Source organism: Pedobacter sp. A2324 (genome assembly GCF_059693705.1).
Map to the genome: position 1 here is coordinate 57,672 of NZ_JCASSK010000005.1, position 115,343 is coordinate 173,014.

General features: G+C 42.5%; 78 protein-coding genes and 2 tRNA genes (2 of these 80 cut by a window edge). 68 read left to right on the forward strand and 12 right to left on the reverse strand.

The features are described from left to right. The 3 genes from AC570I_RS15530 to AC570I_RS15540 all read left to right on the forward strand — a co-directional run. A protein-coding gene (locus tag AC570I_RS15530; RefSeq protein WP_497406176.1) for a malectin domain-containing carbohydrate-binding protein crosses the window boundary here: on the forward strand, positions 1-34 show its 3' end. It extends 3,461 nt beyond the left edge of the window; 34 of the gene's 3,495 nt are visible here — the last part of the coding sequence; the start codon falls outside the window, past its left edge; its stop codon occupies positions 32-34. A 98-nt stretch (positions 35-132) separates the two neighbouring features. Beyond that, the gene (locus AC570I_RS15535; RefSeq protein WP_497406177.1) at positions 133-1,689 is read left to right on the forward strand and encodes a sodium:solute symporter family protein; all 1,557 of its coding nucleotides are present in this window, start codon (positions 133-135) and stop codon (positions 1,687-1,689) included. A gap of 58 nt (positions 1,690-1,747) precedes the next feature. Beyond that, positions 1,748-2,680 (forward strand): dihydrodipicolinate synthase family protein, encoded by a 933-nt coding sequence (locus AC570I_RS15540; protein WP_497406178.1) that lies wholly within the window; start codon positions 1,748-1,750, stop codon positions 2,678-2,680. A 65-nt stretch (positions 2,681-2,745) separates the two neighbouring features. Here AC570I_RS15540 and AC570I_RS15545 read toward each other — a convergent pair whose 3' ends face one another. Further along, the gene (locus AC570I_RS15545; protein WP_497406179.1) at positions 2,746-3,615 is read right to left on the reverse strand and encodes an AraC family transcriptional regulator; all 870 of its coding nucleotides are present in this window, start codon (positions 3,613-3,615) and stop codon (positions 2,746-2,748) included. Between the two features lie 332 nt (positions 3,616-3,947). On the opposite strand from AC570I_RS15545, the gene AC570I_RS15550 reads away from it, so the two are divergent. The 21 genes from AC570I_RS15550 (at position 3,948) to AC570I_RS15650 (ending at position 40,884) form a co-directional block, all read left to right on the forward strand. Continuing rightward, entirely contained in the window at positions 3,948-4,619 is a 672-nt protein-coding gene (locus tag AC570I_RS15550; RefSeq protein WP_497406180.1) for a DUF3826 domain-containing protein, read from the forward strand. A 47-nt stretch (positions 4,620-4,666) separates the two neighbouring features. Then, complete coding sequence (locus AC570I_RS15555; protein WP_497406181.1) at positions 4,667-4,918, forward strand: hypothetical protein; 252 nt, start codon at positions 4,667-4,669, stop codon at positions 4,916-4,918. Positions 4,919-5,448: 530 nt separating this feature from the next. After that, positions 5,449-8,646 (forward strand): SusC/RagA family TonB-linked outer membrane protein, encoded by a 3,198-nt coding sequence (locus AC570I_RS15560; RefSeq protein WP_497406182.1) that lies wholly within the window; start codon positions 5,449-5,451, stop codon positions 8,644-8,646. A gap of 38 nt (positions 8,647-8,684) precedes the next feature. Then, positions 8,685-10,700 carry a RagB/SusD family nutrient uptake outer membrane protein gene (locus AC570I_RS15565; RefSeq protein WP_497406183.1) on the forward strand — a complete coding sequence of 672 codons (2,016 nt, stop codon included), beginning with the start codon at positions 8,685-8,687 and terminating at the stop codon, positions 10,698-10,700. A gap of 385 nt (positions 10,701-11,085) precedes the next feature. Further along, on the forward strand, positions 11,086-12,741 hold the full coding sequence (locus tag AC570I_RS15570; protein ID WP_047800698.1) for a pectate lyase family protein: 1,656 nt from the start codon (positions 11,086-11,088) through the stop codon (positions 12,739-12,741). A gap of 1 nt (position 12,742) precedes the next feature. Then, the gene (locus AC570I_RS15575; protein ID WP_497406184.1) at positions 12,743-14,374 is read left to right on the forward strand and encodes a pectate lyase family protein; all 1,632 of its coding nucleotides are present in this window, start codon (positions 12,743-12,745) and stop codon (positions 14,372-14,374) included. 40 nt (positions 14,375-14,414) lie between these two features. Continuing rightward, positions 14,415-17,576, forward strand: a complete 3,162-nt coding sequence (locus tag AC570I_RS15580; RefSeq protein ID WP_497406185.1) for a DUF6298 domain-containing protein — start codon at positions 14,415-14,417, stop codon at positions 17,574-17,576. 1 nt (position 17,577) lies between these two features. Beyond that, the gene (locus AC570I_RS15585) at positions 17,578-18,978 is read left to right on the forward strand and encodes a glycoside hydrolase family 140 protein (RefSeq protein ID WP_497406186.1); all 1,401 of its coding nucleotides are present in this window, start codon (positions 17,578-17,580) and stop codon (positions 18,976-18,978) included. Positions 18,979-19,004: 26 nt separating this feature from the next. Next, positions 19,005-19,910 (forward strand): glycoside hydrolase family 43 protein, encoded by a 906-nt coding sequence (locus tag AC570I_RS15590; RefSeq protein WP_497406187.1) that lies wholly within the window; start codon positions 19,005-19,007, stop codon positions 19,908-19,910. Then, positions 19,907-21,739: a six-hairpin glycosidase gene (locus AC570I_RS15595; RefSeq protein ID WP_497406188.1), complete on the forward strand. Its 1,833-nt coding sequence runs from the start codon at positions 19,907-19,909 to the stop codon at positions 21,737-21,739. The genes AC570I_RS15590 and AC570I_RS15595 overlap by 4 nt, the downstream gene beginning before the upstream one ends. Position 21,740: 1 nt before the next feature. Further along, the gene (locus AC570I_RS15600; protein WP_497406189.1) at positions 21,741-23,174 is read left to right on the forward strand and encodes a sialate O-acetylesterase; all 1,434 of its coding nucleotides are present in this window, start codon (positions 21,741-21,743) and stop codon (positions 23,172-23,174) included. After that, positions 23,174-25,942 carry a glycoside hydrolase family 2 protein gene (locus tag AC570I_RS15605; protein ID WP_497406190.1) on the forward strand — a complete coding sequence of 923 codons (2,769 nt, stop codon included), beginning with the start codon at positions 23,174-23,176 and terminating at the stop codon, positions 25,940-25,942. The genes AC570I_RS15600 and AC570I_RS15605 overlap by 1 nt, the downstream gene beginning before the upstream one ends. Before the next feature lie 93 nt (positions 25,943-26,035). Then, positions 26,036-28,774, forward strand: a complete 2,739-nt coding sequence (locus AC570I_RS15610; RefSeq protein ID WP_497406191.1) for an alpha-L-rhamnosidase — start codon at positions 26,036-26,038, stop codon at positions 28,772-28,774. Positions 28,775-28,809: 35 nt separating this feature from the next. Then, positions 28,810-29,478, forward strand: a complete 669-nt coding sequence (locus AC570I_RS15615; protein WP_497406192.1) for a DUF3826 domain-containing protein — start codon at positions 28,810-28,812, stop codon at positions 29,476-29,478. Between the two features lie 102 nt (positions 29,479-29,580). After that, positions 29,581-30,708, forward strand: a complete 1,128-nt coding sequence (locus AC570I_RS15620; RefSeq protein WP_497406193.1) for a sialidase family protein — start codon at positions 29,581-29,583, stop codon at positions 30,706-30,708. Further along, entirely contained in the window at positions 30,705-32,129 is a 1,425-nt protein-coding gene (locus AC570I_RS15625; protein ID WP_497406194.1) for an acetylxylan esterase, read from the forward strand. Before AC570I_RS15620 ends, AC570I_RS15625 begins: the two co-directional genes overlap by 4 nt. Positions 32,130-32,135: 6 nt before the next feature. Further along, the gene (locus AC570I_RS15630; protein ID WP_497406195.1) at positions 32,136-33,032 is read left to right on the forward strand and encodes a sugar phosphate isomerase/epimerase family protein; all 897 of its coding nucleotides are present in this window, start codon (positions 32,136-32,138) and stop codon (positions 33,030-33,032) included. A gap of 3 nt (positions 33,033-33,035) precedes the next feature. Next, positions 33,036-35,537, forward strand: a complete 2,502-nt coding sequence (locus AC570I_RS15635; protein WP_497406196.1) for an L-rhamnose mutarotase — start codon at positions 33,036-33,038, stop codon at positions 35,535-35,537. A 29-nt stretch (positions 35,538-35,566) separates the two neighbouring features. Continuing rightward, positions 35,567-36,652: a Gfo/Idh/MocA family protein gene (locus AC570I_RS15640; protein WP_316800575.1), complete on the forward strand. Its 1,086-nt coding sequence runs from the start codon at positions 35,567-35,569 to the stop codon at positions 36,650-36,652. Between the two features lie 440 nt (positions 36,653-37,092). Beyond that, positions 37,093-38,682: a sodium:solute symporter family transporter gene (locus AC570I_RS15645; protein ID WP_497406197.1), complete on the forward strand. Its 1,590-nt coding sequence runs from the start codon at positions 37,093-37,095 to the stop codon at positions 38,680-38,682. Positions 38,683-38,718: 36 nt separating this feature from the next. Further along, positions 38,719-40,884: an alpha-L-rhamnosidase-related protein gene (locus AC570I_RS15650; protein WP_497406198.1), complete on the forward strand. Its 2,166-nt coding sequence runs from the start codon at positions 38,719-38,721 to the stop codon at positions 40,882-40,884. A gap of 47 nt (positions 40,885-40,931) precedes the next feature. Here the strand turns inward: AC570I_RS15650 and AC570I_RS15655 are convergent, their stop codons facing one another. Beyond that, positions 40,932-41,705, reverse strand: coding sequence for an IclR family transcriptional regulator (locus tag AC570I_RS15655; protein ID WP_497406199.1), 774 nt, complete (start codon positions 41,703-41,705; stop codon positions 40,932-40,934). Between the two features lie 273 nt (positions 41,706-41,978). Here AC570I_RS15655 and AC570I_RS15660 point away from each other — a divergent pair, with 273 nt between their 5' ends. The 17 genes from AC570I_RS15660 (at position 41,979) to AC570I_RS15740 (ending at position 70,540) form a co-directional block, all read left to right on the forward strand. After that, the gene (locus tag AC570I_RS15660; protein WP_497406200.1) at positions 41,979-44,738 is read left to right on the forward strand and encodes a family 78 glycoside hydrolase catalytic domain; all 2,760 of its coding nucleotides are present in this window, start codon (positions 41,979-41,981) and stop codon (positions 44,736-44,738) included. Beyond that, positions 44,731-45,843, forward strand: coding sequence for a glycosylase (locus AC570I_RS15665; RefSeq protein ID WP_497406201.1), 1,113 nt, complete (start codon positions 44,731-44,733; stop codon positions 45,841-45,843). Before AC570I_RS15660 ends, AC570I_RS15665 begins: the two co-directional genes overlap by 8 nt. Position 45,844: 1 nt before the next feature. After that, positions 45,845-48,253: a beta-galactosidase GalB gene (gene galB / locus AC570I_RS15670; RefSeq protein WP_497406202.1), complete on the forward strand. Its 2,409-nt coding sequence runs from the start codon at positions 45,845-45,847 to the stop codon at positions 48,251-48,253. Continuing rightward, positions 48,250-51,783, forward strand: a complete 3,534-nt coding sequence (locus tag AC570I_RS15675) for a glycoside hydrolase family 2 TIM barrel-domain containing protein (RefSeq protein ID WP_497406203.1) — start codon at positions 48,250-48,252, stop codon at positions 51,781-51,783. The genes galB and AC570I_RS15675 overlap by 4 nt, the downstream gene beginning before the upstream one ends. 4 nt (positions 51,784-51,787) lie before the next feature. Further along, positions 51,788-52,948 (forward strand): ABC transporter substrate-binding protein, encoded by a 1,161-nt coding sequence (locus AC570I_RS15680; protein WP_497406204.1) that lies wholly within the window; start codon positions 51,788-51,790, stop codon positions 52,946-52,948. Next, positions 52,945-54,096 carry a CaiB/BaiF CoA transferase family protein gene (locus AC570I_RS15685; protein ID WP_497406205.1) on the forward strand — a complete coding sequence of 384 codons (1,152 nt, stop codon included), beginning with the start codon at positions 52,945-52,947 and terminating at the stop codon, positions 54,094-54,096. Before AC570I_RS15680 ends, AC570I_RS15685 begins: the two co-directional genes overlap by 4 nt. A gap of 3 nt (positions 54,097-54,099) precedes the next feature. Next, positions 54,100-55,263 (forward strand): CaiB/BaiF CoA transferase family protein, encoded by a 1,164-nt coding sequence (locus AC570I_RS15690; protein WP_497406206.1) that lies wholly within the window; start codon positions 54,100-54,102, stop codon positions 55,261-55,263. Next, positions 55,256-56,494 (forward strand): extracellular solute-binding protein, encoded by a 1,239-nt coding sequence (locus tag AC570I_RS15695; protein WP_497406207.1) that lies wholly within the window; start codon positions 55,256-55,258, stop codon positions 56,492-56,494. Before AC570I_RS15690 ends, AC570I_RS15695 begins: the two co-directional genes overlap by 8 nt. Beyond that, the gene (locus tag AC570I_RS15700) at positions 56,491-57,567 is read left to right on the forward strand and encodes a Gfo/Idh/MocA family protein (protein ID WP_497406208.1); all 1,077 of its coding nucleotides are present in this window, start codon (positions 56,491-56,493) and stop codon (positions 57,565-57,567) included. Before AC570I_RS15695 ends, AC570I_RS15700 begins: the two co-directional genes overlap by 4 nt. Positions 57,568-57,570: 3 nt before the next feature. Continuing rightward, positions 57,571-58,011 (forward strand): MaoC/PaaZ C-terminal domain-containing protein, encoded by a 441-nt coding sequence (locus AC570I_RS15705; protein WP_497406209.1) that lies wholly within the window; start codon positions 57,571-57,573, stop codon positions 58,009-58,011. 72 nt (positions 58,012-58,083) lie between these two features. Beyond that, positions 58,084-59,376, forward strand: coding sequence for an L-fucose:H+ symporter permease (gene fucP, locus AC570I_RS15710; RefSeq protein WP_047800674.1), 1,293 nt, complete (start codon positions 58,084-58,086; stop codon positions 59,374-59,376). Between the two features lie 44 nt (positions 59,377-59,420). Further along, positions 59,421-62,810, forward strand: coding sequence for a glycosyl hydrolase (locus AC570I_RS15715; protein ID WP_497406210.1), 3,390 nt, complete (start codon positions 59,421-59,423; stop codon positions 62,808-62,810). A gap of 3 nt (positions 62,811-62,813) precedes the next feature. Next, positions 62,814-64,838 (forward strand): aceric acid hydrolase, encoded by a 2,025-nt coding sequence (locus AC570I_RS15720; protein ID WP_497406211.1) that lies wholly within the window; start codon positions 62,814-62,816, stop codon positions 64,836-64,838. Positions 64,839-64,853: 15 nt separating this feature from the next. Beyond that, the gene (locus tag AC570I_RS15725; RefSeq protein WP_497406212.1) at positions 64,854-66,281 is read left to right on the forward strand and encodes a sialate O-acetylesterase; all 1,428 of its coding nucleotides are present in this window, start codon (positions 64,854-64,856) and stop codon (positions 66,279-66,281) included. Between the two features lie 127 nt (positions 66,282-66,408). Beyond that, entirely contained in the window at positions 66,409-68,628 is a 2,220-nt protein-coding gene (locus AC570I_RS15730; protein WP_497406213.1) for a DUF5703 domain-containing protein, read from the forward strand. Between the two features lie 71 nt (positions 68,629-68,699). After that, complete coding sequence (locus AC570I_RS15735; RefSeq protein WP_497406214.1) at positions 68,700-69,488, forward strand: L-fucose dehydrogenase; 789 nt, start codon at positions 68,700-68,702, stop codon at positions 69,486-69,488. A gap of 32 nt (positions 69,489-69,520) precedes the next feature. Further along, positions 69,521-70,540 carry a zinc-binding alcohol dehydrogenase family protein gene (locus AC570I_RS15740; RefSeq protein WP_497406215.1) on the forward strand — a complete coding sequence of 340 codons (1,020 nt, stop codon included), beginning with the start codon at positions 69,521-69,523 and terminating at the stop codon, positions 70,538-70,540. Positions 70,541-70,605: 65 nt separating this feature from the next. Here AC570I_RS15740 and araA read toward each other — a convergent pair whose 3' ends face one another. The 4 genes from araA to AC570I_RS15760 form a co-directional block, all read right to left on the reverse strand. Further along, entirely contained in the window at positions 70,606-72,096 is a 1,491-nt protein-coding gene (gene araA / locus AC570I_RS15745) for an L-arabinose isomerase (protein ID WP_497406216.1), read from the reverse strand. 34 nt (positions 72,097-72,130) lie between these two features. Further along, positions 72,131-72,829 carry an L-ribulose-5-phosphate 4-epimerase gene (locus AC570I_RS15750; RefSeq protein ID WP_497406217.1) on the reverse strand — a complete coding sequence of 233 codons (699 nt, stop codon included), beginning with the start codon at positions 72,827-72,829 and terminating at the stop codon, positions 72,131-72,133. Then, on the reverse strand, positions 72,826-74,526 hold the full coding sequence (locus AC570I_RS15755; RefSeq protein WP_497406218.1) for a ribulokinase: 1,701 nt from the start codon (positions 74,524-74,526) through the stop codon (positions 72,826-72,828). Before AC570I_RS15755 ends, AC570I_RS15750 begins: the two co-directional genes overlap by 4 nt. A 170-nt stretch (positions 74,527-74,696) precedes the next feature. Next, the gene (locus tag AC570I_RS15760) at positions 74,697-74,921 is read right to left on the reverse strand and encodes a CDGSH iron-sulfur domain-containing protein (RefSeq protein ID WP_047800666.1); all 225 of its coding nucleotides are present in this window, start codon (positions 74,919-74,921) and stop codon (positions 74,697-74,699) included. A 186-nt stretch (positions 74,922-75,107) separates the two neighbouring features. On the opposite strand from AC570I_RS15760, the gene AC570I_RS15765 reads away from it, so the two are divergent. Continuing rightward, on the forward strand, positions 75,108-75,878 hold the full coding sequence (locus AC570I_RS15765; protein WP_497406219.1) for an SDR family NAD(P)-dependent oxidoreductase: 771 nt from the start codon (positions 75,108-75,110) through the stop codon (positions 75,876-75,878). A gap of 284 nt (positions 75,879-76,162) precedes the next feature. Here the strand turns inward: AC570I_RS15765 and AC570I_RS15770 are convergent, their stop codons facing one another. Further along, entirely contained in the window at positions 76,163-76,609 is a 447-nt protein-coding gene (locus AC570I_RS15770; RefSeq protein WP_497406220.1) for a hypothetical protein, read from the reverse strand. Positions 76,610-76,877: 268 nt separating this feature from the next. On the opposite strand from AC570I_RS15770, the gene AC570I_RS15775 reads away from it, so the two are divergent. The 12 genes from AC570I_RS15775 to AC570I_RS15830 all read left to right on the forward strand — a co-directional run bounded on the left by AC570I_RS15775 (position 76,878) and on the right by AC570I_RS15830 (position 89,752). Further along, positions 76,878-77,489 carry an N-acetyltransferase gene (locus tag AC570I_RS15775; RefSeq protein ID WP_497406221.1) on the forward strand — a complete coding sequence of 204 codons (612 nt, stop codon included), beginning with the start codon at positions 76,878-76,880 and terminating at the stop codon, positions 77,487-77,489. Positions 77,490-77,500: 11 nt separating this feature from the next. Then, a complete protein-coding gene (locus tag AC570I_RS15780; protein WP_497406222.1) occupies positions 77,501-78,655 on the forward strand; it encodes a M20/M25/M40 family metallo-hydrolase in 1,155 nt (384 codons plus the stop codon). Between the two features lie 297 nt (positions 78,656-78,952). Next, positions 78,953-79,030: a K(+)-transporting ATPase subunit F gene (gene kdpF / locus AC570I_RS15785; RefSeq protein WP_156166780.1), complete on the forward strand. Its 78-nt coding sequence runs from the start codon at positions 78,953-78,955 to the stop codon at positions 79,028-79,030. A 35-nt stretch (positions 79,031-79,065) separates the two neighbouring features. Next, positions 79,066-80,784 (forward strand): potassium-transporting ATPase subunit KdpA, encoded by a 1,719-nt coding sequence (gene kdpA, locus AC570I_RS15790; protein WP_047800663.1) that lies wholly within the window; start codon positions 79,066-79,068, stop codon positions 80,782-80,784. 8 nt (positions 80,785-80,792) lie between these two features. Next, on the forward strand, positions 80,793-82,820 hold the full coding sequence (kdpB, locus tag AC570I_RS15795; protein ID WP_497406223.1) for a potassium-transporting ATPase subunit KdpB: 2,028 nt from the start codon (positions 80,793-80,795) through the stop codon (positions 82,818-82,820). Positions 82,821-82,840: 20 nt separating this feature from the next. Further along, positions 82,841-83,401: a potassium-transporting ATPase subunit KdpC gene (gene kdpC, locus AC570I_RS15800; RefSeq protein ID WP_497406224.1), complete on the forward strand. Its 561-nt coding sequence runs from the start codon at positions 82,841-82,843 to the stop codon at positions 83,399-83,401. Positions 83,402-83,522: 121 nt separating this feature from the next. Then, entirely contained in the window at positions 83,523-84,593 is a 1,071-nt protein-coding gene (locus tag AC570I_RS15805) for a porin (protein WP_497406225.1), read from the forward strand. 66 nt (positions 84,594-84,659) lie between these two features. Further along, positions 84,660-85,790: a sensor protein KdpD gene (locus AC570I_RS15810; protein ID WP_497406226.1), complete on the forward strand. Its 1,131-nt coding sequence runs from the start codon at positions 84,660-84,662 to the stop codon at positions 85,788-85,790. 32 nt (positions 85,791-85,822) lie between these two features. Further along, positions 85,823-87,571 carry a HAMP domain-containing sensor histidine kinase gene (locus AC570I_RS15815; RefSeq protein ID WP_497406227.1) on the forward strand — a complete coding sequence of 583 codons (1,749 nt, stop codon included), beginning with the start codon at positions 85,823-85,825 and terminating at the stop codon, positions 87,569-87,571. Positions 87,572-87,812: 241 nt separating this feature from the next. Then, positions 87,813-87,885: transfer RNA gene (locus AC570I_RS15820), tRNA-Gly, on the forward strand. Positions 87,886-87,952: 67 nt separating this feature from the next. Beyond that, positions 87,953-88,037 (forward strand) — tRNA-Leu (locus AC570I_RS15825). A gap of 296 nt (positions 88,038-88,333) precedes the next feature. Further along, positions 88,334-89,752, forward strand: a complete 1,419-nt coding sequence (locus tag AC570I_RS15830; protein ID WP_497406228.1) for a beta/gamma crystallin family protein — start codon at positions 88,334-88,336, stop codon at positions 89,750-89,752. Positions 89,753-89,809: 57 nt separating this feature from the next. Here the strand turns inward: AC570I_RS15830 and AC570I_RS15835 are convergent, their stop codons facing one another. From AC570I_RS15835 to AC570I_RS15850, 4 genes are all read right to left on the reverse strand, one after another. Then, on the reverse strand, positions 89,810-91,264 hold the full coding sequence (locus AC570I_RS15835; protein ID WP_497406229.1) for a TolC family protein: 1,455 nt from the start codon (positions 91,262-91,264) through the stop codon (positions 89,810-89,812). 15 nt (positions 91,265-91,279) lie between these two features. Continuing rightward, positions 91,280-92,641 (reverse strand): HlyD family secretion protein, encoded by a 1,362-nt coding sequence (locus AC570I_RS15840; RefSeq protein WP_497406230.1) that lies wholly within the window; start codon positions 92,639-92,641, stop codon positions 91,280-91,282. Then, on the reverse strand, positions 92,634-93,638 hold the full coding sequence (locus tag AC570I_RS15845) for an ABC transporter transmembrane domain-containing protein (protein ID WP_316800542.1): 1,005 nt from the start codon (positions 93,636-93,638) through the stop codon (positions 92,634-92,636). The genes AC570I_RS15840 and AC570I_RS15845 overlap by 8 nt, the downstream gene beginning before the upstream one ends. A 110-nt stretch (positions 93,639-93,748) precedes the next feature. Then, entirely contained in the window at positions 93,749-94,093 is a 345-nt protein-coding gene (locus AC570I_RS15850; protein WP_156166775.1) for a hypothetical protein, read from the reverse strand. 484 nt (positions 94,094-94,577) lie between these two features. Here AC570I_RS15850 and AC570I_RS15855 point away from each other — a divergent pair, with 484 nt between their 5' ends. From AC570I_RS15855 to AC570I_RS15905, 11 genes are all read left to right on the forward strand, one after another. Next, positions 94,578-95,108 carry a sigma-70 family RNA polymerase sigma factor gene (locus tag AC570I_RS15855; protein ID WP_497406231.1) on the forward strand — a complete coding sequence of 177 codons (531 nt, stop codon included), beginning with the start codon at positions 94,578-94,580 and terminating at the stop codon, positions 95,106-95,108. A gap of 58 nt (positions 95,109-95,166) precedes the next feature. Next, entirely contained in the window at positions 95,167-96,183 is a 1,017-nt protein-coding gene (locus AC570I_RS15860; RefSeq protein WP_497406232.1) for a FecR family protein, read from the forward strand. 24 nt (positions 96,184-96,207) lie between these two features. After that, positions 96,208-99,198 (forward strand): SusC/RagA family TonB-linked outer membrane protein, encoded by a 2,991-nt coding sequence (locus tag AC570I_RS15865; RefSeq protein ID WP_497406233.1) that lies wholly within the window; start codon positions 96,208-96,210, stop codon positions 99,196-99,198. Positions 99,199-99,218: 20 nt separating this feature from the next. Then, entirely contained in the window at positions 99,219-100,736 is a 1,518-nt protein-coding gene (locus AC570I_RS15870; protein ID WP_497406234.1) for a RagB/SusD family nutrient uptake outer membrane protein, read from the forward strand. Between the two features lies 1 nt (position 100,737). Then, positions 100,738-101,742 carry a metallophosphoesterase gene (locus AC570I_RS15875; RefSeq protein WP_497406235.1) on the forward strand — a complete coding sequence of 335 codons (1,005 nt, stop codon included), beginning with the start codon at positions 100,738-100,740 and terminating at the stop codon, positions 101,740-101,742. Positions 101,743-101,879: 137 nt separating this feature from the next. Further along, entirely contained in the window at positions 101,880-103,235 is a 1,356-nt protein-coding gene (locus tag AC570I_RS15880) for an alkaline phosphatase family protein (protein WP_497406236.1), read from the forward strand. 110 nt (positions 103,236-103,345) lie between these two features. Continuing rightward, positions 103,346-104,950, forward strand: a complete 1,605-nt coding sequence (locus AC570I_RS15885; RefSeq protein WP_497406237.1) for a tetratricopeptide repeat protein — start codon at positions 103,346-103,348, stop codon at positions 104,948-104,950. A 264-nt stretch (positions 104,951-105,214) separates the two neighbouring features. Beyond that, positions 105,215-107,992: a TonB-dependent receptor gene (locus AC570I_RS15890; protein WP_497406238.1), complete on the forward strand. Its 2,778-nt coding sequence runs from the start codon at positions 105,215-105,217 to the stop codon at positions 107,990-107,992. A gap of 20 nt (positions 107,993-108,012) precedes the next feature. Continuing rightward, a complete protein-coding gene (locus AC570I_RS15895; protein WP_497406239.1) occupies positions 108,013-109,275 on the forward strand; it encodes a right-handed parallel beta-helix repeat-containing protein in 1,263 nt (420 codons plus the stop codon). Between the two features lies 1 nt (position 109,276). Next, positions 109,277-110,338, forward strand: a complete 1,062-nt coding sequence (locus AC570I_RS15900) for a phytase (RefSeq protein ID WP_497406240.1) — start codon at positions 109,277-109,279, stop codon at positions 110,336-110,338. 147 nt (positions 110,339-110,485) lie between these two features. Further along, the gene (locus AC570I_RS15905; RefSeq protein WP_497406241.1) at positions 110,486-111,862 is read left to right on the forward strand and encodes a GAF and PAS domain-containing protein; all 1,377 of its coding nucleotides are present in this window, start codon (positions 110,486-110,488) and stop codon (positions 111,860-111,862) included. Positions 111,863-111,864: 2 nt separating this feature from the next. On the opposite strand, the gene AC570I_RS15910 is transcribed toward AC570I_RS15905, so the two are convergent. Beyond that, complete coding sequence (locus AC570I_RS15910; protein WP_497406242.1) at positions 111,865-112,461, reverse strand: Crp/Fnr family transcriptional regulator; 597 nt, start codon at positions 112,459-112,461, stop codon at positions 111,865-111,867. Between the two features lie 340 nt (positions 112,462-112,801). On the opposite strand from AC570I_RS15910, the gene AC570I_RS15915 reads away from it, so the two are divergent. The 3 genes from AC570I_RS15915 to AC570I_RS15925 form a co-directional block, all read left to right on the forward strand. Beyond that, complete coding sequence (locus AC570I_RS15915) at positions 112,802-113,035, forward strand: hypothetical protein (protein ID WP_047800644.1); 234 nt, start codon at positions 112,802-112,804, stop codon at positions 113,033-113,035. Between the two features lie 121 nt (positions 113,036-113,156). Then, complete coding sequence (locus AC570I_RS15920) at positions 113,157-114,362, forward strand: HlyD family secretion protein (protein WP_497406243.1); 1,206 nt, start codon at positions 113,157-113,159, stop codon at positions 114,360-114,362. After that, positions 114,359-115,343 carry the 5' end (the start) of a peptidase domain-containing ABC transporter gene (locus AC570I_RS15925; RefSeq protein WP_497406244.1) on the forward strand. Its footprint extends 1,235 nt past the window's final position, so 985 of the gene's 2,220 nt are visible here — the first part of the coding sequence; its start codon is at positions 114,359-114,361; its stop codon lies off the right edge, out of view. The genes AC570I_RS15920 and AC570I_RS15925 overlap by 4 nt, the downstream gene beginning before the upstream one ends.

Consider the following 115,343-nt stretch of genomic DNA (forward strand, 5'->3'; position numbering starts at 1 on the left):
TGCACTGACCTTTGATGCTTTAGATGTTCAATAAGATAATATGTTATAAGATGTAGCGAAAATCTTATATGAATGCTGATATTTAGCCATGCATATTTGTTTTAACCAAATTAATAAACGAGCCAACAATTAATGAGAGGTCTTCCTGTATTCGATCTGGCGATTATCTTCATTTACCTTGTTGGGATGATATTAGTTGGTGTATACTTTTCGCGAAAAAATAAAAATACCGAGCAATTTACAAAAGCCTCGGGCCTCATTCCCGGATGGGCAATAGGTTTATCCATTTATGCTACGTTTCTAAGCAGCAACACTTTTTTAGGGGTTCCCGGAAAAGCATTCGGGAGCAACTGGAATGCATTTGTATTTAGTATTTCTATGCCGCTGGCCGCATGGGTGGCATCGAAATATTTCGTGCCTTTTTACCGCCGCAGTGGAGAGATATCTGCCTACACCCATCTGGAAAAGCGCTTTGGTGCATGGGCAAGGGTATATGCCGTAATTTGTTTTCTGCTCACCCAACTGGCCAGGATGGGTTCGATATTTTTTGGAATTGCCCTGAGTCTGCAGGCCCTAACCGGTTATTCCATGCAGTTGATTATGATTGTAATGGGCATTTGCATTATCTTCTATACCGTTTTGGGGGGAATAGAAGCAGTGATCTGGACAGAAGTGGTTCAGGCAGTTGTTAAAACACTGGGTGCTTTGCTCATTCTCTACCTGATTGTTCGCAACATGGACGGGGGGGTAGCCAGGGTAATTGAAATCGGGAAATCGGCCAATAAATTTAGTCTGGGCAGCTTTAAAATGGACTTCACCAGCTCATCCTTTTGGGTCGTTCTCCTGTATGGGTTTTTCATTAACCTGAATAACTTTGGCATGGATCAGAATTATATCCAGCGTTATCACACGGCCTCTTCAGCTAAAGCTGCTTCAAGGTCTGTGTGGTTATGTGTATGGTTATATATTCCCGCTTCGCTCTTGTTTTTTATTATAGGATCTTGCCTGTTTGCTTATTATGAGGTTAACCCTGATCTGGTACAGTCTATCAAACATCAGGTAGCGGTAGAACGTTTGCCTTTACACGCTTCGGCAGCGGAGATTTTAAAGGTTCAGCAGGCCTTGCAGCCTGCAGATTACGGCGATAAAATTATGCCGCATTTTATGGTAACGAAAATTCCGGTCGGCTTAGTCGGCTTAATTGTTTCCGCCATTCTATCGGCAGCCATGAGTACCATCAGCTCGGGCATGAATGCTTCGGCGACGGTATTTTCGGTTGATATCTATAAACGCTATTTTAAAAAGGATATCACTGAGAAACAAAACCTGTCGATGTTGCACGTGGCCACAATTGGATTTGGTTTACTGGGCATGTTGGCTGGAATTGCGATGATTGGTGTGAAAAGTATATTGGACATGTGGTGGCAGCTATCGGGCATTTTTGCTGCGGGTATGCTCGGCTTATTTCTGCTTGGGATTGTAAGTAAACAAAGCAAAAACCATGAAGCAATTATTGCCACCTTAATCGGTATACTGGTAATTATCTGGATGACTTTTTCTTCACTGTTACCTGAAAAATATGAGGCATTTAGAAACCCGCTTCACCAGAATATGATTATTGTGGTTGGAACACTAACCATATTTCTGGTTGGCATTTTCCTTACGAAAGTTAAAAAGCGCAACACCTGACCCTGGCAATTGCAAAAGCCAGGTAATAAAATAAAACAATAGTTAAAACCAGATTACAATGGAAAACTCACAAAAGGGTTTCATCCCGGTTATGCTCACGCCTTTTTTAAGCAATGGCGATATTGATTATTCTGCACTTACGCAGTTAACAGAAATTTATCTGCAGGCGGGTGCTTCGGGTCTGTTTGCAAATTGTCTCTCGAGTGAGATGTTTGAATTGAATGAGAAGGAGAGGTTGCAGGCCATTAAGCATGTGGTTAAAATTGTTGATGGCGCTGTTCCTGTAGTTGCTACAGGTACTTTTGGTGCCGCAATTTCCCGGCAGGCTGAGTTTGTAAAACAGGTGAGCGATGCAGGTGTGGAAGCTGTAATCGTCATCACCAGTTTACTGGCAGCTGAAAATGAAGCTGATGAAGTACTGGATGACCGGGTCTCCGATTTGCTGAATCAGACGGGTGAGATTCCACTGGGCTTTTATGAGTGTCCGGTGCCTTACAAAAGGGTTTTAAAACCAGTACAACTGGCTGAATATGTAGCTAGCGGAAGAGTGATTTACCATAAAGACACCTGTCTCGATTTGGATCAGATCAGGCAAAAGCTCACTTTAACTAATGGACATGCTTTTGGGCTTTATGATGCCTATATGGGGCATGCAGTTGAATCTTTAAAAGCAGGCGCTTCTGGTTTATCCTGCATTCAGGGAAATTATTTCCCCGAGTTAATCGTGTGGCTATGCGACCACTATAATGATGCGGCATTGCAGCATGAAGTGCAAGTTGTGCAGCAGTTTCTGATCAAAAATATGGAGGTGATGCATGAGGTTTATCCTTTAGTTTCAAAATACTTCCTTCAGAAAAGGGGTTTAAATATCGGTACCTTTACCCGCAGGAATGTGGGGAAGCTAACATCGGCAACAATCAAAAATGTAGACCAATTGTATGCGGATTATGCCGCGCTCAGGAGCGATCTTAATATTGAGGTTTTCGTATAGTAACGGAAACAAAGCGGCCACGGAATGTATTAACTTTTGAACCACCTAAGACATGTGAGAACATCTTAATTCAGATACTTCCTTTTATAATCCAGCGGCGTCATGCCGGTTACTTTCTTAAAATGCCTGTAAAAGTTGGATACGTTATTGAAACCACAATCAAAACAGATCACTTCTGTCGGCAACTTGTTCTCCACCAATAATCTGCAGGCATGGCTCACCCTGATTTCGATCAGGAAATCGTAAAAGGTCTTTTTAGTCATGAGTTTAAAATAGCGGCAGAAGGAAGTAACACTCAGGTTGCTCAGTGAAGCCACTTCTTCAAGCGTGATGTCTTCTTTATAGTTACTCAGCGTATAATTACAAATCTTATTGATCCTTACGGTTTCCGACTCGTTGGATTGATAAAATGTATTTTTTCCGCTAACGATACTATCATATTCTTCAGTTTCTGCAAGCGTTTTAATGATGGACAGCAAAATAATGATCCTGTCGAGATTGGTCGCATCAACAGCCATACGCATCAGGTCGACCAGCTTGTCTTTTGCTTTCCCATTGATCACCATACCGCTTTTTGCTTTTTCAAACAATTTTGGAATGAGGTAAGCTTCCGGAAGCGTCAGGATATATTTGCCTAAACAGTCGGGCAAAAAGTGAATCACCATCGCTTCTGTAGTTAACTCCGGATTGTTCTGAAAGTACTCTTCCTTACATCTCCAGGTATGTGGCAGGTTTTCTCCAAGGAGAATCATTTCATCTGGTTCAAAGTTGCTGATGTTGTCGCCGATAAACCGTACTCCTTCGCCTTTAATTACATAATGTAGTTCCAGTTCGGGATGGTAATGCCAGATGTTTCCGAAGTCAGGCTTAATATCGTGGCGGATGCTGAATGAACTTTGCAGGGTAATGGGTACTTTGTGAAAATGAGGTTTCATGCGTTAGGATTAAAAATATCTGGTTAGCGGTTCTTCTATGCTCAAAAGCAACAGGTTGACGCCTTAAAGTTAAAACGTATTATGGTAATATCCTATATTAATTAGATAAAAAGTATCATTAAAAACGTTTAGGGATTGTTGAGTTTTGTAGAAAGGCCGCTAGGCCCTAACCAAAATATAAACCGGCAAATTATTTTTATATAAATTTTTTGTTTATTAATAAATAAGAGACTATAAAAACACCAAGAAATTTTACTAGTTTCGGATGGCGGTTTTGCCTTTTGCAATAACGTTAATTTAACCAAAATTCAATTCACAATAAAATTCAAATTATGAGAGTATCGTTTTTAGCATTGTTGTTAACCTTCTCCAGTGTAGCTGTAAGTTTTGCCCAGAAAAATGCGGTTGAAGATAAGGCTGCTTATCAGAAGGTAATTACCGAGCGTGCTGATAAAATAGTGGCCAATCTTGGTGTAACAGATGCCGGAAAAGCAGAGAAAGTGAGAAATGTAATCAGAGATCAGTACAGTAACCTCAATGATATTTACAGTGCGCGCGATGCCAAAGTTGCAGCCATTAAAAATCAGCAGAAAGATAATAAGGTTGAGCGCGATTCGGCGCTGGCTAAACAAGCCCGTATTACTGATGCTGAGCTGGCAAAACTCCACAAAAAATATATCAGCAAACTTTCTGCTCAATTAACTACAGAGCAAGTTGAAGGCGTGAAAAACGGTATGACCTATAACGTGATGCCCAATACTTACAAAGCCTATCAGGAAGAAATCCTGACTTTGACTGAAGATCAGAAAAAACAGATTTTTACCTGGCTTAATGAGGCACGTGAGCGCGCAATGGATGCAGAGTCGTCGGATAAAAAGCATGCCTGGTTCGGTAAGTATAAAGGACGGATCAACAACTATTTATCAGCTGCAGGCTACGACCTTAAAAAAGAGGGTGTAGAGTGGGAGAAGAGGCGTAAGGCAAAGGCAGCTGAGGCAAACTAAAAACCAGAAAGAGACCTGATTTATGGTTTCTGAGAAATTGCTGATTGATGGGGCGTTGTTCGGGAGGTGTTCGGAAGGTGTTCGGGAAAACACCCTGTTTGTTCGGGAAACCTTCGGCCGGGCTTCGGGAAACCTTCCGGGATTGTTCGGCAACGGGTGCGGATGGTATCGGGAATTCTCCCAGACAACATGCAGACAAGTTCTGGAAAAGTTTGGGTAATGTTCTCCCGGTTATCGGCTGGGTGCAAAAGAATAGCCGATGGTTTCCCGAACTTTTCCAGCACTTTTTCCAGACTTGAGTAAATGTCAGGTAGAATCATATCCGAGCTGATCTCAAACAAATTCTGTATCAACCCTACAGAGCAATTAAGCGTTTTATATATTTTATCGTTTCAGCACTAATGCCTTAAGCTTTTAAGTTCTGGATGAATAGTTAAAAATTCTCTGAAATTTTAACAACAAAAAAAAATTAAAATATTTTTTATTTAAATATTGTATTTATATATGAATTAATTTGTACCTTGTATCATTGTTTCAGAAATGTAATTTGTTAAGTTATATCATTGAAGCAGTGAATTGTTAAAAAAACAATCTAACCAGAATATAAATCTTGTAATCAAAACGGAATGAGCCAATTTTCCAAAAATGCTGATAGCTTTCTTTTAGGACATCCTGCTTGTTTTCGTGAGGTAGATAACCTGAATTTGACCGATGTTTGTGTTTAAACTATTGTCTTAAATAATTATTTCACTATAATCATATCTAACGAAGCAATTTCAATAATGTAAAGCCACCGGCTGTTACATCAATAACTAACCAAATAATAAATATGAACTTAAAATTTTTACGCAAATTTTCATTGTTCTTGCTGCTCATGCTATCTGCAAGTTCAGTTCTCTTTGCCCAGGTCCGAAAGGTTACGGGTAAGGTTGTAGACCAGTCTGATGGTCAGGGCATCCCTGGTGTAAACGTGAGCTTGAAGGGTATTCCAAGTAATGTTAGTACGAACAGCGACGGTGTGTTTACCATTCAGGTAAGAAGTGATGCTGATGTGCTGGTGTTTTCTTATATAGGGTATGTAAGACAACAGGTTACGGTGGGATCAAAAGATGCGATAACTGTTAAGCTGGTTTCAGAAAATAAGAACCTGGAAGACGTAGTAGTGGTGGGGTACGGCGTACAAAAACGCACAACCTTAACAGGATCTGTTGTCGATATTAAAGCTTCAGAAATTGAAGATCTGCCTGGTACTAATGTCGCCGCCGCTTTAAGTGGCAGGCTACTGGGTGTTGGCGTTAGTGGTGGTGTTGCACGTCCAGGTACACCCGCGAAAATTACAATAAGAAACCCAAATACAATTTTTTCTAAAGATGGAGGAAGTACAGATCCTTTATATGTAATAGATGGTGTGATTCAGATTGACGGTCAAGGTAAACCGGATGCCACAAATTTTGGAAATCTTGATGCCTCAGAGATTGAGAGCATGTCATTTTTGAAAGATGCGTCTGCGGCCATCTATGGTACAAGAGGTGGAAACGGGGTAGTATTAGTAACAACTAAACGTGGAAAAACGGGTAAACCTAGAATTTCATACAGTGGTTCTTACGCTATTAACGATGAGGCTTACCGTACCAAAATGATGAGTGCATATCAGTTTGGGCAATACTTCAACATTATGAATGGTCCGAATGGGGGCGCGAAAATTCCTGGAGTGGATAATTTTTTCACAGATGATGAACTCGAACATTTCAAGACTATCAATTATGATCGCCTCGAAGATGCCTGGAAATCCGCATACGATGTTCGTCACACCTTAAGTGTGAGCGGTGGTGCTGACCGTGCAACCTATTTTGCTAATGCATCGTACAACAAACAAACGGGTAATTTAGCAACACTAGATTTCAGCAGATGGAATTTTAGAGCCGGTACAGACGTTACTGTCGCCTCTAACTTGAAGGTTGGTTTACAGGTTTCGGGTAACAGTGGTGATTTGGTAAAAACCTTTAATAAAGTTTCAGGCGAAGGGGTTGAGGATGATTATAAAAACCTGCTCTTAGCTCCTAGATATGTTCCTGATTATATCAATGGTTTACCGGTAAAACTTCCTGGTACTACAAATGACTTATCAAGATATCATTTCAACGAAATCAATAGGTTAAATAACCTGGCTACAACCAAATCTAATCTGTTTACCGTAAATGCTTATGCGGAATATGAAGCTCCATTCATTAAAGGGCTAAAAGCCAGGTTTGCTTATGCAAGAAATACAGGTAACTCAGTGGGCGACCAGGTAGGAACTTCTTATACATTATATGAATTTAACAGATTAGGGACAAATAAACACATTTATGAGGGTGCAACAGTAGCCAGTTCATTAAGGGTTACCAATGGCGATCGCTTATATTACTCGAATACAAACCAAAAAAGCGAACAAACCAATTTTGTTCTAAATTATGCACGTGATTTTGGAAAGCATTCAGTAAGTGGATTGTTTACTGTTGAGAAATCAGAATCTGAAAACTCGCAACAGGTTGTTTATAAAGCCAGTCCGATTGCAGCTACTAATGGTCAATTCAACTCGGCAACGGGGGCAATCGATGGTTCTACAAGTGCAAACGAGGCTGGGACGCTATCTTATGTAGGTAGAGCAAATTATGCTTACGCCAATAAATATTTGGCGGAGTTTTTATTCAGAACAGATGCTTCAACGAAGTTTGCACCTGAAAATTATTGGGGCAAGTTTTATTCGGGATCTGTTGGTTGGGTAATTTCAGAAGAGAGTTTCTTTAAAGTACCCGCAGTTAATTACCTAAAGCTGAGATATGCTTTTGGAGTTCTTGGAAATGATCAGACCAAAGCCTGGTTGTGGAGACAGCGTTACACATTCCAGGATGGTAAAGGCGGTGTATTCGGAGGGAATAGTGCAGCTACCACTGGTTTTAAAATGGAAGCTGCCCCAAACAGAGACGCAACCTGGAGTACAGAATATAAGAATAATGTTGGTATAGATGCTAAATTCCTTGCCAACCGATTATCACTGAACGTGGAAGGTTACTATAATTTGGCCAGAAATATTTTGATCGAGCCTACAGCGAGCATTCCGGTAACTGTTGGGGGTACTGTAGCATCCGTAAACTTTGGAGCAGCTGATTATTTTGGTTACGAACTTGGTATCTCCTGGGATGATAAAATTGGATCTGACTTTAATTATGGTGTAAGTGCACGTTTTGGCTGGAACGATGATAAAGTTAAGGTTGGTAATTTCAATGCAAATGATGCATTAAAGCCATGGTTAGCGCAAGTTAATCAATCTTCAGACAATGGAAAATGGGGTTACGATTATATGGGAATGTTCAAAACCCCGGAAGATGTAGCCAACTATATCAACCAGTATAAAATAACACAGGTTTTTGGTGTACCTGTATCACAACTGAAACCCGGTACTTTGTACTATCGTGATGTTAGAGGTCAGTTGCAGTCAGATGGTACATTTGCCGGACCAGACGGAATTATTGATGCGAACGATCAGATTCAGTTGTCACATAAGGCAACAAATCACTATGGATTCGGTATCACATTAAAAGCAGGTTACAAAGGTATAAGTCTTGATGCCGTATTAGCGGGCTCTTTCGGAGGTTGGTCTGAAATTGATGAAAGAAAAGCACTAAACGTATCTATTGCGAGAAATTTCACCAGTTTACCAAGTATCTGGGGAAATATTTATGATCCGGTTATCAACCCTGAGGGAGTGATGCCAAATCCAAATTTCGCCGATATTAACTTAACTCCGACATCAAATTTTTATAAAGTGAGTGCATTCAGATTGCGGATACCAAGTTTTAATATTAGCTACACCTTTCCGAAATCAATGCTGGAAAAAGTTAAAATCAATAACGCAAGGGTATTTTTATCTGCGCTTAATCCTGCTAATCTGTATAACCCATATAGTTACAAAGGACCTGATGGTGCATGGGATGCTTACCCGAATTTAATGACATATTCACTTGGTGTTAACTTAACCTTTTAATCAGGTTAGTTTCGTAAAATCAATAATCTATAACAGAGATGAAAAGAAATAAAATATTGGTATTATTTACAGCTGCTGCAATGTTAGTGGCAGGTTGTAAAGACACATTTCTTGAAGAAAAAAGAGATTTAGCCGGATACAATGAGGAAGTTTTTAAAGATGCGGCACTTGCACAAGGCTATGTCGACTACGTATATGGTTTATTTTTGCCTGGAAATAATGCTCAGTCCCTTTCCTGGAACCTGGCCACGGCAAATGATAATTTTGCTAGAACAACCGACGAGTTTGCAGGGGAGACTGATTTCAATAAGGTTTGGTCAACTATTAGCTACACCAATAGTCATGCATTAAATTATTTTGGTGCCAGACTTAGTACCAGCATTGTGAATAATCCGTATACAAGATTAAAACAAATTAATATCTTTCTTGCCGAAATTGATAAGTACGGGCTTCCGGAAGATACCAGAAACAAGTTGAATGGCCAGATGTATTTCTGGAGAGCATGGCAATATTTTGATTTGGTTAGACTTTACGGAGGGGTTCCTTTAGCATTAGTTCCTCAAGATCCTATAAGCGATGATGGTACTTCCTTGCAAATTCCGAGAAGTTCTTCATCTGATTGTATCAAACAAATCGTTACCGATTTAGACCTAGCACAATCTTTATTACCTGGAAAATGGGGAAGTACAGATTGGGGACGCATTACTAGTGGAGCATGCGCAGCTCTTAAAGGAAGGGTTTTGTTGACATGGGCAAGTCCGTTGTTTAACCGGAACGATGACGCTGCACGTTGGGAAGAAGCCTATAAAGCTAATCTTGCTGCCAAAGCATTACTTGAAGCGAATGGCAGTGCCTTATTTAAAACTGGCGGTACTGCGAATGGAGTAGCATGGGGTAATATGTGGTTTACTGAAGTAAATAATCCTGAAGCTGTTATCGTGTACGGCTTTAATAATCTGGCCATCGGCGGAACTACTACTAAAAACAATGGATGGGAACAAGCAGCCAGATCAAAAGAATTAAATGGTGGAGGTTCTCTTTCTCCTACAAAACAAATTGTAGATGCTTTTCCTATGAAGGATGGTAAAATGCCAGGTTCTTCCACTTATACCTACGATGCAAAGAAATTCTATAAAAACCGTGATCCACGTTTTTACAAAACCTTTGTCTACAATGGAGCAGTTTGGCCCTATAATGGAAGTACAGGGGCAAATTTCAAGCAATGGACGTATAAATGGTATAACAACGCAACCGCTACTATTCCAAGCTTAACCACAGAAACAAAAGGGGCAAATTCAAGTGGCATATATTTGTGTAAAGCAACTGACCCTGCAGCCTCAAATGCTAATGGAAATTTTCAGCAGAATGGAATGGATTATATGGAAATGCGTTTCGCGGAGGTTGTGCTAAACCTTGCGGAATCTGCTATAGGATCTAACAGGCTTTCAGAAGGTCTGGAAGGTATCAAGTCTATCAGAGAACGAGCGGGTGTAGAAAATTTAGACGGGTCATACGGACTGGGTGGCTTAACTAGCAGAGATCAGCTTTTTGGTGCTGTAATTAAAGAGCGTGGCATCGAGTTCGCATACGAAGGAAAACGTTTCTTTGATTTAAGACGCTGGATGCTTTTTGAAGAAAACTCTCCTACAGCTGCCCGTTTAGGTATTAAGCCTTTAAACGGTACTCGTAGAACAGGATATTTCATCACAGTGAAAACCACCGCAGGCGCAAGATATAATGGTAGCACAGATCCGTTGATAAAACCTGCTACAGGAAATGCACCGGTTATTGACAGGGATCCGGCAACTTATCCTACCCCAAATGGTAGTGCCAACTATGCTGCATATCTAGATTACTTGTATGATAACTATTTTGTGATAACAGAAAAAGATGACCTTGACGTAACTAATCCAGCCAACTGGAAGTTTACCTGGTATCCACAATATTATTTCTTTGGATTGAACGAAAACATTTTAAGTGCTTCTCCATACCTGGAACAGACTACAGGCTGGAATAGCTTAAAAGGTGCAGGAACATTCGATCCGTTGAAATAACAAGACATTCGGAGGAGATATCTTCTCGCTCCGGGTTTTATATATTTGGTTTTAAAAAGGGGAGCAGCGAGTGCTCTCCTTTTTTATTTAAGAATGTTACATTTATATATGAAAAATATTCCTATCTTGGATCGTGGCTTTTAAAGGTGCTTTCTGATGTTTTTATCGTCAGTTTATTTGTTCGAATAACACAATTTTAAACAACTGCACCAGCAAAAACACCTACTTTTTTTGAATGCAAATTTGAAACATAATATATTATCTAACCAAATTTTATAACCAAGTTAATCTAAGAAATCAGCATCATTTTTTTTGTAATTCGAATCCGTTTCTTCCACAAGAAAATTGCTTAATTTCTGTAGCTTCTTTAACGAGCAAAACACAAATGAAAAAGAACTTATTAAATCTGCTTTTTTCAGCAGCATTAACGCTCTCCGCTGGTTCAGTTTCTGCACAGTATCCGAAAATTCCTGATGACGTTAAGAGGTCATCTGATTCTCTGCTTAAAGCGGCCTACCATCATTCAGATGTAGCCTGGGAAAAAGCAAAGCCAATTATAGAACAGGAAGCTAAACAAGGGAAACCTTATATTCCATGGGCAGGCCGTCCAAATGATTTACCTCAGTCTGAATTATTAGCTTTTCCCGGTGCTGAAGGCGGCGGTGCTTATAGCTTTGGCGGGCACGGCGGAAGAGTAATCGTGGTAAAAAATCTGAACGACAGCGGTCCGGGTTCGTTGCGTGATGCCTGCGAGCAGGGTGGTGCAAGAATAGTCGTTTTCAATGTGGCCGGGATCATAAAACTTAAAACACCACTCATTATCCGTGCACCTTACATTACCATTGCCGGTCAGACTGCACCTGGCGACGGTGTTTGCGTAGCGGGTGAATCGGTTTGGTTAAACACCCATGATGTAATCGTTCGTTTTATGCGTTTTAGAAGGGGAGAGACCTTCGTTGGTCGCCGGGATGATGCGATAGGTGGTAACCCGGTTGGTAACATCATGATTGATCACGTGTCAGCAAGCTGGGGACTGGATGAAAATATGTCCATGTACCGCCATATGTATAATGATAGCACCGGTAAAACCGAAGAGAAATTAGGGACAGTAAACATTACAATCCAGAATTCTATTTTCGCTGAAGCCTTAGATTACTGGAACCATGCATTTGGTTCAACACTTGGTGGAGAGAATTGTGCTTTTGTTCGTAACCTTTGGGCAGATAATGGTGCCCGTAACCCATCAATTGGATGGAACGGCATTTTCAACTTTGCCAATAACGTAGTTTTCAATTGGAATAATCGCTCCACTGATGGCGGTGATTACACAGCACAGTATAACATCATCAATAATTTTTACAAACCAGGTCCGGTTACTGATTTGAAAGATCCGATTTCCTATCGTATTCTGAAACCTGAATCTGGTCGCAGTAAATTGCCTTATGTGGTTTTTGGCAGGGCCTATGTTGCAGGAAATATCATCGATGGAAACCAAAAAGTAACTCAGGATAACTGGAACGGCGGCGTTCAGCTGGAAGATAAAAAAGGAAACCTGATGAGTTTTGAGCAGGCTTCTCCATATTTTGCGGCCATGAGAACGAAGAAGCCATTCCCAATGCCTAAAATCTCCATAATTCCAACCCTACAGGCCAAAGATTATGTACTGGCAAATGCGGGTGCGACTTTACCAAAAAGAGATCCGGTAGATACCCGAGTGATAAAGCAGGTAACCACAGGGAAAATTGAAGTTCATCCTGATGCGAAACCATCAGCATTCCAATTCGAGCACCGCAGGTTGCCAGGAGATTCTTACAAACAAGGAATCATCACTGAGGTATCTCAGGTTGGTGGCTACCCGGTGTATAAAGGAACTCCCTACAAAGATTCTGACGATGACGGTATGCCTGATGCCTATGAGCTGAAAAACGGTTTAAATCCTAAAGATGCATCTGATGCTGCGAAAATTACGAAAAGTGGTTATTCCAACATTGAAGTATATTTAAACAGCGTGGTTCCGGTATCTACAGTTAAGCCTATCTAAAATGAACAGATATTCGTCTTTGGCAGTTTTCATTGCTGCTCTTGGTTTCGGAAATCCCGCTTTTGCACAATACCCGGTCATTCCGGAAGCAATGGAAAAGAAAGCAGATTCGCTTTTAAAAAGTATTGAAGAGAAATCAGAGCTACAGTTTTTAAAGGTAAAGTCGGTTGTTGATGCTGAAGCAAAACAAGGTAAGCCTTATATTCCCTGGGCAGCTAAACCGGGCGATTTACCACAATCCAAGCTGGCAGCCTTTCCGGGTGCCGAGGGCGGTGGCGCTTATTCATTCGGAGGTCGCGGAGGAAAAGTTTATGTTGTAACAAGCCTGGAAGACTCGGGAAAAGGCACTTTGCGTGAAGCCTGTGAGCAGGGCGGAGCCAGAATCATTGTGTTTAATGTGTCCGGTATTATCAGACTTAAAACGCCTCTCATCATCCGTGCACCATATATTACCATCGCTGGACAAAGTGCGCCTGGTGACGGGGTTTGCATAGCCGGCGAATCGGTATGGCTCAATACACACGATGTAGTGATCCGTTACATGCGTTTCCGCCGCGGTGCTACCGATGTAACCCGAAGAGATGATGCCATTGGAGGTAATCCCGTAGGAAATATCATGATCGATCACGTGTCGGCAAGCTGGGGACTGGATGAAAATATGTCGATTTACCGCCATGTTTACGATCCTAAAGATGGCTCTAAACCGGAGAAATTACCTACTGTAAACGTTACGATTCAAAACTCAATATTTTCTGAAGCGCTTGATACCTATAACCATGCTTTTGGCAGTACCATAGGTGGTCTAAACTCTACTTTCATGCGAAATTTATGGGCTTCGAATATCAGTCGCAATCCCTCTGTTGGGATGTATGGCGATTTCGGCTTTGCCAATAATGTAATTTTCAATTGGTGGAACAGGAGTGCTGATGGTGGCGATAATGCCTCTTTCTACAGTTTCATCAATAATTACTATAAACCAGGTCCGATTACTCCAGCAGGTGAACCCATTTCTTACCGGATTCTGAAACCTGAATCGGGCAGGGATAAGAGGTTTACCAATGAATTCGGTCGTGCTTACGTTACCGGAAATATCATTGAGGGCAATGAAAAAGTGACTAAAAATAACTGGGACGGAGGCGTACAGCCCGAGAGTAAACGTGATAAACAAAAATTGCTGGATTCTATCCGTACAGATAAGCCTTTGCCGATTGCGAAAATATCCATCATTGATACTAAAAAAGCTTACGACTATGTTCTGGCCAACGCCGGTGCATCTTTGCCGGTTCGCGATGCGGTTGACCAAAGGATTGTTAAACAGGTAGCAACCGGCAAAATTGATCATATCGAGGATGGAAAACTTCCGTCTAAACAAAGCTATGTAAAACGTCGTTTACCAGCAGACTCGTACAAGCAAGGGATTATTTCCGATATTGCACAGGTTGGGGGTTACCCGGAATATAAGGGCATGCCATACCAGGATACCGACCATGATGGCATTCCTGACGTATACGAAACGAAGCATGGTTTAAACCCTAAGGATTCAGCTGATGCCGCTAAAATTTCGAAATCAGGTTATGCCAATATTGAGGTATATTTAAATAGCTTAGTGGATGTAAGCAAGGTGAGGCCTTAAAAAAGGCGAAACCAATCGCCGGTTATACAAAAATAACAACATGCCAAAAACTAACCATATATTAAAAGCTAAACAACTGAAAAGGCTATGCCTTACAGTGATCGCGCTTTTTGTTGCTAACTTTTCCTTTGCCCAGAAAACCAAGCCTGTTGAACCACCTAAACCTATTTTCAAAGGCAAAGACGGGAAAATGGCCTATACGGCAGATGAGCTTGGAAACCGCATTCCTGATTTCTCCTATGCAGGCTACATGGCTGGCGAAAAATCCATTCCAGATGCGTCAATTAAAGTGATCGTTCCCGTTTCAAAAGGCGATGCAACCTTAAGAATCCAATCGGCGATCAATTATGTATCAAAACTTCCTGTTGGGAAAGACGGTCTTCGGGGTGCAATTTTACTGGAAAAGGGCACTTACGAAGTTGCCGGAACTTTAAAACTGACTACTTCCGGTGTAGTGCTCCGCGGAAGTGGATTTGGCGAAAAAGGAACAAAAATATTGGCAACCGGTTTAGACCGGATAGGCGTAATCAGAGTTTTAGGCAAAAAAAATAAGGTAGAAAATGCACCGGTTGCAATTACGGATAGTTATGTTCCGGTAAACTCGAATAAGGTTACATTATCCGATGTTAATGGCTTTAAGGTTGGCGATAAGATCATCATCAGCAGGCCTTCAACAAAAGAGTGGATCGAAACCCTCAAAACAGTTGAATTTGGTGGTGGTGAAAGCGCCTTAGGTTGGAAACCCGGAACAAGGGAAGTTCGTTGGGATAGAACAATCACAGCAATAAACGGATCAACCATTACTTTCGATGCACCCGTTACAACCGCCCTGGATTTAAAATTCGGAGGCGCAACGGTATCAAAATACCAGTGGGATGGAAGAGTTGCACAAGCGGGAGTTGAAAACCTGAATATTGAATCGGATTATCATAAAGACAACATCAAGGATGAATATCATCGGTGGACAGCCATTTGTATAGAAAATGCACAGGATGCATGGGTACGTCAGGTGGTGTTCGAGCATTTTGCAGGCTCAGCCGTAAATGTACTGGAGTCGGCCAAAAGGGTAACCGTTGAAGACTGTAAATCACTGGCTCCTGTTTCGGAAATCGGAGGCGAACGCAGGAATACTTTTTATACCACGGGTCAGCAAACGCTTTTTCAAAGGTTATACTCCGAATATGGCTACCATGATTTTGCGGTTGGTTTCTGTGCACCGGGACCAAATGTTTTTGTGCAGTGCCAGTCCTATCTTCCCTTTAGCTTCAGCGGAACAATCGATAGCTGGGCATCAGGTGTTTTATTTGATATTGTGAATATTGATGGCAACGCACTGAGTTATTTAAATCGTGGTCAGGACGGACAAGGTGCAGGTTGGAGTGCTGCCAACAGCGTTTTCTGGCAATGCAGTGCTGCAAGGGTAGATAACCCGCAACCGCCAACTGCGCAGAACTGGGCATTCGGAACCTGGGCGCAGTTTACAGGCAACGGCTACTGGGATATGTCGAACGAGCAAATTCAGCCACGCAGTTTGTATTATGCACAACTGAAAGACAGATTGGGAAATGATGTGGATAGCAGAACTTTTGTGTTGCCTGTAGAAACGGAGGCTTCAAGTTCGCCGCCGGTTGATGTGGCTTTAAAACTGACCAAATTAGCCTATAAACCTGCTTTGACACTTTCTGAATACATTGATTCTGCAGGGGAAAGAAATAAGATATCTACTAATGCCCCTCAGGCGAAAAGCATTGATAAAATAGGGATAGATAAAGTCACTCAGGTAGCAGTTGCTGGTAAAATGGCCATCCAGAATGGCTGGTTGGTTCGCGGTAACGAAATCGTTGTGGGTGACCGGCAGGAAGTGCCCTGGTGGAATGGAAGCGCCCGCCCTTACGGACTCAAGAATACCAGATTCCACGTTACACGTTTTGTGCCCGGCCGTTCGGGTAATGGCTTAACTGATGATCTGGATGAGATTACAGATTCCATGAAAAATGGCAATGTAAAAGTTTTAGACCATAATTACGGGCTCTGGTACGATAGAAGAAGGGACGATCACGAGCGGATCCGCCGCATGGATGGTGAGGTTTGGGCGCCGTTTTACGAGTTGCCCTATGCACGCAGTGGCCAGGATAAGGCTTGGGATGGCTTGAGTAAATATGACATTACCAAATACAATCTCTGGTACTGGGACAGGTTAAAGACCTTCGCTAACCTGGCCGACCAGAAGGGCCTGGTGTTAATTCACGAAAACTATTTCCAGCATAACATCATCGAAGCAGGCGCTCACTATGCTGATTTCCCATGGCGTACGGCTAACAATATTAACGATACCGGTTTTCCGGAACCTGTTCCTTATGCAGGTGATAAGCGGATTTTCATGGCGGAGCAATTTTACGACATCACCAACGAACACCGCAAAGCCATTCACAAAGCCTATATCAGAAAATGCCTCGACAATTTTAACGGAAATTCTGGTGTGATTCAATTGATTGGCGCCGAATTTACGGGTCCGCTGCATTTTGTACAATTCTGGATTGATACCATTGAGGAGTGGGAAAAGGAAACCGGCAAACACCCGATTATCGGGCTAAGCGTAACTAAAGATGTGCAGGATGCAATTCTTGCAGATGCCAGAAGAGCTAAGGTAATCGATATAATCGATATCAGGTACTGGCATTACCAGGCAGATGGAAGTGCATATGCCCCAAAAGGTGGTTTAAGTTTAGCACCGCGCCAGCATGCCCGTTTGTTAAAGCCCAGGAAAACATCTTTTGAAGAAGTTTACCATGCGGTATCAGAATACAAAGCAAAATTTCCTGAAAAGGCAGTGATGTATTCCGGTGATAGCTTTGACAGTTTTGGATGGGCAATTTTAATGGCGGGCGGTTCGCTTTCCAATGCCGATTATCTTGATGCGTCTGCGCTAAATCTTGCATCCGGCATGAAGCCATTTCTTCCGGCGGGTAAAAGTGCTAAACAATACGGACTTGAAGATCCGGGCAAAGCTTATATTTTATACAATTCAACCGCCGATGCACTTCATCTCGATCTAAATAAATTCAATGGAAAATTCAGTGTGAAAATACTCAATCCAAAAACAGGAAAGGTGCTTAAAGCAGAAAAGGTGATTGGTGGAGCGTTAGTAAAACTGGATAAAATAGCATCTGGAGACGAGGTGCTCATCATCAACAAAATTTAACATGAACTTTAAATCGAAAATATTTCTGATCGCTGTTGTTTCATGCCTTGCTTTCGGATGCAAGGAGAAACCTCATTTTGGTGATAAAAGTCTGCTGATTTCTGAGAACTCCAGATACCTGACAACAGGAGATGGTAAACCTTTCTTCTGGTTGGGTGATACCGGCTGGTTATTGTTTGGAAGACTGAACAGGGAAGAGGCAAATACTTATCTGGAAGACCGTAAGCAGAAAGGTTTTAATGTGATCCAGGTGATGCTGCTACATGATGTTCCCTCGAGGAATGTTTACCTGGATTCGTCGTTAGTGCACGCAGATGTTTCCAGGCCGTTCGTTACACCAGGGAATAATCCAAAAGATTCACTGGCTTACGATTACTGGGATCACGTGGATTATGTGATTGATAAGGCTGCTGAAAAAGGGCTGTATATGGCACTGGTGCCGGTTTGGGGAACGAATGTGAAACAAAAAAAGGTAAATAAGAATCAGGCAAAAGTATACGCTGAATTTCTGGCTAAACGCTATAAAGACAAATGGAATATCATCTGGCTAAATGGGGGCGATATTAAAGGAAGCGAGGGCATGGATGTTTGGAAAACAATTGGTGAAACTCTAAGGGCGAATGATCCTAACCACCTGATTACTTTCCATCCACGAGGGAGAACGGCGTCGTCGCAATGGTTCCATAATGCCAGCTGGTGCGATTTTGATATGATACAATCGGGCCACCGCCGTTATGATCAGGATACTTCCAAAAATGAAAAACTGCATTATGGAGAAGATAACTGGAAATATATTGAGGCAGATTATAAACTGAAACCGGTAAAACCAACTATCGACGGGGAGCCGTCTTACGAGGACATACCACAAGGTCTACATGACACCACACAGCCACGCTGGACCGATGCGGATGTAAGGCGCTATGGATACTGGTCGGTTTTTGCGGGTGCATTTGGTTATACATACGGCCATAATTCGGTGATGCAGATGTACAAAAAAACGGATTTAAAACCCGCTTATGGTCCTAAAGACCAGTGGATTACCGCTATAAATGCGCCGGGAGCACGGCAGATGCAATACCTGAAAGATTTAATGTTGTCTCATTCCTTCTTTGACCGCGTGCCAGACCAGACTTTGGTTGCCGGTACAAACGGAGAGAAATATGAGCGCGTTATTGCCACCAGGGGTGAAGATTTTGCATTGGTTTATACCTATACCGGCAGAAACTTCAGCGTTCAACTGGGTAAAACGGATGGTGATGAGGTAAAAGCCTCCTGGTTCGATCCCCGTACAGGGAAAGTGAGCGCAATTGGCACATTTGAAAATAAAGGCGTAAAGGAGTTTGACCCACCCGGGGAGGCCGCAAATGGTAACGATTGGGTACTGGTTTTAGAAAAGGAATAATAATGGTTTGCCGTTCAAAGTTGATATTGTCATTTCGTTTAGCCCTTATCGGCCTGGCTTTGTGTGGACTTACCTCTTGCTCAAAACAAGGCTATATTTTCACATCGTTTAATGAACCTGCTACCGATGGATTAAGAATGCTATACAGCGATGACGCTTATCACTGGACAGACCTGAATAAAGCATTATTAAAGCCGGAAGTGGGTACACAGAAAGTTTTAAGGGATCCGTCTGTTGTGCAGGGACCTGATGGCACATTTCATCTGGTGTGGACTTGCAGCTGGAAAGGAGATAAAGGGTTTGGTTATGCCAGTTCTAAAGATTTAATACACTGGAGTAAACAAAAATTTCTTCCGGTAATGGAAAGTGAGCCGAAAACAGTAAATGTATGGGCACCTGAAGTTTTCTACGATGATGATAAAAAAGAATTTGTAATCATATGGGCTTCTACTATTCCTTTTCGTTTTGCAAAAGGGATTGAAGATGAAGATAACAACCACCGGATGTATGCTGTTACGACAAAGGATTTCGTGACTTTATCGTCACCTAAACTGTTTCTGGATCCCGGATTCAGTGTGATCGATGCCGTAATCGTGAAAAGAGCAATGAAAGATTATGTACTGGTTTTGAAAGACAATACGCGGCCCAACAGAAATTTAAAAGTGGCTTTTGGAAAAGCGGCTTTAGGCCCTTATCAAAATGTCTCGGAAACATTTAGTCCGAAGTTAACCGAGGGACCAACGGTTGTAAAAGTTGGAAAGGATTGGCTGATTTACTTTGATGCCTACGGGCAGAAAATCTATTCGGCGTACAAAACGGCTGATTTTAAAACGTTTAACGACGTAACCTCCGAAGTTTCAATCCCTGAAGGACATAAACACGGAACGATCATAAAAGTGAAGCGGAAAGTGATTGAGAAATTGAAAAAATGAAAAAGATAAAATTACTTGGTTTAACCCTGGCATTTGCACTTGCGTTTTCTAATGCGGAAGCGCAGGATACCGTACGCTATACCGGAAAGACTTTAGTTAACGCAGATTACCATCATGGCCAGCTTTCGCCAGTGATCGGTGTTCACAATATCCAGACTTTCAGGGCTAATCGTGAGCATCCGGAGCTTGCCGAAGGCTTTGGCTGGACTTATAACCATGCACCAATGCTGGCTTACTGGAACAATAGGTTTTACATTGAATACTTAAGCGATCAGGTGGGCGAAAGCATCCCACCGGGACAAACTTTGGTTCAGTCCTCAAAAGACGGCTATACCTGGAGCAAGCCTGATGTGGTTTTTCCGATATACAGGATTCCTGACGGAACAACAAAAGAGGGCAGAACCGATGTGGCAAAAGACCTGGATGCAGTCATGCATCAACGCATGGGTTTCTATGTTTCAACTAAAAATGTATTCCTGGTTCTGGGTTTCTACGCCATCAGTTTCGATGCGAAGGACGACCCCAATGATGGACATGGGATTGGTAGGGCAGTGCGTGAAATTCAGGCAGACGGTAAATACGGGCCTATTTATTTCGTTCACTACAACCCTGGTTATTCTGAAAAAAACACCAAATATCCTTACTTCACTAAGAGCAAAAACAAAGCTTTTATAGCCGCTTGTGTTGAACTGCTATCAAATAAATTAATGACCCAGCAATGGAATGAAGAAGCTGATAGAAAAGATCCGCTGATCACTTTGCAAAAGCAGTATAAGGCCTTTAGTTACTATCGTTTGCCTGATGGCCGAGTGGTTGGGCTCTGGAAAAACGCATTAACGGCGATTAGTACCGACAATGGTAAGAGCTGGCCGGAAAGTGCTTTTCGTGCACCGGGTTTTGTAAATAGCAATGCGAAAATCTGGGGGCAAAAAACTTCGGACGGAAATTATGCCACAGTTTATAATCCATCAGAATACCGCTGGCCTTTAGCCATTTCGACTAGTAAAAACGGCTTAGAATACACCAACCTTTCTTTGATTAACGGAGAGATAACGCCTATGCGTTATGGTGGAAACTACAAATCATACGGACCGCAGTATGTTAGGGGAATTGAGGAAGGAAACGGAAAACCGGCTGATGGCAATTTGTGGGTAACCTATAGTATGAATAAGGAAGACATCTGGATATCACGTGTTCCCGTACCGGTAAACGTCGTGGAAAGTAACCAGGTGAACGAGGAGTTCAGTAAAATGCCAAAAGATAAGGCGCTCGACAGGTGGAATATTTACAGTCCGCTTTGGGCATCTGTAAAACTCGAAGGTGGTGCACTGGTACTGAAAGATAAAGACCCTTTTGATTTCGCCAAAGCAGAACGGGTTTTCCCCGCCGCCAGAAAAACGATCACCTCATTTTCTGTAACGCCGAAACAGAGTGATTTTGGCTTACTGGAGATCGAACTGCAAGATGCAAAAGGTATGGCAACAGTGCGTTTAACATTTGATACCGCAGGAACAATCAGTGCAAAAGCCGGTGCCCGCTATAAAAACTTTATGAAGTATGAGGCCGGTAAAAGTTATGATATCAAATTGAAACTGGATGCTTTTACCAGGTTCTACTCCATTACAGTAAACGGAAAAGAGGTATTGACGAGTCTGGCTTTTCAGCCGGTTGCTGAAGTTTCAAGGATTGTTTTCCGTACGGGAGATGTTCGCCGCTTTCCGAATGTTGATACACCGGCCGACCAGACTTATGATTTGAAAAATGCCGGAGAATCTGAAAAGAAAGAGGCGGTGTATTCGATTAAATATTTAAAAACGGAGGGATTTTAGGATGAGGAGGTTCTTGTATAAAACAGCTTTGGTTTTATTATTTGCGTTATGCGCTTTTTCCGCCAACGCCAAAATACTGTTGCCACAAATCCTTTCGAGTTCTATGGTTTTGCAAAGAGATAAACCCATTAATATCTGGGGCTTTGCTGCACCAGCTGAGAACATAGAGGTGGCTTTTGCAGGGCAGAAAAAACAAACGATTACTGACCAGAATGGGAAGTGGCTGATCGTTTTAAGTCCACTAAAAACATCAGTGATAGGCCGTACTATGGTCATTTCCGGTTCAAATAGAATTGAGTTAAGCAATATTCTGGTTGGTGAAGTGTGGATTTGCTCAGGCCAGTCGAACATGGAATATGCCATGCGCAAACTCGCTAAAATTCCTAAGCCCAAAAATGAAAAGCTCGGTTTCCCTTCAGATGAAGTAGAAAAGGCAGATAATGATCAAATCAGGATTTTTCTGGTTAACCGCAAACAATTATCGAAACCAGATAGCGTTCACAGGAGTTGGGCGGTGGCTAAAGATTCAGCTTTGCGTTCATTTTCTGCAGCAGGTTATTTCTTTGCAAAAGAAGTGCAGCAAAAATTAGGCATTCCTGTGGGTATGATCTCATCTGCCGTACCCGGAAGCGCCATTGAACCCTGGATAGATGTGCAGGCTTTTTCAACTGAAGCTTATTTTAAGGATAAAAAAGTTGGCAATGATCCTGGTAAATTTTATAGTCCCATGATCGAGCCCTTAACGAATTTTAAAATCAGGGGTTTCCTTTGGTATCAGGGTGAAACCAACTGTTTCCTGAACGAAACCATTTCTTACAGTTACAAAATGAAGGTGCTGATCCAGAGTTGGCGCAAAGCATGGGGAGAACAACTGCCCTTTTACTACGTTCAGATTGCACCTTACGACTATAGCAAACAGAAAAGCGACAAGGTCATACTCACAACAGACACTGAACCGAACTTTTGGGAAGCTCAAGAACAACTTTTAAGGCTGCCAAATACGGGTATGGTGGGGACTTCTGATTTAAACGATAATGGGGGCGACTTGCATCCCACTTATAAATGGGAAGTTGGGCGCCGGCTGGCACTCTGGGCACTAGCCAAAACCTATCATCAACCCATCAGCTTTTCGGGACCGGTTTTTAAAGCTTTTACCATCCAGGGCGGAAAAGCAGTATTGGATTTTGATTATTTAAAATCCGCCAGTGATGCTATAACTGGCTTTACCATTGCTGGTAGTGATGGCAAATTTGTAAATGCTGAAGCTGTAATAAAAGATGGCAAAGTCTTAGTGTTTTCAAAAGAAGTCGCCAAACCTGTAAATGTTCGCTATAACTGGTCTGAAAGCCCTGCAGGAAGTTTGTTTAGCAATGGATTACCGGCACTGCCTTTCAGAACGGATAACCCTTTAAGTAATCAATTTAGAACCAATTAATGAGACTTAGATTTATACTTTTCTTTTGTTTATTAATCATGTTTGATGCCCTGAAAGCCCAACAAACGGAGAAATTATATCTTTCAGGAACGGGAAATGATCAGATGGTGAATTGGGAATTCTTCTGTACAGAAGGTGCAAATTCAGGTAAGTGGACCACTATTCCGGTACCATCAAACTGGGAATTGCAGGGCTTTGGTAAATACAATTATGGCTTCAACAAGGAGGCTAATAAAGGAAAAGAACAAGGACTATATAAGTACAGGTTTAAGGTTCCGGGTGACTGGAAATCTAAAATCATCAGGATTGTTTTCGAGGGTTCGATGACGGATACTGAAGTTAAAATAAACGGGAAACTGGCCGGTGCTGTGCACCAGGGGTCATTTTATGTTTTTAACTATGATATTTCGGGACTGATTAAATATGATACTGATAATCTTCTGGAAGTTAAAGTTTCCAAACACTCGGCAAACCAATCGGTAAATGAAGCAGAGCGTAAAGCAGACTTCTGGATTTTCGGCGGTATTTTTCGTCCGGTTTATCTGGAAGCTTTGCCACAAACGCACATGGAAAGAATTCAAGCGGATGCCAAAGCAAATGGTATTTTTTCTGCCAACGTTTTCACGGCAGGATCAGCTGATGAGATCTCAGTTGAACTAAAAGACCAAAACGGGAAGAAATTCGGTAATACCTTTTCGGTTAAAACTACATCCGCATCAACACAAATCTTACATACTTTCAAAAATCCCCAACTATGGTCGTCTGAATTCCCAAACCTATATACGGCGACTTTTACCCTGATCAAAAAAGGAAAGAAAGTTCATCAGCTTACCAAAAAAATCGGTTTCAGAACCGTTGAAGTAAAGGAGCGGGATGGGGTATATGTAAATGGCGTGAAAATGAAATTTAAAGGTGTGAACCGCCATTCTTTTTACCCATCATCTGGCAGAACCACGAGCAAGCGCATCAGTATTGATGATGTGCTGTTGATGAAAGAAATGAACATGAATGCGGTTCGGATGTCGCATTACCCGCCCGACGGACATTTTCTGGATGTATGTGATTCGCTTGGTTTATTCGTGATGGATGAGCTGGCCGGATGGCATGGCACTTATGATACGCCAACGGGTACTAAACTGATGAAAGAAATGATGAGGAATGATGAAAATCACCCATCCATTATTTTCTGGGCAAACGGAAATGAAGGTGGGCACAACCGGGAACTCGACCATCTTTTTCCTGAAGAGGACATCCAAAAACGCCCGCTAATCCATCCATGGGAGGTTTTTGGTGGATTTGAAACCACGCATTACCGGGAGTTTAACTATGGCATCGGGAATTACGATCATGGGCACAATATTTTAATGCCAACGGAATTTTTGCATGGGATGTGGGATGGTGGTCATGGTGCCGGAATTGAGGATTATTGGAATGCCATGTGGCATAATCCTTTATCAGCCGGAGGTTTTCTGTGGGACTTTGCCGATCAGGCAGTAGTGCGTACCGATAAAAATGGAGAGCTGGACACGGATGGAAATCATGGTCCCGACGGCATTGTCGGTCCTTATCACGAAAAAGAAGGGAGTTTCTTTACCATTAAAGAAGTATGGAGCCCTGTTTTTATCGAAAAAAGAGAAATGACCCCTGGCTTTGATGGTTCGTTCCTGGTGGAAAACCGTTATGCTTTCACTAACCTGAATCAATGCACTTTTGAATGGAAGTTAAAGCATTTGAAAAGCGCTGGAAATGCTGAATTCAAGTCTGGAAAAACCGATGCTCCGGATGTGAAGCCTTTTGAAAAAGGTAAATTGCAAATCAATCTGCCAGCAGACTGGAGGACCTTTGACGCTTTGTACCTCACCGCAAAGGATGTGTATGGTAAAGTACTTTTTACCTGGAGTTTTCCGATTAATTTGCCTAAGGATGATGCTGAAAGGATAGTTGCAAAAGCAGGTGGTTCAAAAGTCGCGCTGGAAGAATCGGCTCTGGCTTACCTGGTTGCTGCAAATGGCATCAAATTTAGTTTTGATAAAACCACTGGTCTATTACAGGGAGTCGAAAATGCCAAGGGCATCATTCCATTTTCTAAAGGACCGGTACTACAGGAAGGTGTAAATAACTTTAAAAAATTTAAGGTTAAAAGGGAAGGCGACACGCTGATTATCTCTTCAACTTTCGATAAAAAAGAAAGCTACAACACATTAGAATGGACAGTTTATCCTTCGGGATGGTTGAAAATGCAGGTGAAATATTTTCCGTCCGATTACTTTACCACATTTGCAGGCTTGAATTTCTCTTATCCTGAAACAGAAATTAAAGGGGTAGAATATAAAGGAAATGGTCCGTACCGGGTATGGAAAAACCGCATGAAGGGAACTGAATTTGGCATCTGGAAAAAAGATTACAATGATTCGGCAACAGGAGAGCCGGCATGGCAGTATCCAGAGTTTAAAGGGTATTACTCGAATATGTACTGGTGCGAGTTTATCGGTAGACAACAGTCTTTTAAAGTACTAACCGACCGGGAAGATGTATTTTTAAGGTTGTTTACCCCAAAGAAATCGAAAGATACAGAATATGACAACATGAGTCCGACTTTTCCGAACGGGGATATTTCGTTTATGAATGCGATTTCCGCAATCGGAACAAAAACCCAGAAGCCTGAAACAACCGGACCGATGGGAATGAAGAATATTTATTATGATTTTGACAAAGATCCCAGCAGGGCGCTGGATATGACTTTGTATTTTGATTTTTCCGGTAAATAGGTTTTCCCGCAGATGACGCAAAGAACGCAGATAAAGAGATTTCAATCTGCGCGAATCTGTGAGATCAGCGGGAGACAAAAAATAACAAGTGTAATGAACATTAAAACCTACATATTCATCATCAGCATTTTTTTGCTGTCATTAACGAAAGTGATGGCACAATTCTCCTTGCAGCACACCACCTGCGAGATGCTGGAAAATCCCCTAGGTATTGATGTAAAGAGACCCCGCCTCGCCTGGCAAATTATCTCGAAAGAGCGCAATGTAACCCAAACCGCCTATCAGATTTTAGCGGCCTCTTCACCAGAACAACTGGCACAGAATGAAGGTGATTTATGGAATTCCGGGAAGGTAAACTCCGCTGAATCCATTCATGTGGTTTACGACGGAAAAGCTTTATCCAGCCGTTTAAAAGTATACTGGAAGGTGAAAGTGTGGACTAATGCCGGTCAGAGTGAATGGTCGGGCAACAACTTCTTCTCTATGGGTTTGCTGTACTACAAAGACTGGCCTAAAGGCTGGATTGGTTTCGACAGGGCTTTTCCGTGGGACAACATTAAAACCGATTCGAGACTATCGGCAAGGTATTTCAGAAAAGAATTTCAAAGCCCGAAAACCGTAAAATCTGCTACAGCATCTGTGATCGGTTTGGGCTTATATGTGCTTTACATTAACGGAAAAAAAGTGGGTGAAGATGTTTTGTCTCCCTCGCCAACGGACTATACCAGAAACGTAAAATACAATACCTATGATGTAACCCGCTATATTCAAAACGGAAAAAATGCCGTAGGTGCAATTTTAGGGAATGGCCGCTTTTTTGCCATGCGGCAGAATGAAAAGCCTTATAAAATTAAAACATTTGGGTTTCCCAAAATGCTGATGAACATCAACATTGTTTACAGCGACGGAACAACTGCTAATATCGACACGGATGATAGCTGGAAGGGCACAGCTGACGGACCAATCAGAACCAATAATGAGTACGATGGCGAGGAATATGACGCGACTAAAGAGGCCTCTGGCTGGAACAAAGTTGGTTTTGATGATGGAAAATGGTCAAAAGCAGAGTTCGTTCAGGAACCTGCCGGAACTATAGAAGCGCAAATGAATGAGAACATGCGGATTATGAATACACTTAAACCGGTATCCATTTCCAAAATCTCAGGAGGAAGGTATGTTGTAGATATGGGGCAGAACATGGTTGGCTGGTTGCAGATGAAGGTAAAAGGAGCCAAGGGGCAGCAAATTAAAATGCGTTTTGCAGAATCGCTTCAGGAAAACGGCGAGCTTTTTACGGCCAATCTTCGCAATGCCAAATGCACCGACTTATATACGCTAAAAGGTGGCGAGCAGGAAACCTGGGAGCCGACTTTTGCTTATCGCGGATTCCGGTATGTTGAACTCACAGGCTACACTTACGCACCCTCGCTAAATGACTTCTCCGGAAAAATGATTTACGATAACATGCAGACTGTAGGAACTTTTGAAACCTCAAATGCTTTGATCAATCAGCTATTTAAAAACGCCTGGTGGGGTATTGCCGGAAACTATAAAGGAATCCCGATTGATTGTCCGCAACGCAACGAGCGTATGCCCTGGTTAGGCGATAGAGGTGCCGTGGCCTATGGTGAAAGTTTTCTGTTCGATAACGGCAGATTTTACACGAAGTGGTTGCAGGATATCAGAAATTCGCAAAAAGAAGATGGAGCGATTCCGGATGTGGCACCAGCTTTTTGGAGGTATTACAGCGATAACATGACCTGGCCCGGTGCCATGCTCCTGGTTACGGAAATGGTATACAAGCAAACCGGTGATGTTACTGCGGTTCGCGACAATTATCCTGCAATGAAAAAATGGCTTTCGTATATGCAGGATCGTTATATGCAGGATTTTATAATAACAAAAGACAGTTATGGCGACTGGTGTATGCCGCCAGTAACCATCGAAGCCGGAAGAGGCAAAAGCGCAGATAAAAAATATCCCTCAGCGTTGATCTCAACCGCTTATTATTATCATTTTACGCAGCTGATGAGGCAATTTGGACAGGCTTTGGGAAATGAGGCAGATGTAAAGTACTATCAACTTCTGGGGGATAAAATCAAAGATGCCTTTAACCTGAAATACTATAATGATCAGGGTTATTATGCTTCGAATGCTTTAACGGATAACATCATTCCACTGTATTTCGGCATGGTTCCTGCGAACAAGGTAGCACAGGTTTTCAAGAATATAACCTATACTGTCGAGGTGACGAATAAGGGCCATTTAAGCAATGGTTTGGTCGGAATTCAATGGCTAATGCGCTGTTTGAATGATTATGGTCGGCCTGATTTGGCCTACACTGTGGCGACTCAGAAAACTTATCCCGGTTGGGGCTACATGGTGGATCAGGGTGCCACCACCATATGGGAGTTATGGAATGGCAACACCGCCGATCCTAAAATGAACTCACAGAATCATGTGATGATGCTCGGCGATTTGTTAATCTGGTATTATGAAAATCTTGCCGGAATCAAATCGGAAAGCAACGCTTTCAAGAAGATCATTATGAAACCGGAAATGATCAACGGATTAAACAGTGTAAACGCAAGTTACCGATCAGTTTATGGAACAATTAAAAGCAATTATACCATAACAGCCAGCCAGTTTAACTGGAATATAACGGTGCCACCGAATACCTCGGCATGGGTTTATATTCCTGCAAATCAGAAAAATGAGGTTTCAGAAAAATTGAAATCGGTAAAGGATTTGAAATTTATAAAAATGGAGGATAATCACGCGGTTTACGAGCTAGGATCGGGCGATTATTCTTTTGTAGTGGACAAGAAGTAATTTAACCAATTTAGTGTTAACAGGAAAAAAATAAAATGATGAGAAAGTTCTTAAAGCCAGTCATGCTACTCACAATGATACTAAGTACAGTTAGTGTGTTCAGTCAAACCAAAGATGTTATAGTTTCCGACGATATTCTGACTAAAGCCAACGCATTTGTAGGTGCTTTGAACTTAACAGATGAGGAAAAGAAGGCGGCCCTAGCGCATATCATTGCAGTTCATCTGACCACCACCAGAGACTGGCACAATGAGCATCCGTCGTCAACCGTTCCGGATGGTATAAATCCGGTTACCGGTAATAAGTTAAGCGATCTGGATAAACAGATCATTGCCGATTCTGCGATGCCGGCCACCGTGCATCAGGCTTTAATGGATGGTTTAAATAAAAACCTGTCTCCTGATCAGGTGGAAACTGTATTGGATCAATATACTATTGGGAAAGTGGCTTTTACCATGAAGGGTTATAAAGCCATTGTCCCTGACCTTACTGCTGATGAGAAAGCCAGGATTCTGGGCTTTCTTAAGCAAGCCCGGGAACAGGCAGTTGATTATAAAAATATGAAAGAGATATCGGCAATTTTTGAGATCTATAAAACGAAATCAGAACAAATGTTGAACAATAATGGCCGCAGTTGGAGAGCACTTTACAGTGCCTACACGAAGAAAATCAAAGAAGAAAAAGCGGCAAAACAGAAACAATAGAGGTATCTACACCATATAAATATTATTAGGGCATGTAATGGCGAACTTGCAGCTTTTATTCGCTTCAATTCCTTACATGGTAAAAAGAAAAACAATGCTAATATGTTAAAGAAAATTTTAACCATATCAATTGTCATTTTTACACTGAGCGCTAAAGCCCAGGTTGAAAAATGGCAGAAAGGAATCGTAAAGCAGGAATTTCTGTATGATAAGGCGCCTTTCCCATCCTGCCATTCAGCAACGATTACAGAGACACCAACGGGGCTGGTAGCCTCATTTTTCGGTGGAACCAAGGAACGGAATCCTGATGTAGAGATATACGTCAGTCGCTTTGTTAATGAAAAATGGCTCCCGCCCGTTTCTGTAGCAAATGGCATTCAGCCCGACGGTAAAAGATTACCCACATGGAATCCGGTTCTATATCAGGTTCCAGGCGGGGATTTGTTGTTATTCTACAAAATCGGCCCAAAACCGTCTGAATGGTGGGGCTTAATGCGGACTTCCAAAGATGGCGGAATCACATGGTCTGAGGCAACAAAACTGCCGGCAGGGTATATCGGGCCGGTTAAAAACAAGCCTGTTTTACTAAGCAACGGGAACCTTTTTGCACCATCAAGCAGAGAAGGCGATGGGTGGAAAATTCATTTTGAGGTCACCAAAGACAATGGCAAGACCTGGAGGACGGTAGGACCGCTTCCTGAGAATGGAATCAAAGCCATTCAGCCCAGTATCTTGCAACATAGAAACGGGAAACTTCAGATTTTAGCCAGGACAGCAAACCGGGCCATTGTCGAATCCTGGTCGAATGATAACGGAGAAACCTGGTCGGCGTTAACGAAAACTTCCCTGCCCAATAATAACTCCGGAACGGATGCCGTAACCATGAAAGATGGTCGCCAGGTTTTGGTGTACAACCATGTTTTACCTCCCGGAGATTTAGCTAAAGGGCCGAGAACCCCTTTAAATGTTTCCATCTCCAAGGACGGGAAAGCATGGTATGCTGCATTGATTCTGGAGGATTCTCCAATCAGTCAATATTCTTATCCTGCCGTCATTCAAACTTCAGATGGCCTGTTACATTTCATTTATACCTGGAGAAGGGAAAAAATTAAACATGTAGTTGTTGATCCTTCGAAACTGAAGCTGAAGAAAATTAAAAATGGCATATGGCCAAAATTAAATGGCTATACCGCTCCGGTTATTACAGAAACTAAAAGCGAAGAACCATGAGATTATACCGGTTAATTACGCAAGGGATTATTCATGCCATACTGATTACCCTGATACTTTCTGGGTCTGATTTGCTCTTTGCGCAAACCCAAAATACGGATAACCTTTATAAGAAGCCTTTGGTGGAGGTGTTAAACGAAATTCAAACCCGGTTTAAGGTTCAGATTAAATATTCCGCGCCGCAGGTTAAAGATAAATGGGTAAATTATGCCGAGTGGCGTTTCAGGGCTAATGTTGATGAGACCCTGGCCAATGTATTGACGCCACTGGATATGAAAGTAAACAAGGAAAAGCCTGGTGTGTACAAATTGAAAGAGTACGAATACTACCGCTGGGAGGTTCAGGATGGCTGGAACTATCTGGATACGCTGGCAACAAAGTACCATGATAAAGCCAGCTGGGAGAAGCGCAAAGCGGAAATCAAGCCTGAGCTTTATCAGGCTTTAATGTTGTCGCCTTTACCGGCAAAGCCTGTAGCTAAACCCATCATCACATCAAAAAGAACTTTCGATGGCTATTCTGTCGAAAATATCGCGCTGGAGATTTTACCGGGGGTATGGATCAACGGTTCGCTCTATAAACCCTTGAATGCCAGAGGTAAAATCCCTGTGGTATTAAGTCCCGACGGGCACTGGGAAAAACAGCGGTACAGACCCGATTGCCAGATCCGTTGCGCCACAATTGCCAGGATGGGAGCAATGGCTTTTAGCTATGATTTGTTTGCATGGGGTGAATCCATGTTGCAGTTTAAATACGAAGACCACCGCCGTAGCCTGGCACAAACGGTACAGACACTGGGTGGAATCAGGATTCTGGATTATTTTACTTCACTGACAGAAACAGATACCACCCGGATTGGCATTAGTGGTGGGTCGGGTGCCGGAAGTCATTGTATCTTAATGACGGCAATGGACAACAGAATTAAATTAAGCGCACCTGTGGTAGCCATGTCATCCTACTTTTATGGGGGCTGCCCTTGTGAAAGCGGGATGCCTATCCATCAATGCGGCGGCGGAACAGACAACGTTGAATTGGCAGCAATGGCCGCGCCACGGCCACAACTACTGGTATCAGATGGTGGGGACTGGACTGCTCACACGCCACAGCATGATTTTCCTTACCTGCAAAAGATGTACGGGTATTATGGGGTGAAAGATCAGGTAGAGAATGTTCACCTGCCTGATGAGAAGCATGATTTTGGCATCAACAAACGCATTGCATTGTATGATTTTCTGATTAAAAATTTTAAGCTTAACGGTACTGCCGTTAAGGATAAGTCAGGTAAGTACGATGAAACCAAGGTAACCATTGAAAAGGAAAATGCCCTGTATGTATTTAGCGATAAAGGCGAAAAACTACCTAAGCATGCTTTAATGGGTTTTGAAAACCTGGAGAAGTTATTTCCAGGCGCAAGTAAATAAAAGAATATGAAGCAGCAGAACAGGAGAACCTTTATAGCAAATGTAGCTTTGTTAACCAGCGCTTTGATGCTTCCGGATCAGCTGCTACTGGCAGCTGCAAGGAAGAGCAAATATAAAATTGCGGTAATCGACCTGATGATTCTGAAACGTCAGAAAGTTAGTGCATTGCCCTTAACCAAGGAAATTGGCGCCGATGGACTGGAGATAGATATGGGGGGACTGGGCAACCGGGAAACTTTTGATAATAAACTGGCTGATCCTAAAGTGCGCCAGGAGTATTTGGATAAAGCCAGAGAACTGAATATCGAAATCTGTTCACTGGCAATGACAGGCTTTTATGCACAGTCGTTCGCTAAACGTCCCACTTACCAAAGGATGATTCAGGATTGTCTGGATACTGCTAAAGCGATGAATGTTAAAGTCGTTTTTCTGCCTTTAGGCGTGCAGGGTGATCTGGTCAAAAATCCAGAGTTACGGGATCCGATAGTGGAGCGGTTAAAAGTAGCCGGGCAAATGGCTTCCAAAGCGGGTATTGTAATTGGTATTGAAACTGCATTGGATGCTGCTGGCGAATTTCAATTGTTGAAAGCGGTAGGCTCGAAATCTGTGAAAAGCTATTTCAACTTTTCCAATGCCATTAAAAACGGGCGCGATCTACATCAGGAACTCAGGATTTTAGGTAAGAAAAACATCATACAGATTCATGCAACCAACGAAGACGGCGTGTGGTTGCAGAACGATCCGAAAATTGACCTCAGCAAAGTGAAAGCAACACTCGATGATATGGGTTGGAAAGGTTGGCTGGTGGTAGAAAGAAGCCGCGATGCAAGTCAGCCAAGCAATGTAAAATATAATTTTAGTGCAAATACCAGTTACCTTAAATCGGTCTTTCAAGCCAAGTAATTTATGAAACCAATTAGCCTGACCATTTTGTTGATATACAGTTTACTGTGCTTTAGTGCAAGCGCAGCAGATATTTACGTTGCAAAGAACGGTTCTGATTCTAATTTGGGTTCGATAGAGAAACCTTTGGCTACCCTTCATTTGGCTATTAGAAAAGCCAGGGAACTCAGGCGGTTAAACGACCCTTCTATTAAAAATGGAATCAGAATTTTTCTGGGCAAAGGCGTTTACCAGCTGCATGAACCTGTTGTTCTTCGTCCTGAAGATTCAGGGACAAAAGAGAGCCCGACGGAAATTATAGCTACCGAAAAAGTTGTTTTAAGCGGTGGGGTGAACATTAAAGGATGGAAAAAACTGTCAGGAGCAGTTGCAGGATTGCCTAAAGCTGCAATAGGGAAATTATGGGTGGCAGATGTACCGAACTTTGATGGGAATGGACTATTGTTCCGGCAACTTTGGGTGAACGGCAATAAAGCCGTTCGGGCCAGAAATTACAATGGCGATGCCATGGGTCGAATCCTGGCCTGGGATACAAAAAACCAGACCTGCAGGATCCCTCTGCAAAAAAACGGGAGTTTATCACATATCAATGGTATGGAAATGCTCATTCACCAATGGTGGGCCATTGCAAATCTTCGTGTTAAATCTGTAAAAGTTACAGGTAACACCGCCGAACTTTCCTTCATGCAGCCAGAAAGCAGAATACAATCTGAACATCCATGGCCAGCTCCCTGGATATCGGAGAAAACAGGGAATTCGGCTTTCTACCTCACCAATGCCATTCAGTTTTTAGATGAGCCTGGTGAATGGTTTGAAGACATGCAGAAGCATAAACTTTATTACTGGCCAAAAGCATCTGAAAATATGCAGCATGCCGATGTTGTTGTACCTGCCCTGGAGAACCTGATGAAGATTGAAGGAACAACCGACCATCCGGTTACATTTGTCAACTTCAAAGGAATTTCTTTTGAGCACGCTACCTGGTTGAGACCATCCCGACAGGGGCATGTTCCGCACCAGGCAGGTATGTATATGTTGGATGCTTATAAACTAAATAAAGCAGGAACGCCTGACAAACCTAGCCTTGAAAATCAGGCCTGGGTTGGAAGGCCGGCTTCAGCCGTTGAGGTGAGTTATGCAGATCATATTTCTTTCGAATCTTGCCGATTTGAGCATATGGCCTCAACGGGACTGGATCTCAGAAAAGGCACTGCTGACAATCAGGTAAAAGGTAACCTGTTTAAAGATATTGGTGGTACAGCAATTTTAGCAGGAACATTTTCTGATGAGGCAACTGAAGTTCACTTGCCCTATAACCCTTCAGATAAAAGGGAAATTTCAACCAATGACGTTATCGAAAACAACCTCATTACAGATGTAACCAATGAAGACTGGGGAGCCGTTGGTATCGGGGCCGGTTATGTTCGTGGAATCAAAATATCGCACAATGAGATTTCTGACGTTTCCTATTCGGGCATCAGTGTAGGCTGGGGATGGACAAAAACGGAAAATGCGATGAAAAACAATACCATAAGTGCGAACAAAATTCATCATTATGGTAAGCATATGTATGATGTAGCAGGCATTTATACCTTATCGGCCCAGCCGGAATCAATTATTACAGAAAACGTGATAGATAGCATTTATAAAGCACCCTTTGCCCATCTTCCTGAGCATTGGTTCTACCTTTATACAGATGAGGGTTCATCCTATTTCACTATTAAAAATAACTGGACACCTGCCGAGAAGTATCTGCAGAATGCAAATGGCCCGGACAATTTATGGGAAGGTAACGGGCCAAAAGTGTCTCAGAATATTAAACAAAGTGCCGGTTTACAACAGCCTTATCAATACCTCTTGAAAGAGAAAGCTGCTTATTCCAATCGCGGGATTAATCAGGCTGAAGATAAACCGGTCGTGTTCGAATTGATTTTTAAAGATGATTTACCGGGCAATAAAACCCTGGAAAAGTTTGCCATGGAAAATAATCTGCTGCAAAGTTCAATCTATAAGTGGAATAAGCGCCTGGTGATTTATACTTCAAGCCTGAAAGTAGAGAGTTTAACACAAACCTTAAAACGCCTGGATGCCTCAGAAATCAAGCTTTACGAAAATATGTTTTATGATTTTAACAGAGAAAAAAACTGTGGCGATAAACCTGTAATGGAGTGGGATAACATCGTTTTATCGGCCAATCTGGTCAAAGATGAAAAGATGCAGAAAGAATATCTCGACTACCACAAAACCCAGTTCGAAAAGTGGCCGGAAATATCGAAAGGATTCTGTAATGCTGAATTTCAGCGACTGGCTATCTTTAAAAAAGACAGACAGCTGATGTTAATCATCAGTATTCCGAAAGGAAAAAAATTAGATAATTTAAATCCAAAAACCACTTTGAATAATCCGAAAGTGGATGAATGGAATGCCATAATGAAAAAATACCAGGAGGGAATTCCGGGAACAAAACCTGAAGAGGTTTGGGTGTTTTTTAAACCGATTGAATAAACGACGACTTAAGAAATAAATAAAATATCATGTTAAGATTAGGGATCCTAGGTTTAGGAGAGGGCAGAAGTACAATTTCTGCATCATTGGCGAGCAAGAAGTTTAAGCTCATTCAAATTTGCGATGCCAATAAAAAGCTTTGTGAGGAACGTGCTTTAGAGTTTGATTTTGAAAACTGGACAACGAGTTATGAGGATATGTTAACCAGTGATAAAATCGATATGATCGCCATATATACCCCCGATCATCTGCATTTCGAACATATCAAACTGGCTCTGCAACATGGAAAGCATGTGGTGTGTACCAAACCTTTTATCGACGATTTATCACAGGCCAATGAACTGCTTGAGCTTGCTAAGAAATCAAGAAAGAAAATCTTTGTCGGTCAGAGCTCGCGCTTTTTTGAGCCTGCTATGCGTCAGAAAAAGGATTTCGACAAAGGTTTGATTGGGGAATTGATTACCATCGAAAGTCATTATCATGCCGATCACCGCTGGTTTTTGGAAAAAGGCTGGTCACTGAAGCAATCTTTTAAATGGTTGTATGGTGGTTTAAGTCATCCGGTTGATTTCATCCGTTGGTATATGCCCGATATTGAAGAGGTGATGGGTTATGGAATGCTAAGTAGCAATGGCTTGAAAGCAGGACTTAAAAATCAGGATACCATGCATTTCATTTTCAAAGCAAAAGATGGCCGGATTGCGAGAGTGAGCGGCGCTTATACCGGACCAACACAACCGGCAAGCCGCGATAGTGGAATGAGCTGCATTTTACGCGGAACTGAGGGCGCTAGTCAGGCCGATTACCATGAACTGCGCTACTCTGTAACTACAAAAACCGGTGAGGAAAAAATCATTACCTGGGGCGATTCAACTTTAAAACACTATTTCCGTTTCGAAGGACAAAGCCACCATGCAGGAGAATATCAGAATTACCTGGATTATTTTGCCGATAGCATCAATAATAAATTTACCGCTTACCCTGATTTGAAGGAAGGGATTGGAACGGTGGCATTGTTACAGGCTATGGATAAATCGATGGAAACCGGATTGCCTGTGAAGATTGACGATATCCTAAAAGCCAATAATATTACACGGGAATCGATAGGCTTGTAGCTTTTCGATGAAACAGCCACGGAAACACAGAGAACACGGAAGAAGGAATTTATTTATAAAGAGAAAAAATACTCCGTGGATTCAGTGCTTCCGTTGCAAAAAATACAAGAGAATCGATAGGCTTGTAGGTTTTCGATAAAACAGCCACGGAAACACAGAGAACACGGAAGAAGGAATTTATTTATAAAGAGAAAAAATACTCCGTGAATTCAGTGCTTCCGTTGCAAAAAATACAAGAGAATCGATAGGCTTGTAGCTTTTCGATAAAACAGCCACGGAAACACAGAGAACACGGAAGAAGGAATTTATTTATAAAGAGAAAAAAAATATTCTGTGAATTCCGTGCTTCCGTGGCAAAAAATACATGAGAACCGATTGGATTGTAGAAATCCCGTCATTGCGAGTTATCCTAACCTAAACCATACTAACCAAATAAACCAATGGGAAACATTGTTGAACGATTAACCGGCCTGGATTACCTCATTGTGATCGCCTATGTGATCATTTTGATCATCATCGGGTACAGGGCCAGTTTCTCAAAAAAGAAAAGCGAAGACGAAACTTTATTCCTCGCAAACAAATCATTGAACTGGTCGAGCATCGGCTTCAACATGTGGGGCACAAACGTTGGCCCCTCTATGCTGCTGGCCTTTGCCAGTATTGGTTACAGTACGGGTATTGTGGCCGTAAACTTCGATTGGTATGCCTTTATATTTTTATTCCTCCTGGCAATTGTTTTTGCCCCGAAATACCTGGCAGCTAAAGTAAGTACGATGCCGGAGTTTATGGGCAACCGTTACGGCGATTCTACGCAGAACATTCTGGCCTGGTATGCCTTGGTGAAGATTTTAATTTCATGGTTATCATTGGGTTTGTTTGCAGGAGGCTTCCTTGTTCGCCAGATTTTAGGCATCCCCATGTGGCAGTCGGTTACGGTTTTAGTCGCTTTCGCAGGCTTATTTACTTTTTTTGGCGGCTTAAAAGCCATTGCAAAGGTAAATGTCTTCCAGATGATTTTATTGATTGCCGTTTCCCTATCTCTCATGCTTCTGGGTTTAAATAAAGTGGGTGGAATCTCCGCATTGTATGCGAAAACACCTCATCGTTTCTGGAATTTAATTCAGCCAGCCAGCGACCCAAAATACCCCTGGTATGCCATCTTACTGGGATATCCCGTTGCTGCTGTAGCCTTTTTCTGTACCGATCAGTCAATGGTTCAATCGGTTTTAGGGGCAAAAAATTTAAAACAAGGCCAGCTGGGCGTGAGCTTTATCGGCTGGCTCAAAATCCTTTCTTTACCACTTTTTATTGGTACGGGAATTTTATGTTATGTGCTGTTCCCAAACCTGAAAGATCCAAACGAAGCCTACATGACTATGGTGACCAGTTTATTCCCGCCGGGCATGAACGGTCTGGTAATCGTAGTATTGATTGCTGTTCTGGTAGGAACGATCGGATCCTCGCTCAATTCGCTGAGCACCGTTTTTACTATGGATATTTATGTGAAGAAAATCAATCCGCAGGCCAGCAATAAGCAGATTATCCGTATTGGAAGATGGGCTGTAGTGGCCGGTTGTATATTCGCTGTGATTGTAGTGTTGGCCATCGATAACATCAAGGGGTTAAACTTATTCGACGTTTTTCAATCGGTGCTGGGTTTTATCGCTCCTCCGCTGTCAGTGGTTTTCCTGCTCACCGTGTTTTGGAAAAGAACAACCAGAAAAGCAGTGAATTTTACGCTGTCCATCGGCTCAATTCTTAGTCTGAGTATCGGCGTTACTTATCTCTGGATCCTGCCACCGGGTGAATATAGTTTCTGGCCACATTACTTGATGCTGTCTTTTTTCATTTTCGCCGGACTCCTGATCATTGCAGTGTTGATTTCCGTGCTGGACAGATCGCCAAGTATTTATACAATTAATGCCGAGCATCAGGCTAACGTCGAGAAGCCCCAAAGGGCAGTCTGGATCTCCTGGGTGGCCCTGGCGATAGTAATGCTATTACTCTATTTATTCTTCAACGGACATTAACCGGAACTCCGGAGCCGGGTGTCAAAATATATAAACATGAAAAATTTAAGAAAAACATTACTGCTGGCTTTAGTCACCTTTTCAACAGTACCTGTATTTGCACAGCATGCCTCCTGGATCTGGTATCCCGGAGATTTCGATATTTACATGAGCAATGTGATGCAGAACCGGAGAACAGAAAGAGGTTCTTTCTTTCCGGTATTCTGGAAAATGGATAGTCACTATGTACTGGTCGATTTTCATAAGGAATTTACCCTCTCACAGCCGGAAGAGGTGAGGCTTTATGTAGAAGGAACTTACAATGTGAAAATCGATGGGCAGGCGATTTCCGGTTTTCCGAAGAGCATACAAATCCCAGCAGGCAAGCATAAACTAAGCCTCAAGGTGTACAATCAGGCACATGTACCCGCAATATATGTGAAGGGAGAAACCGTCGTTTCTGATGAAAGCTGGTTAACTACTTTTGAGGACAAAGAGTGGATTGACGCCAGTGGAAAAACATCCGATAAATCCGGTACCACTTTCGTTTCCGCAGGTTCGTGGAACTTCAATGACCCGGCCAGATTACCTTCAGCATTTAAATTGCCAACTGTGCCACAATCAGCTTTGAAAACAGAAAACGTGGGTTCGGGATATGTTGCTGATTTCGGGAAAGAGACCTTCGGTTTTATCAAGGTGCACGGATTAAAGGGAAAAGGACGATTGAGACTTTACTATGGCGAATCAAAAGAAGAAGCGCTATCAACTGATAAATGTGAAACTTTAGATGACCTGGATATTGACCTGAGCGTAAAAAGAGACTCCATTATGCCCTTATCAAAAGCCTTCAGGTATGTCAACTTTCAGCCTGGTTCCGGTGTTTCTGCTGATTCAATTTCCATGCTTTATGAATATGCACCGGTTACAGAACGGGGGAGTTTTAAATCGTCGGATGCAGAGCTGAACAGGATTTACGATGTGGCTAAATATACTTTCCACCTGAACACCCGCGAATTTTTCATAGATGGGATCAAACGCGATCGCTGGGTTTGGAGTGGCGATGCCTATCAAAGCTACCTGATGAATTACTATTCATTTTTCGATGCACCGACGGTTAAACGGACTTTATTGGCTCAACGTGGAAAAGATCCGGTTACGGCACACATCAATACCATTATGGATTACTCTTTCTACTGGTTTCTTGGTATCTATGATTACTATAAATTTACTGGTGATCAGAAGTTTGTTAAGGATGTTTATCCCCGAATGCAGTCTCTAATGACTTATATAGATGGTAGGAAAAACAAAAATGGCCTGCTCGAATGGATGCCTGGCGATTGGATTTTTATCGACTGGGCAGATAAACTGAGCAAAGACGGGGAGGTGAGTTTTGAACAGTTGCTGTATGCACGGAGTTTGGAAACAATGGCTTTATGTGCCCGGCTGGCAAATGATGCTGATGGTGCCGCCCGCTATGATCAGCAGGCCAAAGTATTGAAGGCAAGGATTTTTGAATTATACTGGAATCAAACTAAAAGCGCTTTGGTACACAGTCGGGTAGATGATAAGCAAACCGACAATGTAACGCGTTACGCCAACATGTTTGGAATCTTTTTCGACTATTTTACGCCAGAGCAAAAACTGGCTGTAAAAAAGAATGTGCTTTTAAACAATGAGGTAGCGAAGATTACAACACCTTACATGCGCTTTTATGAATTAGAAGCGCTATGCGCCATGGGCGAGCAACCCTATGTTTTAAAAGAAATGAAAAGTTACTGGGGCGGCATGTTGAAGCTGGGCGCTACTTCATTCTGGGAGGAATATAATCCGGATAAAAAAGGAACAGAACACCTGGCGATGTATGGCAGGCCTTTTGGAAAAAGCCTCTGCCATGCCTGGGGCGCTAGTCCGGTTTACTTATTGGGCAAATATTACCTGGGTGTTCAGCCTACCACCCCGGGTTATGAAACTTATACCGTCGAACCCAATTTAGGCGGTTTAGCATGGATGGAAGGTAAAGTGCCGACTGCAAATGGCGATATTACCGTTTATTGCAGTAAAAAAGAGATCAGGGTAAGTGCTGCAACCGGCACGGGTACATTGAAAATAAACAGCAAAACAAAACCGGTAGTGAAAGGTGCAGAAGTGAAAGAAATCTCCAAAGGAAAATATGAAGTAACCATTGAGAAGGGTAAAGATTACACCGTGAAATACACCGGATAGTTTTTAGCAGACCTCGCAGATCAAAATCTGCGAGGTTTAACGATGCGTTAAACGCCAATGCGTTGTTCAATCTTCTTCACGCATTTATTTGCTTCCGCAAGAATCACATCATTTTCAATGGCCTTATCGGCATTCAAGGCATTTAACATCGATATGGTTAAACAGGCAATAATGCCATCATTGCCGCCGATGCCAATTGGTACAGAAATATCCGTTACGCCTGAAACAGAATCACTGTTTTTAAAGTAGGAACCCGTTTTCTGAATTTCCTCCAGCGAGCTGATGAAATCTTCCTGCTGCGGTTTCGAGTATTTTTTGAAAATACTATTGTTTTTAAGGGCCAGGGTGCGTTCTGAGTCGGGCATGTAAGCCAGTAAAACCTTACCTGATGCAGTTAGTGGCAAAGGGAACAGGTTACCCTCTTCAATAGAAAGTGCAATTGGCCCCGGACTTTTAGCATGAATAATTACCATTACCTGATTCATATACAAAATACTTAAGTGGCAGGATTGGCGGATGCTGTTGGCCAGCTCCTCAAGCGGAAACTGTGCGGCCTTGCGCAGTTCGTCCATCGGAGAGTGCCTGTGAGACAGGTAGAACAACTTTAACGAAAGCCTGTATTTTCCCGAAACTTCATCACGCAAAATATATCCACGGCTCTCCAGGCTCATCAGCATCCGGTAAATTTCATTAGGGGTTTTCTCAATACCGATAGCAATTTCCGTTTGTGAGAGGGGGATGGATTGTGCTGATAAATATTCCAATATATCAAGGCCTTTATCTAAGGCGGGCGCTTGATATTTAGATTCCTTTTCGTTCATACAGGTTTAAATTTGGTCGTAGCGTATTTTTTACAATTTCAAACATACAAAATGCTTTCGGATTTACCATTTAGAAAGCTTCTATATCAATCTAAAGTATTAAATGTTTTCATATTTAAAAAAAATATTTATATTTGAATTAGTAGTGAGAGCTAATCCCGGGCTGAACTTCAGCCTGACGATAAAAAGGAATATTGTATTTCTTTAATTGCTTTTGTAGCTGATAACCAATTATAAATCTAAATAAAATACCTTAAAGGTGTAAATTATTTAATGAGCAAAATATTAGTCTTTTTCTGGCTTTTCTTATTTAGTATTTCGCTTTTTGCGCAGGATATTAAAGTTGCCCGTTTAAGTTGCAGCTATCGGGATAATCCGATAGGGATAGATTTTGTCTCACCCATTTTAAGTTGGAAGCTTCAATCGTCAGGAAGTAATGTGATGCAATCTGCCTATCAGATATTGGTTGCGAGCAGCGCTGCTCAACTAAACAAAAACGTTGGTGATGTTTGGGATACTAAAAAAGTAATCTCTGCCCGGTCAATTCAGATACCATACAAAGGAGCGAAATTGTTTTCAGCTAAAACCTACTTCTGGAAAGTCCGGGTTTGGAATGGCTCAGGAGAGGTTTCTGCATGGAGCAATACTGCTTTCTGGCAAATGGGTTTACTTACGGCTCAGGACTGGAAAGGCGCAAAATGGATTGCATTTGAGAAGCTTGCCGATTCGAATGTCAATGTTCTTCCTACAGATGGAAAAAAGGATAAGTACAATGCGAATAATATTTTACCTATGTTCCGTAAAGATTTCGCGGTTACCAAAAGCATCAGGAAGGCAACTGCTTTTGTTTCTGGCTTAGGGCATTTCGAAATGAGTTTAAACGGACAGAAGAGAGGTGAGGATTTCCTGGCACCTGGCTGGACGAAATATGATCGCGAAGCACTATACGTGAGCTACGACATTACCAGTCAGATTAAAAGAGGTAATAATGCCGTTGGTGTAATGCTTGGCAATGGTTTCTATTATATTCCACCGGTAAAGGAAAGATATCGGAAACTTAAAGTGGCTTACGGTTACCCGAAAATGATTTGCCGGCTTTTGATAGAATACAGTGACGGAACTTCTGCTAATATCATTAGTGATCAAAGCTGGAAAACAGCACCATCGCCAATAACCTTTTCCAGTATTTATGGTGGAGAAGATTACAATGCAAATCTGGAACAAAAGGGCTGGAACCTGGCTGGTTTTAATGATGCTAAATGGAAAACAGCGCTTCTGGTTAACGGACCTCTTTTAAATGCACAAAAAGAAGAACCCGTTAAGGTTTTTGAAAACTTTACCGCCCAAAGCATCAAAACTACAGGTAATGGGGAATGGGTTTACGATATGGGCCAGAATGCGTCGGCGATTATTGAATTGAAGGTGCATGGCAAAAAAGGAGATACAGTCAGGATTACACCTGCAGAATTAATCAAAGCAGACGGACAGGTAACGCAGAAAAATATCGGCGGACCTTCTTATTTCACTTATATTTTAAAAGGGGATGGTGTAGAGACCTGGCGTCCGAGGTTTTTTTATACCGGATTCAGGTACCTTCAGGTGAAAGGGGCTGTTCCCGCAGGAGAGGTTAATGCAGCCAACCAGACAGTAATCAAAAATTTAACAGCATTGCACGTTAGGAATGCTGCAGAACAAATCGGGGAATTTACCAGCTCTAACGAACTGTTCAATAAAACCTTCAGGTTGATCGACTGGTCGGTTAAAAGTAATATGGTGAGCGTTTTTACCGATTGTCCGCACCGCGAGAAACTGGGCTGGTTAGAACAATTGCACCTGATGGGCAATTCTGTTGGTTACAATTACAATGCAGCACCTCTATTTAAGAAGGCCTTGCAGGATATGAAAAACTCCCAGCTGCCAAACGGGCTGATCCCTGAAATTGCACCTGAATATGTGAAGTTCGAATGGGGTGGCGATATGTTCCGCGATTCACCTGAATGGGGCAGCAGCGGTATATTACTTCCCTGGTATTTATATCAGTGGTACGGAGATAAAGAAGCGATAGCGGAATACTATCCGATGATGCAGGGTTACCTGAAGTATCTTGCTGCAAAAGCAGAAAACCACATTTTGTCGCAAGGTTTGGGCGACTGGTATGATTTAGGTCCGAAAGCACCAGGCGTATCTCAATTGACACCAATGGGCGTAACCGGAACGGCAATTTACCATTACGATTTAAAGATCATGGAAAAGATGGCTACGCTTTTAGATAAAAAAGCTGATGCCCTGGCATATGCTAGTCTGGCGGTCAGCGTGAGAAAGTCTTTCAACGACCGGTTTTTTGATAATAAAACCAGGCAATATGCAACGGGTTCTCAAACGGCTAATGCCATGGCAGTTTACATGGAACTGGTGGAGGATGAGCATAAAAACGCAGTAATTGACAATCTGGTTAAGGACATAAAAAACAGGAAGAATAGTTTAACTGCCGGCGATATTGGTTACCGCTATGTGTTAAGGGTATTAGAAGACGCCGGACGATCGGATGTGATTTTTGATATGAACAGCCGGTCTGATGTACCCGGTTACGGGATGCAGATCGAGAAAGGGGCTACGGCATTGACTGAAAGCTGGGCCGCTTTGCCAACCGTTTCTAACAATCATTTTATGCTGGGGCATCTCATGGAATGGCTGTACAGCGGGCTGGGTGGAATCCGTCAGGCAGAAGGTGCTGTTGCTTTTAATCACATTAGAATAGAACCCGAAGTAGTCGGCTACTTAACCGCTGCTCGTGTCAGTTACAATTCTCCTTATGGCCAGATCTTGTCATCATGGACGAAAACAAAAAAACAGTTTACGCTGGAAGTCAGGATTCCGGTGAACACAAAAGCGGATATTTATTTTCCGGGCGACGGAAAGCAAACCATTACAGATGAAATTAATCCACGTATTAATGCTTTAAGTTTTGAAAACGGAAAAGCAAAATTAACAGTGGGTTCAGGTCACTATAAATTTATATGTACAAATGACTAGAATCAAAATCATCCTATTCCTGATAGTGATTGCCTTTAATGTGCAGGCACAAACACCAAACCTGATTTCGAATGCGGAGATGGAAGAGATTTATGAGGAAGTAAAAACGCCTTATAAGTACGGCTTGGTGATGGTTCCTGAAGATAAAGAACACAAAATGGATTGTCCCACGATATTCAGGAAGGGTAAATTCTGGTACATGACTTATCTGATTTTCAGCGGTCGCGGTTACGAAACCTGGCTATCAAAGAGCAGTGATTTACTGCACTGGGAAAATCAGGGAAAACTAATGTCATTTGGCGATTCTGGTAAATGGGACGACAATCAAAAAGCTGGTTACAATGCTTTGCTGGATATAAAGTGGGGCGGGAGTTATGGTGTGAAATCTTTTGACGGAAAGTACTGGATGTCTTATTTCGGCGGGAAAGAAAAAGGATATGAAGTGGAACCGCTGTCCATTGGAATGGCGTATACCACAACGCATCCATCACACGTACAGGAATGGACACGTTTAGATAAACCTGTTTTAACTGCTGCAGATGTGGATGTGCGCTGGTGGGAAAACCGCAATAAGCTTTTTAAAAGCACAGTAATAGAAGACCAGAAAAGACTAACCGAACATCGCTTCGTAATGTACTACAACGCTGTTGGTGATTCTTTAGCAAATAATAAAAAAACACGCTGGTACGAGCGTATTGGTATGGCAGTTTCTGATGACATGGTTCAATGGCAACGTTTCAATCGAAATCCTGTGGTGCATCATCCCGTGGGCATTACCGGCGACGGCGTGATTCAGCAAATTGGTGATAAATACATAATGTTTTATTTCGGGGCATTCTGGCAGGATAGAAAAGGTTCATTTAATCGTTTTGCCGTGTCGAAAGACCTGGTAAACTGGACCGACTGGACCGGCGATAACCTGATTGAGTCGTCAGAAAAATATGATGAATTGTATGCGCACAAATCTTTTGTATTGAAATACAAAGGGGTGGTGTACCACTTTTATTGTGCGGTAAATAAGCAGGACCAGCGCGGAATTGCAGTAGCCACATCGAAAGATTTAGGTAAGAGTAAAGTAGATTTTGTTAGCGAATCCAGAAAATAGCATGAAGGTTTCAAAAATGGAGATAAAATATAAATTATTGTGGTTGATGCTCTTTTGGAGTGTAGGGACTTTTGCGCAAACACGTGTAAGAGAAAACTTCAATAAAAACTGGAAATTCTTTCCCGGGGATGAGCCTGGTGCAAAATCTCCTGCCTATGATGACCTCAGCTGGCGTAAACTCACATTGCCTCACGACTGGAGTATTGAGGGAAAATTCGATGAGAAAAATCCTGCCAAGCCTGAGGGCGGCGGTTTGCCAACCGGAATTGGTTGGTATAGAAAAACTTTCAATGCACCGGCGAATTTTCAAAACAGATTAGTTAGCATTGAATTCGACGGGGTGTACAAAAATAGTGAGGTATGGGTTAACGGCAAATATCTGGGCAAACGTCCTTATGGCTACGCCTCATTTTCTTATGATATTGGCAAATATTTGAAGACCGGTAAAAATACCATTGCTGTTAAGGTCGACAATTCAGCCCAACCCGATTCCCGCTGGTATTCGGGATCAGGAATTTACCGGAATGTTTGGCTGACATCGACAGCCAAGATTGCCGTTGCCAATTGGGGAACTTTCGTCACCACCGATAATTCCGGCCATATTGAGGTTCGAACCCAGGTGCTAAACAAAACAATTAAGGCTCAATCTGTATCAGTAAGCCATGTTATATATGCGACTGACGGAAAACTGGTTCTCAAAGGTAGCGCCCAAAACATTCATGTCAGTACATCTGGCAGAGCAGCCAAAACCACACTGGATATCAAAAATCCAAAACTGTGGTCTGTTGAAAACCCCAACCAATATAAATTGATTACTCAGATTCTTCAAAACGGCAAATTGATTGATACTTATGAAACTAGGTTTGGAATCCGTTCATTCAACTTTGACGCCGATAAAGGCTTTTCTTTAAATGGAAAAGCAATGAAGATTCTCGGCGTTTGTCTGCATCATGATTTGGGGGCGCTGGGGGCCGCTGTAAATACCCGTGCCATGGAACGCCAGCTCGAAATCATGAAAGCCATGGGGGTAAACGCTATCCGCACCGCACACAATCCACCGGCTCCAGAGTTTCTGGACTTGTGTGATAAAATGGGTTTCCTGGTGATGGACGAAGCATTTGATATGTGGGAGAAAAAGAAAACCAAAAACGACTACCACCTCAATTTTCCGGAATGGCATACGCGTGATCTGGAAGACATGCTGTTACGCGATAGAAATCATCCATCTATCATCCTGTGGAGTATCGGCAATGAAATTCGTGAGCAGTTTGACAGCACAGGGATTGCCATGACCAAAGAGCTGGTTGCAACGGTTAAAAAATTAGATCAAAGCCGCCCTGTAATCTCCGCTTTAACCGAAACTGATGCCAGGAAAAACTTTATCTATCAGGCGAATGCGCTTGATATTTATGGCTTGAATTACAATCATAAACTATACAAAGACTTTCCGAAAAACTATCCTGGTGTAAAGTTTCTGGCAACAGAAACTACATCAGCTTTAGAAACGCGGGGCTTTTACGACACAGCAGATAGCATCCGCCGCTGGCCTAAAGATGGTAAAACAAAGTTCACAGAAGGGAACAAGGAGTGGTCAGCATCCTCTTACGATAATGTTTCTGCTTACTGGGGCTCCACGCATGAGGAAACCTGGAAAGCAGCTAAAAAATACGATCATGTCTCAGGCCTTTTTGTATGGACAGGTTTCGATTACCTTGGTGAACCTTTGCCTTATCCCTGGCCGGCCAGAAGCTCCTATTTCGGGATTGTCGATTTAGCGGGATTTCCTAAAGATTCATATTACATGTATCAGAGCGAATGGACAAACAAGCCCGTTTTGCATATTCTGCCGCACTGGAATTGGAAAGCCGATAAATCGGTAGAGGTCTGGGCTTATTACAACAATGCCGATGAAGTGGAATTGTACCTGAATGGCAAGTCGCTTGGAAAGAAATCGAAACAAAACGATGATTTACATGTGCAGTGGAATGTCACTTTTGAACCCGGAACTTTAAAAGCTGTTTCCAGGAAAAACGGCAGGGAGGTGCTCACGCGGGAAGTGAAAACCGCTGGTGCACCGGCTAAAATCGAGTTAGTAGCCGACAGGAAAAACATCAAGGCCAATGGTGAAGATCTATCTTTTGTTACAGTTCGCATTTTGGATGCCACGGGGAACGTGGTTCCCGATGCAGATAATTTGGTGATTTTTAAAGTTGAAGGGAATGGATTTATTGCAGGCGCAGATAATGGTTTTCAGGCAAGTCTGGAGCCTTTTAAAGCGAGCTATCGCAAAGCTTTTCATGGTTTATGTTTAGCTATTCTTCAATCAACAGATAAAAGCGGGACAATGAAGTTAACAGCAAGCTCGGCAGGTTTATCTGCTTCTTCAATAACGATAAATACAGGGAAATGATGAGCCGATTGATGCAAACCAATAATCATTTGATGTTAAACGAGTCTCCCGCAGATTTCGCTGATTCCCGCAGAACAAATTTTTTAAAATCTGCGCAAATCTTTTTTATCAGCGGGAAAAAAACGGCAATTATAATAGGTTATATAAAATCTGCGCAAATCTCCTTAATCAGCGGGAAAAAAACGCCAATTATAGTAGATTATATAAAATCTGCCAAGATCTGCGAAATCAGCGGGAAACAATTATTATTTATCCTGTTTTTTGCATTCAGCTGCATTAAATCTTCTGCCCAACTGGTCGATAAAACACCAACAGCCGTTCAAAAAGCCCCTCAAATTTATAACAAAGAACCCTGGGAAGACCAATTAGTGAGCGGCATCAATCGCGATGCTTCTCGTGCCACTGCCTATTCTTTCGCAAACATTGAAGATGCCAAAAAAGGAAATCGAGATAAATCTGCCAGGATAATTTCGTTAAACGGCGATTGGGATTTCTCTTTTGCCATCAAACCAGCAGATGCGCCAAAGGACTTTTACAAATCCCGTGTAAGTGGATGGAAAAAAATAGAAGTCCCGTCAAACTGGGAGATGAAAGGATATGATAAACCCATTTACAAGAGCGCTGTTTACCCCTTTCGGCCTGTAAATCCGCCAAATCCGCCAATGGATTATAATGGTGTCGGAAGTTATCAGCGCACTTTTTCTATCCCTGAAAACTGGCAGGATATGAACATCACCCTGCATTTTGGGGGGGTAAGTTCGGGATATAAAGTTTGGGTGAATGGTAAGTTTCTGGGCTATGCGGAAGATAGTTTTCTCTCCTCAGAATTTAATATCACGCCGTATTTGCAGGCCGATGAAAATATTTTATCGGTCCAGGTGATGCGCTGGACGGATGGCAGTTTCCTTGAAGATCAGGATCACTGGCGTTTGAGTGGAATTCATCGCGAAGTGATGCTACTGGCTGAGCCAAAATTGAGAATTGCTGATTTTTTTGTGCAAACTAAACTGGATAAGGAATATAAAGACGCTACCTTAAGCATCCGTCCGAGAATAGAAAACCTCACAGGCAAAGAAGTCAAAGGCTATAAAGTTACAGCATCACTTTTCGATGGCAATGGTGCTGCGGTACTTGATAAACCCCTGGAAAGAAGTGCAGAAAGCATCATCAACGAAATCTGGCCACGACTGGATAATGTGAAGTTTGGTTTGCTGGAAAGTAAAATTAAAAACCCTGCAAAATGGAGTGATGAGGTTCCCAACCTCTACACGTTGACCATCTCATTGGAAGATAGTTTAGGTAGAGTGCTGGAAGTTAAAAGTTGTAAGGTTGGTTTCAGGAGCATCGAATTTTCCAAGATCAATGGTAAACTTTTAATTAACGGTAAAGAAACCTACCTGTATGGAATCAACCGGCCCGATCATCATCCCACTAAAGGAAAAGCTTTAAGTCGCGCGGATATTCTGGAAGATGTCCAAACCATCAAGCGTTTTAATTTCAACTGCATCCGGACCAGCCATTACCCAATGGACCCGTATTTATATGATTTATGTGATGAATATGGAATTCTGGTGATTGATGAGGCCAATCTTGAAACCCATGGTTTGGGTGGTAAACTCAGCAACGATCCCACCTGGACAGCAGCTTACCTCGAACGCAGCAGCCGAATGGTGATGCGGGATAAAAATCATCCAAGCATCATCATCTGGAGTTTGGGAAATGAATCAGGAAGTGGCCCAAATCATGCTGCCATGTCGGCATGGATTCACGACTTCGATATCACCCGCCCGGTTCACTATGAGCCTGCCATGGGGAATCCCCGCTTAGATGGTTACATGGATCCGAGCAATCCTGCGTATTTGAAACCTAACGATCACTCGCACAGGTTGCAAAATCCACAAGACCAACCTTACGTTGATATTGTGAGTAGAATGTACCCAAGCATTTACACGCCAAAAATGCTTGCTGAACAGCAGAACGGTGATAACCGCCCGATTTTCTTCGTCGAATATGCACACGCCATGGGAAATTCAGTTGGCAACATGAAAGATTTCTGGGATGTATTTCGACCTACGCCACGCATTATAGGTGGTGCCATATGGGAATTTAAGGATCAGGGAATTCTGCAAACTGATAGTGTAGGAAACAAATTTTACGCTTATGGCGGCGATTTTGGTGAAAAGTACTTTGATAACTTCACCATAAAAGGCGTGGTCAATTCTGATGGGAAACCTAAAGGAGCGATGTTTGAATGTAAACGCGTTTACCAGGGTGCGCAAACCGAATTAGCAGATCAAACCAAAGCAATCATCAGAATTAGTAACAGACATGCCGTTAAAAATTTAAACGCCTATACGGTTACACTGATCGTTCGGAAGGATGGAGCAGTTGTCAGCGAGAAAGTATTGCCGGCGATCAATTTAGCTGCCGGAAGGGATACTTTATTGAATGTTTCAAAGTATTTACCAAAAATGGAACAAGGGTCAGAATATTTAGCTGATGTTCATTTTACTTTGAGCAAAGATGAATTATGGGCCAAGAAAGGATTCGAGGTAGCATCAAATCAATTTGCTTTGACAGGTTTAGCTAGCGCTAAAACCGTTGATCATATCAATCCACCAAAACTTTCAGGCAGTGTTGATATAGAAACCTATTCCGGACAAAATTTTGAAATCGGCATCAGCAAAAAGAATGGTGCTTTGGTTTCTTACAAGTGGAAAGGCACAGAGCAAATCTTTGCCCCACTGTTGCCTCATTTCACCCGTCCGTTAACCGATAATGATAAACGCGGCTGGAAGTCGAATAAAAAATTAAAGCAATGGTATGCCAACGATTTAAAACTGATATCAGTTTCGGGAGGCAAAGCTGACGCAAAAAATGGTTCTGATTTAATCGTATCAAGTGAATATAGTCTGATTAACGACAGCGCAAGAGTAAAAGTTAACTATGAAATCTCATCAACAGGTACCATTAAAGTTGATTATGCCCTCACGGTAAAGCCTGGTTTGCCTAATATCCCAAAAGTAGGAATGCAACTGGGTGTACTTCGTAACTACAATACCATTTCATGGTATGGAAAAGGCCCGATGGAAAACTATATGGACAAAAATTATGCTGCTGATGCTGCGATTTACAGCGAACCTGTAAACAATTTTATGGAGCATTATGCCGTTCCGCAGGAAAATGGAAACCGGACCGATGTGCGCTGGATGTATTTTTCGGATCTCGCAAAAAAGCAGGGTTTGCTTTTTGCAGCAGACAGTTTGCTGAGCATGAGTGCCAGCCCTTACACAGACGACAACGTTCAGGCGGCGAAACATACAAATAAATTGAAGGATGCCGGTTATTTAACGGTAAATGTAGATCTAATACAAATGGGCGTCGGCGGAAACGACAGCTGGAGTGATGTTGCCGCACCACTGCCCCAGTATCAAATCCCTTCAAAGAATTATCATTACCGCTTTTATCTTTTGCCTTTCGAGGGTAAAAAAGAGGAAGTGAGCAATAAAGTAAAACGAATAAAATTTTAGCATTGTGGAGAAGACCATTAACTTAAAAGGAATAACCTGGAACCATAGTCGCGGACTTTTACCCATGGTGGCAACGGCGCAACGATTTTCTGAATTGTACCCGAATGTTAACATTACCTGGGAGAAGCGAAGTTTACAGCAATTTGCCGACTTTTCTATCCAGGAACTGGCCGAGAGATTTGATTTGCTGGTTATCGACCATCCATGGGCTGGCTTTGCAGCAAAAACCAAATCAATTGTAGCTCTCGACTTTTACCTGTCGGAAGATTATTTGAATGATCAGCGCCGTAATTCGGTTGGGGAGTCATATGAAAGCTATTTCTACGATGAACATTTATGGGCGCTACCCATTGATGCCGCAACACCGGTAGCCGCATCAAGACCGGATCTTTTGGCAGAAAAAGGTTTACAGTTGCCACAATCTTTCGAAGATCTTCTGGCACTTGCCGATCAGGGATTAGTTGCATTTGCAGGTATTCCTATTGATGTTTTAATGAATTTTTACACGCTTTGCTGCTCACTGGGCGAAGACCCATGTCAGAATGATACGGCGGTAATATCACCCGAAACCGGAATAAAAGCCTTAAAGATGTATCGTGAGCTAGCTGCGAAAATAGATCGGGAAAACTTCAACCGGAATCCGATCCAGGTATATGAAGCCATGACTAAAACCGATGAAATTGCTTACTGCCCTTTTGCTTATGGTTATTCAAACTATTCGAGAAACGGTTATTCGCGTAAGGCTTTGCATTTTCACGATATGATTTCTATGGATGGTATAACGAATTTAAGAAGCACACTGGGGGGAACGGGTTTGGCAATTTCTTCAAAATGTGAGGAAATAGATGTGGCAGCCAAATATGTGGAATTTGTGGGATCTCCCGCCTGTCAGTCAACCTTATTTTTCGAAAGTGGTGGTCAGCCAGGTCATTTAGCCGCATGGAAAAACGAAGAAATTAACCGACAGAGTCAGAATTATTTCAGCAACACCTTACCGGCTTTACAGCGTGCTTTTTTACGCCCGCGTTACCACGGCTCAATGTATTTCCAAGACCATGCCGGTGATGTGGTACGCGATTATCTGATGAACGGTGGAAATGAAGAGGAGGTACTATCCGCTATGAATACCTTGTATATTACATCTAAAAGTTTAGTGTTATCATGAACAGACCACTAGAAGGACTCTTGGTTTTAGAGTTTTGCCAGTTTCTGGCCGGGCCATCTGCAGGATTGAAGCTTGCGGATCTGGGCGCCCGTGTCATTAAAATTGAGCGACCTGAAACAGGCGACGCTTGCCGGCAGTTATCCATCAAAAATCTTTTTGTAGATGATGATAGCTTGCTTTTTCACACCATCAACCGTAATAAGGAAAGCTATGCTGCGAATCTGAAAAATCCTGAGGATTTGGAAAGATTAAGAAAACTTATCAGCAAAGCAGATGTGATGACACATAATTTCCGTCCCGGGGTGATGGAAAAGATCGGTCTGGATTACGAAAGTGTTCAGCACATCAACCCTAAAATCGTTTATGGTGTGGTTACCGGATATGGAAATGAAGGTCCCTGGCGGAATAAACCTGGTCAGGATTTGCTGGTTCAGGCCGTTTCGGGCTTAACCTTTTTATCTGGCGTAGATATCGATGGACCGGTTCCATTTGGCCTCTCGGTGTCGGACATCATGTGTGGAAACCATCTTGCACAGGGGATTATGGCTGCCTTAATCAAAAGGGCCAAAACAAACAAAAGCGTTCTGGTTGAGGTGAGTTTACTGGAATCTGTTCTGGATGTGCAGTTTGAAGTGATCACAACTTATCTGAATGACGGGGGTAAATTGCCTGACAGAAGCGGAGCAAAGGGTAGTGCGCACGCCTATTTGAGCGCACCTTATGGTATGTACGAAACTAAAGACGGCTACATTGCCATGGCGATGGGGAATCTTCCGAATATATGTGCCATTATCAAATGCGACATTGATGATTTATATGTGGAAGCAGGTTCGGCATTTGAGAACCGCGACCAGCTAATTGTACGCCTGGCCGAAACTTTCAAAAAGCAGGATACCACTACCTGGGTAGATCTTTTAGAAACGCATGATATATGGTGTGCAGAAGTGTTAAATTACCAGACTGCTACTGCGTTAAGTACCTATAAAAACCTGGAGATCGAACAAAGTTTAGACCTTGGAGGCGACAAGACTATTAAAACCACTGTTAGTCCGATCCGGTTAGATAATGAGAAGTTGTTTGCAGCGAAAGCTGCACCAAAACTGGGCGTTGATACCCGGAATATTAATACAGAATTTGAATTGAATTAGCATATGAGACCGCTCGAAGATTATTTAGTTATCGATTTCAGCCAGTTTCTATCGGGACCCTCGGCAAGTCTGCGTCTGGCCGACATGGGCGCCCGTGTAATTAAAATTGAGCGTTTAGGTGTGGGCGACATTTGCCGCACCCTTTACACCTCAAATTTGATCATGAATGGAGAATCATCAGTTTTTCATGCCATCAATAGAAATAAAGAAAGTTTTGAAGTGGATTTAAAAAGTGAAGAAGATTGTGAAATGGTACGCGAACTGCTCAAAAAAGCAGATGTGATGATTCATAATTTTCGTCCGGGTGTAATGGAGCGTTTAGGTTTCGATTATCCTTCGGTCATCGCCTTCAATCCCAACATTATCTATGGGGAGATCTCCGGTTATGGGAACACAGGAGAATGGAGAAATAAACCTGGTCAGGATTTATTGTTGCAATCGGTTACTGGTCTAACTTCATTAACCGGTAACGCTGATAGTGGCCCTGTAGCCATGGGTTTATCCATCGTCGATATGTTAGCTGGCGCGCATTTAGCACAGGGACTTCTGGCTTGTTTATACCGCAAAGCAATAAAAAATGAGGGTGGATTTATACAGGTGAGCATGATGGAATCGGCTTATGATTTCCAGTTTGAAACCATTACAACCTTTATGAACGATGGCGGCGCTTTACCTGAACGATCAAAAAAGAACAATGCCAACGCATATTTAGGTGCACCCTATGGTATTTATCAAACAGAAAACGGATATTTAGCATTGGCAATGGGTTCAATTCCTCAACTTGGTGAATTACTGGGTTGCGAGCAATTGGAGGATTACCTTGAAATCAGTGAGGCATTTGATAAGAGGGATGAAATAAAGACGATTTTAGCTGATCATCTGTTATCAGATACAACTGAAAAATGGCTTTCCATATTGGAACCCGCCGATATATGGTGTGCCGACGTTTTGAACTGGAACGCCTTAATGGCGCACGAGGGTTTCAAAGTTTTGAATATGATCCAGGAAGTGGAAATGGTGGATGGTTATAAATATGAGACCACCAGATGCCCGATTCGCATTGACGGCGAATTACTCACTTCAACGGTAGGTTCGCCAAAGTTGGGGCAGGATAATGAAAAAATTATCAAAGAATTTACAACACAGAATACAATTGCAAATGCATAACCAGATAGATACTTTTAAAATAGCCGTCCGCAAATTTGCTCCCTTTGAATCTGCCATGCAGAAGTTCTGGGACGAGTATTGCGCTTTTTCCGGCTGTAAACTGAAGCTGGAGATGGTGGTAATGGATTTGCATGAATTATACAACAAAACCATTACTGAAAAAGGTTTGGCAAATGGCGACTTCGATATTGCCCACATCAACACCGATTGGGTTTTGGAAGGGTATGTCAATCAGGATTTCGAGGTTTTAAACCCCTACATCAACAGAAATAAACCTGACGATTTCCCAAGGGGATGGAGTAAATCCCTTCTGGGTTTACAACGTTTCGGCTGGGAAGTAGTGGGCTTGCCCTTTCACGACGGACCTGAATGTTTTATTTACAGAAAAGATTTATTTGAAAGTGAAACGGAAAAGGCAGGTTACCTGGCACAATTTGGTAAAGCTTTGGAAATACCCCAAACCTGGGAAGATTTCCATCAGGTAGCACAGTTTTTTAATCGTCCGGAAGAGCAGTTGTATGGCAGTGTTTTCGCGTGCTACCCAGACGGGCACAACACCGTTTTTGATTTTTGCCTGCAATTGTGGACCAGGGGCGGAGCCCTCACTGATAAAAATGGCTTCATTCAAATCAATACGCCTGAGGCTATTGACGGTCTGAATTTCTACCGTACAATGGTAAATGATCAAACGGCTGTTCATCCGCAGTCTTTTGCTTTTGAATCTGTGGCCGCAGGCGCCGCTTTTTCTCAAGGTGAGGCCGCGATGATGATCAACTGGTTTGGCTTTGCTGCCGTTTGCGAAGTAGATGCAAACTCGAAAGTGAAAGGTAAAGTCGATGTTGCGCTGCTACCATCGGCTCCTGATCAGCATTCCGCTTCGCTGAATGTATACTGGCTTTATACCATTGCCAAGGGTAGCAGAAATAAAGACATAGCCTATGATTTTTTACGCTTTGCATTGGCAGAAGAACAGGATAAACAACTTACTTTAGCCGGTGGAATCGGATGCAGGCACTCTACCTGGGATGATAAGGAAATTAATGAAATTATTCCCTATTACCATAAATTAGCAGCATTACACGAGGTAGCAAATATGCTGCCACGGAAACAAAACTGGGCCGCTATAGCAGCGATAATTGATCAAATGGTACTGGACGCGGTTCATACAGGCAAGCCTTCGGAAGAACTCGCTGAGCTTGCACAAAGCCAGATTAATGAAATTGATAAATGAGTATTGATATAAGATATAAACCCGCATTACCCCAAACAAAACAGCCCATAATCATTATTGGTGCAGGTGGTATTGTGGTTGATGCGCATCTCCCGGCGTACAAAATTGCAGGTTTCGAAGTTCACGGAATTGTAAACCGTACAAAAGAAAGGGCTCAAAAACTGGCCGATACTTTTGGAATACCCAATGTATACAATTCGTTAGCAGAGGCAGTGGCCGGAGCGCCCGAAAATACGGTGTACGATTTAACCATTATGCCTGCCCAATACATCGAAGCTTTAAACCAGTTGCCCGATGGCAGTGCCGTATTGATTCAAAAGCCAATGGGTGATGATTTTGCCCAGGCAAATGAAATCCTGGAATTATGCAGGGCAAAAAACCTGAAGGCTGCAATAAACTTCCAACTGCGCTTTGCGCCATTTGTAAGTGCCGCACGATATCTTATCGGGCAGGGTTTAATAGGGGAATTGTATGACATGGAAGTTCGGGTGACAATCAAGACCCCATGGGAGATTTTTCCGCATGTGATCATCCATCCCCGCCTCGAGATCCAGTATCACAGCATTCATTACGTCGATTTAATCCGCTCATTTTTAGGAAATCCTCAAAGTGTTTTGGCAAAGACTTTGAAACATCCGGCCAAAAATCTGTCATCATCGCGCTCAACAATTCTGTTCGATTATGGCGATACTTTACATGCCGTAATCAATACCAACCACGACCATGATTTCGGTCCTGACCACCAGGAAAGTTATATCAAATGGGAGGGAACCAAAGGAGCTATTATGGCCAAAATAGGTTTACTAATGGATTACCCGCATGGTGTGCCTGATGTTTTTGAATATTGCCTGGTGGAAGATGGGAAATCTCCCGTGTGGCAAACAGTCAAACTCGAAGGATCCTGGTTCCCCGAAGCCTTCATCGGTACCATGGCAAACCTGATGCGCTTTAGTGAAGGATCAACAGACGTACTGCATACCAGCGTTGAAGATGTGATTCAAACGATGGCGGTTGTAGAAAGTGCTTACCAATCAAGTGATTTTGGTGGCGTTAAAGTAAAAGATAAAGAATAAACGATGTATTTCAAATCAACATTTTTTGAGGACTATCAGTTACAGGATAAACGTGTAACCCTGGGCCGCACTATAACAGAAACCGATTTTGTAGTTCATGCCGGGCATACCGGTGATTTTTTTCCACACCATATGGATGCAGAGTGGTGTGCCACCCAACCCTTTAAACAGCGCATTGCTCATGGCACGATGATTTTTAGTATCGGTATCGGTTTAACTGCGTCCGAAATTAATCCTGAGGCCATGTCGAAAGGTTATGATAAATTGCGTTTCGTAAAGCCGGTATTTATAGGTGATACCATCCACTCTGAAGTTACGATCTCTGAAAAAGGAGATAGTAAAAGACCAGAATATGGAACCGTAACGGAGCATGTAGAAATCATCAACCAGCACGGAGAAGTCGTTTTGGTATGCGAACATTTACTCGTAGTAAAGAAAAAATAAACTAATGACAAATGGCTATTGAAAAATAACGTAATGGTCATTGAAGCATTGAACAAATAAAAACCAAATATAATGAACCACAACACACAGCCAGAAATTGTTACTGAGGGCGATCCGTCGTCAGGGAAAAAGTATTTATTGCCGTTTATTCTAGTGGTGAGCCTGTTTTTTCTCTGGGGAATGGCACACAACCTGGATTCCATTTTAATTCCACATTTAAAAAAAGCTTGTAATCTGAATAACCGCCAATCAACTTTGATTGATACATCTGTTTTCTTCGCTTATTTTTTAATGGCCATTCCAGCCGGAATGATCTTGAAGAAATGGGGGTACAAAGCTACCATGATTTCGGGATTACTCGCTTTTGCACTTGGTGCTTTTCTCTTTGTACCGGCTGCGAACAGCTTGTCGTATATCACTTTTTTAATTGCGCTTTTTATTATTGGATGCGGCTTAACCATGCTCGAAACCTCGGCAAACCCTTATGCGGCAGTTTTGGGAGATCCTGCAAAGGCAACCAGCAGATTAAACTTGGCAGCCTCTTTCAATGGTCTGGCTGCGATGGTTGCACCGCTTATTGGCGGTTTATTTATTCTTTCTGGAAAATCTCATACGAAAGAAGAACTGGCGGCAATGACAGAAGTTGGCCGAAACAATTACTTTTTGGAAGAAGCTGCATCAGTTAAAACACCATATATCACTTTAGGCATTATTCTATTGGTTATCGCTGCAATATTTTATTTTATCCATCTGCCCGAAATTAAAACGAAAAGTATTGATGGGGAAGCTAAAGGCAGCTTTTTTGGAGCTTTACGTCACAAACATCTAAGATGGGCAGTTGTTGCACAGTTTTTTTATGTTGGCGCGCAAGTTTGTGTAACCAGCTTTTTTATCAGAATGGCACAACAGGGCGGTGGTTTTGATGAAAAAACAGCAGCTTCATATTTAGCTGTTTATGGCTTTTTGTTTACAGCAGGTCGGTTTGCCGGTACTGCACTTCTGCAGTTTATCGCCTCAAACAAGTTGCTGGCTATTTACGCAATCGTATCCGTATTATTATGTCTGGTGGCCATATTGGGACAAGGATCTTACGTAGTATATGCGCTTGGTGCTATTGGTTTCTTTATGTCAATTATGTTTCCTACCATTTTTGCGCTCGGTATTGATGGAATTGGGGAAGATACAAAACCAGGCTCTTCGTGGCTGATTATGTCGATTGTTGGCGGCGCTATCCTCCCATTCGGAATGGGTACTCTAATAGATATGTATGGAGATAATATCCAGATCGGCTATAGCATTCCATTGGTTTGTTTTGTGGTAGTTCTTTATTTCGGATTAAAAGGATATAAAATTGCTCATAAGTAATGACGGATTTTAAATATCTCAGGGTTTTCATTTTTACTTTGCTGATGAGTTCTATCTTGTCAGACAACGTTTTCGCGCAACAAAACGAAAATGCAAAACCCTGGGTATTCTGGTATTGGGTTAAGGGGGCGGCTTCTAAAACAGGCATTACTGCCGATCTGGAAGCTATGAAAGTAAACGGGATTGGAGGAGCTTATCTCATGACCATTCAAGGTCCCGATAAAACACCTTTTTACCATCCTCCTGCAGTTCAGCTCAGTTCCGAATGGTGGAAACTGGTAGAATTTGCAATGACTGAAGCTAAACGGCTGGATCTCAAACTGGGCATGCACGTAAGTGATGGTTTTGCCCTTGCCGGCGGCCCATGGATTACACCTGATTTGTCCATGCAAAAGGTAGTCTGGACAAAAACCAATATCACCAATGGAGCCTCCGTAATAAAATTAGCCCAACCCGAAACAAAGGAAAACTATTATCAGGATATTGCCGTTTATGCCTTTCCCTCACCAACCGGCCAGGGCATTTCCACCAGAACTGTAATTCCCAAAATCACGGCAAGCAATGGCGCCGATGCAAGTGGTTTGATTCAACCTGGAAATAAGAAAAACTTCGGGGCCGCAGAGCCATGCTATATTCAGTATGAATTCGAAAAACCTTTCACCTGCAGAACAATAACCATTAAGGTAAGTGGCAACAATTATCAGGCGCAACGCCTGGCGATGGAGACCAGTGACGATGGCATAACCTTTCATCCGGCAGGGCGTTTAGAAGCGCCACGTCACGGCTGGCAGGATACGGATGAGGATGTAACGCATTCCATCTCTCCATTAACCGCTCGCTTTTTCAGGTTTATCTATGATAAAAAAGGTTCAGAACCCGGTGCGGAAGATTTAGATGCGGCCAAATGGAAACCCTCCTTAAAACTCATCAATCTGGAACTATCGTCTGAAGCCAGCATCAATCAGTTTGAGGGTAAGAACGGTTCCGTATGGCGGATCAGTAAAAGAAGTACCGGGGAGCAAATTGCTAAAAATCTGTGTGTCCCTTTAAATAAAATCATTAACCTTTCAGAAAAGTTGAAACCTGATGGTACATTAAACTGGAAAGCGCCAAAAGGAAACTGGACAATACTAAGAATCGGGCACACATCCACAGGCCATACCAATGCGACTGCTGGTGGCGGAATGGGGTTAGAGTGTGACAAATTTAATCCGGAGGCAGTAAAGTTGCAGTTCGATAACTGGTATGGGGAAGCATTAAAGCACGGCGGTCCGGAAATTGCCAAAAAGGTGTTGAGTGTTTTCCATGTGGATAGCTGGGAATGTGGCAGCCAGAATTGGTCACCCTTATTTAAAACTGAATTTTTAAAACGCAGGGGTTATGATTTAACACCCTATTTACCGGTGATGACTGGCCTGCCTGTTGAAAGTGCCCAGGTTTCTGAGAACTTTCTATATGATGTGCGGAAAACAATAGCTGAACTGGTAGTAGATCAGTTTTACAAAACACTGGCCATACTGGCTAAACAAAAAGGAGTCACCTTTACAGCAGAAAGTATCGCGCCGACAATGATGAGCGATGGTTTATTACATTACAAAACCGTCGATGTGCCCATGGGCGAATTCTGGTTGAACAGCCCTACGCATGATAAACCGAATGATATGCTTGATGCGATTTCAGGCGGACATATCTACGGTAAGAATATTATCCAGGCTGAGGCATTTACAACAGTAAGAATGGACTGGAACGAAAGCCCTGCAAACATGAAAACCCTGCAGGACAGGAATTATGCGTTGGGTGTAAACAGAATGGTTTACCACGTTTTTGTTCAAAACCCGGATACCAGTTTAAAACCTGGGGTAAGCCTTGATGGCGTAGGCTTATACTTTCAACGTGATCAAACCTGGTGGAAGATGGGAAAAGCCTGGGTAGATTATGCCGAAAGGACACAGGAATTGCTGCAGCAGGGTAAACCAGTCGTTGATATAGCCGTTTTTACGGGCGATGATTTTCCCCGTCGTTCGGTTTTGCCCGATAGGCTGGTGGAAACTTTACCCGGGATTTTTGGAAATGAGGTAGTCGAAAAGGAAAAGAAACGTTTGGCTAATGTGGGAGAGCCGCTCCGTCAGATTCCGGCAGGGGTAACTCACTCCGCAAATATGGCCGATCCTCAAAACTGGGTAAATCCCTTGAGGGGCTATGCCTATGATAGCTTTAATCCCGACGTATTGGCTTCGGCAACGGTAAAAAATGGCAATGTGGTTTTCGAAAGCGGAGCCAGCTATAAAATTCTGGTAATTCCCGGGGCCATGAAAATGAATCCGGATAACCGCTACATTAGCTATGAAATCCTGAAAAAACTTTCGGAGTTGATTAAAAGTGGGGCGAAGGTGATCGTTTCAGATAAACCACTTTATGAGAATGGAATTAGACAAGAGCGTCAGACTGAATTTGATCAACTAGCCACTGAAATCTGGGATGGCAATTTTGAATCGTATAAAAGTAATGGCCATCCGCTTTATCAGAAGAAATTAGGTGCCGGAAGGGTTTTTCAGGCACCTTTTTATGGAGAAACTTTTGATGCTATAGGTTTAGAAAGGGATGTTGATGTTAAGGATAAAGGGGATATTAAGCAGGGCGATGCCTATGCAAAAAGTGTCGGCTATTCGCACAGAATGGATGGAGATAAGAATATTTATTTCATTACCAACCAGGAGGATAAGAAACGCAGCCTTCAGTTCAACTTCAGAAACACCGGAAATTCAGCTCAGATCTATGATCCGGTAAATAATACCTGGTCAGTTCCCATTGAGGTTAACCGTGGGGTTTCCGGAACCAATGTAGATTTAACCCTGTATCCAAATCAATCAGTTTTCATTATACTGGATACAACTTTTGTTCGTCCTCAAAATACGGGGCAGCAATTTAATACTGCTAAAGAAAACAATTTCAAATCCATTCAGGACATTTCAGCATCCTGGGACGTGAAATTCGACCCCGCATACGGAGGGCCTTCGAAACCTGTCCCGTTTAAACAATTAACAGATTGGACAAAACATCCGGATAGCACAATTAAATTCTACTCGGGCACGGCAACTTATACCCGAAACTTTACCTATAGCGGCAATACCAAAAATACATGGGTAGATTTAGGTGATTTTTCCAGCATGGCACATGTAAAAATCAATGGCGTATCCTGCGGAACCTTGTGGACGCCACCTTACCGGCTGGACATCAGTAAAGCAATCAAAAAAGGAAAAAATATTATTACAGTAGAGGTTGTAAATACCTGGGCCAACCGCTTAATCGGCGAAAGTAAGCTGCCCGAAAATAAAAGAATTACAAAAACAACTGCCCCCTTCCGTCTGGAAGGTAAACCTTTAAATCCTGCGGGATTGTTAGGGCCGGTTGTGATACAAGTGGAGGAGAAATAAGATATGCGCGCATTCAACATTTATTTAACAATTGCCCTGGCCACCCTCTCGCTTTTTGCAAAGGCGCAGGATAAAGCCTTGGTTAACAATTCAAAATCACCTTACGCCAAATTGCACAGCATTAATATGACTGATGTGAGCTGGACAAAAGGTTTTTGGGCCGATCGTTTTAAGGTCGCTACTGAAACCATGGTACCCAATATGTGGGCCATATACAATGATCCTAAAATCAGCCATGCCTTCAAAAATTTTGAAATCGCTGCCGGACTCGATACAGGGTCACATGCAGGACCCTCGTTCCATGATGGTGATTTCTATAAAACGCTGGAAGCTGTGGCTGTACTTTATGCGTCAACGAAAAATCCAAAACTCAGCGACATGATGGATCAGGCCATTGTGGTGATTGGAAAATCGCAACGTGAAGATGGCTATATTTACACCAAAGCGATGATTGAACAGCGAAAAACGGGTTCTATAAATCAGTTCCAGGACCGGCTAAGCTTTGAGTCTTACAATATTGGCCACCTGATGACTGCAGGCTGCATCCATTACCGCGCTACCGGCAAAACCACTTTGCTCAACATTGCTAAAAAGGCAACCGATTATCTGTACAATTTCTATAAATCTGCATCACCAACCCTTGCCAGAAATGCTATTTGCCCCTCGCATTATATGGGGGTAGTCGAAATGTACCGCACCACTAAAGATCCCCGCTATCTGGAACTGGCGAACCACCTGATTGCAATCAAAGGAAAAATTGATGATGGCACTGACGATAACCAGGACAGGATACCCTTTCTGCAGCAAACCAAAGCCATGGGGCATGCGGTACGGGCGAACTACCTCTACGCCGGGGTAGCAGATTTGTATGCCGAAACCGGTAAAGATTCGCTGCTGAACACTTTAAACCTCATGTGGGATGATGTAAATCAGCATAAAATGTACATTACTGGCGGCTGTGGTTCGCTGTATGATGGAACATCTCCTGATGGAACTTCATACAACCCTGCTGATGTTCAGAAAATTCACCAGGCTTTTGGCCGTGATTATCAGTTGCCGAATTTTACTGCACACAACGAAACATGCGCCAATATTGGTAACGTGCTGTGGAACTGGCGTATGCTTCAGATTACCGGGGATGCCAAATATGCCGATATTATGGAACTCGCGTTACACAATAGCGTTTTATCGGGAATCAGCCTGGATGGTAAAAACTTTTTGTACACCAATCCACTTGCACAATCAGATGACTTACCCTTTAAACAACGCTGGAGTAAGGACAGGGTTCCGTATATTGCTTTATCAAACTGCTGCCCGCCGAACGTGGTACGAACCATTGCGGAGGTAAGTGATTACGCGTATAGCGTCTCTGATAAGGGACTGTGGTTTAATCTATATGGCGGCAATAATCTGAGCACTAAGCTCGCAGACGGAACCGGGGTTTCGCTTGCCCAGGAAACCAACTATCCCTGGGATGGGCGGATCAAGATCAGCCTAAAGGAAACAGCAGCTAAATCCTATTCTCTGTTTCTAAGGATCCCATCATGGACCCACGACGCACAAATCAGCATTAATGGAAAATTAGCGCAAATCAAAGTCAATCCCGGAAGCTATGCAGAAATAAACCGGTCGTGGAGAAAAGGTGATGTTATTGAACTGAATCTACCTATGGATGCAACCTTGATTGAGGCGAATCCACTGGTGGAGGAAAACCGGAATCAGATTGCCGTAAAACGCGGGCCAATAGTATATTGCCTGGAATCGACTGATTTGCCCGGAAAAAGCATTTTCAATGCTTTTGTGCCCACTTCAACCATGTTCGAAGCCAAACCAATCCATATTGATGGTGCTGAAATGATGAGCCTGGTTGGACAGGCCAAAATAGTAGCGCCAAACAATTGGAAAAACGTATTGTACAGGCCTGTGGATAACAAGAATGTAACACAGGAAATAAAACTGATACCTTATTTTGCATGGGGAAACCGTGGCCATTCAGAAATGTCAGTATGGTTGCCGGTGAGTAGATAGATAAAGAAGATAAAAATGAAACTAAAACTGATAATACTTTTAAACTTTGCCTGCTGCGTTATCGCATCCGCAACCATAAAACCGGCATCAATCTTTACCGATCACATGGTTTTACAGCAGCAAAGTAATGTTGCCATTTGGGGTTGGGCAAAGCCATCCAACAAGGTAAAAATTACCACGTCATGGAACAAAGAAAGCTATACGGTAACATCCGGACAGGATGGGAAATGGAAAGTTAAAGTGTCTACTCCCGTAGCTGGCGGCCCCTATAACATTGAATTCAACGATGGAGAAAAACTCGTTTTAACGGATATATTGATTGGAGAGGTATGGTTCTGTGGCGGGCAGTCCAACATGGAAATGCCCCTTAAAGGCTTTAAAGGGCAGCCCATTATAGGCTCTAATGAAGCAATCCTGAAATCTACTAATCAGAATATCCGAGTCTATACGGTTCCGCGTTCGTCAATTACCACACGTCAGGAAAACAGTAAACCTTCACAATGGAAAGCAGCAGCGCCGGAAACCGTTTCAAATTTCAGTGCGACCGCCTGGTACTTTGCAAGGTTGCTGAGCGAAATGCTAAATGTGCCCATCGGCGTAATCAACGACAGCTATGGCGGTTCAACCATTGAAGCCTGGATGTCGCCAGAAGATTTAAAACCTTATTCGGAGATTAAAATTCCATCAAAGGGCGATAGCATCAAAGAGGTAAGCAGAACCCCTACAACGCTTTACAACGGCATGCTTTCTCCGGTTATCGGATACGGCATTAAAGGTGCCATCTGGTACCAGGGCGAATCCAACTATGAGCGTCCCGATCGTTATGAAGATTTGTTCCCGGCAATGGTTTCTTCATGGCGCAAAAATTGGGAAAATGGCGAATTCCCTTTTTATTATGCGCAGATTGCCCCTTACAATTATACACAGTTGCCACCGAACCATATTGGCGGTAAATTTAATTCCGCGTTTTTAAGGGACGCACAACGGAGATCATTAGCTAAAATTCCAAACTCCGGAATGGCCGTTCTCCTTGATATCGGTGAAGAAAAATCGATACATCCGGCTAACAAAAAGCAAGGTGGCGAACGTCTGGCATACCTCGCTCTGGCACAAACCTATGGCATAAAAGGCTTTGGTGCCTACAGTCCAACCTACGATTCATTAACTATTGATAAAAATAAAGCCGTAATTAAGTTTCAAAATGTACCGAATGGCTTAACTTCATTTGGAAAAGAATTAAACTTATTTGAAGTGGCAGGAGCGGACAAGAAATTTTATCCTGCGAAAGCGGTAATCAATGGCAGCAGCATAAGCGTTTCAGCAGAGCAGGTGAAAATACCGGTTGCTATTCGTTACGCATTTAAAGATTTTGTTACCGGCGAACTATTTGGAAATGATGGTTTACCTGTTTCCTCTTTCCGTACTGATGATTGGGATAACTAATATGTTTTTAATCGCACAGAGAAAAAGATTACAACGTATGTTCACTGCGAACTTAAGTTCTCGTGGAAGACATCTGTGGAGACTGAACCTTCACCTTTTCTTCGTGTTATTTTTGTCCTGTTGGTTGATGCAAAGGGCGACCGCCCAGGAAAACCTGACCTGGACATCTGAAAGCAAAAACGCATCGGAATCGATGCCTGTAGGCGGCGGCGATATCGGTTTAAATCTTTGGGTAGAAAAAGGTGAGCTTTACCTTTACCTCGCCAAAAGCGGTACGTTTGATGAAAACAATACGCTACTGAAGCTCGGTCGCATCAAACTCAGGTTGAGTCCCAACCCTTTTGAGGGGGAAACGTTCAAGCAGGAGCTGATCCTCAAAGATGGTTATGCACGCATCGAGGCTGCAAATCATAATCTGAATGCGCAAATTAACGTATGGGCAGATGTTTTCAATCCGGTCGTTCATCTGGATATCAAAGCGAATAAAAAGATTACCGCCTTAGCCAGTTACGAAAGCTGGCGATACGAAGACAGGGTAACCAAAGGCAAGGAAAATAACCAAAATTCGTACAAATGGGCGCCGCAGGGCGAAGTGAAAACTTTTAAAGATCAAATTGGTTTCAATGGTAATGCTGTTCAGTTCTACCATCAAAACAAGGCTCAAACTGTTTTTGATGTTGCGGTAAAACAACAGGGACTGGAAGATAGAAAGTCAGAATTGTTTAATCCATTGAAAAACCTGATTTCTGGTGGCTTGCTCAAAGGCGATAACATGATTTTGGCGGGTATTGATAGCGGTACATATTTAAATACACCATATAAAGCCTGGAAGCTAAAAAGCAAGAAGCCCTCAAAGGCTGTAAATCTAACCATCGCTCTAAATACCTTAACCACTGAATCCTTTCAGGAATGGGAGAGGAGTATAACTGAAACCAATACTGAAAACAATCAAACTGCCAGCAAAAACTGGTGGAACGAGTACTGGGAAAAGAGCTTCATTTATATCAATGCCAAAAACGATGAGGCCAACCAAACGGGCAGAAATTATCAGCTGTTCCGATATATGCTTGGCTGTAATGCCTTTGGAAAATACCCGACTAAATTTAATGGGGGCTTATTTACTTTTGATCCTCTGTTAACGGACTCAACCTTAAAATATACACCTGATTTCAGGAATTGGGGTGGAGGTACCCATACTGCGCAGAACCAGCGGCTGGTGTACTGGCCGATGCTGAAAAGCGGTGATGGCGACCTCATGAAACCGCAGTTCGATTTCTATCTCAATTTATTGAAGAATGCAGAGATCAGAACGCAAGCTGCATGGGGGCACCAGGGTGCAAGTTTTACCGAGCAGTTAGAGAATTTTGGTTTACCAAATCCCGCCGAATATGGCTGGAAACGTCCCGCCGGTTTTAATAAAGGTATGGAATACAATGCCTGGCTGGAATACGAATGGGACACGGTATTGGAATTCTGCCTGATGATTCTGGAAACTGAAAAATACAGCGGTTCCCGAATCGAAAAGTATTTGCCGCTAATTGAAAGTTCACTACGCTTTTTTAAGGAACATTATACTTTTCTGTCTAAAGAGAGAGGCGCCAAAACGCTGGATGCAAATGGTCATCTGGTTCTGTATCCGGGTTCGGGAGCGGAAACGTATAAAATGGCCTATAATTCGACCTCAACCATTGCTGCTTTGAAAACGGTTCTGCAAAGTTTGCTTGCCCATCCTGGCTTGTCTGATCAACAAAAAACATATTGGGAGGAAATGCTAAAGACCATTCCTGCGATCACTTTCCGCGAGATTAATGGTCATACAACAATTGCTCCTGCAAAACTCTGGGAACGAATCAACAATACCGAAAGCCCGCAGTTGTATCCGGTTTATCCCTGGGGAATATATGGGATTGGTAAAGCCGGTTTGGACACCGCAATCAACACCTTCAGGTATGATCCGGATGTACTGAAATTCCGCAGTTATATAGGCTGGAAGCAGGATAATATTTTCGCCGCACGACTCGGTTTGACCGATGATGCAGCAAAGTTAACCACGGCCAAACTAAAGGATTCAGGAAGAAGGTTTCCGGCTTTCTGGGGGCCGGGATTTGATTGGGCACCAGATCATAACTGGGGTGGATCTGGAATGATCGGTTTACAGGAAATGCTGATGCAGGTTGATAGGAAGCATATTTATTTGTTTCCGGCCTGGCCAAAAGATTGGGACGTTCACTTCAAACTTCAGGCGCCTTATCAAACAACAGTAGAAGGAACCTTAAAAAATGGAAAATTAATAGATTTGAAGGTATTACCAGAATCAAGAAAAGCAGATATAAAAATAATGATCTAATGAGTGAGTTTTGAATGGTTGAGTAGTAAATTACTCGTTCTATTAATCCCTCATTCACTAATTAAAAAACTATGGATTTACAGTTAAAAGAAAAAGTGATTATCATTACCGGTGCCGCAAAAGGTATTGGTCGCAGCATTGCAGAAGTATTTGCGAAAGAAAATGCAATAGCGGTAGTTGTTGGCAGAAAAGCAGAAGATAACCAGAAAGTGGTTGATGCAATTGCAGGGCAAGGTGGCCAGGCTGCTCAGTTCGTTGCCGAATTATCAAACCCCGAAGATTGTGAAAAAGTAGTTGCAGAGATTGTGGCTAAGTTCGGACGCATTGATGGCCTGGTGAACAATGCCGGTGTAAACGACGGCGTTGGTCTGGAAAATGGAAACTATGAGGATTTTATGGCCTCATTGCACAAAAATGTGGTTCACTACTACCTGATGGCTCATCACGCTTTGCCGGAATTAATTAAAAGCAAGGGAGCAATTGTAAACATTACTTCAAAAACGGCCGAAACAGGGCAGGGAAATACTTCAGCTTATGCTGCTGCAAATGGAGGTAGAAACGCCTTAACACGCGAATGGGCAGTGGAGTTGCTGAAATATGGTATTCGTGTAAATGCAGTTGTTGTTGCCGAATGCTGGACACCTGCTTATGAAACCTGGATAGATACGTTACCGGATGCGCAGGCAAAACTCGACGAAATTACTGCTAAAATCCCATTGGAAAACAGAATGACCACTGCTGAGGAGATCGCCAATATGACAGCCTTTTTGATGTCTGAAAAATCAAGCCATACCACCGGCCAGATTATTCACGTTGACGGCGGGTATGTGCATTTAGACAGAGCTTTGGCGAATGCATAATATTCACTCATTCAAAATTCACTCATTAACATATGAAAACCCTTACCTGTACAACGCCCGGAACTTTCGAATATTCAGAAACAGAAAAACCTGAACTGAAAAAAGACCATGCCATCATAAAAATTAAACGAATCGGTATTTGTGGTACTGATTTACATGCTTTTGAAGGTACCCAGCCCTTTTTCAATTATCCCCGTGTTTTAGGTCACGAGCTTTCGGGAGAACTGGTAGAGGCTGATGGAGCCCCAGGCTTCAACATCGGAGAGGCCGTAACCTTTATTCCCTATTTCAATTGTGGTGAATGTATTGCATGCCGGATGAATAAACCCAATTGCTGTGTAAAAATGCAGGTTTGTGGTGTGCATGTAGACGGGGGGATGCGTGAATATTTACAGGTTCCATCGCGTACGCTTTTACATGGGGAAGGTTTAAGTTATGATGAACTGGCCCTGGTGGAACCCCTGGCTATTGGTGCTCATGGTGTTCGCAGAGCTGATGTGCAACCTGGCGAATTTGTATTGGTTATTGGCGCAGGCCCGATTGGTTTGGGCACTATGGAATTCGCCCGCATTGCAGGCGGTAATGTGATTGCGCTCGACATTAACGACGACCGACTTGCCTTTTGTAAAGAGAAACTAGGTGTTGCGCATGTCATTAATGCGCTTTCTCCTGATGTACTTCAACAACTTAGCGACATTACCAATGGCGACATGCCAACAGTGGTTATCGACGCAACCGGAAATCAAAAGGCGATAAACAATGCAATAAATTACATGGCCCATGGTGCAAGGTTCGTTTTAATTGGACTGCAAAAAGGTGATCTGATTTTCAACCATCCCGAATTTCATAAACGTGAATCCACTTTGATGAGTAGCAGGAATGCTAATATTGAAGATTTCGAACATGTGATTAAATCAATGAAAGCTGGTTTGGTAAAGCCAACAACCTACATCACCCATCAGGTGAGGTTTGAAGACGTTAAAACCGAATTTGAAAGCTGGCTTGATCCGAAAAACGGAGTGATCAAAGCGATGATCAATATGGCCGATTAGTTTTATAAAATAAAAGCCGATAAATAAATTTATCGGCTTTAGGGTATTTGAGCGCGTATGTAATATTATTTGTAGAATACTTCGTTCCAATGCAATTCATTTCTGAACTGATTGATTTTGGTATCTGCACCGATATTGATGTATTCCAAACCTGCAATATTTGCAAAGTCTGATAAATGTTCTGTAGTTAAATTCTGACTATACGCCGTATGGTGCGCACCACCAGCGTAAATCCATGCGGCACAACCGGTTTTCATATCTGGAAGTGGCTTCCATAGCACGCGGGCAACAGGCAGGTTTGGCAAGTCATGCTCAGCTTCTACTGCCGTTACTTCATTTACCAGTAAACGGAAACGACTTCCCATATCAATTAATGAAGCATTTAATGCATCGCCACTACCCACATTAAATACCAAACGGGCAGGATCAGCTTTACCACCAATACCTAAAGGATGTACTTCAAGGCTTGCTTTGCCCTGAGCTAGTGAAGCATCAACTTCGAGCATATGCGATCCCAAAACCATTGAATTTGAAGGGTCGAAGTGGTAAGTATAATCTTCCATAAAAGCATTTCCACCAGGTAAACCAGCACCCATTACTTTACATGCACGTACTAAAGCAGCTGTTTTCCAGTCGCCTTCACCAGCAAAACCATAGCCATCGGCCATTAATCTTTGTGCCGCAATTCCAGGTAATTGAATCATGCCATGCAGATCTTCAAAAGTATCTGAGAAGCCTTTAAAGCCACCATCTTCCAGGAATTTTCTTAAACCCAATTCGATTTTTGCCGCATCGTAAACCGATTGATGTCTGGCACCACCAGCTTTCAAATCATCAGCCATATCGTAGGTTTCTTCATATTCCTGTAGTAGACCCTGAATTGATTCCTCACTAATGCCATTGATTACGGCAACCAGGTCGCCGATACCATAAGTATTTACCGAGAAACCAAACTTCATTTCTGCTTCTACTTTATCACCATCTGTAACGGCTACGAAACGCATATTATCGCCAAAACGAACAAATTTTGCTCCTTGCCAGTCGTTCCATCCAGCTGCGGCCCTCGCCCAGGTATCAATTTGTTTTGCAACCTCTTCATCCTGCCAGTGGCCCACCACTACTTTGCGGTCTTTGCGCATACGCGAAACGATGAATCCAAACTCACGGTCGCCATGGGCACTCTGGTTCAGGTTCATGAAATCCATGTCAATCGTGTTCCACGGAATATCGCGGTTGAATTGAGTGTGCAGGTGCAGTAAAGGTTTTTGTAATACATTCAATCCTCTGATCCACATTTTAGCAGGAGAGAATGTATGCATCCAGGTCATTACCCCGATGCAGTTTTTATCGGTGTTAGCTTGCTGTAAGGTTTCAAAAATCTCCTCAGTAGTTTTCACGATTGGTTTATACACTACCGATACCGAGATGCTGCCATTCTGGTTTAATGAATCAGCAACCTGCTGCGCGTGATCAGCCACTTGTTTTAAGGTTTCTTCCCCGTACAAATGTTGCGTACCAGTAATAAACCAAACTTCTAATTTTTTTAAATCAATCATTTTTTATTTGTTTAATTGCTTAACTTCTTATTTGTTATTGTCCGTAATAGGCTCCGGCACCATGTTTACGCTCATAATGCTTTTGAACCAATGATTCCTTCAGCTTTGGTGCCTGCGGATTGATCTGCTCAGTTAACAAAGCCATCTGCGCAACTGCTTCCAGAACGGCACTGTTGTAAACGGCTTTTTCAGCGGTCTTACCCCAGGTAAAAGGGGCATGGTTGCCTACTAAAATCATTTCAACCTCTTTGTAACTTAAACCCAGGCTTTCAAAATGATTCATGATCTGGAAACCGGTTTCATATTCATAATTTCCTTTAATCATAGCATCCTCCATAGGTGGTGCGCAAGGAATATCAACTGTTAAATGGTCTGCATGAGTGGTTCCGAAAATAGGAATTGCTCTTTGCGCCTGCGCCCAGGCCGTACCGTAGGTAGAGTGCGTATGCACAACACCGCCAATATCTTCCCAGTGCTTGTATAATACTGCATGGGTTTTTGTGTCGGATGATGGACGTAAATCGCCTTCAACCGTGATGCCCTCAAAATCCACTATCACCATTTTCTCCGGTGATAAATCTTCATAAGGTACACCACTGGGTTTGATGGCAAAAACACCTTTAGCGCGGTCGGCCGCACTTACGTTACCAAAAGTGAAAAGCACCAGGCCTAGTTTGGGTAATTGCATATTGGCCAGGTAGGCCTGTTCTTTTATATCCTGATAGTTGCTCATGATAAATAAGGTTTAACGTCTTTCTTGTTGTAGCGCTCCAGGTAACGGCCTAAACCAAGGTATTGCTGATAATGCATTCTGTACATTTTCTGCTTTTTAATATTTGGTTTGTATTCCTTCTCAAATCCTGTTCCCATTGCTGCCATAGCCTCTTCAATTGTTGGGTAAATACCCGCTGCAACTGCGGCAAACATAGCGGCACCTAAAGCACAGGTATGTTCAAAACGGTGTATCCTGATGGGCATTTCTAAAACATCCGACATCATTTGCATAATATAGGCTGATTTTTTAGCTACACCACCAATACCGATAATTCCTTTTACCGGAACGCCCTGTTCTTTAAAGCGGTCTACAATAGCCTTGGCTCCAAAACAGGTTGCTGCCGCCAGTGCACGGAAAAAACGAGGGGCATCGGTGCCTAATCCTAAACCGGTAATCGCACCTTTAAGTTCCTGGTTGGCGTCTGGCGTTCTCCTGCCGTTCAGCCAATCAATGGCCAGCTCGGCATAGTCTTCATCTTCCAGCGCTTCCGCCTGTTTACTAAGGTTAGCAATGATTTTGCTTTCCAGTTCATCCTTTAAAGCCATGGCTGTTGCCTCATCAATGAGATTTGATTCGGTAAGTAAATGATTTAAAGGCCAGCTGATCAGATTTTTAAACCAGGCATACACATCACCAAAAGCAGATTGCCCTGCTTCTAAACCCGCCATACCCGGAATAACCGATCCATTTACCTGTCCACAAATGCCGCTGATTAGTTTTCCATCTAAATCCTGATTAGGGGCAACAAGAATATCACAGGTACTGGTGCCCATTACTTTACTCAGGTAATATGGCTCAATCTGACCGCCAACGGCACCCATGTGAGCATCGAAAGCGCCAACACCGATTACAACATCAGTAGATAAGCCAAGTTTATCAGCCCATTCTTCACTCAAAGTGCCCGCAGAAACATCTGAAGTATAAGTATCTGCAAATAATTTATCCCTAAAACCAGCTAAAAGCGGGTCAAGGCTGCTAAAAAAATCCTCCGGAGGTAATCCGTTAAATTCCTCTGCCCAAAGTGCTTTATGTCCGGCCGCACAACGACTGCGTTTCATTGTTGCTACATCTTTGCCGCCACAAAGCAGAAAAGGTATCCAGTCGCAATGCTCCACCCACGATTGTGCTCCTGCTTTTATAGATGAATCTATTCTTAAAATCCGCAGTAGTTTAGACCAGAACCATTCTGATGAATAGATTCCACCAACATACTTCAGATAATTCGTTTTAAATTTGGTCGCATGCTCATTGATTTCTGCGGCTTCCTTTACTGCGGTATGGTCTTTCCAAAGTACAAACATGGCATTTGGATTTTCCTCAAAGCCCGGAGTTAACGCAAGAGGAGTACCGGAAGCATCAACCGCAACAGGACTTGATCCCGTGGTATCGACTGAGATTCCTTTAACCGAGGCTGCAATTTCTGATCCGCCGGCCTTTGCTAAACAATCTTTTATGGTATGGGTCAATCCTTCAATATAATCTAAGGGATGTTGTCTGAATTGATTGATGGATGGTTTACAATATAGCCCTTTCTGCCATCTTGGATAAAGGAAAACGGAAGAGGAGATCTCTTTGCCGTCGGTGGTGTCAACCAAAACAGATCGCACTGAATCCGTTCCGTAATCGACACCAATTACATAGTTTGCTTTGCTCATAACAGTAAATAATCGTCTAATTAACGTTTATTTATCCGAAATGCAAAATTTATATAAAAATTTTAATCCACAGATGTTTAAAGAACTCAAACAGCCCGGTGAAATTTTTCGTGGTCACAAAAAAGCCACGTTTTAAAACGTGGCTTCTCAAAATATCAGTTTAAACCCGGTTATACTTTCTTTGGAGGCAAATCAAATGCAATAGCTTCATGCTCGAAATGACCTTTATGTGCACCATCGCAAAATGGTTTGTTTTGTGATAAACCACAACGGCAAATCGATAATACATCTCTTCCTTGTAAACCATAAGTGTTTCCGTTTTTATCTACAATTTCGAAATCCCCCTCGATTTTAACCGACCCGTTGTTATTGATTGTAAGTTTTGTTTTTGACATTATGTTTTGTTTGTATGAAGCAAAATTAAGCCTTAAAAATTACATATTGATCCTTTGATTGTAGTTTAGAAACATTCTCAATCTCGCATCTCCTCTCTACAAGCTCAACCTCAGATATCCCCAATTTCAGTTCTTTCAAACATTTTGGCTGAAATCGCATTTATCCTATAGGAAAAATTATACAGGATGAGTCGTTTCGAAAATAAAGTAGCCCTAATTACAGGTAGCAGTCAGGGCATTGGTGCAGCATGCGCATTGAGATTAGCTAAAGATGGCTGTGACATCGTATTGAACGGCCATAAATTTGATGAAAGGGGAGAAAAGCTTATTGCTGAAATAAACGAGATGGGACGTAAGGCGGCATTTGTAGTAGCAGATTTAAGTCAGGCAAATGAGGCTATCCGTATGGTTGAAGAGGCTGTAAATCAATTTGGCAGGCTCGATATTCTGGTTAACAATGCCGGTGTGGAAAAGAATGCGGATTTCTGGGAGGTTACTGAAGAGGATTACGATCTCGTCATGAACACCAATCTTAAAGGTGTATTCTTCGGCATTCAGTCTTTTGTAAAGTATTGCAGGAAGAACAGTGTTGAAGGGGTGGTGATCAATATGAGTTCAGTACACGAGGAGATTGTTTTTCCGCATTTTGCAGCTTACTGCGCGAGTAAAGGTGGCTTAAAAATGCTTACCCGAAACCTGGCAACTGAACTTGCCCCTTTCAATATCAGGGTAAATAATGTTGCGCCGGGAGCTGTTTCTACGCCAATTAACCAGGACTTGCTAAACAATAAAGAGGAACTGGAACGAGTGATCAGCAATATCCCTTTACGCAGAATGGGCAGGGTAGAAGACGTGGCCGGTGTTGTTGCATTTCTGGCTTCAGATGATGCTGCATACGTAACCGGCTCTACCTACTTTATAGATGGTGGGTTAACATATCATTATGAAGAACAGTAGCTTTTTGAGCGATTATTTTACGGAAATCTTGGGATAGGTTTTACAAACTTAACTTCCAGGATTGCGGTACCATTAAGGGACAGCAGTCTAATACTGCTAGTGGTATCCTAGTGGTTTGCTAGTGGTCTGGTAGTGGTTTGCTAGCCATAAACCACTAGAAAACCGCTTGCAGACAGGTGTTAAGGCTCTTTTTGAGCGGTAAATGCCTGTAGCATAGCAAATACAGTACTTTTTTTGTTCTCCTACAACAAGTTTCGAAGAATTGTCTTTTTTTAAGCAGTTGATCAAACGCTATTTTCAAATCCTGATTTTCTAAGACTTCTCCTAAATAACAGAAATTCTATGGTGGTTATGACTAGGTAAGCGATAGGAAAATAGACCAGGTTGGTCAACACGCTTGTTTGGGCAGCCTGGTAATCAGTTACCAGAACAGGGGACAGGTGAATGACCAGCGCAAGTGCCGGTCCCGGGAAGCTTAATAGTGAGAAGTAGAAATTGTTCCTGATTTTCCTGTTCAGATTCAGGAAAAAGGTCAGTGATGAAATCAGCATTAATATCAGGTATATAAACGATATACCTAAATTCAATATCAATTCTATAACACCCCAGAACTTTCCGAACAGATTTTGTTCGGATGCTGGCGTTTGATGGATCATGATCCTGTAGGTGATGTATAACAGTATACTGCAAATTAAATTAATAAGCCAGTATTTAACTATAATTTTATTCATTGCCCTCTATTATTTTTAAATATTCCTTATTGATGCGTGTATAATATTAAAGAAAATATACCCTTCGATCAATTTTTTAATTTTTCCCCCATTCTGTTCTATCCTATCAAAATGGCAAAGAACCATATCATTATGATAGGGTAGGATAACTGTTCATTTTTTTCAAATAATAATTAAAGGCTTTTAAGTATCCCTACGCTGATGTTTTGGTATCTTTTTTAACCGGGGCATTTGAATTGTAATGCTGTTGCCATGAAATTTAAAGATCATGGATAACCAGATTATTTTTATCCGTATCGCCGACGAATGCGATACGAAGTACGTTGACGAAATTATTGAGGAGACCTATCTCAGTGCGATTGCCAGGAAAACCGGAATTGCGAGGCGGACCTTTGCTGCAGTAGCTGAAAAGATAGCCGCTGGCAAAGCAGTAAAAGCGGTTACCAGTGGTGGAGAATGGGTAGGTTTTTCCTATTTTGAAACCTGGGAAGACGACCGGTTTGTTTCCAATTCCGGACTTATTGTAGCGCCACGATTCAGGAATTCAGGTGTTGCAGCAGCTATTAAAAACAAGGTATTCAAACTTTCCCGACGATTGTATCCCAATGCAAAAATATTCAGTATCACTTCCGGTTCAGCAGTGATGCGCATGAATGCTAAACTTGGCTTCCTGCCAGTGGCCTTTTCCGAGATTACTCACGACGACCTATTCTGGGAGGGTTGCAAATCATGTACAAATTATGATATCCTGGAGCGCAAAGGAAAGTGCAATTGTCTCTGTACAGCTATGCTTTTCGATCCGGCATATTCCCTTCACACTCCAACACCGGTTTCCCTGCAACCCGGGAAATACAAACAAACAACATTTTCAAATAACTAATAGCCAACACAATGAATAATAACCGGATTAAAACAGCAGCGGGAGTTCCCGACCTGAATTCCCTTTACCAGCAATCTATTGATCTGCTTGCAAACCTGATTGCGACACCATCGTTTAGCGGAGCAGAAGATGCAACTGCAGAAATCATCACCTCATTTCTAAATGCCCGGGGTGTAAATACCATTAGAAAATACAATAACGTATGGTGTTACAACCGGCACCTGGATCTTTCAAAACCAACTATTCTATTAAACTCTCATCACGATACGGTACGTGATAATAACCAATACACTATGGACCCTTTCCTTCCACAGGTGATAGATGACAAAATTTTTGGCCTGGGTAGTAATGATGCCGGAGGATCTCTGGTTGGTTTAATCGTTACTTTTCTTCATTACTATCCTATGGAGGGCCTGCCATTCAACTTATGCCTGGCCGCTACCGCAGAGGAGGAAACTTCAGGTGAGAATGGCATACGCAGCATTTTAAAAGATCTTAAGCCGATCGATTTTGCAATAGTGGGTGAACCAACAGGAATGCAAATGGCCATTGCGGAAAAAGGATCAATGGTGATCGACTGCAGTGCAAAAGGAAGAGCTGGCCACGCAGCAAGAGAAGAGGGCGACAATGCGATTTACCATGCGCTTAAAGATATTGAATGGTTTAAAACATATCAATTTCCAATCATGGATGGAGCGCCTGTGCCTGTCAAAATGAGCGTAACTGAGATTGGGGGCGGTATTCAGCATAATATTGTACCTGCAGAATGCCATTTTACGGTTGACATCCGTTTTGACCATAATTATACAGAAAAGGAAATTATCAATACCATTATTAATCATACTTCCAGTTATTTCAAGATCCGCCCTAATGTATTAAAGCCATCTCATATCGATTTAACACATCCCATTGTGAGAGCCGGACTTTCATTAGGACGTACTACTTATTTCTCGCCTACCAGTTCAGATCAGGGCTGGCTGGATATGCCATCTGTAAAAATGGGACCGGGAAATTCTGCCCGGTCTCACACAGCCAATGAATATATTGGTATTGATGAGATTGAGGAGGGAATTAACATCTATATTAACATGTTAGCGTCTCTTCAGTTCCCTGAAGAGCAAACTGATCTAACGGGATTTCCAATTACGGCGGTTTATCATGGCTAAAAGGCGGATGCCCTTTATTTTGAGGAATACGATAGCCCAGATACTCACCATTTCAAAATGGAAATCACCATACGAAAATGGAAGGGTTTTTTATCTGATTACGTTACCCGGAATAAAGTATGTCAATTTATTTAACTGATTTATAATAAGTTATGTGGTTTATGTCTTTTATGGTACACCAATGGGTTAAGCCCTGTAAAAAGCAACAAATTATGACTGTACTACTCTTTATCATCCTCCTGCTGCTCTGCGGCGCAAGTTACAAATCAATTGATTGGTTCGAAAAAATCTAATATCATGATCACATTATTCATCATCGCTGTAGCCGTATTCATCTATATGATTTACGTGCTGATTAAACCAGAAAAATTTTAGTCCTGCCTTCTTTAAAGGCATTAACAAATTAAAAAATGAACACTGAATTAACCGGCATTATTGCCACCTTCCTGCTTACACTGATCATCGCTATTCCACTTGGAAAGTACCTGGCCAAAGTGTTCGCAGGAGAAAAAGTCTGGACAGACTTTTTGAAACCCCTCGAATCTGGAATCTTTAAGCTTTCAGGAATTGACATCAGGGAACAAATGAACTGGAAACAGCAAATGAAAGCGCTGATGACCATTAACCTGTTATGGCTGGTCTATGGATTTTTCGTTCTGATTTTCCAGGATAAGCTTCCTTTTAATCCAGACGGAAATCCGGGTATGACGCCAGATCTGGCTTTTAATACCATTATCAGCTTTGTGGCCAATTGCAACCTGCAACATTACTCGGGAGAGAGTGGTGTAAGTTACCTGACCCAGCAGTTTGTGCTGATGTTTCTGCAGTTCGTAAGTGCCGCCACGGGTATAGCTGCTGCAGTAGTTTTATTTAAAGCTTTCAAAGATAAAACCTCTACCCAGCTGGGTAACTTCTGGGAGTTTTTCGTCAAATCAATTACCCGTTTGCTGTTACCACTGGCAATAGTTGTAGCCTTAATATTAACGTTTAACGGTACGCCTGCAAGTTATGATTCCAAAGATCAGTTCATATCCGTTCAGGGAGACACCGTGAATGTGTCCAGGGGCCCGGCAGCACAATTTATAGCCATTAAACATTTGGGAACAAACGGCGGCGGCTATTTTGGCGCCAACTCCGCACATCCATTTGAAAATCCAAACTACATCACCAATACAGTAGAAGTAGTTTCGCAAACCATCATCCCGCTCGCCATGCTGATTGCTTTTGGATATTTCATCCGCAGAAAGAAACTGGCATGGACAATTTTTGGCGTAATGACCATCGGACTTTTCATGCTGCTCGTACCTACTCTAAATTCAGAGCTCGGGGGGAATCCTGAACTGGCCAAAATGGGTATTTCACAGGCGAGTGGCGCAATGGAAGGGAAGGAAGTGCGTTTAGGGCCTGCCGCAACTGCCTATTGGAGCACACTAACCACCGTGATTTCTACCGGCTCGGTAAATGGTATGCATGATAGCACGATGCCCCTAACCGGACTATGGCAATTGCTTGCTATGATGATCAACTCATTTTATGGTGGCTGCGGCGTAGGTTTACTGAACTATTTTATTTACCTGATCGTAGCCGTATTCATATCTGGACTCATGGTAGGCAGAACGCCTGAATTTCTTGGACACAAGGTTGAAGCAAGGGAAATTAAAATTGCTGCGATCATTACCTTGTTGAGCCCGTTTTTGATCCTTGCGGGTACTGCAATATCTAGTTTTGTATTTACGGACCATGGCGCGGCAGAATGGGCAGTTCAGCCTAAAAACTGGCTTAATAATCCCGGCTTTCACGGATTTTCTGAAATGCTTTATGAGGTAACCTCTTCCAATGCCAACAATGGTTCGGGTTTCGAGGGCCTTGGCGACAATAATGTATTCTGGAATGTGCTAACTGGTGTAATTATATTTCTGGGTCGCTTTCTTCCGATTATTGGTCCGGTAGCGATTGCAGGATTACTGGCAGCAAAGAAGTTTATTCCTGAGTCTGCTGGTACCCTTAAAACCGATACCAAAACCTTTGCCCTGATGACTTTTGCCGTTATCCTGGTACTCAATGCACTTTCATATTTCCCCGCCCTCGCCTTAGGTCCGTTGGCGGAATATTTTACCATGCTTAAATAGACATATCAATGAAACCCAATAATAAATTGTTCGAGCCTGCCTTAGTACAGACCGCACTAAAACAGTCATTCATCAAGCTAGATCCAAGGGTGATGGTTCGCAACCCGGTGATGTTCACGGTGGAAATCGGTACCCTGGTAATGGCTTATGTTACCATATATTCGGTGAGCCATACCGGACAAGGTGCTCCAATATACAACTTCTTCATCTTCCTGATCCTGCTGCTTACCGTACTGTTTGCAAACTTCGCCGAAGCAATAGCAGAAGCCCGGGGCAAGGCACAGGCCGATAGTCTGCGTAAAACCAGAGAGGAAACACCGGCTAAAGTACTGCTAACCGGAGGAAAAATCGAAATCCGTTCATCTAACCAGTTGCAGAAAGGCGATGTGTTTGTTTGTGAAGCGGGTGATACGATCCCTACCGATGGTGAGATTATCGAAGGTATTGCCACGATCGATGAATCGGCCATTACAGGAGAATCTGCTCCTGTAATCAGGGAGTCAGGAGGCGATAAATCATCGGTAACGGGCGGTACCAAAGTGTTATCCGATGAGATTAAAGTTCAGGTAAGCACCGCTCCGGGCGAGAGCTTTTTAGACAAAATGATTGCATTGGTGGAAGGTGCTTCACGTCAGAAAACGCCAAATGAGATTGCTTTAACGATACTACTGGCCAGTTTTACATTAGTGTTTATTATCGTTTGCGTCACGCTGAAGCCTTTTGCTGATTACGCCAATACACCGATCACCATTGCTGCATTGATTTCCCTGTTTGTATGCCTGATTCCGACGACCATTGGTGGCTTGCTTTCGGCAATTGGTATTGCTGGTATGGATAGGGCATTACGGGCCAATGTGATCACCAAATCGGGCAAAGCGGTAGAGACTGCAGGCGATATAGATGTGCTTTTACTGGATAAAACCGGTACCATCACCATTGGCAACCGGAAGGCAACCAATTTTTATCCTACAGAAGGTGTGGATCCAAAAACGTTCGCAGATGCCTGTATTTTAAGCTCGCTGGCCGATGAAACGCCTGAGGGGAAATCAATTATCGAACTTGCAGGCGAACAGGGTTTTAAGGTTATGACCACACCAACAGGGTCGGCCTTTATCAAGTTTACTGCAGAAACGCGGTCGAGCGGACTGGATACGGCTGAGGGCAGACGCATCAGAAAAGGCGCTTTCGATTCTATCCGCAATATGGTAGAGAAGGCTGGAAATATATTTCCATCGGATATCGAAAATCACGTAAAAGCCATCGCTACCAATGGGGGAACGCCGCTGGTGGTTGCTGAAAATGAAAAAGCAATGGGTGTAATTGAACTTCAGGACATCATCAAACCGGGAATTAGTGAACGTTTTGAACGCCTGAGAAAAATGGGCGTAAAAACAGTGATGGTTACCGGAGACAATCCCCTCACCGCAAGATACATTGCGGAGAAAGCTGGTGTTGATGATTTCATTGCTGAAGCTAAACCAGAGGATAAGATGAACTACATCAAAGATGAGCAGGCACTTGGAAAACTGGTGGCGATGATGGGCGATGGTACCAATGACGCGCCTGCATTGGCCCAGGCAGATGTTGGGGTAGCCATGAACAGCGGTACCCAGGCTGCAAAAGAAGCAGGGAATATGGTTGATCTCGATAACGACCCAACCAAACTGATTGAAATTGTGGAAATTGGAAAACAGCTACTGATTACGCGCGGTACGTTAACTACCTTTTCAATAGCCAATGATGTGGCAAAATATTTCGCCATTGTTCCGGCCTTATTCATTGCTTCGATCCCGGCGCTTCAAAGCCTGAACATTATGGGACTGAACAGCCCTGAATCTGCAATACTTTCGGCCGTGATATTTAACGCGATTATTATTCCGATCCTGATTCCGCTGGCGCTGAAAGGAGTAGCATACAAGCCAATAGGTGCAACAGCACTTTTGCGTAGAAACCTGTTTATTTACGGAATTGGAGGTGTCGTAGCACCCTTTATCGGCATTAAATTAATTGATTTATTGGTTGGCCTTTTTGTTTAAGGCTTTTAAAAAATATAAAAATGAAAAAGTACATCATTCAATCCATCCGTTTAACAGTAGTACTACTGGTACTGTTATGCATCGTTTACCCCATCAGTGTAGCTTTTATCGGTAAAATGGCTAAAGGCAACGGCGGTGGTGAAAAAATAATCAGAAATGGTAAAACCGTTGGCTATGCACTGCTTGGTCAATCCTTTAGCCGTCCGGAATATTTCTGGGGCAGGCCTTCGGCTGTAGCTTACAATGCCGCAGGTTCGGCAGGGTCAAACAAGGGGCCGTCAAATCCCGATTATCTGAAAGAAGTACAGTCGAGGATTGATACGCTGATTAAATATAATCCGGGGATTAAAACATCGGATATTCCCGCGGATATGGTAACGGCCTCTGGTAGCGGGCTTGATCCAAATATCTCCGAGCAAGGGGCAGCCATTCAGGTGACCAGGGTAGCAAAAGCCAGAAACGTAGATGAGCAAAAAGTGAAAGACCTGGTAGCCATGAATACGCTGAAACCTTTTCTGGGCCTTTTTGGTCCCTCATCAGTAAATGTACTTAAACTTAACCTGGACCTGGAAAAACTTTAAATGCCTTTCAGCTGCCCGTTTATGCGCGTTTGCCACAACAAAGGGACGGGCAGCCACGAGGTGAATAATTAACAACAAACAATGTAAGCAGGCTAAGCCCTGCCTGTATGAAGATTACGATATGAAAAAAATATTATTGTTAGCCGCAGCCTTAACCGCCGGTTTTTTAACAAGAGCACAGGAAGAATCAAAAATCAAAATTTCTGGCTATCTGGAAGCTTATTATGGTTACGACTTTAATCAACCCGCAGATCATAACCGCCCGGCGTTCATTTATTCGCATAACCGCGCAAATGAAATGAACTTGAATTTAGGGATGATCAAGGCGGCATATGATAACGGCAACATCCGTGCAAACCTGGCTGTAATGGCCGGAAGCTATGCTAATGCCAATCTTGCCGCAGAACCCGGTGTATTAAAAAATATATTTGAGGCCAATGCCGGAGTAAAACTTTCCAAAACGCAAAACCTTTGGATTGATGCCGGTATTTTCTCCTCCCACATTGGTTTTGAAAGTGCCGTTTCAAAAGACTGCTGGGTACTTACAAGAAATATTTCTTCGGAAAATACCCCGTATTACGAGTCGGGGGCAAAAATTACCTACGGTATAGCAGATGGCAAGTTCACAGTTGCGGGATTTTACCTTAACGGATGGCAGAGAATTACCAGACAGAATGGAAACGACAAACCTGCTGGTGGTGTGCAGCTTACCTGGAAACCTACTTCAGCCATTACCTTAAATTATAGCAATTATATTGGCACGGAAGGTGCCGACTCGGTAAGGGTGAACCGTTTTTACCATAACGTTTATGGCATATTGCAGGTAACAGACCAGTTTGGTGTAACGCTGGGATTTGATTATGGTACCCAACAGGTATCGAAAGGCAGTACTAGCAAAAACAAAGTGCTGTCGCCGGTGGCTATTGTGCAATATAAATTTGCCCCTAAATGGGCGCTTGCCGGACGGTTTGAGTATTATGAAGATCAGAATGGTATTTTCATCGCCACCGGAACTCCAAATGGTTTTAAAACGAAAGGCTATTCGCTCAATATCGACTATTCGCCGGTATCAAATGCAGTTCTACGTTTAGAAGGAAAAACCTACGACAGCGAAGACAAAATATTCATCAGAAATACCGGGGCTGTAAATGCCAACACTACGCTTACTGCCAGTATTGCTGTCTCATTTTAATTTAACACATTACATCGCCCGGGTATTTTATCCCGGGCGTTATTGATTTTAAAGGATGGTATTGCAATGGAAGAAGAAAATAAAGAAACATCCGTCAGGCATTTTCTGGAGCTTATCAAGAAATCGAGAAGGGGTAAGCTGAAGATCTATATCGGTATGAGCGCTGGTGTAGGTAAAACGTACCGTATGTTGCAGGAAAGCCATGCGCTCCTGCGCAACGGCGTAGATATTTGTATTGGTTACGTCGAAACACACAACCGTGCCGAAACACATGCGCTTTTAAATACCATTCCCCTTATTCCAAGGAAAAGTATTTACTACAGGGGTAAAGAGATCGAAGAGATGGACCTCAAAGCGATCCTGAACCGCCATCCTGAAGTGGTCATTGTCGACGAACTTGCGCATACGAATGCAGAAGGTAGTAAAAATGGCAAACGCTGGCAGGATGTTTTAGACCTTCTCGAAGCAGGCATCAGTGTCATCTCCGCTGTTAACATCCAGCATCTTGAAAGCATCAATGAAGAGGTACAAGCCATCACAGGTATCGCGGTTACCGAACGCATACCAGACAAGATTTTGGAAGCCGCGGACGAAATTGTCAACATTGACCTTACGGCGGATGAACTGATCACCCGTTTAAAGGAAGGTAAAATTTACGATCAGAGCAAAATTGAAAGGGCATTGGGGAACTTTTTTCAGTCGGATAAAATTCTCCAGCTGCGCGAACTGGCGCTGAAAGAAGTCGTGCATCAGGTGGAACGAAAGATACTGAGTGAGATTCCAAAGTCCATCAAGTTGCGGCCAGAAAAGTTTCTTGCCTGTATTTCATCCAATCCGGAAACAGCGGGGGTGGTAATCCGTAAAACGGCCAGGCTCGCATCGTACTATCGTTCGCCCTGGATGGTGTTGTATGTGCAAAGTGACAGCGAAAGTATGGAACGCATTAAGCTGGATAAACAACGCCATCTCATTAACCACTTCAAGCTCGCCACCGAATTAGGTGCCGAACTTGTTAAGATAAAAAGCAATCACATTACCCAAACCATCATCGATACGGCATCACAAAAGGAAGTCACCACGATTTGCATAGGAAAACCACATCTGAATATTTTTCAGGTGATTTTAAGGACAGCTATTTTTAACGGACTGCTTAAAAACCTCGCTTCAAAAGATATTGATCTGGTGATACTTTCTTAAGTTCGCATACGCGTTTTAAAATAACAGCCAACATGAAAATAAAAACAAAACTGCGCCTTGGCTTCGGCTTCCTTTTCCTGATTGTTCTTTCCTTCGGACTGATCGCCTTGTTCTTTCTTAATGAGCTTTCTGACAAATCGAAAGTGATTCTGAAAGACAATTATGAGAGCCTGAAATATGTAGCAGCCATGCGTTCGGTACTGGATGAAAATAGCATTCCATTAACAAGAACTGCAAAAGATAAGTTTGAAGCAAGCCTGATTCGCGAAGGCGCAAATATTACAGAGCCTGGTGAAGCGGATGCCGTTAAGGAACTGGAGCTTAGCTACAAAAGACTGGCGGAATCGCTCACAGACAGTGATCGGTTATTTTATCTTAAAGGTTTACGGATGGCTTTGCAAAAAGTTGAAGCGCTCAATATGAAAGCAATTTTCAATAAAAATGAGCGGGCTAACGAAACTTCGGGAAGGGCTAAGCTCTACATTGCCCTATCGGCAACAACCTGCTTTTTAATTCTCTTTACCTTTATTATAAACTTTCCGGGTTTTGTAGCCAATCCACTGGCAGAGTTTAGCGCGGCCATCAGACAGATTGCCAATAAAAACTATAAACAGCGGCTTCATTTCGACAACGATGACGAGTTTAGTGCGCTAGCGATATCTTTCAACAGTATGGCTGCCAAGCTTAACGAATGGGAGAACAGTAATCTTTCAAAGTTAAAGAGCGAAAAGCTCCGCATAGAAGCGATCATTGCCCAGATGCAGGATGCGATTATTGGTTTGAATGAAAAAGGTGAGGTGTTGTTCATGAATGCACTTGCCTCTAAACTAATCAATGTGGATGAGAAAAGCGCTATTGGCCAGAATGTAAATGATCTGGTGAAGAAAAGCGAACTCCTTAAACGGATATTGACGCCCGACCCGGACCGTAAACCACTGAAAATTTATGCCGACGACAAAGAGTCCTATTTCCAGCTGGAAAACCGGGAAATTGTGATTCCGAATTTTGAGGTGGGGCAGGAAGATACGCTGATTGAATCTTCAAGATCGGCAGGAAGTGTGTATGTACTGAAAAACATTACTCAATTTAAGGAACTGGATGAGGCCAAGACCCATTTTATTGCAACGGTATCACATGAATTGAAAACACCGCTCTCTTCTATCAAAATGAGTCTTAAACTCCTGGATGATGTTCGGGTGGGTGGAATGAATCCGGAGCAGAAAGAATTGATACATCACATCAGGGAGGATTCTGACAGGTTGCTTAAGATTACAAGTGAACTACTGGATCTTTCGCAGGCGGAGACCGGAAATCTTAAACTTAATTTTGCGCAGGTGAAGCCCTTTGCAATTGTAAATTATGCACTGGACGCAGTGCGCTTTCAGGCGGAGCAAAAAAACATTACGCTGGAAGTCAACTGTGATCAGCAGTTACCTGAAGTAAATGCAGATATCCAGAAAACGGCCTGGGTGTTGGTGAATTTCCTTTCAAATGCGCTTCGTTACAGCTCCGAAAAATCGAAAGTAGTACTCGATGTGGTGCTGCTGTCGTCATCAATTCAATTTTCGGTGCGCGATTTTGGGAAAGGTATTGATGAGAAATATCAGAAAAGACTCTTCGAAAGGTATTTTCAGGTGCCTACAGATGGTCAGAATAAATCAGGTTCGGGATTGGGATTGGCGATTTCGAAAGATTTTATTGAAGCTGAAAAGGGGAAGATCTGGGTTGAAAGTGCAATAGGAGAGGGAAGTTTGTTTTTGTTTACGCTCCCGCTGGCTTAAGATAATTTGAAAGATTTTGTTGATTCGTGGCTTGTGGAAGCATCAAAACACACGACGCATTGCTTTTTAAACAGGTTTGTATTGCAAATTATAGATTTCCAGCGGGTTATAAACTGGTGGTTTGTGTTTTAATAAGGGCTGGTAAAATCGCTTAAAAATATTTTAAAAATTATTTGCGTAAGAGAAATTTATATTCCTATATTTGCAACCCCGAAGGGAACACAGCGATTGTGTTAATCATGCGAAAGTAGCTCAGTTGGTAGAGCACGACCTTGCCAAGGTCGGGGTCGCGAGTTCGAATCTCGTCTTTCGCTCTAAATGCCTTCCTACCAGGAGGCATTTATTTTTAAGTTTGGCCTCCGGTTTCGGAAATAACCAAATGCTCAGATGGTGGAACTGGTAGACACGCAGGACTTAAAATCCTGTGCCCTTAACAGGCGTGCGGGTTCGATTCCCGCTCTGAGTACGCAAATCGAGTTATAATCCCTTCATTTATGAGGGGATTTTTTTTTGTTATGGATTTTTCGCAACACTAATCGTCTTCTATTCACCAGTTATTTATTGTAAAAACATCGGATACAATATCAAAATACGCTAAAAAAATCAATTATTGGATAATAAATAGGATTTTATACCTTTTTCGTTAGAATTTTCACCCTTTTTTTTCTGCTACAAATTTCAATTTTGAACAATGCGTACTACCGCGCATTATTTTATAATGAAATCAGTCAACCAACTTTAGAAATTAAAAGTATGAAAAACATGAAAAAAAGGACATTAGTAGCTTTGATACCAGCAGCCTTAATTATTTTACCCTATCTCTCATGCAAAAAAGCAGCAGTAGTAACAGAAGAACTACCAAAACTACAGGCAAAATCTGAAATTACTTCAAGGACGACATCAAGCTTTGTTACAAATCCTAAAAATCTGAACATTGTAATGTTCGTGCCAACCGATAATCCTGCACTGCCTGATTACAAAACCAGATTAACTTCCCTGTTTGTCCATTTTCAAAGCTGGTTACATACCGAAATGTTACGCTATGGATATGATAAATACCTCGGACTTTCAAAGGTAGATTCAACAGGTTTGGTCAGGTTTATTGAAATCCCTGCTGCCGGGCCGCAATCCGATTACCCATACGGTTCGGGTAGTAAGATTTTAGCCGAAATTAATACTTATAAAGCTGCTCATCCAACAGAATTTTCAGCTTCATCACATACGCTGATTTTGCTTCCTGAACGAACTGATGGCGGTGGGCAGCCGTTTTATGGCTCAGGAAAAAGCTGTTTTGCACTCGATAATGCAAATATGACAGTTGATAAAATTCCTAACGCCAGTTCCAATTATATCGGCGGAATGCTGCATGAATTGGGCCATGGATTAAACCTGCCACATAATCATGCTAAATATGCATCTGAAGAACCATCTTTGGGTACGTCATTAATGGGCTCTGGGAATATAAGTTTCAGCAAGGGCCAGCCTACGTTCTTATCCGAAGTTGATGCTGCGATATTAAACCAGAACGAGGTTTTTCAGAACACTATACCGTCTGGTGTGGCCTATGAAAGTGCAACTGCAGGTATCAGTTTGAGCGCCGCTTACAATAGCACTGCTCAAGCCATCAATTTAAGCGGAACCTTTACAAGTAATAAAGATGTTAGCGATATTTTGTTTTACATGGATCCTGATGCGAATGGTGAAGGATTTGGCAGCAATACCAACTATAATGCGGTTGCCTGGCGCTTTAGCCCAGGTGCCGGCAATACGATTTCCGGAACAATCCCTTTAAATGAGTTGTATTATAAAAACAATGAATCTTATGAATTGGAGGCAAAATTATTGTTGAAAAACGGCAGCGTAGTTGTTCAATCCTATCATTTCGATTTTTTAGGAGGTATTCCACAGATTGGTTTAGAGAAGTCAGCTAAGTTTTATCAAAACGCAAGTTATGGAGGTTATGAGGTCTCACTTCCTCCCGGAGAATATACTACCGCTAACTTGCTAGCTTTAGGGATCAGAGATAATGATGTCTCTTCAGTTTCGTTTGGATTCGGTATTAAAGTAATCATGTATGATGGCGATAACTTTACCGGCAGCAGCACAACGCTTACTGCTGGTAGTTCTTATGTTTCTAAATTTAACGATAAGGCTTCATCAATTAAAGTGATTGAATTGTAGAAAAAAGAGGCTGCTACACGTTTACTATGTAACGGCGTGGCAGCCTCCTATATCATCCTAACCCCCAAAGCCCTGCCGTGTACCGGCCTTGTAAAACAACTCTGCAAGTGTTTTCTGATAGCTTGCGACCATGCTCTCTTGTTTAATCTTCATGTCTATCAGTTTTGATTCCCTGCTATTGATCAGGAACAGGGTACTTTCCCCCAAACTAAATTTCTGGTTTTCGCCAGTAACAAGTTTCTGCTGGTTTTCTACACTCTTAATCTGCACGGTGAGCTGTGCTGAGTAAGCATTCAAGTCGTTATAAGCAGCCATTACACCATTTCTGATGGTTCTTCCCGATTGCTGCAAATCGAGGTCGTTTTCCAGCTGCTTGATTTTTACCTCACGGAGTTTTCCCCTTTCGCTACGCAGAAACAAAGGGAACGAAAATTCTACGCCTATCTTGTAATTGCTCCAGTTGAAATCGTAATAACCGGGAATATCACTGTTAAAACCGGTTCTGCCTGAAATTAGATTTCCCATCAGGTTAAGCTTGGGTTTGAGCATTTCCTGGCGATAGGTTTTTTCTATGGCCAGCTGCGCACCTTTACTGCGGAGTTTTACCAGTTCAGGATGGCGGTCGGCTGCCTGACCGATTAACGTATCCAACAATTGCGGATTGGGTTTTACAAAATCTGTAGGCATGGCCTGCGGAACAGCATCTTCAGGAAGCTCTAACGGGTTACCTTCTTCACTCCATAAGTGGTTGGACAGAACCAGCCTTGCATTCTGCAGCTCGATGGCCGTTTTAGCCTTCTGTATCTGCCTTTCCTGAACGGTGATATAAGCCTCTACCGAGTCGATACTGGGTTTGTCTCCCAGTAAGGTTTGACGGCTCAATGCCTCAAACCTGCGCTGCGCGAGATCGAGTCCTTCGGTCACCAGCACATGCTGCCTGTAAGCATAGTACCACGCCCAGTAGTCTTTTGCAATACCGTACCATGCGGTATTGATTTCCTTTAATCTATCAGCTTCAGCATACTGAACCATAATTTTCGACTGGCGCAAAGTATTCCGTCGGGCATCGATAATCAAACCTTGTCCAAGAGGTATACTAATGCCAACAGCTGTTAAGCCCTCGTTGTTGGTACGGCTTTCGGGGTTTACGTAGGTGCCAACGTTACGGTCATAACCGACTTTTAAATCGGCACCCGCCAACCATAATGGGATTTTAAGTTCACTGGTCCACTTGTTGTAATAAGTGGTATTACCAAAAAGTTTCCTGTCGAAACCAGCTTTGAGCGCCGGGTCGAAATAACCCAGCGATTGCAATACAACAGCCCTTGCCGATTCGCTCAGCAATGCAGCCTGTTTAATCATGGGATGGTACTTGAAAACCATCATCTGCAAATCATCGGATGAAAAGATTTTTGCTGTATCTGGTTTTTGCTGTGTACTGTTCTGCGCATTAGCCCTCAATACTGCAAATAACATCATCAAGAGGAAAAGCGGCTTTACTTTTATATGCATCTGATTACCTCCCCGTTATATTTTGTCTTTAATTGGTGCAGGTTCTTTGTCTAAACTGGGTGGAAATCCATTTAACTGCCGCCAGATTTCGTACCAAAGTGGAACGGACCTTAATATAATACGCCCGTAAACACCCGATCCCTGACGTAGCTGTGGTGGCCATGGCTCATCGTTTTCGGGAACCGGATTAGTCTGACTGATTAATACACGGTATTTTCCGCCGGTACTACTTACCCGGTCAATAGAGAATACTTTTCCGGCAAATGTACCCACAGCAACCGAGGGCCAACCTGAAAACTGCACTGATGGCCATCCTTCAAACTGCAAACGCACATCGCTGGTATCAAGGATCAATGGCACGTCCATAGCACTAACATACAGCTCGGCAGCAACCAATGGTGTTTTAGGTTGAAGGGTAGCTACTGATTCACCTTCCTTTATGTTTTCTCCAATACCAGCTTTTAAAGTTTTAACCACATATCCGCTTTGCGGTGCCCTTACCACGTACAAATCGCGGCGGACATTCAGATTAGAGATGTCATTGCGTAATTTCGCTATGTCGCCCTGTGCACTGGCGCGACTGGAAACTGCCGTGCTCATGTCTGACTGCGCCTTAGATATCGATTCCTGATACTTGGCTCTGATGTTGTCGAGTTCAATGGTTGCATTGTATAAATTCTGTTGAGAATTATCCAGTTTATTGCGCTGACTAATCACCTTTGCATTGTCTTCCTGTAATTTTAAACGACGTGTTTCAATGTCGGTTAATGAGAATAATCCATTTTTATAACCGGTTTCATAACGTTCCAAACGGGCTTTGGTAGTTTCATAAAACTTCTGTACAGCCAATAAATCAGCGCTATCAATGCTCACATAATTTTTTGCCTGCAGCACTTTGTTTTCTGCCGCTTTCATCTGGTAGTGTAAACCATCGTTCATCGCCCTCATCTGCGCTTTGGTTGCATCGATCTTTTGAACCGCTGCGGTTTCGCTACCGCGTTTTGCATCGAGCTGTTCATTTAAACGTGCGGGAAGTTCGGGATCAAAGTAAGACTGCGTTGTTTCAGAGATAACCAGAATGGTATCGCCTTTTTTCACTTCCTGTCCTTCGCGTACAGCCCAATGCTCAATGCGCCCGCCGATCTGGTTTTGCACGGTTTGTGGACGGTCTTCAGGACGTAAAGCAGTCACTGTTCCCCGACCCGGAATGGTTTGGCGGTAAGGTAGAAACAGTAGCAGAACAAAAAATCCGAAAATAAAGAGCAGGATTCTACCCAAACGTTTTGGCCCTTGCGCATCTAAAATTTTGCTGCTCGCCCTGGTACCAAGTTCCTCCCAATTTTGGATCGGAGCCGTTACTAAACTAGTTTTACCCATGGTGCTGTTCTCCTTCCTCTAACTCAAGGTCAGTAACAACGGCCAGTTTCTCACTTCCCGTAATCATATCAAACACCGTGTTCAAATTGGTCATTAGCTTCTCAATGGCATAACTGATTTGTACAATAATCACTTCTGCCGCTACAAACTGACCGAAAGTCATTTCGCGTTCCACAACAAAGTAAGAACCCATTAAGAGTAAAGCGCCCATCAGGGTGGTGCGCATGGCAACAGCACTATAAAAAAATCTTTTAAGGATACCAAAGTGATCGTTTCTTGCCTGAATATAATTTGATGTAATGGCATCCGTACGGCTAATGATTTCTTTTCGTTTGCTCTCACTCTCACGGTAAGTATCCAGATCTGCAGCCACATCTTCAAGATAGGCCACAACTTCATATTTATAGCCTGATTCTTCAATACTGGTTTCAATCGCACGTCGATAGTACAGAACCAGGATCAGAATGATGGCAGCCAACACAAAAAGTCCAAAGGCCATGAATACCGGATGATAAAAAGACAAGAGAATCACGCTAAAAAAGATGAGTACAGCAGCTGCCACAATATCAACCAATAATTTGGTTAAGCCTTTTTGAATGGTTAATATATCGAAAAAGCGGTTAACAAGTTCCGCAGGGTTTTCGCCTTCCAAAGCTTTCTTTTTAATGCGGGGCAGCCGGTAGGCAAATTCAATGGCCGCCTTGGCAAATATCTTTTGCTCCAGAAATTCTACCAGTGTAAACTGGCCAATCAGCAGCACTCCGCCCACAACTATACCCACCAGAATAACGGCTATCAGGATGTAAGTGGAACTGTACATTGCACCGTTGGATAGTAAATTGAAAACCGCACTCGTTCCCAGCGGGAGTGAAAGTCCGATTAAACCAATCAATACGGCATATACATATATGTAATTAATGGTTCCCCGTTCGTAATGAAGCAGGCGTACCAGTCTTTGCCAGGGTGTTAATGCACCGGCAACATGATGATTCTTCATTTGTATTTTTTGATAATAAGAATAGATAAACTAATGGTTTCCGATAGCTAAATCTTTAAGACATCGCGATATCAGACATTTGCAATTGAGGGTATCTGGCCGAAACCGGATTATACTTTCGAAATGGAGTCGGGGGGCGGGGTAGGAACAACCTTAAGGGGTGGGAGGCCAATTCTTAAACGATAGGGAACCATACGTTCAGGCTGATCATTTACTGATAAAGTTTGTTCGAAAACCATCAGGGATGCCTCGTATAAAAGCATCTTCTTCTTGGCTTTTTCAAAAGCTTCTTCTTCTTTATCTTTATTTTCTTCAGCGCTTTTCTCAATCGAATAGGCATTGGCTGATGAAGAAAAACAAGCAATGGAATAAGAGCAGAATTTGATCGCCAATACCGCTAATAGGGCAAAGCCAAAAATACTCCTCAATAACTTGTTTCTCAATAACCTCATCATCCTGTTTACAAATATAGTTTTAACCTTTTCCAGAAAACAGCCTGATCAGGATTTTTTGCTCATACAAAAGTCAAATTCATTGGTAGATTGATTCGTGTAATATCAATGTTATACTAACATTAGAACGGGATTAGAGCGCCCAAAGGTGACGACCTCAAATAATGCCGTTGTGTTAAATCATTCAAAACACTTTTAACAATTTATGGTTATACTATCAATTGATCTTTCAGTTTAAGAGATTAATTTTTTAGGTGGCGGTAGCTGAGAAACCTTGGTTACCGTTAGAATATGATTCCACCTTGTTTAATCCTGTTTGGCTGAAAGCTTTAAATTAAAAGGATAGTTATGAGAATAGCTATCCTTTTTTATTTACTTGTAACGAGCATCAGATCGATGATCATGTTTCTTCGAAACCAAAGCTTTACATTTTCATAATACTAATTTAAAGTTCCCCGTAGTTAAAGCCGATAATTTTGTCGGCTGAATGGATAAGGAAATAGTACCCGGTATAATGGCTGATGATTTGACGGCATTCAATCATGCTTATTCACTTTATCATAAGCAGATTTACCAGTTTATCTTCAACAAAACACAATCGGGATACATTGCCACCGAAGTGGTTCAACTTTGTTTTATCAGGTTATGGGAGAAACGCAAAACCTTAAATGAAGATACCGCCCTGAATATCCAGCTTTTTGGGATGGCCCGTCAGGTAATGATTGATGAACTGAGGAAAGAAACCGCACGTTTAAAATACAACAGCGGTTCCGTTCAGTCGCCGTTTACCGATAATTTAATGGCTATGATCGAAAGCCGCGATATGCTTAAACACTTCGAACGCGAAATTGAATCTATGCCACCCATGCGCAAAATGGTTTTCAACCTCAGCAGGCAAAACGGACTCTCTTATGCAGAGATTGCCGAAATGCTGGGTATTTCTACTAAAACCGTAGAAGGACATATAGGAAAGGTTCTATCGCGCCTTAAAAGTTATATAGTCACTATTTTGATGTAACCACATTAAATAATTGTTAAGCCGTAGGGGCAAGCTTGCTGGCATACGTAATACCTGTATGAAGCCAACAAATGTGCGCCATACCGAATCTGGCAGAAAGAAACTTGTTGAACAGAATTTTAGCGACCGGGAATGGGAGGGTTTCCCTGCCGACGATGATCTGCCCAAAGGGAAAACTGAAGAAATGCGTCAGTTTATTTTCCGGGCCATTGCAGAGAATGATGTTCAAAAGCAGTTGCGGAAATTAAAAATCCTGCGCATTACAAAGTATGCCTCGGCAGCAGTCATCGTGCTCGTGGCGGGGATAGTATTCTATTTTGGCAACGCGAAGATCAATACCGTTCCACCTTCGTCGCAACCTCAATTAGCACAATACCATACAGCTCCAAAATCCATTTGGAAAAAGATAGTTAATGCTGGTCATGAATCCATTAGCTACCAGCTACCGGATTCATCTGTAGTAACCGTTTATCCAAAATCCAGTATCAAATTTGAAAAGGCATTTAACAAACCATTAAGAAACGTGTATTTAAAAGGAAAGGCAACATTCAAAGTAGCACATGATAAAACCCGACCTTTTAGTGTATTTGCAGGCGGGTTAAAAACGACCGCCCTCGGAACATCGTTCACCATCAATACAGGTCTGTTACATAAGCGCGTCTCTGTTAAACTCCACACGGGGCGCATTGTAGTCGCCAACACCAGCCTAAAACGATCGCCAACCTATATTTCAAAAGTCGGTACAACATTGCTTTATAATCCGGCTACAGCGATAGTTAAACTGATCAGCAGGGTTAAACCAACACTCGCAAACACAACCTTGCTACGAAGGAACGGTGATATAATCACCATGAAAAATATTCCGCTGGCTAAAGTGATCGGATTGCTACAGGAAACCTACCAGGTACACATCACAGTCGATCAGAAAGAGATCAATAAAATTAGCTATACCGGCAAAATTGATGTTAGCAAAGAAAAAGCCGAAGACGTAATCCGTTTAATCTGCCTCATTAACAACATGACGGTTACCAAAATAAATGAAATCGAGTTCAACATCGAAAAAACAAAACAATAAACCAATCAGCATCCCCAAATTATCATGTATTCAAAAAAATCACAAACCTTAAAGCGCTTGTTATGCATAGGCATAATGGCGTGGGTTAGTCCGGTTATGGCACAGGATGTGCCGGTAAAAGGCATTGTCCTCGATGTTTCAGGACAAGGACTTCCCGGTGTTACGGTAAAAGCCGAAAACGAAAGCACCCTGAAATCGGTAGTTACCACCTCATCAGGTGTTGGCTTGTTCAGCTTCTCAAATCTGGCCGCCGGTGGCCCTTATCGTTTCATTTTCAGTTCAATTGGCTATCAAAGCGACACACTTTCTGGTTATACCATTGCCGCAGGCAAACAGATAGCCTTGAGTTTGAAACTGAAAGAACAAAGCAATAACCTGCAGGAAGTGGTTATAGGTTATGGTAAGAGCACCCGGAGCCAGATCACCGGTGCCGTTACTTCGGTAAGACCCGATGAATTCAACACTGGTGTAATTGCCTCTCCCGGCCAATTGCTTCAAGGTAAGGTAGCGGGATTAAATATTACAAGAAGTGGTAACCCTACCGAAAAGCCCGCTGTTATTCTACGTGGTCCTTCTAGTTTCAGGGAAGGTGCACAGGAACCCTTTTATGTAATTGACGGAGTTCCTGGTGCCTCGATCGAACTGGTTGCGCCTGATGATATCACGAGTATGGAAGTTTTAAAGGATGCATCATCTACCGCTATTTACGGTTCGAGAGCAGCCAATGGAGTCATTATGGTCAACACCAAAAATGCCGGTAAAGGGCTGGGCAAGCTATCATATAGTGCTTATGCCGCTGCTGAAACCATTTCGAACAGCGTACCCATGGCCAGTGGCGATGAATTGCGAGCTTACCTTGCTGCCAGCAATAAAAAACTCGATGCCATAAGTGATGACGGCAGTAATACCGACTGGTTAAAGGAAGTAACACGCACAGGTATTTCGCATAACCACAACCTGAATTTTAATGGTGGTGGCGAAAATTCATCCTACGGTGCAAGCTTAAACTATTTTGATAACCAGGGGATTATTAAAACCTCCGGTATGGAGCGCTTCATCGCAAGGGCCAATATGGAACAAAGGTTGCTGAATAACCGTTTGAAAATAAACCTCAACCTCACCAACAGCAATACCACGAACGACAGAATTGCCAGTCAGGTGTACAACAATATGTTTACCTATCTGCCAACGGTTGGGGTAAGAAAAGCCGATGGCTCTTTTTCTGAAGACCCTTCACGTACCACAGGAACCGGTGGTTATTATAATCCCGTAGCGCTCTTAGAAAACAATACCTATCAGGGCAAAACAAACCTTTATCTGATCAACGGAAATGTAAAGGCCAATATTTTAAGCGGACTTGATTTCAACGCCATGGTTTCGGTACAAAATGAGCAGATTACCGAAAACCTGTACAACAACAGAGCTTCGATGCTAAAGCAGGGTTTTAACGGTTATGCAGAACGCTCGTCGGTAAAAAATACGCAAAAGGTATTCGAGGCTTATTTTAATTACGATAAAACCTTTGGCAAGCATGGATTGAAATTGCTGGCGGGTTATTCCTTTCAGCAAAACAGAAATGGCGATGGCTTTCAAACCTCGGCACAGAATTTCGTATCTGACGACCTGTTGTGGAACAACCTGGGTTTAAGTAATGGAAACGGATCGACTGTGGTTAATTACGGGGCTACTTATATTTCTACGCTTCGCCTGATTTCCTTCTACGGAAGAGCCATTTATGATTATGATGGAAAATACCTGTTGCAGGCCACCATCCGCCGAGATGGTTCATCGGCCTTTGGTATCAACAACAGGTGGGGAATGTTCCCGTCGGTATCAGCAGGGTGGAACATCGACCGCGAAGATTTTATGGAAAATGTATCTTTCGTAAGTAACCTTAAACTACGTGCCGGTTATGGCGTTTCGGGTAACTCGGTGGGTTTTGACGCTTATACTGCCCGCTTGGTTTATGGTGCGCAAAGCGGGTCATACTTCTACTCAAATGGTAAATGGTTAACCGCGGTTGGGCCCATTCAGAACGATAATCCAAACCTGAAATGGGAACGTACAGCAACGGCTAACATTGGTTTAGACTTCAGCCTGTTCAACAATAAACTTTCAGGATCAATTGATGTGTATAACAAGAAGACAACAGATTTAATTGCACCATACTCCGTATCGACTACACAATACCCTTTCAATGTACTTACTGCAAATGTTGGTACCATGACCAACAAGGGGATGGAGTTTAGTTTAAATACCACGCCAATTAAAACCGGTCGCTTCAGCTGGAATACAGCTATTAACCTTTCTCATAATAAAAACGAGATTACTTCTATTTCTAACGAACTGTTTCAGGCCAATGAATTTTACACGGCAAACGTTGGAGGAAGAGGACAATCAGGTGCTTTGGGTTATCAGGTAATTAAGGAAGGATTGCCACTGGGAACTTTCTATACCTTGAGATATGCAGGTAAAGATGCTAACGGCAAATCGATGTTCTATGATAAAAACGGAAATGCCTCAACCGGCAATACGGGTTTTGAAAACTTTACGGTAACCGGGTCGGCCCAGCCAAAATTACTTTACGGCTGGAACAATACTTTCAGGTACAAACAGTTCGATTTTAATTTCTTCATCCGTGGTGTTTACGGCAACAAAATCCTGAACGCAACCTTAGCCGATATGAATGCCCCTATATATGCACTGCAAACCAATATCGCAAAAGAAACACTTACTGAAAATATCAACGATGATAAAGCGCAGTTCGTATCAGACCGTTATCTGGAAAGCGGTTCTTATTTGCGCTTAGATAATGCAACCCTGGGTTATACCTTTAAATTTAAAGGCAAAACCAGCCTGCGTGTATATGCTTCGGGCAATAACCTGTTTATCATTACCAAATATAAAGGTGTAGATCCTGAGATTAGTATGTCCGGACAAACACCGGGTATCGATTACCGTAACTTCTATCCTAAAACCCGTTCGGCGATTTTCGGATTAAACTTCAACCTATAATCATCTTAAAAAGATATACAATGAAAAAATATTTAGCAGCAGCAGCCCTTGTGGCCCTATCGCTTGGAAGCTGTACCAAACTGGATGTTGACGTAGAATCGCAGTTGACCAGTGAAAACTTCCCCGTTACACCAGATGCCTTTGTGGCCGCAACGGGAACCGTTTACCAGAAATTTAACTCTGGTTTTGGGGTAGATATCTGGCGGATGTATGAGTTAACGAGCGAAGAAGCCATTATTACCGCGCGAAATGGCGGATATTATGACCAGGGGAGATATCAAACTCTGCACAAACACAACTGGCTGCCCGATCATCCAATTATTCTTTCAGCATGGCAATGGGGATATGCAGGCATCAGCGATTGCAACAGGGTGTTGGATATCCTGGATAAATCGCCGAACAGCGCTACGAAAACCCAGTTTTTAAATGAAATCAGGGCAATGCGTGCACTCTATTATTTCTATATCATGGATATGTTCGGCAATGTGCCCATTACTACTTTTGGTACCAATGAAAGTCCGAAGCAATCAACAAGAGCCGAAGTTTTCAGCTACATTGAAAAGGAACTTCTGGCTGTAGCCGATGGTTTATCTGCACCTGCAACCGTAACCACAGAATATTACGGGCGCCCGACCAAGTGGATGGCTTATGCTTTATTGCAGAAACTATACATGAACGCACAGCAATATACAGGCAAGGCCATGTATGCAGAATCTATTACCTATGCTGATAAAATTATGTTATCGTCAATGGCACTGGTAAGCGATTACAATTCTTTGTTTTCGCCAACCAATGCCGCAAATTCTGAAACCATTTTTGCCGCTATTTACGATGCGAATTACTCGGCCGGAAACGCCATTACCCGTTATACCTTGCACAGTACCTTAAGGGGCAAATACAGTCTTCCTTTTAGTCCGAGTAACGCACAGTGTACCTTAAAGGAATTTTACAATACCTTTAATTTAACGGGCGACGTGCGTAATGCAACCTGGCTGGCTGGTAAACAGTTTTTAGCTGATGGTACCACACCGATTCTGAACGGTTCTGCACAGCTGGATTTTACACCTGAAATTGTGCTGACGAATACGGAAACTATGGACGTTGGTGCTGAGGTTGGTGGTGTATCGAGAGGAGTAAGGTCAATCAAATTTTATCCTGATCCGAATACCAACAGCAGTACACGTTTCCAGAACAACGATATGCCGGTTTTTAGATTGGCAGATGTATATTTGCTGAAAGCAGAAGCTTTATTAAGAATCGGAGGATCAGTGACCGATGCCGTAAGCCTGGTAAACAGGGTGAGGACAAGGGTTAAGGCACCACAGGTAACAACTATAACGCTCGATGGTATTTTAGAAGAACGCGGCAGAGAACTGGCATGGGAAGGCTGGCGCAGAAACGACCTGATCCGCTTTGGCAAATACCAGGGTAAATGGGGCTTTAAAGCGGGCAATGAAGGTGCTTCACGCGATATATTCCCGATACCTGCTACAGAACTTGTACTAAACAAAAACCTGAAACAAAATACAGGCTATTAATATGAAGAGAAGAGACTTTGTAAAAACAACAACCTTTACAGCTCTGGGGGCAAGCGTGCTTGCTCCTTTGCAAAGCCTCGCTGAAACACCGGAAACCCATCTGGATAGCGAGGATATAGCCCCCCGAAGCGAACTTAACGACGATTACGCTACGCATTTTCTGGCGGTAGGCGATTGGGGACGTGTAGGCGCCGATCATCAGTTGCATGTAGCTAAACAGATGGGAAAGTGGGCTACCGAAAACCCAAACGATTTTATACTTTCACTCGGCGATAACTTTTATCCTAAAGGTGTAACCAGTGAGCACGACCCTTTGTGGCATTATTCATTCGAAAATATCTACACCGATTATTCCCTGCAATGGGATTGGTACCCGATCTTAGGTAATCATGATTACATTTCTGACCCCGATGCACAGGTGAGGTACAGTAAAATCAGCAGGCGGTGGAAAATGCCATCTAGATACTACTCAAAGGAAGTATCCCTAAAAAATGGCGATAAAATGCTGATGGTATTCATTGATACCTGCCCGCTTATTCCCGAATTTCACCAGAGTGAGCAATATGCTCCCTGGGTAAAAGACCAGCATCCTGAAAAGCAACTTCAATGGCTGGATGAAACCCTAAAAAAGGCCGATGCCAGCGTAAAATGGAAGATGGTAATCGGGCATCACCCTATTTACACCGTAGGACCAAGGATTAAAAACTACGATACCCTGGCTGTACGAAAGGTACTTGCTGATATTTTTGAAAATAACAAGGTTGATGTTTACCTGTCAGGTCATGATCACTCATTGCAGCACCTCACAACACCGGGTGTTACGCACCAGTTTGTATCTGGGGCAGGTTCAGAAGTTACACCGGTAACTTCTGGTATTGCATACAGTAAATTTGAAGCATCTGAGTACGGATTTATGTACTTTTCTGTCGATAAAAACCGGTTGAACGCCAAGATTATCGATCATACCGGAAAGAATATTTACGAAACCACGCTGCGAAAAGCATAATTTTGGAGAGGATGGTGTGCGGATTTCCGCACACCATTTTTTTGTAACCTATATGTTATGCTCACCTTACATTTTCTTAATGCTGGCTAAACACAAATGGCATATAACAGGAATAACTTCGCGACAAATTATTATCAATGATAAAGAAGTTTTGTTTCCTTGCCCTGGCTTATCTCTCTTTTGGATATGCATCTGCCCAGGAGCAGCATGTTGTACTGATCAGTATTGACGGTTTACGCCCGGAGTTTTATTTAGACCCGCAATGGGGAATGGTAAATGTCCGTCAGGGCATGGCAAAAGGTTCATATGCTGAAGGTGTCAGAGGGAGTTTTCCAACCGTTACCTACCCATCCCATACCACAATAGTAAGTGGTGTACTTCCGGCTAAACATGGTATTTACTACAATACACCCGTTGAGCCTTTAGGGATTTCAGGCAAATGGTTCTGGTATTACAAAGATATTAAAGTGCCAACCATCTGGACAGCAGCAAAAGATGCCGGATTAAAAACTGCGGGCGTAAGCTGGCCGGTAACAGTCGGCGCCCCTATCGATTATAACCTGCCCGAATATGTCATCCTTCCGAAAGACAAGGGCGAAAAAAAGGATGAGATCAAAGCAATGTCGCAGGAATCAAATCCAAAGGAACTGTTTAAAGAAATTGAAGACAATGCTATTGGTAAATTTGGTGAATTCGGCGCTTCAATTGACTTTTATACCAGCGATCAGAATAAATCGAGAATGGCGGCGTATATCCTTAAAAGGTATAAGCCATCTTTTTTGGCCTTACATATTGCACTGCTCGATCATTTTGAACATGAGCAGGGGCGCGACGGCGATAAGGTAAGATCAGCAATTGTTGGTGCCGATGTGGCGATAAAAACCATTGTCGATGCAGTTGAAGCCGCAGGAATGAGCAAAAATACTACTTTTATCATCACCGGCGATCATGGTTTTGTTGACATCCATACGCAGTTTAAGCCAAATGTAATGCTTGCCCAACTGGGTTTATATGATGATGCGAACAAAGAAAACTGGAAAGCCTATTTTCAGCAAAGCGGTGGCTCATCATTCTTACATCTTAAAGACCCAAAAGATAAAGCAAGCCTTGAAAAAGTAAGACAGGGATTGAGTAAGCTTCCCGAGGGTATTCAACGGATGTTCCATGTACTGGATAAAGAAGCGGTGACAAAAGCTCAGGGTGATCCAAATGCGTTTATAGCATTGGCTGCCAACCAGGGTTTCAGTTTTGGCGCTGCCGCAACTGGCGAAATGCTTGCTCCGGCAAGCGGAGGTACACATGGTTACCTGCCTACAGATTTTAAGGAAATACAAACCGGTTTTGTGGCTTTTGGTAAAGGAATTAAAACAGGTACGGTTATTCCCCTAATGGGTCAGGAAGATATCGCACCCCTTATTGCAAAATTGTTAAACCTAAATTTGAGAACCGACGGTGTATTGTACCCGGGCCTGCTGGCACCGGCGAAGAAGTAAATTCTATTTATAATATGTGTTTTATTAAGGGCCGTCGGAAGACGGCCTTTTTGTGTTAATATTAACTTAACCTAAAGCTCCTTTCTTTGTCGAAAATTATCAATCATCAAATGATAAAGTATACCATCATATTCCTGCTCCTCATTTTTATTTCGTCAACTGGTTTTGCACAGCATGAAACCCTCGAAAGTTTCAGGGGTGCGGGCTCGGTGAAAGCCATCGAATCATTAACGGAGCTTAAGAAGTTATACGCTAAAGCAATAGAAGAAGGGAATGCACTGCAGGAAGGGCAGTACCTGCAGCAAATGGGAAAGGTTTGTTATAATCAGGGGCATTTCCGGCAATCGCTTGAATTTTATTTAAAGGCAGAAAAGATTTTTAATACCACCAATCAGTCTTTGTTGCTTGCCGCCAATTTAAGTGATATCGGTATATTGTATTACTACATTAAGCAACCGGAAAAAGCCATGAAAAATTATCTCCTGGCACTACGCATCTATCAAAAAGAGAAGAACAGGAAAGGAGAGGCGCTTGTTTTCGGGCACGTGGGACAGCTTTTTGAAAAACGTCAGCGTTATGACAGTGCCTTTTATTATCAGAATCTGGCCCTAAAAATCAACAATCAAATTAAAAATAAAAGCGGAGCAGCTAAAATCTACGAAAATCTCGGTAGCATTTACGAAGATCTTGAAAAGTATGATCAGGCTTACCTTAATTTCAGGCAATCACTCAATTTATATCAGGAAGATCACAACAATTTGGGGAGTATCGAGGTGATTAATAATCTGGGGGATATTCTTAGGAAAACAGGCAGATACAAAGAGAGTGTCGCTCAAACAAAAATTGCGATGCAACTCTCCGCTAAAATGGGTAACAGCTACCAGCTTGCTTCCTGTTGCAGAGATCTTGGAAAAGCTTATGAGCTAATGAATCAAATGGACAGCGCCTATCACTATATACAGTTGGGATACAAACATACGCTTGATCTTTATTCGGAAGACGGGGCTAGACAGGTTGCTTTCCTGCAGGTATTGTACGATATCAACAAAAAGTCAGATGAAATCAACATGCTCCAGAATGATAAAAAGATCAACAGAATCGTCGCGGTTTCAGCAACTATTGTACTGATCTTGCTGGTGGTGTTAGGCTTCGTGATTTTCAGCAGGCAGCGCTTTAAAATAAAAGATCAGCAAATGCTGTCGCGTCAAAAAGAAATCGAACATGATTTAACCAGCCTTGAACTTAAAAACCTCCAGCTGGAAGAACAGCAGCTTAAACAGCAGCTCGAGGTAAAAAGCAGGGAATTATCAACCCATACCCTTAACCTGATTAAGCACAATCAATTCCTGGAAAACCTGCGTAACACGTTGCAGGCCATGGTGAAGGACGATAAACGCGACCAGAAGAAGCAGATAAACCAGATTCTTGCCGAAATTAATCAGAGCTTTAACCACGAACGGAACTGGAAAGAATTTACACAGGCTTTTGAACAGGTTCACCATCAGTTTCTCGAAAATCTGAAGAAGTTTAGCCTCGAACTAACCTCTGCCGACATGCGCTTGATTACACTTCTAAAAATGAATCTCGACTCATCAGATATCGCCACGTTGCTGGGGATTTCGACAGATAGCCTTCGCGTATCCCGTTACAGGCTGCGTAAAAAACTTAATCTGGAGCAAGGTGATAATCTGACAGCGTTTTTACAGGCCCTTTAAAGCGTTACAGCTCCTGATTATAGTACCATTTTTCTATTCATTTTATGGCTTAACAATTTGTTAATGTAACGGTAATAAAAGCATAACGGCGCATTTATTATCAAATAAATAGTTGTAAATGAGTTGTTTGTATTTTGATGTTGCCTTTTGATATATGGTGCTGGTAACGATGTTGCCTTTATGTAACCCCAAAAATTTTTCCGTTTCACAGCAGGTAAACACCTTTGTGCTGTCGATAAAAAACAGATGACATTACTAAACACAATGAACAAACTTTTACAAATGCTATTTCTCTTTTTATTTTGTGCAGGCACAGCCAGTGCTACAAAAATTAAAGGACATGTTTACGATAAGCAAACGGGCGAGGCCATCGTGGGTGCAACTGTTATGCTTGAAAATCCAAAGCGGATTACCAATACTGGTTTGGATGGAACGTTTGAATTTAAAGGGGTTGCGGCAGGTCCCGCCAGAATCAGTGTAAGCTACATCACTTACAAAACCATCACTAAAAGTATTGTGGTACTTAAAGAAGACAACGATCACCTGAAGTTTTATTTAGAAAGTGATTCGAAAAGTCTGGACGATGTAACCATTAAAACAAATGCAGTAAGTGCTACCGATCAGGGTGCCAGAAGGCTGGAGAAAAACGCCACACAGGTAATGAACATCGTATCAGGAAGGGCTATAGAAATCTCACCTGATTTAACGGTAGCCAATGTGATGCAAAGGGTTTCTGGCGTATCTATAGAACGGAACAGCAATGGCGACGGGCAATATGCTATTCTACGCGGTATGGACAAGCGCTATAACTATACGCTGGTAAACGGTGTAAAAATCCCGAGTCCCGATAATAAGTACCGCTATGTTCCCCTTGATCTTTTTCCGTCTGATTTACTCGATCGTTTGGAAGTATATAAAACTTTAACACCAAATTTAGAAGGAGATGCCATAGGCGGTGCAATCAATATGGTCATGAAAAATGCACCAGGCAAATTCCAGGTGAATGCAAACCTTTCTTCGGGATACAGCCAGTTATTTTTCGACCGTAAGTTTGCCAGTTTCAATTCATCAGGCATAAATTATAAATCGCCTTACGAGCTAAATGGCAAAGCCTACAATGCTACTCAAAACGACTTTACCAAAGGAACACTGGATTATAAATACAAAAATCCGGCACCTAACGTAATCGGAAGTTTATCATTAAGCCAAAGGTTTTTGGATAACAAACTCGGCGTGGTAGTTGCAGGCAGTTACCAGAATACCTATCGCGGCAGCAACAGTACTTTCTACAATACTGCAGTCAACGGAACCGATGCTTATTCGGTAATTACCAGTAAAATTTATAGAGAATACTCCGAGCAGCAGCAGCGGTTGGGCTTGCACAGTAAGGTTGATTACACATTCAACAAAAACCACCAGTTAAGTTTATACAATGTGTATGTAAACCTGAAAAATGAACAGCTTCGCGATGCAGTAACTACTACCTACAACGGAGTTTATAATCCAACAGCAGGCAATGCCGAATTGGTTTACAATACCCGAAGTCGCTTAACCGAACAGCAGATTTATAACAGCACTTTACATGGAGATCATAAATTCTTTGATGAAAAATTTAAAGTACAATGGTCGGCGGTATATTCATCAGCTAAAAACGATGTTCCCGAAAATACCAGTATCAGTTTAAACGGTTTGGAGCAAAATTTACAGAGCCGCCGTACAACACTGGTGAACACTAATCCGGTTACACGCAGATGGGAGCGCAATACAGACGAAGACCTTGCAGGATATCTTGATCTTACCTACAGCATCAAAGCAGGAAATGATAAACTGGATATAATGGCTGGAGGTTTGTACCGCGATAAACAAAGAAGCAGCTTTTTCAATAACTATAACCTTGCTCCAAATGCAGCAGATGCAGCTAAGGTTTATGGGGTAGACTATCAGAATTATACCGATCTGAAACTGGTAGTAAGCAACCCTACAGGAGCAGTAGCCAATTCGCTAACCTACGATGCCTCGGAGAAAATCAGTGCAGGATATGTAATGTTCAAATATATATCGAAGAAGATTGAAGTAACCGGAGGTGCAAGGGTTGAACACACCAATCAGGGTTATAACTTACTTTTTCCTGCCGGAGAAACCTATCCGAAAGGTCAGCAGGTTTATACAGATGTATTGCCGAGTGTGAATGCCAAATATTTCCTGACTGCAAAAGCACAATTACACGCATCCTATTATAAAGCACTAAACCGTCCTGGTTTTTATGAAATTGTACCGGGTAAGGTGGTAAATGAAGAATTTCAGGAGCGTGGCAATCCAAACCTTAAACGTGCCCTTGCCGATAATTACGATTTACGTTACGAAGTTTTTCCGGGCGCATCTGAGCAGTTGTTGGTGGGCGCTTTCTATAAAAGGATAAAAGACCCGATTGAATATACCTTTCAGGCCGATGCTACCCGTGGACAGGATATTTTTCACACACCCGGAAACTTTGGTACAGCCAATAATTACGGAGCTGAAATTGATTACATCAAATACTTCAGCAAAATAGGAGTGAAGGCCAATTATACCTATACACATTCACGCATTACAACACCAAAAACAACAAGGATTATTAACCCCACTACAGGCGATATCCAGGCTATTACTGTTGATCAGACACGTCCGCTGTATGGCCAGTCTGAGCATATTGCCAATGTATCCTTTTTATTCAAGGACAGCAAAAAAGGCTGGGATGCACAGGTAGCAGGTGCCTATACCGGCCCGCGGATCAATACCATTTCGCAGTTTGTAAATAACGATTTATGGCAGGAAGGATTTGTGCAGATGGATGCTTCTGCCGAGAAAAGATTTAAAGGCGGAATGAGTGTATTCATAAAGGCAAACAACATCCTCAATACACCAACCAAACTTTACATCAAAGGTACCAATGCCCAGAACAATAAAATTGCCGAAGACCTGGTAAAAGACGGCCATACTTTGGTGAGAAGCGACTACTACGGTCAAAGTTACCTATTGGGATTCAGATATAAGTTTAACTAATAATGATAAATAAGAAAGACATGAAAACGAATCAGTTTTTTACAATACTCATCCTTTTTGTACTGACACTTAGCGGATGCGAAAAAGCGAATATCGATGTAGATACCGCTGCGGTAGATGGTGCCGCCATTGGCGAAGTCTCGGGCGTTTGGGCAAGAGGAAGTACCCAGGTAATTAAAGGCGACATTATTATCCCCGAAGGAAAAACACTGACTATTGAAGAAGGGGTAACGGTGTTAATGGATACACTGGCAAAACCTGAAATCATCGTTAAAGGAAACCTGTATGCTTTAGGTACAGCAGAAAATCCGGTTAAATTCACCGTTGGCGATTTATATAAAACCGCCCAAAAGAAATTCGGAAAACTTTGGGGTGGTATCCTGGCCGGGCCAACCTGTGAGGAACTGGTGCTTGACCATACCACAATTGAATATGCAGGTTCAACTACTTCTGATGCTTCAACATCGGTAAAAATGGGATTATATAAAGCCGTTGCCGGCGAAAATCTTCCTGCACTGTGGTTCTCAAATGCAAAAGGTAAACTGGTAGTTCAAAACAGCATATTCAGAAACCTTCAGGAAGATTGTACCTACATTGAAGGCGGTAAAATTATTTTCGCAAATAATGTCTTCTATACCACAGGTGTTACCGGTGGTGAAGCCATGAACTTTAAATCAGGATGTTTGGCAGATATCGGCTATAATCTTGTTTACAGCACCAATACCAATGCGCTTAAACTATCAAATACGGGTGACAAAACACCACAAACCTACATTATTGCTTATAATAATACCTTCGTAAATACCGGCTGGAGAAGACCAACTGCCAAAGGCGGATCAGTATGGTTAGAAAGCACGGTGAGGGCAGACTTGTATAATAACCTTTTTGCCAATACACGCTTTGGTATTAAAAGAGATCCTAAAAAACCCGAAGACAGCCGGTCGGCATACGGCAACAACTGGTATTATGGTTTTGATCAGACCACTGTGAATCAGTTTCAACCTGGATCGAACGATGTAATCGGTGGCAAAAATGATGTGATCAGCACTGTTGCAGGGGCAAATGATCCTAAGTTTGTTAATTATCCGGTAAGTACTTCGGTACTCAATGCAGATTTTAATACCAGCTGGGACTTTCATCTCCAGGGTAATTCACCTGCGCTTGGAAAAGGAATTACTACTTTTACGCGTCATCACCAGGCCGGTATTGTAATGAAAAACGGAATAACCTATACATCACCAGCACCAGCAACTTATGTGGGCGCTTATGGTACTAAGAACTAGAATGAAGCACAATACAATAATCAGCATTGCAGCGATTGCAATTTTAGGCCTCACCATTTCATGTAATGGGCAGGCACAAAAAACGGATGCTAAAGCCGTTAAACCCTTGTATATATCCGATCCTGTAGACTTTGATACCGATGATCCGGCTATCTGGGTCAACCCGTCCGATCCGGCAAAATCGCTGGTAATTGGTACAGATAAGGATACCAATGGAGGATTGTATGTATTCGATTTAAGGGGAAAGATTATCCCGTCGAAAACCGTTCGGGGATTAAAAAGACCCGATAATGTAGACATTGCTTATGGTATAAACCTCGGAGGTAAAAAAACCGATATTGCCATCACAACGGAGCGCTATACCCATAAATTGAGGATATATTCCCTTCCTGATATGAAACCGGTAGACAACGGTGGCATACCGGTATTTGAAGGGGAAACAGGTGTTGAATACCGTGATTTAATGGGCATCGCCATGTATACCAGCCCTCAGGGAAAGATTTATGCCATTGTAGGTCGTAAAACAGGGCCAAAAGAAGGAAGCTATCTGTGGCAGTATGAACTGACGGATAATGGTAAGGGAACTGTAAAAGCCAGTCTGGTAAGAAAGTTTGGTAAGTATAGTGGCAAAAAAGAAATTGAAGCAATCGCTGTTGATAACGAACTCGGATATGTATACTATTGCGATGAGCAGTTTGGTGTAAGACAATATTATGCCGATCCGGCAAAAGGAAACGAAGAGCTGGCCCTATTCGGGCAAGGTGATTTTGCGGTTGATAATGAGGGTATTGCCATTTATAAAACTGCCGGAAATAGAGGCTACGTGCTGGTATCAGACCAGGGTGCACAGCAGCTTAAAGTGTATGGCAGAACAGGAGAGAAGCACCCGCTAATCACGACTATTAAATATTCGGCTAACCAGACGGATGGAATTGATGTTGTGTCGGTACCACTTAATTCCGATTTTAAACACGGACTCCTGGTGGCCATGAGTGATGATAAGACATTTCATTTCTATCGTTGGGAAGATCTTGCCGGAAAATTACTTAACGCAAATCCTTAGATGCTCATTGTATGTTATGAAAGGCGTTATTGGTTTTTAACCAATAACGCCTTTTTGTTTATATCCGGTAGCAGCCTTAATTTTTTAATAAATAAAAACCCATTGTGTTTAATTTACGTTATATTGTTCTACTTTAGTTCATCCCAAATGGAACACAACCCAAACAAAGTAATTTCTGAAGCATATGAGACTGCCAGGCTGAATGCGCTCTATCGCTATAAAATTCTCAATACATTGCCTGAAGAAGCTTTTGATGATCTTGCTAAACTGGCCTGTCAGATTTTTGATTTGCCCGTCTGCCTCATATCATTCATCGGCGCTGAAGAAGTTTTTTATAAAGCCAATGTTGGCTTGGGGCAGGAACCTGGTGAGCTACGGTCAGAAAGTATCTGTACCAACACTATGATGAATGAAGGGGTAACCATAGTAAAAGATATTCATACTATTCCCCGTTTTAAAGATAATCCTTTTGGGATCCGCTTTTATGCCGGTGCGCCACTCATTACTGCCGATGGTTTCCGTATCGGTGCCATATGTGTGCTCAATCAGGAAACCATTGAATTTGATGAGCAGAAGCAGCAAATCCTTTTGGGGCTTGCTAAAATGGTACTGGACAGGGTGGAACTCAGACTCATCGCTCTAAATCAGCAGAAGCTGAAGGAAGATCATGCCAGGTTACTCAGCACAACAGATGAAATTGTTGCAGAAAAAGATCATTTGGTCGAATTTAAAGCCCAGGTGACACAGGCAAATTCTGTTCTCGAAAACAGGCAGGAGCACTTTGAAATCCTTTTTGATCAGGCACCTGTTGCCATTGGTATTTGTTCTGTCCCAGGTAAAATCATTCAAAGGGCAAATGCTGCTTTAGTTAATATATGGACTGATCATACAGATATTACCGGGCAGCCACTCGAAGATATTATCCCGGATGTAGATGGTCAGACCTTTTTGAAAATGATTGATGAGGTTTATGAGTCGGGAAAAGGTTTTCAGGCCAATGAAGTGAAGCTGCAGGTTTGGAATGGAAATCGCATGAAAAGCATTTATGCAAATGTCTCCCTTCAACCTCTGGGCGGTTTAGCAGATAAAATCGATCATGTAATCTTCATCCTCGCTGATGTAACTGAACAGGTTGTTGCCAAACAAATGGTTGAGGAAGCGAATATTGTATTAACGAGTGCCATTGATGCCGGTGGTATGGGATATACAGTGGTAGAGTTTTCAACCGGTAAAATGGTTTCCAACAATCAGTTCAAAAACAACTATGGCTATGCTGCAGACGATGAATTTCATTATTCCGACCTCTTCGATGCCATGCTTCCGAAATACAGGCAAAAGATTAAGCAGGCCGTACAGGAAGCCATTGAAAATAATACCGTTTATCAGGCCGAGTATGAAGTGAAATGGGCCGATGGAACAACACACTGGATTCGTGCCTTTGGCAAACCCAGATACGATATCTATGGGAGAGCATCACATATTATCGGACTCAATAAAATTATAAACCCACCGGCAGCGGGTTAAGATTAGAACGTAAGGTTGGTTCTCAGTCGGCTCAGCGTTTCTGTGCGCATCCCAAGATATGATGCCAGGTGCTTCAGGGGGATTCGGTAGTAGAAATCGGGTTGAATTTCGAGCAGCCTTTTCAATCTTTTTTCACCTTTAGCCAGTCTGATCAGCAAGTTGCGTTCTTCAGCTTCATGATAATGTAGCCAGAGTAGCTTTCGTCCAATGATACTCATTTCAGGAAACAGGGCGAACAAAGTTCTGATCAGGGCATTAGGAATCTGAATGGTACGTGTATCTTCAATGGCATCTATTAGTTGCGGTTTATCTTCATTGAACTGTTTTGGATACAACGTTAACCCTACAATCCGTCCTTCGGTACTTAACCAGGTGGTTACTTCTTCATCATCATCCTTCGCAAAGCCACGCACTGCCCCCGATAAAATAAAGTACATATCAGGTAAATCATCCAGCGGACCGATCAGGTGTTTACGCTTCTTAAAATGCTTTATAGCGGTTTCCTTTATAATCAGGTTCTCCATTTCTATGGGCACGTCGCAGTATTCCGAAAAGTATTTGATAAGTTGCCTTTTCTCGTCTAACGTTTGGTTGTTCATGACAGGTGTTTGATTCAATGTATCCTTTACACAAATGGTGCCGGTAAAACCATAGGTTGTACGTATGCCTGTTTTCTATGGTAACTTTTCTGATTGATAATCCAACATATAGCTGAATTGTGTACGCACGCGTTAAAACGGTTTAGCAGGGCTTCTTAGTATAATTGAGGACACAACTCAAAAGTTTAATTTATTCGTTTGAGTACTCCTTAAAGGGCAAAAGTAAAAAACTTAATCGCCCTTAACCTCGTTTCTATAATAACACTGCGCAAGTAGTGGTTAAATAAAAGGAGTAGCCGAAAACCTCAAACAGAGTAGGCATTATTAAAATTAGAACGTTATGAAACTTCAAGAGTTAAATTTAAACGAAATGAAAGAAATCAACGGTGGTGGTTTATTAGGTGGCAATGATTCATCCAATGCAGGTGGATTAGGTGGCTCACTGGGAATTGGTAATTTATTATCGTTCTCAAATGAAACTACTGATGGAGATGAATCGAGTAAAACCTCGTTCTCTTTAGGAAATAACATCGGTGGAAGCTTAGAAGGTTTATTTCAAAGCTTAACCAGCTAATTTGAATTTAAAAATTCCGATTATTAAAAAGTCCCGCGAATGCGGGACTTTTTAGTTTAAAACAGTCCTTTTTTGGTTTTTCAAAAACCAAAAAAGTCTGTTTGCGTATATATTTCAAGATATGGACAGCGACAAATACATTTTTCCGAAAGAAGTTATCGAGAATACGGCCGAATATCATTTCCATTCGCATCACTCAGCCACTAAAATCATTTATCAGGTATTGCTGGTGGTGTTAGTAGTCGCATTAGTAGCCATGTTCCTCATCAGGGTAGATGTAAACGTTAAAAGTGCAGGATTGTTCAGGCCAACAGCAGAACGCAATGAGATTAAACCTCTGATTTCCGGGCGCATCGACTCACTTTACATTAAAGAGAATATGCATGTCAAAGCAGGGCAGGTGTTGCTTACCATCAGAAAAGAGAATATTGAAAGTCAGGATGCCCTCAATCAATTTCAGCAAACGGATGTCGCAGATCAGCTTCATGACCTTGGTTTACTGATTAATGCCTACCGCAGAAATGACTGGTCAAAAAAACTGCCGTTAAAATCAGGAGTTTACGGACAACAATATAGTTTTTTTATGCAAAGGGTAACCGAAGCAAAGGCACGTTACCAGCTTGCGCTGAAAAACTATGAGCGATACGCTTATCTTTATAAAAAAAGGGCGGTGTCTGCACTGGAATATGATGAGGTAAAGTTGAAAAAAGACAATGTTTTTAATGAATTGTCGCTCATCGGGGAGGATCAGGGAAGTAAATGGCAAACAGAATTAAACCAGCTGAACATTCAGAATCAACAGCTAAATACTAAGGATAAACAATATAATGAGGAAAAGGAATACTACATCATAAAGGCACCCTTAACAGGTACTGTGCAGGAATTGAAAGGGATACAGCCGGGTAGCTCCATTTCTGCCAACGAAATCCTCGGAGAAATATCACCAGACTCAGGTCTTATTGCCGAAACCTATGTGGCACCAAAAGATATTGGCCTCCTTAAAATCGGCACAAAAGCCCGCTTTCAGATCGATGCCTATAATTATAATGAATGGGGAATGGCCACCGGAAAGATTGTATCCATATCCAGTGACATCTTTATGCAAAGTGGTACACAACCCTTTTTTAAGGTTCGCTGCCTGCTCGATAAAAACAGCCTCCATCTTAAAAATGGCTATGTAGGTAAAATCAAAAAGGGAATGACTTTACAGGCCAGATTTTTTGTTACCCGCAGAACATTGTTTCAATTATTATATGATAAAGCCGACGATTGGCTCAACCCAAATGTGATACCCGGAGCTCAGGAAACAACCATCAGCAAATTATGACAAAGAAGCCCAACTTGTTTAGCCGATTATTTGGAAGACTATCATCTGGCAAAAAGCCTGCAAGAACGTTAGTGAAACAACATGATGTAACCGATTGTGGTGCCGCATGCCTGGCTTCCATCAGTATTTATTATGGACTCGATCTTCCTATTGCCCGAATCAGGCAGTATGCCTCTACCGATAAAAAAGGAACAAATGTGTTGGGCTTGATCGAAGCTGCCTCCCGGCTGGGTTTTTCTGCAAAAGGGGTGAAGGCCGGTTATGAAAATCTGTTCAGCATTCCCCTTCCCGTAATTGCGCATGTGGTGCAAAATAACATTCATCATTATGTAGTTATTTATGGCATCCATTCAGATTATATTGAGATAATGGATCCTGCTTTTGGTGAGATGCTGCGGATATCGCACGACGACTTTCGCCGTCAGTGGAGCGGGGTATTGGTGATGTTATTGCCCGGTGATGATTTTACTGCCGGAACGGAACGAATCTCGCTCGAAAAAAGATTTTTATACCTCCTGATGCCCCACCGCTCTGTGCTGATTCAGGTACTCATTGGTGCAATATTTTATACTATTCTGGGTTTATCAACTTCAATTTTTCTTCAAAAAATTGTAGATAATGTATTGCCTGAAGGAAATACCAATTTGCTTAATCTCATGGGAACAGTGATGATCATCATCATTTTACTGCAGATTTTTATCAATTATGCCAAAACACTACTGACCATAAAAACCGGTCAGCAAATAGATGCCCGGCTGATATTAGGTTACTACAAACACCTGCTCAATCTGCCCCAGCAGTTTTTCGACACCATGAGGGTGGGGGAGATTATTTCCAGGATGAATGACGCTGTTAAAATCAGGGCCTTCATCAACGATGTGCTGATTGGATTTGCGGTAAATGTATTTATCCTTATTTTTTCTTTTGCCCTGATGTTTACCTACTACTGGAAACTCGCCCTGATTATGCTTACTGTTATCC

Excerpts from the sequence above, each read along its gene's own strand:
- AC570I_RS15585 (WP_497406186.1), top strand. The coding sequence starts at position 17,578 with ATGAACTTTAAATCGAAAATATTTCTGATCGCTGTTGTTTCATGCCTT.
- AC570I_RS15645 (WP_497406197.1), top strand. The coding sequence starts at position 37,093 with ATGGGAAACATTGTTGAACGATTAACCGGCCTGGATTACCTCATTGTG.
- AC570I_RS15860 (WP_497406232.1), top strand. The coding sequence starts at position 95,167 with ATGAAGCCAACAAATGTGCGCCATACCGAATCTGGCAGAAAGAAACTT.
- AC570I_RS15660 (WP_497406200.1), top strand. The coding sequence starts at position 41,979 with ATGAGCAAAATATTAGTCTTTTTCTGGCTTTTCTTATTTAGTATTTCG.
- AC570I_RS15630 (WP_497406195.1), top strand. The coding sequence starts at position 32,136 with ATGAAGCAGCAGAACAGGAGAACCTTTATAGCAAATGTAGCTTTGTTA.
- AC570I_RS15760 (WP_047800666.1), bottom strand. The coding sequence starts at position 74,921 with ATGTCAAAAACAAAACTTACAATCAATAACAACGGGTCGGTTAAAATC.
- AC570I_RS15885 (WP_497406237.1), top strand. The coding sequence starts at position 103,346 with ATGATAAAGTATACCATCATATTCCTGCTCCTCATTTTTATTTCGTCA.
- AC570I_RS15845 (WP_316800542.1), bottom strand. The coding sequence starts at position 93,638 with ATGAAGAATCATCATGTTGCCGGTGCATTAACACCCTGGCAAAGACTG.
- AC570I_RS15840 (WP_497406230.1), bottom strand. The coding sequence starts at position 92,641 with ATGGGTAAAACTAGTTTAGTAACGGCTCCGATCCAAAATTGGGAGGAA.
- kdpC (WP_497406224.1), top strand. The coding sequence starts at position 82,841 with ATGAAAAAGTACATCATTCAATCCATCCGTTTAACAGTAGTACTACTG.
- AC570I_RS15815 (WP_497406227.1), top strand. The coding sequence starts at position 85,823 with ATGAAAATAAAAACAAAACTGCGCCTTGGCTTCGGCTTCCTTTTCCTG.
- AC570I_RS15565 (WP_497406183.1), top strand. The coding sequence starts at position 8,685 with ATGAAAAGAAATAAAATATTGGTATTATTTACAGCTGCTGCAATGTTA.
- AC570I_RS15905 (WP_497406241.1), top strand. The coding sequence starts at position 110,486 with ATGGAACACAACCCAAACAAAGTAATTTCTGAAGCATATGAGACTGCC.
- AC570I_RS15830 (WP_497406228.1), top strand. The coding sequence starts at position 88,334 with ATGAAAAAAAGGACATTAGTAGCTTTGATACCAGCAGCCTTAATTATT.
- kdpF (WP_156166780.1), top strand. The coding sequence starts at position 78,953 with ATGATCACATTATTCATCATCGCTGTAGCCGTATTCATCTATATGATT.
- AC570I_RS15770 (WP_497406220.1), bottom strand. The coding sequence starts at position 76,609 with ATGAATAAAATTATAGTTAAATACTGGCTTATTAATTTAATTTGCAGT.
- AC570I_RS15890 (WP_497406238.1), top strand. The coding sequence starts at position 105,215 with ATGAACAAACTTTTACAAATGCTATTTCTCTTTTTATTTTGTGCAGGC.
- AC570I_RS15865 (WP_497406233.1), top strand. The coding sequence starts at position 96,208 with ATGTATTCAAAAAAATCACAAACCTTAAAGCGCTTGTTATGCATAGGC.
- AC570I_RS15580 (WP_497406185.1), top strand. The coding sequence starts at position 14,415 with ATGCCAAAAACTAACCATATATTAAAAGCTAAACAACTGAAAAGGCTA.
- AC570I_RS15765 (WP_497406219.1), top strand. The coding sequence starts at position 75,108 with ATGAGTCGTTTCGAAAATAAAGTAGCCCTAATTACAGGTAGCAGTCAG.
- AC570I_RS15605 (WP_497406190.1), top strand. The coding sequence starts at position 23,174 with ATGAGACTTAGATTTATACTTTTCTTTTGTTTATTAATCATGTTTGAT.
- AC570I_RS15655 (WP_497406199.1), bottom strand. The coding sequence starts at position 41,705 with ATGAACGAAAAGGAATCTAAATATCAAGCGCCCGCCTTAGATAAAGGC.
- AC570I_RS15920 (WP_497406243.1), top strand. The coding sequence starts at position 113,157 with ATGGACAGCGACAAATACATTTTTCCGAAAGAAGTTATCGAGAATACG.
- AC570I_RS15780 (WP_497406222.1), top strand. The coding sequence starts at position 77,501 with ATGAATAATAACCGGATTAAAACAGCAGCGGGAGTTCCCGACCTGAAT.
- AC570I_RS15720 (WP_497406211.1), top strand. The coding sequence starts at position 62,814 with ATGCGCGCATTCAACATTTATTTAACAATTGCCCTGGCCACCCTCTCG.
- AC570I_RS15855 (WP_497406231.1), top strand. The coding sequence starts at position 94,578 with ATGGATAAGGAAATAGTACCCGGTATAATGGCTGATGATTTGACGGCA.
- AC570I_RS15650 (WP_497406198.1), top strand. The coding sequence starts at position 38,719 with ATGAAAAATTTAAGAAAAACATTACTGCTGGCTTTAGTCACCTTTTCA.
- kdpB (WP_497406223.1), top strand. The coding sequence starts at position 80,793 with ATGAAACCCAATAATAAATTGTTCGAGCCTGCCTTAGTACAGACCGCA.
- AC570I_RS15880 (WP_497406236.1), top strand. The coding sequence starts at position 101,880 with ATGATAAAGAAGTTTTGTTTCCTTGCCCTGGCTTATCTCTCTTTTGGA.
- AC570I_RS15700 (WP_497406208.1), top strand. The coding sequence starts at position 56,491 with ATGAGTATTGATATAAGATATAAACCCGCATTACCCCAAACAAAACAG.
- AC570I_RS15705 (WP_497406209.1), top strand. The coding sequence starts at position 57,571 with ATGTATTTCAAATCAACATTTTTTGAGGACTATCAGTTACAGGATAAA.
- AC570I_RS15775 (WP_497406221.1), top strand. The coding sequence starts at position 76,878 with ATGGATAACCAGATTATTTTTATCCGTATCGCCGACGAATGCGATACG.
- AC570I_RS15675 (WP_497406203.1), top strand. The coding sequence starts at position 48,250 with ATGATGAGCCGATTGATGCAAACCAATAATCATTTGATGTTAAACGAG.
- AC570I_RS15690 (WP_497406206.1), top strand. The coding sequence starts at position 54,100 with ATGAGACCGCTCGAAGATTATTTAGTTATCGATTTCAGCCAGTTTCTA.
- kdpA (WP_047800663.1), top strand. The coding sequence starts at position 79,066 with ATGAACACTGAATTAACCGGCATTATTGCCACCTTCCTGCTTACACTG.
- AC570I_RS15805 (WP_497406225.1), top strand. The coding sequence starts at position 83,523 with ATGAAAAAAATATTATTGTTAGCCGCAGCCTTAACCGCCGGTTTTTTA.
- AC570I_RS15560 (WP_497406182.1), top strand. The coding sequence starts at position 5,449 with ATGAACTTAAAATTTTTACGCAAATTTTCATTGTTCTTGCTGCTCATG.
- AC570I_RS15640 (WP_316800575.1), top strand. The coding sequence starts at position 35,567 with ATGTTAAGATTAGGGATCCTAGGTTTAGGAGAGGGCAGAAGTACAATT.
- AC570I_RS15695 (WP_497406207.1), top strand. The coding sequence starts at position 55,256 with ATGCATAACCAGATAGATACTTTTAAAATAGCCGTCCGCAAATTTGCT.
- AC570I_RS15545 (WP_497406179.1), bottom strand. The coding sequence starts at position 3,615 with ATGAAACCTCATTTTCACAAAGTACCCATTACCCTGCAAAGTTCATTC.
- AC570I_RS15735 (WP_497406214.1), top strand. The coding sequence starts at position 68,700 with ATGGATTTACAGTTAAAAGAAAAAGTGATTATCATTACCGGTGCCGCA.
- AC570I_RS15740 (WP_497406215.1), top strand. The coding sequence starts at position 69,521 with ATGAAAACCCTTACCTGTACAACGCCCGGAACTTTCGAATATTCAGAA.
- AC570I_RS15600 (WP_497406189.1), top strand. The coding sequence starts at position 21,741 with ATGAGGAGGTTCTTGTATAAAACAGCTTTGGTTTTATTATTTGCGTTA.
- fucP (WP_047800674.1), top strand. The coding sequence starts at position 58,084 with ATGAACCACAACACACAGCCAGAAATTGTTACTGAGGGCGATCCGTCG.
- AC570I_RS15610 (WP_497406191.1), top strand. The coding sequence starts at position 26,036 with ATGAACATTAAAACCTACATATTCATCATCAGCATTTTTTTGCTGTCA.
- AC570I_RS15870 (WP_497406234.1), top strand. The coding sequence starts at position 99,219 with ATGAAAAAATATTTAGCAGCAGCAGCCCTTGTGGCCCTATCGCTTGGA.
- AC570I_RS15570 (WP_047800698.1), top strand. The coding sequence starts at position 11,086 with ATGAAAAAGAACTTATTAAATCTGCTTTTTTCAGCAGCATTAACGCTC.
- araA (WP_497406216.1), bottom strand. The coding sequence starts at position 72,096 with ATGATTGATTTAAAAAAATTAGAAGTTTGGTTTATTACTGGTACGCAA.
- AC570I_RS15555 (WP_497406181.1), top strand. The coding sequence starts at position 4,667 with ATGGGGCGTTGTTCGGGAGGTGTTCGGAAGGTGTTCGGGAAAACACCC.
- AC570I_RS15625 (WP_497406194.1), top strand. The coding sequence starts at position 30,705 with ATGAGATTATACCGGTTAATTACGCAAGGGATTATTCATGCCATACTG.
- AC570I_RS15595 (WP_497406188.1), top strand. The coding sequence starts at position 19,907 with ATGAAAAAGATAAAATTACTTGGTTTAACCCTGGCATTTGCACTTGCG.
- AC570I_RS15575 (WP_497406184.1), top strand. The coding sequence starts at position 12,743 with ATGAACAGATATTCGTCTTTGGCAGTTTTCATTGCTGCTCTTGGTTTC.
- AC570I_RS15810 (WP_497406226.1), top strand. The coding sequence starts at position 84,660 with ATGGAAGAAGAAAATAAAGAAACATCCGTCAGGCATTTTCTGGAGCTT.
- AC570I_RS15730 (WP_497406213.1), top strand. The coding sequence starts at position 66,409 with ATGCAAAGGGCGACCGCCCAGGAAAACCTGACCTGGACATCTGAAAGC.
- AC570I_RS15715 (WP_497406210.1), top strand. The coding sequence starts at position 59,421 with ATGAGTTCTATCTTGTCAGACAACGTTTTCGCGCAACAAAACGAAAAT.
- AC570I_RS15665 (WP_497406201.1), top strand. The coding sequence starts at position 44,731 with ATGACTAGAATCAAAATCATCCTATTCCTGATAGTGATTGCCTTTAAT.
- AC570I_RS15535 (WP_497406177.1), top strand. The coding sequence starts at position 133 with ATGAGAGGTCTTCCTGTATTCGATCTGGCGATTATCTTCATTTACCTT.
- galB (WP_497406202.1), top strand. The coding sequence starts at position 45,845 with ATGAAGGTTTCAAAAATGGAGATAAAATATAAATTATTGTGGTTGATG.
- AC570I_RS15915 (WP_047800644.1), top strand. The coding sequence starts at position 112,802 with ATGAAACTTCAAGAGTTAAATTTAAACGAAATGAAAGAAATCAACGGT.
- AC570I_RS15900 (WP_497406240.1), top strand. The coding sequence starts at position 109,277 with ATGAAGCACAATACAATAATCAGCATTGCAGCGATTGCAATTTTAGGC.
- AC570I_RS15835 (WP_497406229.1), bottom strand. The coding sequence starts at position 91,264 with ATGCATATAAAAGTAAAGCCGCTTTTCCTCTTGATGATGTTATTTGCA.
- AC570I_RS15550 (WP_497406180.1), top strand. The coding sequence starts at position 3,948 with ATGAGAGTATCGTTTTTAGCATTGTTGTTAACCTTCTCCAGTGTAGCT.
- AC570I_RS15725 (WP_497406212.1), top strand. The coding sequence starts at position 64,854 with ATGAAACTAAAACTGATAATACTTTTAAACTTTGCCTGCTGCGTTATC.
- AC570I_RS15615 (WP_497406192.1), top strand. The coding sequence starts at position 28,810 with ATGATGAGAAAGTTCTTAAAGCCAGTCATGCTACTCACAATGATACTA.
- AC570I_RS15540 (WP_497406178.1), top strand. The coding sequence starts at position 1,748 with ATGGAAAACTCACAAAAGGGTTTCATCCCGGTTATGCTCACGCCTTTT.
- AC570I_RS15685 (WP_497406205.1), top strand. The coding sequence starts at position 52,945 with ATGAACAGACCACTAGAAGGACTCTTGGTTTTAGAGTTTTGCCAGTTT.
- AC570I_RS15620 (WP_497406193.1), top strand. The coding sequence starts at position 29,581 with ATGTTAAAGAAAATTTTAACCATATCAATTGTCATTTTTACACTGAGC.
- AC570I_RS15755 (WP_497406218.1), bottom strand. The coding sequence starts at position 74,526 with ATGAGCAAAGCAAACTATGTAATTGGTGTCGATTACGGAACGGATTCA.
- AC570I_RS15895 (WP_497406239.1), top strand. The coding sequence starts at position 108,013 with ATGAAAACGAATCAGTTTTTTACAATACTCATCCTTTTTGTACTGACA.
- AC570I_RS15875 (WP_497406235.1), top strand. The coding sequence starts at position 100,738 with ATGAAGAGAAGAGACTTTGTAAAAACAACAACCTTTACAGCTCTGGGG.
- AC570I_RS15850 (WP_156166775.1), bottom strand. The coding sequence starts at position 94,093 with ATGATGAGGTTATTGAGAAACAAGTTATTGAGGAGTATTTTTGGCTTT.
- AC570I_RS15635 (WP_497406196.1), top strand. The coding sequence starts at position 33,036 with ATGAAACCAATTAGCCTGACCATTTTGTTGATATACAGTTTACTGTGC.
- AC570I_RS15750 (WP_497406217.1), bottom strand. The coding sequence starts at position 72,829 with ATGAGCAACTATCAGGATATAAAAGAACAGGCCTACCTGGCCAATATG.
- AC570I_RS15910 (WP_497406242.1), bottom strand. The coding sequence starts at position 112,461 with ATGAACAACCAAACGTTAGACGAGAAAAGGCAACTTATCAAATACTTT.